114 protein-coding genes and 6 tRNA genes (1 of these 120 running past the window's edge) are annotated in these 115343 nt (G+C 40.0%); 60 read left to right on the forward strand and 60 right to left on the reverse strand.

Annotated elements, in window-relative coordinates; translation table 11 throughout:
• Positions 1–2958, forward strand: a 2958-nt coding sequence (locus tag QP437_RS06400) for a YadA-like family protein (RefSeq protein ID WP_285267332.1), incomplete at its 5' end; no start/stop codon positions are given.
• 147 nt (positions 2959–3105) lie between these two features.
• On the opposite strand, the gene QP437_RS06405 is transcribed toward QP437_RS06400, so the two are convergent.
• The 4 genes from QP437_RS06405 to QP437_RS06420 all read right to left on the reverse strand — a co-directional run bounded on the left by QP437_RS06405 (position 3106) and on the right by QP437_RS06420 (position 6943).
• Positions 3106–4233, reverse strand: a complete 1128-nt coding sequence (locus QP437_RS06405) for a glycosyltransferase (RefSeq protein WP_285267333.1) — start codon at positions 4231–4233, stop codon at positions 3106–3108.
• Positions 4234–4300: 67 nt separating this feature from the next.
• Positions 4301–4783, reverse strand: coding sequence for a hypothetical protein (locus QP437_RS06410; RefSeq protein ID WP_285267334.1), 483 nt, complete (start codon positions 4781–4783; stop codon positions 4301–4303).
• A gap of 26 nt (positions 4784–4809) precedes the next feature.
• The gene (locus QP437_RS06415) at positions 4810–6219 is read right to left on the reverse strand and encodes a multicopper oxidase domain-containing protein (protein WP_285267335.1); all 1410 of its coding nucleotides are present in this window, start codon (positions 6217–6219) and stop codon (positions 4810–4812) included.
• A 1-nt stretch (position 6220) separates the two neighbouring features.
• Positions 6221–6943 carry a 1-acylglycerol-3-phosphate O-acyltransferase gene (locus QP437_RS06420; protein WP_285267336.1) on the reverse strand — a complete coding sequence of 241 codons (723 nt, stop codon included), beginning with the start codon at positions 6941–6943 and terminating at the stop codon, positions 6221–6223.
• Between the two features lie 87 nt (positions 6944–7030).
• Here QP437_RS06420 and lpxH point away from each other — a divergent pair, with 87 nt between their 5' ends.
• Positions 7031–7735 (forward strand): UDP-2,3-diacylglucosamine diphosphatase, encoded by a 705-nt coding sequence (gene lpxH / locus QP437_RS06425; RefSeq protein ID WP_285267337.1) that lies wholly within the window; start codon positions 7031–7033, stop codon positions 7733–7735.
• Positions 7736–7799: 64 nt separating this feature from the next.
• Here lpxH and glmS read toward each other — a convergent pair whose 3' ends face one another.
• From glmS to nudC, 6 genes are all read right to left on the reverse strand, one after another.
• Positions 7800–9632: a glutamine--fructose-6-phosphate transaminase (isomerizing) gene (glmS, locus tag QP437_RS06430; RefSeq protein WP_285267338.1), complete on the reverse strand. Its 1833-nt coding sequence runs from the start codon at positions 9630–9632 to the stop codon at positions 7800–7802.
• A 50-nt stretch (positions 9633–9682) separates the two neighbouring features.
• Positions 9683–10465 (reverse strand): DeoR/GlpR family DNA-binding transcription regulator, encoded by a 783-nt coding sequence (locus QP437_RS06435; RefSeq protein WP_049368683.1) that lies wholly within the window; start codon positions 10463–10465, stop codon positions 9683–9685.
• 126 nt (positions 10466–10591) lie between these two features.
• Entirely contained in the window at positions 10592–10864 is a 273-nt protein-coding gene (locus QP437_RS06440) for an HU family DNA-binding protein (protein WP_005696943.1), read from the reverse strand.
• 137 nt (positions 10865–11001) lie between these two features.
• On the reverse strand, positions 11002–11592 hold the full coding sequence (locus tag QP437_RS06445) for a YjaG family protein (RefSeq protein WP_285267339.1): 591 nt from the start codon (positions 11590–11592) through the stop codon (positions 11002–11004).
• Between the two features lie 11 nt (positions 11593–11603).
• Positions 11604–12668: a uroporphyrinogen decarboxylase gene (gene hemE, locus QP437_RS06450; RefSeq protein WP_054419031.1), complete on the reverse strand. Its 1065-nt coding sequence runs from the start codon at positions 12666–12668 to the stop codon at positions 11604–11606.
• 18 nt (positions 12669–12686) lie between these two features.
• Complete coding sequence (gene nudC / locus QP437_RS06455; protein ID WP_285267429.1) at positions 12687–13481, reverse strand: NAD(+) diphosphatase; 795 nt, start codon at positions 13479–13481, stop codon at positions 12687–12689.
• A gap of 147 nt (positions 13482–13628) precedes the next feature.
• On the opposite strand from nudC, the gene QP437_RS06460 reads away from it, so the two are divergent.
• Together QP437_RS06460 and QP437_RS06465 are read left to right on the forward strand one after the other, a co-directional pair.
• Positions 13629–14084 carry a DUF3290 family protein gene (locus tag QP437_RS06460; protein ID WP_285267340.1) on the forward strand — a complete coding sequence of 152 codons (456 nt, stop codon included), beginning with the start codon at positions 13629–13631 and terminating at the stop codon, positions 14082–14084.
• The gene (locus tag QP437_RS06465) at positions 14084–14719 is read left to right on the forward strand and encodes a DUF421 domain-containing protein (RefSeq protein ID WP_285267341.1); all 636 of its coding nucleotides are present in this window, start codon (positions 14084–14086) and stop codon (positions 14717–14719) included. The genes QP437_RS06460 and QP437_RS06465 overlap by 1 nt, the downstream gene beginning before the upstream one ends.
• A gap of 42 nt (positions 14720–14761) precedes the next feature.
• Here the strand turns inward: QP437_RS06465 and QP437_RS06470 are convergent, their stop codons facing one another.
• Positions 14762–15976 carry an aromatic amino acid transporter gene (locus QP437_RS06470; protein ID WP_285267342.1) on the reverse strand — a complete coding sequence of 405 codons (1215 nt, stop codon included), beginning with the start codon at positions 15974–15976 and terminating at the stop codon, positions 14762–14764.
• A 176-nt stretch (positions 15977–16152) separates the two neighbouring features.
• Between QP437_RS06470 and QP437_RS06475 the strand changes: the two genes are divergently transcribed.
• From QP437_RS06475 to murQ, 4 genes are all read left to right on the forward strand, one after another.
• Complete coding sequence (locus tag QP437_RS06475; protein WP_014064720.1) at positions 16153–17016, forward strand: YicC/YloC family endoribonuclease; 864 nt, start codon at positions 16153–16155, stop codon at positions 17014–17016.
• 8 nt (positions 17017–17024) lie between these two features.
• Positions 17025–17864: a folate-binding protein YgfZ gene (locus tag QP437_RS06480; RefSeq protein ID WP_285267343.1), complete on the forward strand. Its 840-nt coding sequence runs from the start codon at positions 17025–17027 to the stop codon at positions 17862–17864.
• Positions 17865–17989: 125 nt separating this feature from the next.
• Complete coding sequence (locus tag QP437_RS06485) at positions 17990–19108, forward strand: anhydro-N-acetylmuramic acid kinase (RefSeq protein WP_285267344.1); 1119 nt, start codon at positions 17990–17992, stop codon at positions 19106–19108.
• Between the two features lie 3 nt (positions 19109–19111).
• Complete coding sequence (murQ, locus tag QP437_RS06490) at positions 19112–20020, forward strand: N-acetylmuramic acid 6-phosphate etherase (RefSeq protein WP_285267345.1); 909 nt, start codon at positions 19112–19114, stop codon at positions 20018–20020.
• 57 nt (positions 20021–20077) lie between these two features.
• On the opposite strand, the gene QP437_RS06495 is transcribed toward murQ, so the two are convergent.
• Positions 20078–21736 carry a phospho-sugar mutase gene (locus QP437_RS06495; RefSeq protein ID WP_285267346.1) on the reverse strand — a complete coding sequence of 553 codons (1659 nt, stop codon included), beginning with the start codon at positions 21734–21736 and terminating at the stop codon, positions 20078–20080.
• 182 nt (positions 21737–21918) lie between these two features.
• Positions 21919–22488, reverse strand: coding sequence for a DUF5358 domain-containing protein (locus QP437_RS06500; RefSeq protein ID WP_178196422.1), 570 nt, complete (start codon positions 22486–22488; stop codon positions 21919–21921).
• A gap of 152 nt (positions 22489–22640) precedes the next feature.
• Here QP437_RS06500 and menB point away from each other — a divergent pair, with 152 nt between their 5' ends.
• From menB to fis, 13 genes are all read left to right on the forward strand, one after another.
• Entirely contained in the window at positions 22641–23498 is an 858-nt protein-coding gene (gene menB / locus QP437_RS06505; protein ID WP_005698319.1) for a 1,4-dihydroxy-2-naphthoyl-CoA synthase, read from the forward strand.
• 103 nt (positions 23499–23601) lie between these two features.
• A complete protein-coding gene (locus QP437_RS06510; RefSeq protein ID WP_285267347.1) occupies positions 23602–24363 on the forward strand; it encodes a glycosyltransferase family 25 protein in 762 nt (253 codons plus the stop codon).
• 60 nt (positions 24364–24423) lie between these two features.
• Entirely contained in the window at positions 24424–25413 is a 990-nt protein-coding gene (menC, locus tag QP437_RS06515; RefSeq protein ID WP_285267348.1) for an o-succinylbenzoate synthase, read from the forward strand.
• A 60-nt stretch (positions 25414–25473) separates the two neighbouring features.
• The gene (aroQ, locus tag QP437_RS06520) at positions 25474–25926 is read left to right on the forward strand and encodes a type II 3-dehydroquinate dehydratase (protein WP_054419056.1); all 453 of its coding nucleotides are present in this window, start codon (positions 25474–25476) and stop codon (positions 25924–25926) included.
• A gap of 159 nt (positions 25927–26085) precedes the next feature.
• Entirely contained in the window at positions 26086–26544 is a 459-nt protein-coding gene (gene accB, locus QP437_RS06525; RefSeq protein WP_054419058.1) for an acetyl-CoA carboxylase biotin carboxyl carrier protein, read from the forward strand.
• Positions 26545–26604: 60 nt separating this feature from the next.
• Positions 26605–27951 carry an acetyl-CoA carboxylase biotin carboxylase subunit gene (accC, locus tag QP437_RS06530; RefSeq protein ID WP_285267349.1) on the forward strand — a complete coding sequence of 449 codons (1347 nt, stop codon included), beginning with the start codon at positions 26605–26607 and terminating at the stop codon, positions 27949–27951.
• Between the two features lie 124 nt (positions 27952–28075).
• On the forward strand, positions 28076–29140 hold the full coding sequence (locus tag QP437_RS06535) for a transferrin-binding protein-like solute binding protein (protein ID WP_285267350.1): 1065 nt from the start codon (positions 28076–28078) through the stop codon (positions 29138–29140).
• Positions 29141–29256: 116 nt separating this feature from the next.
• The gene (locus QP437_RS06540; RefSeq protein ID WP_014064732.1) at positions 29257–29511 is read left to right on the forward strand and encodes a YhdT family protein; all 255 of its coding nucleotides are present in this window, start codon (positions 29257–29259) and stop codon (positions 29509–29511) included.
• Complete coding sequence (gene panF, locus QP437_RS06545) at positions 29511–30935, forward strand: sodium/pantothenate symporter (RefSeq protein ID WP_115911466.1); 1425 nt, start codon at positions 29511–29513, stop codon at positions 30933–30935. Before QP437_RS06540 ends, panF begins: the two co-directional genes overlap by 1 nt.
• 16 nt (positions 30936–30951) lie before the next feature.
• The gene (locus QP437_RS06550) at positions 30952–31827 is read left to right on the forward strand and encodes a DMT family transporter (RefSeq protein WP_285267351.1); all 876 of its coding nucleotides are present in this window, start codon (positions 30952–30954) and stop codon (positions 31825–31827) included.
• Between the two features lie 12 nt (positions 31828–31839).
• Positions 31840–32727: a 50S ribosomal protein L11 methyltransferase gene (gene prmA / locus QP437_RS06555; RefSeq protein ID WP_075916892.1), complete on the forward strand. Its 888-nt coding sequence runs from the start codon at positions 31840–31842 to the stop codon at positions 32725–32727.
• A gap of 149 nt (positions 32728–32876) precedes the next feature.
• Complete coding sequence (gene dusB, locus QP437_RS06560; protein WP_285267352.1) at positions 32877–33857, forward strand: tRNA dihydrouridine synthase DusB; 981 nt, start codon at positions 32877–32879, stop codon at positions 33855–33857.
• Positions 33851–34150 carry a DNA-binding transcriptional regulator Fis gene (fis, locus tag QP437_RS06565; RefSeq protein ID WP_005696908.1) on the forward strand — a complete coding sequence of 100 codons (300 nt, stop codon included), beginning with the start codon at positions 33851–33853 and terminating at the stop codon, positions 34148–34150. Before dusB ends, fis begins: the two co-directional genes overlap by 7 nt.
• 46 nt (positions 34151–34196) lie before the next feature.
• On the opposite strand, the gene QP437_RS06570 is transcribed toward fis, so the two are convergent.
• From QP437_RS06570 to bcp, 4 genes are all read right to left on the reverse strand, one after another.
• Positions 34197–34997: an energy transducer TonB gene (locus tag QP437_RS06570; RefSeq protein WP_285267353.1), complete on the reverse strand. Its 801-nt coding sequence runs from the start codon at positions 34995–34997 to the stop codon at positions 34197–34199.
• On the reverse strand, positions 34994–35470 hold the full coding sequence (gene exbD / locus QP437_RS06575) for a TonB system transport protein ExbD (protein WP_014064738.1): 477 nt from the start codon (positions 35468–35470) through the stop codon (positions 34994–34996). Before exbD ends, QP437_RS06570 begins: the two co-directional genes overlap by 4 nt.
• Before the next feature lie 2 nt (positions 35471–35472).
• Positions 35473–35925, reverse strand: a complete 453-nt coding sequence (exbB, locus tag QP437_RS06580; protein ID WP_285267354.1) for a TonB-system energizer ExbB — start codon at positions 35923–35925, stop codon at positions 35473–35475.
• 175 nt (positions 35926–36100) lie between these two features.
• Positions 36101–36568, reverse strand: coding sequence for a thioredoxin-dependent thiol peroxidase (bcp, locus tag QP437_RS06585; RefSeq protein WP_285267355.1), 468 nt, complete (start codon positions 36566–36568; stop codon positions 36101–36103).
• Between the two features lie 117 nt (positions 36569–36685).
• On the opposite strand from bcp, the gene dapA reads away from it, so the two are divergent.
• Both dapA and bamC read left to right on the forward strand, forming a co-directional pair.
• Positions 36686–37582, forward strand: coding sequence for a 4-hydroxy-tetrahydrodipicolinate synthase (gene dapA, locus QP437_RS06590; protein ID WP_285267356.1), 897 nt, complete (start codon positions 36686–36688; stop codon positions 37580–37582).
• A gap of 100 nt (positions 37583–37682) precedes the next feature.
• Positions 37683–38684 (forward strand): outer membrane protein assembly factor BamC, encoded by a 1002-nt coding sequence (gene bamC / locus QP437_RS06595; RefSeq protein WP_285267357.1) that lies wholly within the window; start codon positions 37683–37685, stop codon positions 38682–38684.
• A 64-nt stretch (positions 38685–38748) separates the two neighbouring features.
• Here the strand turns inward: bamC and QP437_RS06600 are convergent, their stop codons facing one another.
• The 3 genes from QP437_RS06600 to arsC all read right to left on the reverse strand — a co-directional run bounded on the left by QP437_RS06600 (position 38749) and on the right by arsC (position 39741).
• Complete coding sequence (locus QP437_RS06600; RefSeq protein ID WP_204697781.1) at positions 38749–39045, reverse strand: DUF5377 family protein; 297 nt, start codon at positions 39043–39045, stop codon at positions 38749–38751.
• Between the two features lie 25 nt (positions 39046–39070).
• Positions 39071–39325 (reverse strand): alternative ribosome-rescue factor A, encoded by a 255-nt coding sequence (locus QP437_RS06605; RefSeq protein WP_049365298.1) that lies wholly within the window; start codon positions 39323–39325, stop codon positions 39071–39073.
• A gap of 65 nt (positions 39326–39390) precedes the next feature.
• Positions 39391–39741, reverse strand: coding sequence for an arsenate reductase (glutaredoxin) (arsC, locus tag QP437_RS06610; protein WP_285267358.1), 351 nt, complete (start codon positions 39739–39741; stop codon positions 39391–39393).
• A 94-nt stretch (positions 39742–39835) separates the two neighbouring features.
• On the opposite strand from arsC, the gene QP437_RS06615 reads away from it, so the two are divergent.
• Positions 39836–40882, forward strand: a complete 1047-nt coding sequence (locus tag QP437_RS06615) for an AI-2E family transporter (RefSeq protein ID WP_285267359.1) — start codon at positions 39836–39838, stop codon at positions 40880–40882.
• Positions 40883–40918: 36 nt separating this feature from the next.
• On the opposite strand, the gene tsaA is transcribed toward QP437_RS06615, so the two are convergent.
• Entirely contained in the window at positions 40919–41656 is a 738-nt protein-coding gene (gene tsaA / locus QP437_RS06620; RefSeq protein WP_193451262.1) for a tRNA (N6-threonylcarbamoyladenosine(37)-N6)-methyltransferase TrmO, read from the reverse strand.
• A gap of 61 nt (positions 41657–41717) precedes the next feature.
• Between tsaA and QP437_RS06625 the strand changes: the two genes are divergently transcribed.
• The 3 genes from QP437_RS06625 to QP437_RS06635 all read left to right on the forward strand — a co-directional run bounded on the left by QP437_RS06625 (position 41718) and on the right by QP437_RS06635 (position 44721).
• Positions 41718–42629 carry a 1,4-dihydroxy-2-naphthoate polyprenyltransferase gene (locus QP437_RS06625; RefSeq protein WP_049363355.1) on the forward strand — a complete coding sequence of 304 codons (912 nt, stop codon included), beginning with the start codon at positions 41718–41720 and terminating at the stop codon, positions 42627–42629.
• Positions 42630–42674: 45 nt separating this feature from the next.
• Positions 42675–43172 carry a ribonuclease E activity regulator RraA gene (gene rraA / locus QP437_RS06630; RefSeq protein WP_049371488.1) on the forward strand — a complete coding sequence of 166 codons (498 nt, stop codon included), beginning with the start codon at positions 42675–42677 and terminating at the stop codon, positions 43170–43172.
• A 163-nt stretch (positions 43173–43335) separates the two neighbouring features.
• On the forward strand, positions 43336–44721 hold the full coding sequence (locus tag QP437_RS06635; protein WP_285267360.1) for a DASS family sodium-coupled anion symporter: 1386 nt from the start codon (positions 43336–43338) through the stop codon (positions 44719–44721).
• Between the two features lie 64 nt (positions 44722–44785).
• Here QP437_RS06635 and QP437_RS06640 read toward each other — a convergent pair whose 3' ends face one another.
• Together QP437_RS06640 and QP437_RS06645 are read right to left on the reverse strand one after the other, a co-directional pair.
• A complete protein-coding gene (locus QP437_RS06640) occupies positions 44786–46102 on the reverse strand; it encodes an MFS transporter (protein WP_285267361.1) in 1317 nt (438 codons plus the stop codon).
• Between the two features lie 14 nt (positions 46103–46116).
• Positions 46117–46824: a 7-cyano-7-deazaguanine/7-aminomethyl-7-deazaguanine transporter gene (locus QP437_RS06645; protein WP_014064751.1), complete on the reverse strand. Its 708-nt coding sequence runs from the start codon at positions 46822–46824 to the stop codon at positions 46117–46119.
• A 249-nt stretch (positions 46825–47073) separates the two neighbouring features.
• On the opposite strand from QP437_RS06645, the gene QP437_RS06650 reads away from it, so the two are divergent.
• A complete protein-coding gene (locus QP437_RS06650) occupies positions 47074–49329 on the forward strand; it encodes a FepA family TonB-dependent siderophore receptor (protein WP_285267362.1) in 2256 nt (751 codons plus the stop codon).
• Positions 49330–49462: 133 nt separating this feature from the next.
• On the opposite strand, the gene rpmE is transcribed toward QP437_RS06650, so the two are convergent.
• Positions 49463–49675: a 50S ribosomal protein L31 gene (gene rpmE, locus QP437_RS06655; protein ID WP_054419104.1), complete on the reverse strand. Its 213-nt coding sequence runs from the start codon at positions 49673–49675 to the stop codon at positions 49463–49465.
• Between the two features lie 192 nt (positions 49676–49867).
• Here rpmE and mutY point away from each other — a divergent pair, with 192 nt between their 5' ends.
• From mutY to gorA, 6 genes are all read left to right on the forward strand, one after another.
• Positions 49868–50986, forward strand: coding sequence for an A/G-specific adenine glycosylase (gene mutY, locus QP437_RS06660; protein ID WP_285267363.1), 1119 nt, complete (start codon positions 49868–49870; stop codon positions 50984–50986).
• Positions 50979–51251: an oxidative damage protection protein gene (locus QP437_RS06665; protein ID WP_014064755.1), complete on the forward strand. Its 273-nt coding sequence runs from the start codon at positions 50979–50981 to the stop codon at positions 51249–51251. Before mutY ends, QP437_RS06665 begins: the two co-directional genes overlap by 8 nt.
• A 9-nt stretch (positions 51252–51260) precedes the next feature.
• Positions 51261–52340, forward strand: coding sequence for a membrane-bound lytic murein transglycosylase MltC (mltC, locus tag QP437_RS06670; RefSeq protein ID WP_054419106.1), 1080 nt, complete (start codon positions 51261–51263; stop codon positions 52338–52340).
• A gap of 233 nt (positions 52341–52573) precedes the next feature.
• Positions 52574–52649: transfer RNA gene (locus QP437_RS06675), tRNA-Phe, on the forward strand.
• A gap of 2 nt (positions 52650–52651) precedes the next feature.
• A tRNA-Asn gene (locus tag QP437_RS06680) sits at positions 52652–52727 on the forward strand.
• Between the two features lie 163 nt (positions 52728–52890).
• Positions 52891–54261, forward strand: a complete 1371-nt coding sequence (gene gorA, locus QP437_RS06685; protein ID WP_014064758.1) for a glutathione-disulfide reductase — start codon at positions 52891–52893, stop codon at positions 54259–54261.
• Positions 54262–54328: 67 nt separating this feature from the next.
• Here the strand turns inward: gorA and QP437_RS06690 are convergent, their stop codons facing one another.
• Both QP437_RS06690 and plsB read right to left on the reverse strand, forming a co-directional pair.
• Positions 54329–55156 (reverse strand): class II glutamine amidotransferase, encoded by an 828-nt coding sequence (locus QP437_RS06690; RefSeq protein ID WP_111316086.1) that lies wholly within the window; start codon positions 55154–55156, stop codon positions 54329–54331.
• Positions 55157–55370: 214 nt separating this feature from the next.
• Positions 55371–57827, reverse strand: coding sequence for a glycerol-3-phosphate 1-O-acyltransferase PlsB (gene plsB / locus QP437_RS06695; RefSeq protein WP_285267364.1), 2457 nt, complete (start codon positions 57825–57827; stop codon positions 55371–55373).
• A 218-nt stretch (positions 57828–58045) separates the two neighbouring features.
• Here plsB and lexA point away from each other — a divergent pair, with 218 nt between their 5' ends.
• Together lexA and dapF are read left to right on the forward strand one after the other, a co-directional pair.
• Entirely contained in the window at positions 58046–58672 is a 627-nt protein-coding gene (gene lexA / locus QP437_RS06700) for a transcriptional repressor LexA (RefSeq protein ID WP_005698192.1), read from the forward strand.
• 121 nt (positions 58673–58793) lie between these two features.
• Positions 58794–59618 carry a diaminopimelate epimerase gene (gene dapF / locus QP437_RS06705; protein ID WP_032822603.1) on the forward strand — a complete coding sequence of 275 codons (825 nt, stop codon included), beginning with the start codon at positions 58794–58796 and terminating at the stop codon, positions 59616–59618.
• A 51-nt stretch (positions 59619–59669) separates the two neighbouring features.
• On the opposite strand, the gene QP437_RS06710 is transcribed toward dapF, so the two are convergent.
• The 6 genes from QP437_RS06710 to dauA form a co-directional block, all read right to left on the reverse strand.
• Positions 59670–60422 carry a carbonic anhydrase gene (locus QP437_RS06710; protein ID WP_285267365.1) on the reverse strand — a complete coding sequence of 251 codons (753 nt, stop codon included), beginning with the start codon at positions 60420–60422 and terminating at the stop codon, positions 59670–59672.
• Positions 60423–60574: 152 nt separating this feature from the next.
• Complete coding sequence (gene dusC / locus QP437_RS06715) at positions 60575–61507, reverse strand: tRNA dihydrouridine(16) synthase DusC (RefSeq protein WP_285267366.1); 933 nt, start codon at positions 61505–61507, stop codon at positions 60575–60577.
• Positions 61507–62373: a co-chaperone DjlA gene (gene djlA, locus QP437_RS06720; protein ID WP_111316050.1), complete on the reverse strand. Its 867-nt coding sequence runs from the start codon at positions 62371–62373 to the stop codon at positions 61507–61509. Before djlA ends, dusC begins: the two co-directional genes overlap by 1 nt.
• A gap of 107 nt (positions 62374–62480) precedes the next feature.
• The gene (pyrE, locus tag QP437_RS06725) at positions 62481–63122 is read right to left on the reverse strand and encodes an orotate phosphoribosyltransferase (RefSeq protein ID WP_111316049.1); all 642 of its coding nucleotides are present in this window, start codon (positions 63120–63122) and stop codon (positions 62481–62483) included.
• A gap of 9 nt (positions 63123–63131) precedes the next feature.
• A complete protein-coding gene (gene rph / locus QP437_RS06730; protein WP_049365314.1) occupies positions 63132–63848 on the reverse strand; it encodes a ribonuclease PH in 717 nt (238 codons plus the stop codon).
• 62 nt (positions 63849–63910) lie between these two features.
• Positions 63911–65653, reverse strand: coding sequence for a C4-dicarboxylic acid transporter DauA (gene dauA, locus QP437_RS06735; protein WP_285267367.1), 1743 nt, complete (start codon positions 65651–65653; stop codon positions 63911–63913).
• Between the two features lie 124 nt (positions 65654–65777).
• Between dauA and QP437_RS06740 the strand changes: the two genes are divergently transcribed.
• Positions 65778–65867: transfer RNA gene (locus QP437_RS06740), tRNA-Ser, on the forward strand.
• Positions 65868–66023: 156 nt separating this feature from the next.
• Here QP437_RS06740 and QP437_RS06745 read toward each other — a convergent pair.
• Both QP437_RS06745 and QP437_RS06750 read right to left on the reverse strand, forming a co-directional pair.
• Positions 66024–66100, reverse strand: a tRNA-Arg gene (locus QP437_RS06745).
• A gap of 52 nt (positions 66101–66152) precedes the next feature.
• Positions 66153–66229 (reverse strand) — tRNA-Pro (locus QP437_RS06750).
• Positions 66230–66407: 178 nt separating this feature from the next.
• On the opposite strand from QP437_RS06750, the gene folD reads away from it, so the two are divergent.
• The gene (gene folD, locus QP437_RS06755; RefSeq protein ID WP_285267368.1) at positions 66408–67265 is read left to right on the forward strand and encodes a bifunctional methylenetetrahydrofolate dehydrogenase/methenyltetrahydrofolate cyclohydrolase FolD; all 858 of its coding nucleotides are present in this window, start codon (positions 66408–66410) and stop codon (positions 67263–67265) included.
• A gap of 42 nt (positions 67266–67307) precedes the next feature.
• Here folD and QP437_RS06760 read toward each other — a convergent pair whose 3' ends face one another.
• The 4 genes from QP437_RS06760 to rsmA all read right to left on the reverse strand — a co-directional run bounded on the left by QP437_RS06760 (position 67308) and on the right by rsmA (position 71091).
• Entirely contained in the window at positions 67308–68651 is a 1344-nt protein-coding gene (locus QP437_RS06760; RefSeq protein WP_285267369.1) for an NAD(P)/FAD-dependent oxidoreductase, read from the reverse strand.
• 100 nt (positions 68652–68751) lie between these two features.
• Positions 68752–69375, reverse strand: coding sequence for a glucose-6-phosphate 1-dehydrogenase family protein (locus QP437_RS06765; RefSeq protein WP_204713496.1), 624 nt, complete (start codon positions 69373–69375; stop codon positions 68752–68754).
• 9 nt (positions 69376–69384) lie between these two features.
• On the reverse strand, positions 69385–70212 hold the full coding sequence (apaH, locus tag QP437_RS06770) for a bis(5'-nucleosyl)-tetraphosphatase (symmetrical) ApaH (protein ID WP_285267370.1): 828 nt from the start codon (positions 70210–70212) through the stop codon (positions 69385–69387).
• Between the two features lie 15 nt (positions 70213–70227).
• Positions 70228–71091 (reverse strand): 16S rRNA (adenine(1518)-N(6)/adenine(1519)-N(6))-dimethyltransferase RsmA, encoded by an 864-nt coding sequence (gene rsmA / locus QP437_RS06775; RefSeq protein WP_005630864.1) that lies wholly within the window; start codon positions 71089–71091, stop codon positions 70228–70230.
• A gap of 226 nt (positions 71092–71317) precedes the next feature.
• On the opposite strand from rsmA, the gene infA reads away from it, so the two are divergent.
• From infA to rplI, 5 genes are all read left to right on the forward strand, one after another.
• The gene (gene infA / locus QP437_RS06780) at positions 71318–71536 is read left to right on the forward strand and encodes a translation initiation factor IF-1 (protein ID WP_005627617.1); all 219 of its coding nucleotides are present in this window, start codon (positions 71318–71320) and stop codon (positions 71534–71536) included.
• Positions 71537–71725: 189 nt separating this feature from the next.
• Positions 71726–72103: a 30S ribosomal protein S6 gene (gene rpsF, locus QP437_RS06785; RefSeq protein WP_005627620.1), complete on the forward strand. Its 378-nt coding sequence runs from the start codon at positions 71726–71728 to the stop codon at positions 72101–72103.
• The gene (gene priB, locus QP437_RS06790) at positions 72090–72416 is read left to right on the forward strand and encodes a primosomal replication protein N (RefSeq protein ID WP_285267371.1); all 327 of its coding nucleotides are present in this window, start codon (positions 72090–72092) and stop codon (positions 72414–72416) included. The genes rpsF and priB overlap by 14 nt, the downstream gene beginning before the upstream one ends.
• Before the next feature lie 11 nt (positions 72417–72427).
• Complete coding sequence (rpsR, locus tag QP437_RS06795) at positions 72428–72658, forward strand: 30S ribosomal protein S18 (protein ID WP_005696867.1); 231 nt, start codon at positions 72428–72430, stop codon at positions 72656–72658.
• A gap of 14 nt (positions 72659–72672) precedes the next feature.
• Positions 72673–73122 (forward strand): 50S ribosomal protein L9, encoded by a 450-nt coding sequence (gene rplI, locus QP437_RS06800; RefSeq protein ID WP_014064775.1) that lies wholly within the window; start codon positions 72673–72675, stop codon positions 73120–73122.
• A 148-nt stretch (positions 73123–73270) separates the two neighbouring features.
• Here the strand turns inward: rplI and frdD are convergent, their stop codons facing one another.
• Genes frdD through frdA form a run of 4 tightly spaced genes read right to left on the reverse strand, consistent with a single transcriptional unit; the run spans position 73271 to position 76610 of the window.
• Complete coding sequence (gene frdD, locus QP437_RS06805) at positions 73271–73615, reverse strand: fumarate reductase subunit FrdD (RefSeq protein ID WP_197547426.1); 345 nt, start codon at positions 73613–73615, stop codon at positions 73271–73273.
• Positions 73616–73626: 11 nt separating this feature from the next.
• Positions 73627–74037 carry a fumarate reductase subunit FrdC gene (frdC, locus tag QP437_RS06810; protein ID WP_285267372.1) on the reverse strand — a complete coding sequence of 137 codons (411 nt, stop codon included), beginning with the start codon at positions 74035–74037 and terminating at the stop codon, positions 73627–73629.
• Between the two features lie 10 nt (positions 74038–74047).
• Positions 74048–74818 carry a succinate dehydrogenase/fumarate reductase iron-sulfur subunit gene (locus tag QP437_RS06815; RefSeq protein WP_177989265.1) on the reverse strand — a complete coding sequence of 257 codons (771 nt, stop codon included), beginning with the start codon at positions 74816–74818 and terminating at the stop codon, positions 74048–74050.
• Positions 74811–76610 carry a fumarate reductase (quinol) flavoprotein subunit gene (gene frdA, locus QP437_RS06820; protein ID WP_285267373.1) on the reverse strand — a complete coding sequence of 600 codons (1800 nt, stop codon included), beginning with the start codon at positions 76608–76610 and terminating at the stop codon, positions 74811–74813. Before frdA ends, QP437_RS06815 begins: the two co-directional genes overlap by 8 nt.
• 279 nt (positions 76611–76889) lie before the next feature.
• On the opposite strand from frdA, the gene epmA reads away from it, so the two are divergent.
• The 3 genes from epmA (at position 76890) to QP437_RS06835 (ending at position 80748) form a co-directional block, all read left to right on the forward strand.
• Positions 76890–77873 (forward strand): elongation factor P--(R)-beta-lysine ligase, encoded by a 984-nt coding sequence (gene epmA / locus QP437_RS06825; RefSeq protein WP_265470047.1) that lies wholly within the window; start codon positions 76890–76892, stop codon positions 77871–77873.
• A gap of 231 nt (positions 77874–78104) precedes the next feature.
• A complete protein-coding gene (locus QP437_RS06830; RefSeq protein WP_285267374.1) occupies positions 78105–79343 on the forward strand; it encodes an HAAAP family serine/threonine permease in 1239 nt (412 codons plus the stop codon).
• A 34-nt stretch (positions 79344–79377) separates the two neighbouring features.
• Entirely contained in the window at positions 79378–80748 is a 1371-nt protein-coding gene (locus QP437_RS06835; protein ID WP_285267375.1) for an L-serine ammonia-lyase, read from the forward strand.
• 45 nt (positions 80749–80793) lie between these two features.
• On the opposite strand, the gene QP437_RS06840 is transcribed toward QP437_RS06835, so the two are convergent.
• Positions 80794–81885 (reverse strand): metallophosphoesterase, encoded by a 1092-nt coding sequence (locus QP437_RS06840; protein WP_285267376.1) that lies wholly within the window; start codon positions 81883–81885, stop codon positions 80794–80796.
• A gap of 135 nt (positions 81886–82020) precedes the next feature.
• On the opposite strand from QP437_RS06840, the gene QP437_RS06845 reads away from it, so the two are divergent.
• The 6 genes from QP437_RS06845 (at position 82021) to QP437_RS06870 (ending at position 87081) form a co-directional block, all read left to right on the forward strand.
• Positions 82021–82350, forward strand: a complete 330-nt coding sequence (locus tag QP437_RS06845; protein ID WP_005696839.1) for a YbaB/EbfC family nucleoid-associated protein — start codon at positions 82021–82023, stop codon at positions 82348–82350.
• 61 nt (positions 82351–82411) lie between these two features.
• Positions 82412–83014: a recombination mediator RecR gene (gene recR / locus QP437_RS06850; protein WP_005696838.1), complete on the forward strand. Its 603-nt coding sequence runs from the start codon at positions 82412–82414 to the stop codon at positions 83012–83014.
• 4 nt (positions 83015–83018) lie between these two features.
• On the forward strand, positions 83019–84962 hold the full coding sequence (locus tag QP437_RS06855) for a DNA topoisomerase III (RefSeq protein WP_285267377.1): 1944 nt from the start codon (positions 83019–83021) through the stop codon (positions 84960–84962).
• 116 nt (positions 84963–85078) lie between these two features.
• Positions 85079–85426, forward strand: a complete 348-nt coding sequence (gene secG / locus QP437_RS06860) for a preprotein translocase subunit SecG (protein WP_049367934.1) — start codon at positions 85079–85081, stop codon at positions 85424–85426.
• Between the two features lie 20 nt (positions 85427–85446).
• Positions 85447–85532, forward strand: a tRNA-Leu gene (locus QP437_RS06865).
• Positions 85533–85659: 127 nt separating this feature from the next.
• Positions 85660–87081: a sucrose-specific PTS transporter subunit IIBC gene (locus QP437_RS06870; protein ID WP_285267378.1), complete on the forward strand. Its 1422-nt coding sequence runs from the start codon at positions 85660–85662 to the stop codon at positions 87079–87081.
• Between the two features lie 89 nt (positions 87082–87170).
• Here the strand turns inward: QP437_RS06870 and QP437_RS06875 are convergent, their stop codons facing one another.
• The 8 genes from QP437_RS06875 to leuA all read right to left on the reverse strand — a co-directional run bounded on the left by QP437_RS06875 (position 87171) and on the right by leuA (position 98500).
• Positions 87171–87638 (reverse strand): hypothetical protein, encoded by a 468-nt coding sequence (locus QP437_RS06875; protein ID WP_049356256.1) that lies wholly within the window; start codon positions 87636–87638, stop codon positions 87171–87173.
• A gap of 172 nt (positions 87639–87810) precedes the next feature.
• Positions 87811–88626, reverse strand: coding sequence for a hypothetical protein (locus QP437_RS06880; protein WP_285267379.1), 816 nt, complete (start codon positions 88624–88626; stop codon positions 87811–87813).
• Between the two features lie 162 nt (positions 88627–88788).
• Positions 88789–89574: a hypothetical protein gene (locus QP437_RS06885; RefSeq protein WP_285267380.1), complete on the reverse strand. Its 786-nt coding sequence runs from the start codon at positions 89572–89574 to the stop codon at positions 88789–88791.
• Positions 89575–89740: 166 nt separating this feature from the next.
• A complete protein-coding gene (gene metH, locus QP437_RS06890; protein ID WP_285267381.1) occupies positions 89741–93433 on the reverse strand; it encodes a methionine synthase in 3693 nt (1230 codons plus the stop codon).
• Between the two features lie 175 nt (positions 93434–93608).
• The gene (gene leuD, locus QP437_RS06895) at positions 93609–94211 is read right to left on the reverse strand and encodes a 3-isopropylmalate dehydratase small subunit (protein WP_005696826.1); all 603 of its coding nucleotides are present in this window, start codon (positions 94209–94211) and stop codon (positions 93609–93611) included.
• A 10-nt stretch (positions 94212–94221) separates the two neighbouring features.
• Positions 94222–95631: a 3-isopropylmalate dehydratase large subunit gene (gene leuC / locus QP437_RS06900; protein WP_111304353.1), complete on the reverse strand. Its 1410-nt coding sequence runs from the start codon at positions 95629–95631 to the stop codon at positions 94222–94224.
• A gap of 78 nt (positions 95632–95709) precedes the next feature.
• The gene (gene leuB / locus QP437_RS06905; RefSeq protein WP_285267382.1) at positions 95710–96786 is read right to left on the reverse strand and encodes a 3-isopropylmalate dehydrogenase; all 1077 of its coding nucleotides are present in this window, start codon (positions 96784–96786) and stop codon (positions 95710–95712) included.
• 166 nt (positions 96787–96952) lie between these two features.
• The gene (gene leuA, locus QP437_RS06910) at positions 96953–98500 is read right to left on the reverse strand and encodes a 2-isopropylmalate synthase (protein WP_285267383.1); all 1548 of its coding nucleotides are present in this window, start codon (positions 98498–98500) and stop codon (positions 96953–96955) included.
• Positions 98501–99023: 523 nt separating this feature from the next.
• Between leuA and dprA the strand changes: the two genes are divergently transcribed.
• From dprA to pfkA, 4 genes are all read left to right on the forward strand, one after another.
• Complete coding sequence (dprA, locus tag QP437_RS06915) at positions 99024–100139, forward strand: DNA-processing protein DprA (RefSeq protein WP_285267384.1); 1116 nt, start codon at positions 99024–99026, stop codon at positions 100137–100139.
• Between the two features lie 63 nt (positions 100140–100202).
• Positions 100203–100979, forward strand: a complete 777-nt coding sequence (yaaA, locus tag QP437_RS06920; RefSeq protein WP_285267385.1) for a peroxide stress protein YaaA — start codon at positions 100203–100205, stop codon at positions 100977–100979.
• Complete coding sequence (locus QP437_RS06925; protein WP_285267386.1) at positions 100972–101562, forward strand: hypothetical protein; 591 nt, start codon at positions 100972–100974, stop codon at positions 101560–101562. Before yaaA ends, QP437_RS06925 begins: the two co-directional genes overlap by 8 nt.
• A 112-nt stretch (positions 101563–101674) precedes the next feature.
• A complete protein-coding gene (gene pfkA, locus QP437_RS06930; RefSeq protein WP_049363272.1) occupies positions 101675–102640 on the forward strand; it encodes a 6-phosphofructokinase in 966 nt (321 codons plus the stop codon).
• Between the two features lie 77 nt (positions 102641–102717).
• Here pfkA and folA read toward each other — a convergent pair whose 3' ends face one another.
• Positions 102718–103218 carry a type 3 dihydrofolate reductase gene (folA, locus tag QP437_RS06935; protein ID WP_285267387.1) on the reverse strand — a complete coding sequence of 167 codons (501 nt, stop codon included), beginning with the start codon at positions 103216–103218 and terminating at the stop codon, positions 102718–102720.
• Positions 103219–103360: 142 nt separating this feature from the next.
• Here folA and proB point away from each other — a divergent pair, with 142 nt between their 5' ends.
• Both proB and QP437_RS06945 read left to right on the forward strand, forming a co-directional pair.
• Positions 103361–104470 carry a glutamate 5-kinase gene (proB, locus tag QP437_RS06940; RefSeq protein ID WP_285267388.1) on the forward strand — a complete coding sequence of 370 codons (1110 nt, stop codon included), beginning with the start codon at positions 103361–103363 and terminating at the stop codon, positions 104468–104470.
• A 112-nt stretch (positions 104471–104582) separates the two neighbouring features.
• Positions 104583–104963, forward strand: a complete 381-nt coding sequence (locus tag QP437_RS06945) for a hypothetical protein (RefSeq protein WP_005696814.1) — start codon at positions 104583–104585, stop codon at positions 104961–104963.
• 35 nt (positions 104964–104998) lie between these two features.
• On the opposite strand, the gene QP437_RS06950 is transcribed toward QP437_RS06945, so the two are convergent.
• From QP437_RS06950 to pssA, 3 genes are all read right to left on the reverse strand, one after another.
• Positions 104999–105631 (reverse strand): FKBP-type peptidyl-prolyl cis-trans isomerase, encoded by a 633-nt coding sequence (locus QP437_RS06950; protein WP_054419202.1) that lies wholly within the window; start codon positions 105629–105631, stop codon positions 104999–105001.
• 21 nt (positions 105632–105652) lie between these two features.
• A complete protein-coding gene (asd, locus tag QP437_RS06955) occupies positions 105653–106522 on the reverse strand; it encodes an archaetidylserine decarboxylase (RefSeq protein WP_111314733.1) in 870 nt (289 codons plus the stop codon).
• Between the two features lie 119 nt (positions 106523–106641).
• Complete coding sequence (pssA, locus tag QP437_RS06960) at positions 106642–108009, reverse strand: CDP-diacylglycerol--serine O-phosphatidyltransferase (RefSeq protein WP_285267389.1); 1368 nt, start codon at positions 108007–108009, stop codon at positions 106642–106644.
• Between the two features lie 149 nt (positions 108010–108158).
• On the opposite strand from pssA, the gene QP437_RS06965 reads away from it, so the two are divergent.
• Together QP437_RS06965 and gss are read left to right on the forward strand one after the other, a co-directional pair.
• Entirely contained in the window at positions 108159–109232 is a 1074-nt protein-coding gene (locus QP437_RS06965) for a tRNA/rRNA methyltransferase (RefSeq protein WP_285267390.1), read from the forward strand.
• Positions 109233–109402: 170 nt separating this feature from the next.
• Positions 109403–111292, forward strand: a complete 1890-nt coding sequence (gene gss, locus QP437_RS06970; protein WP_111314736.1) for a bifunctional glutathionylspermidine amidase/synthase — start codon at positions 109403–109405, stop codon at positions 111290–111292.
• A gap of 50 nt (positions 111293–111342) precedes the next feature.
• On the opposite strand, the gene QP437_RS06975 is transcribed toward gss, so the two are convergent.
• The 5 genes from QP437_RS06975 to napA form a co-directional block, all read right to left on the reverse strand.
• A complete protein-coding gene (locus QP437_RS06975) occupies positions 111343–111981 on the reverse strand; it encodes a NapC/NirT family cytochrome c (protein WP_005696808.1) in 639 nt (212 codons plus the stop codon).
• An 11-nt stretch (positions 111982–111992) separates the two neighbouring features.
• A complete protein-coding gene (locus QP437_RS06980; RefSeq protein ID WP_049356295.1) occupies positions 111993–112421 on the reverse strand; it encodes a nitrate reductase cytochrome c-type subunit in 429 nt (142 codons plus the stop codon).
• A gap of 21 nt (positions 112422–112442) precedes the next feature.
• Positions 112443–113333 (reverse strand): quinol dehydrogenase ferredoxin subunit NapH, encoded by an 891-nt coding sequence (napH, locus tag QP437_RS06985; RefSeq protein ID WP_065242846.1) that lies wholly within the window; start codon positions 113331–113333, stop codon positions 112443–112445.
• On the reverse strand, positions 113333–114238 hold the full coding sequence (gene napG / locus QP437_RS06990; RefSeq protein ID WP_049365641.1) for a ferredoxin-type protein NapG: 906 nt from the start codon (positions 114236–114238) through the stop codon (positions 113333–113335). The genes napH and napG overlap by 1 nt, the downstream gene beginning before the upstream one ends.
• A gap of 116 nt (positions 114239–114354) precedes the next feature.
• On the reverse strand, positions 114355–115343 hold the final stretch of the coding sequence (gene napA, locus QP437_RS06995; RefSeq protein ID WP_285267391.1) for a nitrate reductase catalytic subunit NapA. Its footprint extends 1498 nt past the window's final position; 989 of the gene's 2487 nt are visible here — the last part of the coding sequence; its start codon lies off the right edge, out of view — the gene reads right to left on this strand; its stop codon occupies positions 114355–114357.

Here is a 115343-nt window from a genome sequence, read left to right on the forward strand (position 1 = left end):
GGCGAAGCCGGCGCTAAAGGCGACAAAGGCGAAAAAGGTGACACTGGCGAAGCCGGCGCTAAAGGCGACAAAGGCGATAAAGGTGACACTGGCGAAGCCGGCGCTAAAGGCGACAAAGGCGAAAAAGGTGACACTGGCGAAGCCGGCGCTAAAGGCGATAAAGGCGACAAAGGCGATAAAGGCGACAAAGGCGATAAAGGTGAACCAGGTACTCCAGGCGCGAAAGGCGATACAACTTGGAATATCAACTCTACCGGTAATATTACTGAAGACTCAGCTACAGAACCGAAAACCATTAAAGACACTAACACTGTTAACATGGAAGCAGGCAAAAACTTAACTGTTAAACAAACTAACGATCCTGAAGATAGCACAGGCGCGAAAGTAGCTGGTGCAACAGTTGAATTTGCCTTAAACAGCAATGTAACTAACTTAGATAAAGTTGTTGTTAATGGTAAAGATGGTGTAGATGGTAAAGATGGTGTAACCATTACTGCTCCTGGTGGTAAAGATGGTAACGACGGTTTAGACGGCAAAGTTGGAATCAGCGGTAAAGACGGCAAAGATGCAGTATCTATCTCTGGTAAAGACGGCGTGGGTCAAATCGGCTTAACCGGACCGAAAGGTAAAGACGGTAAAGATGGTGCATCTCTTAACATTACGACTGATAATGGTAAAGAAACCCTTGTTAACAAGGAAGTTGGTGCTGATGGTAAAACAGATAGTGCACAACGTATCGTTTATGTACCAAAAGACAAAGATGGTAACCCTCTCAGAGATTCAGCTGGTAAAGAGATCAAACGTGAAGTTGCAACCATGGATGATGGTTTAACCTTCGTTGGTAATGAGGGTAGCCATGATGCTGCACTTGGTACTAAAGTGAATGTTAAAGGTGCAACTACCAATACTGATTGGAGCAAGTTTGATGCTGGTAAAAACATTATGACTAAAGTTGATGGCGATACCCTTACAGTGGGATTAGCGAAAGACTTAGAAGTTGATAATGTAAATGTAACTACTAACGTAACTGCTGGCAATGTAACTGCGACTGGCACAATCTCAGCACCAACAATCAAAGCTGGTGACACCACAATTACAAATGGTAAAGTGGCTAACTTAAAACATCACATTGAAAACCCAACAACAGTTGTGGATAACAAAGTGTTAAATGTTTCTGAGGATGAGAAAAAAGAAGCAGCGACAGTTCGTGATGTATTGAACTCAGGCTGGAACTTACAAGCAAATGGTAAAGCAGTTGATGCGGTAACACACGGCAACACTGTAAACTTTGCAAGTGAGAAAGGCACAGTAACAATTACACCAGACTCAGATGGTAATACATCTAAAATGAACCTTGATGTAAATGTTGATAACAAGACTATTACTGTTGAAAATGGTAAATTAGTCTCTAACCTCAACTTTACTGTTGCAACCAAAGATGGTGGCGATAAAGTTGCTAAGAAAGGTGCAGGTTCAACTACGATTACCAATGGTAAAACTATCACTTATACTGCTGGTAAAAACATCGCAATTGAACAAAAAGATGGCGACATCCTTGTTTCAACAACAGAAGATGTAACTCACAACAATGTGACAGCATCTAATGTAACAGCAGGTAATACCACTACAAATAACTTAACTGTTAAACCTAACGGTAATGTGGATATGGGCGGTAACCAAGTGCATAATGTTGCTAATGGTACAAACCCAACTGATGCAGTGAATATTAGCCAATTAAAAGCTAATACGACTAAAGTGATTTCTGGTCACCAAAGCAATGTAACCTTAGTATCAGATGATGCAAATGGTAAAGTTTACAAAGTAGATGTAAACACCACAACGTTATCTCCAGTAACTAACACTGGTAAGATCGATGTTCCAACTGAAGGTGGCTTAGTCACAGCGAAAGATGTAGCTAACGCAATCAACTCAGCTTACTGGAAAGTTGCAGATAATGCAGGCGAAGTTAAACACAATGTTACTGCAGGTAACCAAGTTAACTTTGTAAACGGTAAAGCAACAAGCTCTAACGTTACTGCTGAAGCAAATGGTGTAAGCAAAGTTAGTTATGATGTAAATGCAGGTGACGGTTTACATATCGACGGCAATAATAAATTAGTTGCGAATGTAACTGATATTAAACAAGGCGATAATGTAGTCGTGAACAAGGATAACAAAGGTGTTTACACCATCAGCGCAAACAATACGCAAGCAAGCGTAAGCACTGATCCAAACAAAGGAATCACTGTTACACCAAGCGTTAATGCAAATGGTACAACTAACTATAAAGTTACTGTTAATGTAGACAACGACACTATTACTGTGAACAACCAAGGTCAATTAGTATCTAATGGTTCAACCAACTTTAATGTTGCAACTAAAGATGGTGGAAACAAAGTTGCTAAGAAAGGTGGCAGCTCAACAGCGAAAATTACTAGCGGTAAAACAATTACTTATACAGCAGGTAAAAACATCGCAATTGAGCAAAATGGTGGCGACATCCTTGTTTCAACAACTGAAGATGTAGATCACAACAGCGTAACCACTAATAGCTTAACGGTTAAAGAAGGTGGTAACGTGACAGTGGGTCCAAACTCAACAGTTAATATGGGTGGCAACCAAGTTCACAACGTGAAAGCGGGTACAGCAGACACTGATGCGGTGAACGTTTCACAATTACGTAGTAATGTGACTAACTTGAATAACCGCATTAATAAAGTAGGCAAAGAAGCACGCGGCGGTATCGCAGGTGCTAACGCAGCAGCAGGTTTACCACAAGTTTATATTCCAGGTAAATCAATGGTTGCAGCTTCTGCAGGTACTTTCAAAGGTGAAAGTGCTGTAGCAGTAGGTTACTCACGTTCAAGCGACAACGGTAAAGTTATCTTCAAACTTCAAGGTAACGCAAATACCCAAGGCGACGTAGGTGGCTCTGTGGGTGTAGGTTACCAATGGTAATTTAACTTTCCGTTAAAATAGATAAAAACCCAGCTTCGGCTGGGTTTTTTATTTTTAGAGGAAGATTGTAGAAGAAGTGTGAAGTATATAAGTTGTATTGAATTTACTGATTGAATAGAGATTACTTCAATTTATATCTTAGGATTTCTACATATGCTCTTTAGCAAATCTCAAGTTTTCTTGGAAACGTTGTTTATCTCGTTCTGGAATAGTTGGATTGGCTAATAATTCTAAGCAGAGATCATGGCAAAGTTGATAGTTACCGACCCAGTATGCACTAACAGCAAGTTCGTCTTTTGCCTTCCATTCATAAACAGAGTGATTAACAAAAAGAATATCTTTAGTGAGAGGAATACTCACTGCCGCATTCGCATAGATATAGGCGAGCTTGATTTTATCGTGAAGGCGTAATTGGAGTGCCAAATGATAAAGACTTTCAGCGCGTTGTGGGCGATATTCATAAGCGGCGAGTAAAAGATTTTGTACTTCATCTAATGGCGCATTTAATTCAATTTTTAATAGAGCTATTTGGAGAAGGGAATAATAAACTTCCTCATACCAGCCGCCTAGATTTGCACGTTTGCTATACCATTCAATGGCTTTTTCTGGCATATCTGCATCACGATAAGATTGCGCGGTATAAAACGCATAGCGATCTTTAAGATCTTCATCTTCAGGTGAATAGAATGCTTTTTCTAACACTTGAGCATCTTGGAAATATTTTTGTGGATTGTTGCTACGTGCCCCAAATCGACCACTAATTACATAATAATCACCAAAGATTTTTTGCTCCACAATGGTTTTTTTACGTTGTTCGACAAATTCATGCAGTACGCCACGCCAATAAAATGACCCATCATTACGAAACATAAGCGTACGGAAATAAACATTCGCACCCGTTACACTATTTGCCATGCGGAAATAATAGCGGTCACTCGTCAGTTCTTCAGGCAATACAAAATTTCCTTCAAAACGATCATCGGCATCGAAGATTAATACGTAATCTGTTTTTCCTTGTGCATGTTGTAGTGCACAGTTTCGGTTATGGGCAAAGTTAACCCATTCATCATGATGAATTTCGCCAGGAATACCTTTTTTATCAAAGAATTGTTTGATAATGTCTGCAGTGTTGTCATCTGATCCTGTATCACTAATGACATAATAATCTAATGGAACATGAGCAATAATGTTCTCTAATGTATCTCGGATAATAGCGGATTCATTTTTGACAATCATATTCAAACAGATTGTTTTTTTATCAGTTCTTTGAGGCATTAACAGGTTCTCTTTTTTATTTTTTATACTTTATTGATAAGTGCGGTTATTTTTAAGCTTTTTTTGACTATTCAGTGACGTAGAAAACTTGTTTTTCAAATTCGTGTTTACCAATTTTTACCGTCAGTACATATTTGCCGATTGGATCTCGACGGTCGAATATCCAACAGTTCATCATGTATTTACCATTTTCTAATGTTGGTCTGGTATAAGTGATGGTATGGAGTTTTTTATTTGGCGATGAAACCACTTTTGCATTTTCAATTGTACTTGAGAATTCAATTTTAGCTTGAGCTTTAAAAGTTTCACTTACTGTCGCTTTTTCACCAAAATTGCCTATTGCTACCCAACATACTTTTTCGGCTTTATTGGAACGAGAGGTTTCTTTTTTATTTAAATCAGGTGATGGCTCTTGAGTTCTATCAAACACTGAAAGATAAATTGTTGATTCATTTTTTTGCTCTTTAGAGGTATCTTTGGATTCTGGAGCCGCAAATGTACAAGTTGAAAATAAGGTCGCAATTAAAGCGAATGTTGAGATTTTTTTCATGTTAGATTCCTTTTTATATCATTATTTTATTGAACGATCATTATACCAAGGCATCCCATATCTGCCAGCATTAAATTGGATGAGCCAAATAAGAAGGGATGAGTATTTGACGAAGGTTGTTCAAATTTTACCAAAATTTGTACTTTCTTTTTCACCCAAACCGTGTCTTTCCATGCTAGTTCCGACGCATCGACGTTGACGTCATCTTGGCTTTCAATAACAAATTTAGCGCCTTGGATGGTGAAGCCGACAGGTAGCGAGCTGTTGATGATCCAACGTTCGACGGTGCCGACTTTAGCCGAAACATCAACACGACGCGGGTCAAAGCGTTGTTTGTTGATTAAGCCATTCGTGACATCCAATTCAAAGGTGCGTTCTTGGGCGATTTTACTTTCGAGCATAGCCGTGGCATCAGTATTAAATTGCTCATTCATTTTTTTACTGAATGCTGAGATTTCACCTTGCGGTCGAAGTTCTAAAACGGAGTTATCTGCAAAATCGTTACCAGAGCTAAATACATTTTGGATTTTGTCAAAAATACCACGTTTAGCCCCAGAGATGAGCGATACACCTTCTCCTTCGCTTAAGTTGACTAACACTTCGGCACGTTCACCTGGTGCAAGAATAAGAGAATTAATCGCTTTACCTTGAGGTAAAAAACCTAAATCTCTCGCAATGAGCAACATGTCTTGTTCATTATCTAAACGGAGATCATAGGCTCTTGCTAATGAAGCATTGAGCAAACGCAAACGCACCCAGCCGCGAGGGACGTCAAGATAAGGCGCTTCTTGTCCATTAACAAGAAGACGATTACCGACAAAGTGCGGTTGATTTTGCTTAAATAATTGTAATCCGTCGCCGTTAAATTCCATGTCTTGTAAGATTAACGGAATATCATCTACACCATATTTATGAGGAAGCTGAGATTTTAAGCTTTGATCATCTTCAATTAACCACATCCCCACAATGCCGCGATAGGTTTGATAAGCCGAGTTCGCAAGAGTGGCAGAACGATACCAGCAAGTCGCGGCAGGTTGGTCTATTGGGATAATTGGTGCCCAAGATTCTCCTTTTTTGAGGACTTTTGCCGCGCCACCAAATAATTCGCCACTGGCTTGTAATCCCTGAATAGAAAGAGCAATACTTTGTGGCAAATTGTTGTGATAATTGAGTTTAGCAAAAGAGCCCGATTTAATGCGAATGGTTGGACCTAGATAATTGCCGTTAAAACCCCATACACTGACACTATGGGAGCCATCTAATTTGTAGCCGGTTTCTTCCATATTAAGAATAATGGGGCGACCACGTTTCGCTTCCATCAACGGCGGAATGGTTAATTTTTCACGAGACGCCGCCAATACCGATTGAGGTGTGGCAGCAAGTGCGGTTGAAATTGCGGTAGTTTTTAATAATTGGCGACGAGAAAGACGCAACATATTATTTTCCTTGTGCAATTTCAGCATCGAGTTCAGCGATGCGTTTTTCCATCAAATCGTGACAGTAAGTAGCAAGTTCGCGAACATTGTCTTTTGTGTATGATGACACATCAATTGGCTCCATCATTTCACAAATCACTTTACCGTTATCCCAACGATTTAAATCAATTTTGTTATGCGTCGTCGAGCACACAACGGGCACGATTGGCACACCTGCCGCAATCGCTGCATGGAATGCCCCTGTTTTGAATGGCAATAAGCCGCGACCACGGCTACGAGTGCCTTCAGGGAACATCCAAATTGACAGGTTGTCTTTATTGATACGACGAGCAAGTTCCGTCATGGTGCTGTGTGCTTTAGAACGATTTTCACGATCCAAGAAAATATTGCCGGTTACCCAATATAAAATGCCAAAGAAAGGAATCCAAATAAGGCTTTTTTTACCCACACTTACTGTGCGAGGGAGTACCATGTAAGAGATGGTCACCATATCGAAATTATTTTGGTGGTTACCGATATAAATACAACGTGGCATATTCTCTTTATCTTGTGGAAAGCGGTGTTCTACTTCTAAGCCAAATAAAGGGTATAAACGACCAAACCAGCGAGCCATAACGCCCACATTACTTGGATTTTTAAAACGAATAAAGGAATAGATCGTACCGAGCACACAAATTAAAATACAACAAAGTGCAACGATGAGAATTCTGGCGATTTTTAACATAGAAAATACCTAATTAAAATTTTTGGAAAGTATAGCAAATTACACAAAAATGTGTGCTAATCTAATGAAAAAAATGACGGAATAGTTATGAAACCCATTTATTTTATTGCAGATCTTCATTTGAGCGAAACCCATCCGGAATTAACCGCACTTTTTAACGATTTTATGCAAAACAAAGCACAAGAAGCCCAAGCGGTTTATATTTTGGGAGATCTTTTTGATTTTTGGATTGGTGATGATGAAACTTCACCTTTAATCTCACAAGTCAAACAGTTGATTAAAAACCTGACAGAAAAGGGCATTGCTTGTTATTTCATTCATGGCAATCGTGATTTTCTCGTCGGGAAAAAATTTGCACAAGATTGTGGTTTAACGTTATTGCCTGACTATCATTGTGTTGATCTCTATGGTGTGAAAACCTTAATTTGCCATGGTGACACCTTATGTATTGATGATGTGAAATATCAACAATTTCGCCGAAAAGTGCATCAAAAATGGCGACAAAGATTGTTTTTATGTTTGCCATTAAAAGTGCGGTTAAAAATTGCAGAGAAAATTCGCGCGAAGAGTAAACAGGATAAGCAATATAAGTCGCTGGATATCATGGATGTGAATTTAGCGTTTACGGCACAAATCGTGAAAGAATTTGGCGTTAATCGGTTAATTCACGGTCATACACATCGAGAAGCCATTCATCAGGAAAATGCGTACACACGAATAGTGTTAGGCGATTGGCGAAAGGATTATGCCTCCATTTTGGAAGTGACAGAAAACGGTTATCGGTTTATTTAAACAAAAAGCACAGGATTAAACCTGTGCTTTTTTGTATTAAAACGTGCTGATTTCCAACCGCACTTTATTCTACGGTTACCGATTTCGCTAAGTTACGAGGTTGGTCTACGTCGGTTCCTTTAATTAATGCCACATGGTATGACAATAATTGCATTGGAACGGTGTAGAAAATTGGCGCAATAATTTCATTCACTTTTGGCATAGTGATGATTTTCATGCCTTCACTTGGTGTGAAGCCCGCTTCTTTATCCGCGAACACATAAAGCTGACCACCGCGCGCACGTACCTCTTCAATGTTTGATTTCACTTTTTCAAGTAATTCATTGTTTGGTGCAACTACGATAACCGGCATATCCGCATCGATTAACGCTAATGGACCGTGTTTTAATTCACCCGCCGCATAAGCTTCAGCATGAATATAAGAAATTTCTTTTAATTTCAATGAAGCTTCCATTGCGATAGGGTAGAACTCACCACGACCTAAGAAAAGTGCATGGTTTTTCTCTGCGAAGTCTTCTGCTAACGCTTCAATGTCTTTATCAAACGCAAGCGCTTTTTCAACTTCAGCAGGAAGTGATTGTAACGCTTTGACAATTTCCACTTCTTGTTCGTTTGAGATATTTCCTTTTACTTTACCGATTGCAGTCACTAACATTAATAATGCAGCCAACTGAGTGGTAAAAGCTTTAGTTGATGCCACACCGACTTCAACGCCAGCACGTGTCATGAATGCAAGATCCGATTCACGTACTAAAGATGAACTTGATACGTTACAGATCGTTAAGGCTGCCATGTAACCTTTTTCTTTTGCAAGACGAAGTGCTGCAAGAGTATCCGCTGTTTCACCTGATTGAGAGATAGTCACTAACAAGCTATTTGGGCGAGTGACAAATTTGCGATAGCGGAATTCAGACGCAATTTCGACATCACAGCTCACGCCAGCAAGTGCTTCAAACCAGTAACGAGCAGTCATCCCTGCATTATAAGAGGTACCACAAGCCACAATTTGAATGTGTTCAACTTTTTCTAAGATTTCTGACGCGCCATTACCAATAGCATCCACAATCACGTTATTGTGAAGGATACGACCTTCCATTGTGTTGATTAATGCATTTGGTTGCTCATAGATTTCTTTTTGCATGAAATGGCGGAATTTGCCTTTTTCTGCCGCATCATTTTCAAGGTTAGATTCGTGCACTTCACGTTCTACTTTTTGACCATTTGCATCGTAAATATCTACAGTGCGACGTGTAATTTCGGCAATGTCGCCTTCTTCTAAATAGATGAAACGACGAGTCACGCTTAATAACGCGAGTTGGTCAGATGCCAGGAAATTTTCACCAATCCCTAAACCAATTACTAATGGGCTGCCTGAACGCGCTGCAACTAAATGTTCTGGATGTTCGCGATCTAATACCACCATACCGTATGCACCAGTAAGTTGTTTTACGGTTTTTTGTACGGCTTCAAGCAGAGTAGCGGCTGTACGCATTTCCCATTCAACAAGGTGAGCGATCACTTCGGTATCGGTTTGAGAATTAAACACATAACCACGAGATTTAAGCAATTCACGTAATTCTTCGTGATTTTCGATGATGCCATTATGGACGACAGCAAAGTTACCCGAAGTATGTGGGTGAGCATTGGCTTCAGAAGGTTCACCATGAGTTGCCCAACGCGTGTGCGCAATCCCTGTACCACCGATTAATGGTTTTACTGCAACCGCTTCATCAAGGGCTTTTACTTTACCCAAGCAGCGCACGCGGTGTAATTCATGGTTTGGATCTACGACAGCCACACCCGCAGAGTCATAACCACGATACTCTAAGCGGTGTAAACCATTAATTAAAATTTCTGCTACATCACGTTGTGCTACCGCACCAACAATACCACACATAGTTTTTCCTTATTTACTAAAATTAAAAATCTTATTTTTCTGACCGCACTTTATGCCACATCTACACAAATTACTTCTACGCCTTGCGCCATTATGGCTTCTTTGTCGGCCTGAGATAGTTTGTTATCGGTAATCAGCACATCAATTTGCTGCCAGGTTAATTCCACATTTGGCATTTTTCTGCCAATTTTTTGTGATTCCACCATCACAATCACTTCACGAGATACTTCAGCCATCACTTGGCTTAAGCGAACTAACTCATTAAATGTCGTTGTACCACGTTCTAAATCAATTCCATCGGCACCAATAAATAATTGGTCAAAATCATAAGAACGTAGCACTTGCTCGGCAATATTGCCTTGGAAGGATTCAGAACGTGTATCCCAAGTGCCTCCCGTCATCAAAAGCGTCGGTTCATTTTCGAGTGAACGTAATGCTGTGGCCACAGAAAGCGAATTTGTCATCACAACTAAGCCTTGTTTACGATTAAGCTGCTTAATCAATGCTGCGGTCGTGCTGCCACTATCTACAATAATGCGATTGTGATCACGAATACGTTCTGCGGCTGCTTTTGCTAAGACTAACTTTCGTTGCGAAAGTTCATCATCTTGTTCTTCTTCGATGATTTCTTGTGGCATTAAAATGGCACCACCGTATTTACGAAGAAGGAAACCATTACTTTCTAATGCAGTGAGATCTTTTCGAATCGTCACTTCAGAAGTGTCAAATAATTGTACTAGCTGTTCTACACTAACTTCACCTTGTTCTTGCAGCAGTTGCATGATGGCATGTCTGCGCTGTTGGGTATTTCGGTGTTGAATGTTTCGTTTCATTATTTATGTCCCGTAATAAGTTTCGGTTCGGAATTATATCGACAAAATGATGATTGTAAAGCTAAAATTTAGGCAACAAAAAACCCTGACAAAGCAGGGTTCAATTAAAATTCGTTTTAAGACCAATTATTTGATTGCGTCTTTTAATGCTTTACCAGATACGAAAGCTGGAACTTTAGATGCTGCGATTTTGATTTCTGCACCAGTTTGTGGGTTACGGCCAGTACGAGCTGCACGTTTGTTTACTTTGAATGTACCGAAACCGATTAATTGAACAGGTTCACCTTTTTTAAGGCTACCAGTAATCGCCGCTAGAGTAGCTTCTAATGCAGCTTTAGCTTGTTTTTTGTTTAATTCAGCTGCACTTGCAATTGCATCGATTAAATCTGTTTTGTTCATAAATTTGTACCTTCTGTTAAATTAAAATTTGACTCTATTTAAATAAGCGTAGCTTTTAACTGCTACGGCTTGGCAAGTCTAATCTAACTGAGCGGGAAATAAAAGCTAGATTTGTAAAAATTGTGACAAATCTCACGTTATTGCTCAATTTTTATACCAATATTGGAGATTCCCTCCTGTTTGATCTCGTTCCGGAGGGATAAAATCAAGTCAACATCGCGTTTTTCACAGTCTTTGAGTAAGCGATAGATTTGCCATTGAAGGTCAAGTTCCTCTTCAATTTCTTCACGGCTTTTTAGTTCGCTCTCAGAAAGATCACGATTTTCTTGTGTCTCTAACAAAGAACAAACCGTACCTAACGAAATTTGGCTGATTTGAATCGCTTTTTCTAATGTTTCGCCTGCAATAATAGCATGCAATAATTCACCTAATGCTTCACAAGCATCGAGAGCAGGTACCACACCAAAGAAGTCATAATTATTCACATCAGGAATGATCTCCTCGAGCTTCTCTAATTGGTTTTCGAAATTGATTTTCGCCCCTTTAACGGTTAGAAATTCCCACACTAAATTTAAAATGTTGTGATAGGTCTTTTCTGCTTGCTCCTGTTCTGTCATTTGACAAAACAGCGCAAAATTTGGTGCCATGCGTTCGCATAAGCAGGCCATAAAGGTCAGATGTTGCCAGCTTTCAACATTTTCCAGGCGCTTGTGAATTGGATTTCGCATTTTTTTCTCGCTTATTTATGATAGGCTTTTGAGAATTCATGAATGGCATCTACGAAGATTTTTGGTGCACTTTCAGGCACATCTTGGTGGATTCCATGGCCTAAGTTAAATACATGTCCGCTGCCTTGACCAAAATCAGCTAAAATTGACCGCACTTCTTGCTCAATACGCTCTGCTGGTGCATATAACACGCTTGGATCCATATTGCCTTGTAGTGCCACTTTATGGCCCACACGCGCTTTCGCATCAGCCAAATTAACTGTCCAGTCTAATCCGAGTGCATCACAGCCTGTATTTGCCATCGCTTCTAACCATAAGCCGCCACCTTTAGTAAATAAGGTTACCGGTACTTTACGACCATCGTGTTCACGAATTAAACCATCGACGATTTTGTGCATATATTGCAGAGAGAAGTCTAAATATTCACGATGACCTAACACACCGCCCCAGGTATCAAACACCATGACCGCTTGTGCACCTGCTTTGATTTGTGCGTTTAGGTATAAAATGACGGAATCCGCCACTTTATCTAATAAAAGGTGTAGGGTTTGCGGTTCGGCATACATCATTTTTTTGATTTTATTGAAGGTTTTGCTGCTACCACCTTCAACCATATAAGTAGCCAGTGTCCACGGGCTACCAGAGAAACCAATCAGTGGCACTTCGCCTTTTAGTTCGCGACGAATTGTACGCACAGCATTCATCACATATTGAAGTTCGCCTTCAGGGTCAGGAATCGGTAAATTTTCGACCGCACTTTTATTTTCAATTGGATGGGCAAATTTCGGGCCTTCACCTGCACCAAAACTTAAGCCTAAGCCCATTGCATCAGGAATAGTTAAAATATCTGAGAACAAAATAGCTGCGTCTAAAGCATAGCGACGAAGTGGCTGTAAGGTAACTTCACAAGCTAAATCCGCATTGCGGCAAAGCGACATAAAATCGCCTGCTTCTGCACGTGTTGCTTTATATTCAGGCAAATAGCGTCCCGCTTGGCGCATCATCCATACGGGTGTCATATCCACTGGTTCACGTAATAAGGCTTTTAAATAACGATCATTTTTTAATTCAGACATGGACTTTCCTTTATTTATTTATTTATTTTGTTCCGCTTTGCAAAGCTCAAGCGTAGCATTAATTAATTTGAGTGCGATAGTACCTGTTGGCGGTAGTTCTGGCAAGGGGGCTGTGCTAGAAAACCATTGTGCATCATGCAGTTCTGTTTCTTGCAGTTGAATTTCTCCGCTGTCGTAATCAGCTAAAAAGCCCACCATTTGTGAATTCGGGAATGCCCAAGGTTGGCTCCCGAAATAGCGAATATTTTTAATGCGAATGCCAGTTTCTTCAAACACTTCACGATGAACGGCATCTTCGAAGGTTTCACCCACTTCTACAAAACCGGCTAGCGTGGTGTAAATACCTACTTTGCCTGGCGTGTAATGGCGTTTATGGTTGGCTAATAAAATCTCTGTGCCACGGCGAACGGCGACAATAATCGAAGGGCAAATAACTGGGTAAGTACGATAGCCACAACTTGTGCATTGAACCGCTAGCTCATCGTGAGTTTGTTCCGCTTTTTGACCGCACTTTCCGCAGAATTGGTGGGTTTTCAAAAAATGATTGATTTCCACGCCTCGGCTTAATAAATGAAAATCTTCAGTCGGTAATGACAACAAACTCCGTAAGGAAAGGTATTCTCGTTCATCTTGATCATTTTCTGCCACAAGCCATAAAGGTTGTGATTTCCATTTCCCGAGCAACATTGCTTTTTGCATTGTGAGGCCGAGTTCCTTTGCTGTTCCGAAAGGCAGATCATTTTCCTGCCAATAAAGCGTCGATCCTTTGGTGAATAGCCAATATCCCTGATCTTCGGGCTGAATTGCATTCATATTTTTCTCTTTTTGTTTCAAAAGTGCGGTCATTATAAAAGGGATTTTTCGGAAAAACGAATTTAATTTCTGTGATAAAAATAGCTAGTCAGTTTTCGTTGTGCTACAGTAGTAACCTGTTTTTCTCTTTAAAATTAGGAATGACAAATGACTTTTTTCTCTTTTGCTTTTTTAGAAAATGCGATGTCTTTTGAAGGTTATTTTAAATATATCACCATTTTTGTCTCGTTAGGTGCATTGCTTGTGGTGACAAGCTTATATTTACGTCATCGGTTACAAACCAAATATCGCGATCTCAGTATTATCTTTCTTTTATTAATTATTTTCTTGCTCGGTGTGCAATATAAGCAATATGAGCGAAATGAAGTCTATGCAGCTGATATCTCTAGCCTGGTGACATTTTTAAATTCGGTGAAAGATAGTCAAAATTTACAGAAAGAAGATATTCGTACCAATAGCCGTACATTAATGAAAGGCATGATTTTAAATATTCGGGATCAGTATTTCGAAGTCCATTTTAATAATGATTTTTCAGCGTATACCTTATCCCCAATTAACTTAGTAAACCCTAATGTTACTGTGATTGATAAGGAGGATAAATAATGGATGGCTACACATTATTAGGCTTGAAATTGGCCATGGGTATTATTGGACTGGTACTCCAAATTAACTTAATGGGAAAAGGTAACCTTGCACCGACTTCCGCGATGGATCAGGTACAAAACTATGTGCTAGGTGGCATTATTGGTGGTGTGATTTATAGCGATAGTATTGGGGTATTCCAGTTCTCTCTCGTGCTCGTGCTTTGGACATTATTGGTTTTTACCCTCCGTTTTATCAAAAATCATAACAAATTAGTTAAATCTTTGATTGATGGTAAACCAATTCAGGTGATTTCAAACGGCAAGGTAAAAACTGCTGAATGTATGAAAAACAGTATTACTGCTAATGACCTCATGTTTAAGTTACGTGCTGCCGGTATTTATGAAATCAAAACGGTTAAACGTGCGGTATTTGAACAAAATGGACAACTTTCGATTATTCGATACGGTGATGATGATTTACGTTATCCATTAATTATTGATGGACAATTAGATGATGATGTTTTAGAAATTATTGATCGTGATGAAGAATGGGTTAAAGCTGAGTTAGAAAAACAGAACATGACGATTGAGCAAGTGTATATTGGCGAATACTTGAATGGTCAGTTAGTGGCACATGTATATGAAAACAAATAAAAGAGACCGCACCTTAAAAGTGCGGTCTTTTTTTCGCTCATTTTAACCGACAACAAAAGGTAAATAACCCGCTCGGATGGCAAAAGGAATTGAAGTAATAATCACCCCAAGCACTAAGACGAGCACTAACAATGCTTTACCGCCCCATACTCTGTATGGCAAGTTAGGATGAATCGCACGTGCTTTCCAAACTAATGCTACCGGTAAAACCACTGCGTAGAACGCGAACATTTGACCAGCATAACCCAGAGCGAGAATAAAACCTTCCGGATAGAAAAGGGAGAAAAGCACTGGGGGAATAAAGGTCATTAAACCTAATGAAATACGCCCTGCATGAATATCAAAAGATTGTTTGAGTAAGTCTTCGATACATTCTAATAAACCTAATGCCACCCCTAAGAATGAAGTGACCAATGCTAAAGTGGAGAAGATTTTTACCGCATTCGCAATAATTGGGCTTTGGGTGATTTCTAAGGTTGCTTTCACCAAGCCATTTAACGTGGCGTCTTCACGTAAAATTTGTAAAAACTCATTTTGGCTGAGTAAGCCGTGCGTAGAAAGCTGCCATAAAAAGTAAGCAAATAATGTGATGCCAGAACCCACTAAAATCGCAATGCGTAAGGATTTCACATTACCGTCTAAGTATTTATTTAAACTTGGAATGGAACCGTGGAAACCAAATGCCGTGAAAAATACAGGGCTTGCAGAAATAATTAAAGCGTTATCAATTGGCATCGCCATTAAGTTATCAAATTTGATGTTCGGTAGCATTAATGCGAGCACTAAGATAAAAGCAGCAATCATCACAAAGAATAACACGCGATTGATTTTATCCACACTGTGCGTACCAATCACAATAAAACTACCGAAGAAAATGGTGAATACAAGCACCGCGATTTTGTTCATGGTGTCTTTATCGCCCATGGCTGGGAGTAAATCCATTAATAAGGAACCACCACCACTTACGTAAGCGGCAATTAAGGCATATAAGAAGACAATTAAAACAGCAGTGGAAATAATTCGCCCTGCTTTACCAAAATATTGTGCAGCAAGTGTGCCGATCCCTGCATCACTGTCAGCGGTTTGATACAGTTCCACGAATAAAAGTGCGGTGAAAGTAAGCACTGCCCACAAGCCAAGTAATAAGAAAACAGTCGCAGTTAAGCCAATCCCTGCAGAGGTGAGTGGCATTGCCAACATCCCCGCCCCAATCATGGTTCCTGCAACAAGTAAGGTACTTCCCACGGTCTTGTTCATTTTATCTTCCTTAGATTGTAATAATAAATTTACGATGATTGTATTTTAATCTTTACAGTGTGTAAAGTAGGAGAAACAAAATTCTTCTACAAAATGTACGGTAGAAATGACCGCACTTTCCCGATAAAATAGCCGGCAAATCAATTAAGACAAGAGACAATAGTAGGAGAGCGCTTATGATTTATAGTATGACAGCTTTTGCACGCCTTGAAATCAAGAAGGATTGGGGCGATGCAGTTTGGGAAATTCGTTCGGTTAACCAACGTTATTTGGAGAACTTTTTCCGCTTGCCAGAGCAATTTCGTGGCTTGGAAAATGCTTTGCGTGAGAAACTTCGTCAAAATCTCACCCGCGGTAAAATTGAATGTTCGTTACGTATTGATAGCAAAAAACAAGCGGCGGCTGAGCTCAATTTAAATAAAGAATTAGCGAATCAAGTTATCCAATCTTTACAATGGATTAAGTCGCAAGCTGGCGAGGGCGAAATCAATTTAACGGATGTATTGCGTTATCCCGGCGTGGTGGAAGCGGCTGAACAAGATTTAGATGCCATCAGTCAAGATTTGTTGACAGCTTTTGATGAATTGTTGGTGGAATTTATTGCAATGCGTGGACGTGAAGGTGAAAAATTGCAAGCTATTATTCAACAACGTCTTGATGGCATTACGGTAGAAGCTGAAAAAGTGCGATCACAAATGCCGGCGGTTTTACAATGGCAGCGTGAGCGTTTATTGCAACGTTTTGAAGAAGCAAAGATTCAACTTGATCCACAACGAGTCGAACAAGAAATGATTTTACTGGCGCAACGTGTGGACGTGGCGGAAGAATTAGACCGTCTGCAAATGCACGTGAAAGAAACCAACAACATCTTGAAAAAAGGTGGGGCAGTGGGACGTAAACTGGATTTTATGATGCAAGAGCTCAATCGTGAATCTAACACTTTAGCATCAAAGTCCATTAATGCCGATATTACCGCTTCTGCCGTGGAATTAAAAGTATTAATCGAACAAATGCGTGAGCAAATTCAAAACCTTGAATAGGAAAAATCATGGCAACATTTATTTCATTAAACCACTATGATTTGGTAGAAGTGGCGGGCGTGGATGCGGAGAAATATCTGCAAGGCCAATTAACTTGTGATGTGGTGCATTTAGCAGCAGGCGCTTCAACGCTTACAGCGCATTGTGATCCTAAAGGCAAAATGAATTCCTTATTCCGCTTAATTAAGCTTTCAGCTGAGCAGTTTTTGATTTTAATGCCGAAAGCTTTATTGGCTCCACTCGATCATTTAAAAAAATACGCGGTGTTTTCAAAAGTCACTTTCCAAGTATTGGATTGGCAAATTGTCGGCTTGATTGGTGAAAAGTGCGGTCGAATTCACGCGCAGATTCAATTAGATATTGATGAAAACCGTGCAATTTTGATCAATCCTACACCGTTAGATGCCACTTTTAATGGTGATGAAAAACAATGGCTTTGTGCGGATATTCAAGCGGGCTTACCAAGCTTGAGTGCGGAAACACAAAATGAATTTATCCCGCAGGCATTAAATCTACAAGCGATTGAACAAGCGATTTCTTTTACTAAAGGCTGTTATATCGGGCAAGAAACTGTTGCGCGAGCCAAATATCGTGGCGCCAATAAACGTGCGATGTATGTGCTTTCGGGGGAAACCACGGTTACACCGAAAATCGGTAGCGAAATAGAAATGCAGTTAGAAACAGCTTGGCGTAAAACGGGGACGATCGTAAGTGCGGTCAATTTTGACGGCGTTTTATGGTTACAAGTGGTGATGAATAACGATTTAGAAGAAGGGACACATTTCCGTTTACCTGAAGATGGAACCGTTCTGAAAATTGAACCGTTACCTTATTCCATCAATAGCTAAAAAACGATTTAGTCATTGATGCTTTATAAGCATCATTACGATGAAAAGAGAGAGCCGCAATGTTCTCTCTTTTTTTATTTTTTTAAAATCCGCTATAATTCTGAAAAACTCACGAATTGAACACTATGATTTATTATCTTGGCATCATGTCTGGCACCAGCCTTGACGGGGTGGATATTGCCCTTACTGACATCCAATCGAATCAAACCAAATTAATTGCAGCAGATTTTACGCCGATGCCGGCAAATTTACGCGAAAAAGTGGCCGCACTTATTCAATCTGGTGAAACATCATTACAAGCATTGGGTGAACTCGATCATCAATTTGGTTTACTTTATGCCGATTGCGTAAATGATTTTTTACGTAAACACCAGTTAAAGCCAGAACAGATCGAAGCCATTGGCTGCCATGGTCAAACAGTGTGGCATTCCCCAAAAGGTCAATTTCCGTTTACCATGCAAATCGGTGATATGAATTTATTAGCCGCTAAAACAGGCATTACGGTCGTAGGTGATTTGCGACGTAAAGATATGTCGTTTGGTGGACAAGGCGCACCTTTGGTACCCGCTTTTCATCAAGCGGTCTTTTTTGATCCTCACTGGGCAACGGTGGTGCTTAATATTGGCGGTATTAGCAATGTATCCTTATTGATACCCGAACAGCTAGTCATTGGCTTTGATACGGGAACGGGTAATACCTTGCTCGATCAATGGATCGAAAAGCATCAAGGCAAAGCTTACGACAAAAATGGTGAATGGGCGGTTTCAGGTCAAGTGAATTCAGATTTGTTAGCGGCATTATTAGATGAAGATTTCTTTCAACTGCCACCACCGAAAAGCACAGGGCGTGAATTATTTAATTTGGCTTGGCTAGAGAATAAAATTCAAAAAATAGCAGGCAAAACGACCGCACTTTTACCACAAGATGTGCAAGCCACCTTGGCTGAATTTACCGTGCAAAGCATTGTTTTAGCCCTTAATAATATTCAGACGACATTACCATGCAGATTACTTGTTTGTGGCGGAGGTGCTAAAAATCAGGCGATCATGAATGGTTTAAAACAGGCATTACCAAATTGGCGTATTCAACTGACGACTGAATTAGAACTTGATATCGATTATGTGGAAGCGGCAGCTTTTGCTTGGTTGGCTTATCGTCGTATGCATAATTTGCCGGCTAATTTGCCGAGTGTGACGGGGGCCACAAGTGCGGTCAGTTTAGGGGCGATTTTTCCAAAGGAATAAACCATGGCAGAGAATTTATTACAAACCCTTTCAACTTTAATTACTGAACAACGGAATCCCAATTCCATGCATGTGGATAGCTTGTCTGCATTGGAAATTGTGCAATTAATGAATCTGGAAGATAAACAAGTACCTTTGGCAATTGAAAAATGTTTACCTCAAATTGCCCAAGCAGTCGAACGTATCGTTGCTGCATTTCAACAAGGTGGTCGATTAGTCTATATTGGCGCAGGGACCAGTGGTCGATTGGGGGTATTAGATGCCTCTGAATGCCCACCAACATTTGGCGTGTCATCTGAAATGGTGAAAGGTATTATTGCAGGCGGTGAGCGTGCATTGCGTCATCCAATTGAAGGGGCGGAAGACAGTAAAGCACAAGCTGTGGTTGACTTACAAACAATTCACTTTTCCTCAAAAGATGTATTGGTGGGTATTGCTGCAAGTGGCCGAACACCTTATGTGATCGGTGCATTGGAATATGCGAAAAGTTTAGGTTCAGCGACGGTTTCGATTGCAAGTAATCCGAATTCAGCGATGGCGAATATTGTGGATATTGCCATTGATACAGTAGTAGGGCCAGAAGTGCTGACTGGTTCGAGCCGTTTAAAATCAGGCACAGCACAAAAATTAGTACTGAATATGCTGACTACGGCTTCTATGATCTTAATGGGTAAATGCTATCAAAACTTAATGGTGGATGTTCAGGCAAGTAATGAAAAGCTGAAAGCTCGTGCCATTCGTATCGTCATGCAAGCCACGGATTGTGATAAAGCACTCGCAGAAGAGACATTAAAGCTTGCCGATCAAAATGCGAAATTAGCGATTATGATGATTCTGAGTGGATTAGATCGTGCGCAAGCAGAGGCTTTATTAGAAAAACATCAGGGCAAGTTACAACTTGCATTGAAATAAGCAAAAATAAAACGCTAGGCATCAAACCTAGCGTTTTTTATCTAATAGTTTGCTCAATTAGCAATCTTGTTTGCCGTAAGCATCTTGACGAAGGATTTGACGAACGCCTTCATCAAATTGTGCTAAAACTTGATCCGCGTCTTTTGGATCTTTACCGCGAGCATCAAGATAGAACTTGATTTTCGGTTCAGTACCAGATGGACGAACGATTAAACGACTACCGTTTTCTAATATGAATACGAGGATGTCGCTTTGACGATCAGTTTTAGTGTGGTCGATGAATTGTGCCACTTTAACACCACCTACTTCTGCTGGAGGCGTGTTGCGAAGTGCAGCCATTAATTTACCAATTTCAGATAAATCGCTTACACGGATAGAAATTTGACCACTTACATAAGCACCGAATTCTTGCGTGAAGTCATTGGCGTAATCCGCTAAGGTTTTACCTTGTGCTTTTAAGTGACGCACTAAATCTAAGAACACGATCGCCGCTGAAATACCATCTTTATCGCGTACTTTATCAGGGTCAACTAAGTAACCAAGCGCTTCTTCGAAACCGAATAATAAGCCTTGAACTTTACCGATGTATTTGAAACCGGTTAAGGTTTCTTCTGATTGGAAGCCGTATTTTTTCGCAATTTCAGCAAGCGCTGGAGAGGACACTAAAGAACACGCTAATACGCCTTTCTCACCTTTTGCATGGTATTGTTTTGCTAAATACCACCCTAAGAAACAACCCACTACGTTACCGTGTAAAGGTTTCCAGTTACCTTGTGCATCTGGAACAGCCACTGCTAAACGGTCTGCATCAGGGTCATTGGCAATAATGAATTCTGCATTGTGTTCTTTTGCTACTTTAATCGCTAAATCTAATGCACCTTTTTCTTCTGGGTTAGGGAAGTTTACTGTTGGGAATGTGCCATCTGGCCATACTTGTTCTGCCACAATGTGAGGTTGTGGAAGACCTGCTTTGGTTAAGGTTTTGCTTAATACTTCATAGCCTACACCGTGCATTGCGGTATAAACGTAGTTAATGTCTGCTTTAGGTTCTTTAGCAAGAGAGGCAGTTTTTTCGATATAAGCATTAACCACTTCATCATCTAACACCACATAATCTTGGCTACGAGGTAAATCTTTTACATTGCCCGCAGCTACTTTATCGATCAAGGCTGCGATATCTTTGTCAGCAGGAGAAACAATTTGGCCACCGCCATTCGCTTTACCTAAATAAACTTTATAACCATTATCTTCTGGTGGGTTGTGACTTGCCGTCACCATCACACCTGCTGTGGTATCAAAATATTGGATTGCGTAAGCTAATACTGGAGTGGGTAATTTACGTGGAAGTAAATAAGCTTTCACGCCTGCACCCGCCATGATTTCAGCAGTATCACGTGCGAAAACATCAGAGTTTTTACGACCATCGTAACCAATCACGATAGATGGTTGTTTGTCGTAATCTTTTAAATAATCCGCTAAACCGCCCGCAGCTTGTGCCACTAAAACACGGTTCATACCCATAGAACCTGCTTGTAATGGTCCGCGAAGCCCTGCAGTACCAAATTGTAAACGGTCACTAAAGCGAGCTTGTAATTCAGCGTGTGCTTTTTCATCACCATTTTTCGCCGCCGTTAAAAGTGCGGTTAATTCTGCGTGAGTTTCAGCATCAGGATCTTGGTTTAACCAGTTTTGTGCGATATCAAAAAGCTTTGTCATGATGTTTTCTCCTTGTAAAAAATATTTCCAGTTAGACTAGCTGAAAATGACTTTAATTTAAATGGCTATTTTGCTTTTTTACTTAAAATCTAAGCTTTTTTTGATCGTAATCGTTTCCGCTGAATACAAAAACGGCGTAAAAAATATTTACGCCGTTGTTTTTATAGAAAATAATGAAAAAATTAGAGAAGAAGAGCTGAACCCCATTTGATAATATCAAAGAAGAATTTGTTCTGATTGGTGGCAATGCCATCACCCGTTTTCTTCAATGTACCATCGTCATTCTTCGTTTCATCCACCATACCATTTACATATTGACCTTTCACGACATCCAAATCTTCTTTTGCCTGAGTACGCAAGATTTGACACGCTTTAGGTTCTAATGGCTCGACATCACCGACTTCTGTACGGAATTTCTTAAATTGATAGGTCGCGTAGTTCATCGATTTTTCATCTTTTTGAATCATTTTCACATAGTCTTCCCCGATGATTTTTTCTAACGGATAGAAAAAGACATATTGAGAATGAATATAGCTATCTTCTTTTGCAAAATGTTGTTGCTGAATACGGGTTAAATTCGGGTAGATACATTGTTCAGCTTGTTTACTTGCCGTAGCCCATGTTTTCGCATTCACATCTGAAAGGAGGTAATCCGCTTGTGCAAATTCTGCGGGGATCGGTGATTGTGATGGGCCAAATAAACCACAAGCACTTAAGAGTACAGTTGCGCCCAAAATAATAAATTTTCTCACTTAAATTTCCTTATAACATCTAGAATGGCAAAATTTTAGCAACAACAATCTGATTGTAAAGTGATTCTCTAATTGAGAAGTGATTTTCTTTCCCGAACTAAAAAACTTCCGCTATAATGACCGCACTTTTTACACTTATAAAGGAAAGAACAATGCAAAATCCAAAAGATGATGTTTTATATGCACCAGTTGAGTGGGTTGATCATAGCGAAGGTTATACTGATATTCGTTTCCACAAATCGACTGACGGTATTGCAAAAATCACTATTAACCGTCCTGAAGTTCGCAATGCATTTCGTCCGCAAACAGTTAAAGAAATGATCCATGCATTTTCTAACGCTCGTTTCGATGAAAAAATTGGCGTGATTGTGTTAACCGGTGAAGGCGAAAAAGCATTCTGTTCCGGTGGTGACCAAAAAATTCGTGGTGACTACGGCGGTTACAAAGATGAAAGCGGTGTGCATCATTTAAATGTATTGGATTTCCAACGTGATATTCGTACTTGTCCAAAACCAGTGGTAGCAATGGTGGCAGGTTATGCAATTGGTGGCGGCCACGTACTTCATATGTTATGTGATTTAACCATTGCGGCAGACAATGCAATCTTTGGTCAAACGGGTCCTAAAGTCGGTTCATTTGATGGTGGCTGGGGCGCAAGCTATATGGCACGTTTAGTTGGTCAGAAAAAAGCACGCGAAATTTGGTTCTTATGCCGTCAATATAATGCGCAAGAAGCATTAGATATGGGTTTAGTGAATACTGTTGTGCCTTATGCTGATTTAGAAAAAGAAACCGTGCGTTGGTGTCGTGAAATGTTACGTAACAGCCCAATTGCATTACGTTGCTTAAAAGCCGCATTAAATGCAGACTGTGATGGCCAATCTGGTTTACAAGAACTAGCGGGTAACGCAACCATGTTGTTCTATATGACGGAAGAAGGTCAAGAAGGCCGTAACGCGTTCAACGAAAAACGCGCACCAGACTTCAGCAAATTCAGACGCAATCCTTAATTTTAATCATAAGAAGTGCGGTTAGAAATCAGTGTGTTTTTAACCGCCTTGTCGTGATATATCTCGATCCTTATTCATATTTTAGAATTATTTTATGTCCTGTATGAAACAACATAATTATGTGATTAGCTTAACCAGAGAAACAAAACGTCGCAAACATATTGAACAAGAATTTGGTCGGCAAAATATCCTTTTTTCATTTTTTGATGCAGTGACACCAGATTATATTGAGGATGTTGCAAAGAAATTTAATATTATTTTAGATCGCTCTTCAGAAGCTAAATTATGGGATGGGGAAATCGGTTGTGCGTTAAGTCATATCTCACTATGGAATTTAGCAGTAGAAAAGAACTTGGATTATATCAATATTTTTGAAGATGATATTTACTTAGGCGAGAATGCAAAAGAGCTGTTAGAAGTCGATTATTTGCCTGATGATATTGATGTATTGAAGCTTGAAGCTAATGGAAGAATGGTATTTCGCGCGCCTAGACCAGCAAAGTATGATAGAAAGATTTATCCCATAACATTTAAGCAATCAGGAACGGCGGGTTATACCGTGACAGCGAAAGGCGCTAAATATCTTCTCGAACAGGTGAAAAATAAACCCCTTGAGGTGGCCATTGATTCTCTTATCTTTGAGCATTTTTTGAATTTAAAGGATTACAAAGTGGTTCAGCTTTCACCAGGGATTTGTGTTCAAGATTTTGTTGTGAATCCGGATAAGCCTTTTGAAAGTAGTTTGCAAAAAGGTAGAGAGTCGGTTTGTGAAAATCAAACGAAATTTTCAGTCTTTGAAAGAATCATAAACGAATTTATGAGAGTAAAACGTAAATTATTTATGAAACAAGTGCCTTTTAAATAGAATGCGTGCGGTTAAAATCTGTGTATTTTTAACCGCACTTTTGTCATCAAGGAGAATAAGATGGAAACCAAATCATTTAATCTTTATCGTTATTCTATTCCCGTCGATAGCCAATTAATTTTACGTGGACGTTTTTTAAAACGTCGTGAAGGCTTGATTGTGCGTGTAGCTTGCAGCCGTGATGGATGGGGAGAGATTGCACCTTTGCCTGGGTTTAATGAAGAAACCATCGAACAAGCGCAAGAGCAAGCCATTGAATGGCTGACAAATTGGTGTCATGCAAGCTGCGAAGCACCAAGAGTTCCACTTGAGGGTTGTTATCCTTCTGTTGCCTTCGGTATTAGCACGGCGATGGATGAGATGAAACGTTATTTAAATGAGGAAGGTAACTATCATACCGCCCCTTTGTGCTATGGTGATCCTGATGAGTTATATGCAGAACTTAATCAAATGCCAGGTGACAAAGTCGCTAAAATCAAAGTCGGCATGTATGAAGCGAATCGTGATGGCTTGATTACGGATATGTTTCTTGAAGCCATTCCTGATTTGCAATTACGTCTAGATGCGAATCGTCAATGGACATTAGAAAAAGCCTTAAAATTTGCGGAGAAAGTAAAACCGCAACATCGTTCTCGCATTCAATTTCTGGAAGAACCTTGTAAAACCCGTGAAGAGAGCCGCCAGTTTGCAGCTCAAACAGGCATTGATATTGCTTGGGATGAAAGTGTACGTGAGCCAGATTTTCTTGTAGAAAAGGAACCGCACTTAAGTGCTATTGTGATTAAACCAACACTGGTTGGTTCGCTACAAGATTGTCAAAAACTGATCGCACAAGCACATAGTTTAGGCATAAAAGCAGTAATTAGCTCGAGCATTGAAAGTAGTCTAGGATTGACGCAACTTGCTCGTATTGCGGCACAATATACACCCAATGTGACCCCAGGATTAGATACGTTAAATTTGATGCAACATCAAGTATTACGTGCGTGGCCAGGCTCAGATTTACCGCTAATTGATTTAAATTCAGAATTTATTACCAAAATCGTCTAGAGATACGACCACCATTACACAAAAAATCGCTATAATTCGCACAAGTTAAAGGATGTGAAAATGTCAAAAAAATTCAATATTTTGCTGTTAAATGGCCCGAACTTAAATATGTTGGGCGCAAGAGAGCCGAAACATTATGGTTCGCTTTCGTTATCTGCCATTGAAGAAAATGTGGCAAAACTCGCGGCACAGCATGATGTGAATTTGGCGTGCTTTCAAGCAAATAGCGAAGAAAAGTTAATCGATAAGATTCATCAAAGTTTTCAAAAAGTGGATTTTATTTTAATTAACCCAGCAGCTTATACGCATACCAGTGTTGCATTGCGTGATGCGTTGCTTGCTGTGTCAATTCCTTTTGTTGAAATCCATTTGTCTAATGTACATAAGCGCGAGCCATTCCGTCACCATTCTTACTTTAGTGATGTGGCTGAAGGGGTGATTTGTGGCTTAGGTGCGAAAGGCTATGAGTTTGCTCTCCAATTCGCGTTAGATTTTTTAAATAAAAAAGCATAAAATTTCACAAAATTTACAGATTTTCGCAGAAATTTATCGCAAAGTACGTGATTTTGCGGTAATCTTGCCGACACAAAAAACAGGTTTCAAAATGACCGCACTTTGGAGTGAATTTTGAAAGTGCGGTTGAAAATTCATTAATATTTTTAGGAAGAGCGTATGGACATTCGTAAAATCAAAAAACTGATTGAATTAGTAGAAGAATCGGGTATCACTGAATTAGAAGTGCAAGAAGAAGAAGGTACAGTACGTATTAGTCGTGCGGCACCAGCGGTTGCACCTGCTGCAATTCAATATGCAGCGGCGCCTGTCGCACCCGTTGCGGCTCCTGCAGTGGCTCCAGCGGCAGCAGCACCTGCTGAAGCGCCAGCGGCTGAAATTTCTGGCCACCAAGTGCGTTCACCAATGGTAGGGACATTCTACCGTAGCCCAAGCCCAGAAGCGAAAGCTTTTGTGGAAGTGGGGCAAACTGTCAAAGTAGGCGATGCACTTTGTATCGTTGAAGCAATGAAAATGATGAACCGTATCGAAGCAGATAAAGCTGGTGTGGTAAAAGCAATCTTAGTAAATGATGGCGAAGCGGTTGAATTTGATCAACCATTGATCGTTATCGAATAATCCCTATCAATCTGAAATGGCGAGCTTTCTCGCCATTTTTTCACACAAGTGGAAATTGTTATGTTAGAAAAAGTTGTGATTGCTAACCGTGGTGAAATTGCACTGCGTATTTTACGTGCCTGTAAAGAATTAGGCATTAAAACTGTGGCGGTTCACTCTACCGCTGATCGTGATTTAAAACACGTGTTACTTGCAGATGAAACAGTCTGTATTGGACCTGCGCCATCTGTAAAAAGTTATTTAAATATTCCTGCTATTATTGCAGCGGCAGAAGTAACTGGTGCGGATGCTATTCACCCTGGTTATGGTTTCCTTTCTGAAAATGCAGATTTTGCAGAGCAAGTTGAGCGTTCTGGTTTTATTTTTATTGGTCCAACAGCAGACGTCATTCGTTTGATGGGGGATAAAGTTTCTGCGATTAAAGCAATGAAAAAAGCGGGCGTACCTTGTGTTCCAGGTTCAGATGGTCCTGTAGGCAGCGATATTGCGAAAAATAAAGAAATTGCAAAACGTATTGGTTATCCAATTATTATCAAAGCATCTGGCGGCGGCGGCGGTCGTGGTATGCGTGTCGTTCGTAGCGAAGATGCACTTGAAGAATCCATTGCGATGACCAAAGCTGAAGCAAAAGCAGCGTTTAACAATGATATGGTTTACATGGAAAAATATTTAGAAAATCCACGCCATATTGAAATCCAAGTTTTAGCGGATACACACGGTAACGCAATCTACCTTGCAGAGCGTGATTGTTCTATGCAACGTCGTCACCAAAAAGTCGTAGAAGAAGCACCCGCACCAGGTATTACCGAAGAAGTTCGTCGTGATATTGGTTCTCGCTGTGCGAAGGCTTGTGTTGAAATTGGCTATCGCGGTGCAGGTACATTTGAATTTTTATATGAAAATGGTGAGTTCTATTTCATCGAAATGAATACTCGTATTCAAGTAGAACACCCAGTAACAGAAATGATCACCGGTGTAGATTTAGTGAAAGAACAATTGCGTATTGCGGCTGGCTTACCACTTTCTTACAAACAAGAAGATATTAAAGTGAAAGGTCATGCGATTGAATGTCGTATCAATGCAGAAGATCCAAAAACATTCTTACCATCTCCAGGTAAAGTGGCACACTTACACTCACCAGGTGGCTTAGGTGTTCGTTGGGATTCTCATGTATATGCTGGTTATACTGTTCCACCACACTACGATTCTATGATCGCAAAATTAATCACATACGGTGATACTCGTGATGTTGCAATCTGTCGTATGCAAAATGCATTATCAGAGACGATCATTGACGGTATCAAAACAAATATCCCACTTCATGAACTCATTCTTGAAGATGAAAACTTCCAAAAAGGTGGTGCGAATATCCACTATTTAGAGAAGAAATTAGGGATGTATGATTAAAATGAAACGGCTAACGTAAGTTAGCCATTTTTATATCTTTTTAATAATTAATATATTTTCTTTGAAAAGGTATCTTAAATCCCTTTATAATGTGCACCTATTTATTTTTACCTAAGGAAAAACAATGAAATTTAATCTCTCTAAATTAAGTTTAACAATTTTGGCAACTGTAACGTTAGCCGCCTGTGGAAGTAGCGGTGATAGCAATACTCAACCAGCTGATCAAGCAAAACCCACTGAGCAAGTAAAACCCACTGAGCAAGTAAAACCCACTGAGCAAGTAAAACCCACTGAGCAAGTAAAACCAGCTGAGACAGTAAAACCAGCTGAGTCAGTAAAACCAGCTGAGTCAGTAAAATCAGTTGAGTCAGTAAAACCAGCTGAGACAGTAAAACCAGCTGAGACAGTAAAACCAGCTGAGACAGTGAAACCAGCTGAGACAGTGAAACCAGCTGAGACAGTAAAACCAGTGGAACAACCAAAAAATGAAGAACAAATCGTACTTAAACGAGTGGGGTTTGAGGTTAATAAAGAAGATAAAACAGTGACGGTCATTGAAAGACAAATACATGATGACAATAACGTTAATCTCGTTAATGTTGAAGGTCAAGAAATTGAAATTATTCCATCAGGGTATTACGAACGTCCAGTCATTGGAACTAATGAGAAAGAAGTGCTACAGGCTGATTATCCTGAATTGCGTTCTATTAGTGGCAAAAACTATAAAAATATTCGTTGGGGAAAATTTACGGAGCCTGCTTTAGGTTCTGATTATTATGTCGCATTTGGTGTAAATCCAACAACAGAAATGCCACAATCAGGTACTGCAAATTATACTGGAAATGGTATGCATGTAGAGAAGCGGGCTGATTACTTAGATTCTAACTTATCATTCGTAAAACTAACGGCTAATTTCGCAGATAAAACATTAAATGGCACAATTTCTTTAGCCAAAACAGGCTATAAGGACGTTCTTGTATCAAATGGGATTGCAGGGGGAGCTCTTTCTCCTAATGTACATTTTGATGATGTTTCCTTATCTGCCAAAATTCAAGGCAATCAATTTAGTGGAACAAGCGAGAAAGGTGTTCATACCGAAGGTGGGTTCTATGGAAAAGATGCTGAAGAGGTCGCAGGAACTTACAAAGGAAAAGATGCAATGGGTGTCTTTGGTGCTAGAAAAAATTAGAAATTTTCTGTCAATTTAAAAGCAAGCCTTGAGCTTGCTTTATTTTTATACTTGAGATAGAAATAAATATCTAATTTAGATTTATAATAGATAAAATTTTTTAACAGGAACTCAGAATGGAACTTTCACAACGATATAAACAAGCCGCCAAGGAGGCGCGCTGGGCATTAGGGTTAGCTATTTTTTATGTAATTGGATGGTGTGTTTGTGCTTATTTACCGAAAGACTCGCCTGGACCGATAGGTTTTCCGTTGTGGTTTGAATTATCCTGCATTTATTTACCTATTTTGTTTGTAGTCATTGGGTATTGGATTGTCAAAATTGTCTTTCTAGATATCCCGCTAGATGTTGAGTCAAAGGAGAATAAATAATGAATTTAGGTATTATTCTCCCATTAGTTATCTATTTAGTCTTCATCTTTGGCGCGGCATTATTTGCTTATGTAAAACGCAGTAAAGGTGATTTCCTTACGGAATATTATGTAGGAAATCGCTCCATGACGGGCTTTGTCCTTGCGATGACAACGGCTTCCACTTATGCCAGCGCCAGTTCTTTTGTTGGTGGACCAGGGGCAGCTTATAAATATGGGCTAGGCTGGGTATTACTCGCCATGATCCAAGTGCCGGCTGTTTGGCTAGCCTTAGGTGCATTGGGCAAAAAGTTTGCATTACTTTCTCGCGAGACCAATGCGCTTACTATCAATGATTTATTTCTCTATCGTTATAAAAATAAATATCTCGTTTGGATTTCCAGTCTAGCATTGTTGCTTGCCTTCTTTGCCGCTATGGTTGTGCAATTTATTGGTGGCGCAAGATTGCTCGAAACTACGATAGGGATTCCTTATACTCACGCCTTACTTATTTTTGCCTTAACGGTTGGCATTTATACGTTTATTGGTGGTTTCCGAGCCGTCGTATTAACTGATACGATTCAAGGTACCGTAATGATTTTTGGCACAATCGTACTATTAGTGGGCGTGATTTACCATCTCGGTGGCGTGGAAAGTGCGGTCAATAAATTAACTGAAATTGATCCGAGCTTAGTAAGCCCTTACGGCCCAAATGAGATGCTTGATTTTCAATTTATGGCATCATTTTGGATCTTAGTCTGTTTCGGTGTGGTAGGTTTACCACATACAGCCGTGCGTTGCATGGCTTTCAAAGATAGTAAAGCCTTACATCGAGGCATGCTCATTGGTACGATTGTCCTTTCAGTTATTATGTTAGGGATGCATTTAGCGGGCGCTTTAGGTCGTGCTGTTGTGCCAGATTTAACGGTGTCAGATAAAGTCATTCCAACCTTAATGTTGGAAGTGCTTCCGCCTATTGTTGCAGGGATTTTCTTAGCCGCACCGATGTCGGCGATTATGTCCACAGTTGATGCGCAACTCATTCAATCCTCCTCAATTTTTGTGAAAGACTTATATCTTGCAAGCAAACCTGAAGCCGCGAAGAATGAAAAACGAATTAGCCGTATTTCATCAGTCATTACACTAATTTTATCGGCGTTGTTAATTCTTGCCGCACTGAATCCACCTGATATGATTATTTGGTTGAATCTATTTGCTTTCGGTGGATTAGAAGCAGCATTCCTTTGGGTGATTGTATTAGGCATTTATTGGGATAAAGCAAATGCAGCAGGTGCAATAAGCTCAATGGTGGTGGGATTAAGTAGTTATGTGCTACTGACTCAATTTGGTATCAAACTATTTGGTTTTAATGCCATTGTACCTGCACTTGTATTTGGCTTGATTGCTTTCATCTTGGGTAACCAATTCGGCGCAAAAAAACAGTAAAAATGGACCGCACTTTATGATTTACCAGATCCTAGCATTGTTTATTTGGAGTAGTTCCTTTGTTGCCGCTAAATACACCTTTACAATGATGGACACCATTTTGATGATCCAAGCCCGTTTATTAATGGCGGCGATTATTGCGATGCCACTCTTTTTTCGTCGTTGGAAAGGCGTGTCTAAACCGATGCGAAAACAGCTTTGGTGGCTAGGTTTTTTCAATTATACCGCGACCTTTTTGCTGGGATTCATTGGTTTAAAATATACAAGCGCGGCGAGTGCAACGACCATGATTGGATTAGAACCATTATGTGTGATTTTCATTGGGCATTTTTTCTTTCAAGATCGTGCGAAATGGTATCATTGGTTGTGTGGGGCTTTTGCCTTTTTAGGCGTAGCCATTTTAATTTTAGGTGGGCAAGGAAATGAAGGCTCAAGTGAAATTAGTTTATTGGGTTGCTCCTTAGTGGTGGCGGCAAGTATTGTGTTTGCTTGTTGCTTGCGTTGGACGAAAAAAGTGGTGGCAACGGTTTCAGCACAAGCCTATACATCCATTTCGATTGTGTTAGCAAGCATCACCATGCTGCCATTTACTTTATTGCTGACGGAAAACTGGGATATCCATTTTAACTGGCTTGGTTTCTTCGGTTTGATTTATCTCGGTGTAGTATGTAGTTGGTTTGCCTTTTGGTTGTGGAATAAAGGCTTAAATTCGGTGGATGCAAAAATCTCGGGAATTTTGACCGCACTTGAGCCGATTTTTGGTGTCTTTTTGGCAGTATTATTACTCAACGAAGAGGTTTCACTTGTTTCAGCGCTTGGGATTATCATTATTGTGGTTTCAGCCCTAGGCGTAAGTTTATTACCCAGATGGTTACATAAAGAAATTAATTAAAAGGAAAAGAAGATGGCGTGGATTCAAATTCGCTTAAATAGTACAAATGAAAAAGCTGAGAAAATTAGCGATTTTTTAGAAGAAATCGGCTCAGTTTCGGTCACATTTATGGATAGCCAAGATACACCGATTTTTGAACCACTTCCAGGCGAAACACGTTTGTGGGGAAATACGGATGTGATTGCATTATTTGATGCAGAAACCGATATGAATGAAATTGTGAGTCTGCTTAAACAAGCACATCATTTAGATGAAAACACCGCTTACAAAATTGAGCAAATCGAGGATAAAGATTGGGAACGTGAATGGATGGATAACTTCCACCCAATGCAATTTGGCAAACGTTTATGGATTTGCCCAAGCTGGCGTGAAGTGCCAGATCAAAATGCAGTTAATGTGATGCTTGATCCTGGTTTAGCTTTTGGGACAGGTACACACCCAACAACTGCACTTTGTTTAGAGTGGTTAGATGGTTTAGATTTAACAGGCAAAACAGTGATCGATTTTGGCTGTGGCTCTGGGATTCTTGCCATTGCTGCTCTTAAATTAGGGGCAAAAAATGCGATTGGTATTGATATCGATCCACAAGCGATTCTCGCCAGTCGTAATAATGCAGAACAAAATGGTGTGGCGGATCGTCTGCAACTTTTCTTATCCGATGATAAACCCGCAGATTTAAAAGCGGATGTCGTTGTGGCGAATATTCTTGCGGGACCATTAAAAGAACTTTACCCGATTATTTCTCAATTAGTGAAAGAGGGGGGCGATCTTGGATTATCGGGTATTTTAGAAACTCAAGCACAATCGGTATGCGATGCGTATGCGCAATCGTTTAATTTAGATCCCGTAGCGGTGAAAGAGGAATGGTGCCGTATTACAGGTAAATTAAAATCGGCTTAATTTCTTTTTGTCAATTAAAAAAAGTGCATTTTTTGAACAAATTTCCCTTTGCAAAAAAAAAGAAAAATGCGTAATATAGCACCCCTTGTCGGTGACTGCTGTTGCCTGACTTGATAGAGATTAGGACTTGTAATTGGGGATAACATAAAATGCGAATTGGTTCTTATGAATTAAAAAATCGTATTTTATTGGCGCCCATGGCAGGTATCACGGATCAACCTTTTCGACGTTTATGTGCCCATTACGGCGCGGGATTAACGTTTTCAGAGATGATGTCCACTAATCCACAAGTTTGGCATACAGAGAAATCGAAACTTCGTTTAGCACATAGTGAAGAGCTAGGATTAAATGCGGTGCAAATCGCAGGTTCTGATCCTTTAGAAATGGCCCAAGCTGCAGCAATTAATGTAGCCTATGGCGCTGAAATTATCGACATCAATATGGGCTGTCCTGCAAAGAAAGTAAATCGAAAGCTGGCGGGCTCTGCACTGCTTCAATTTCCCGATTTAGTGGAGAAAATTTTAAAAGAAGTCGTAAATGCCGTTGATGTGCCTGTGACGTTAAAAATTCGCACAGGTTGGGATAAAGCAAATCGAAACTGTGTGCAAATCGGCAAAATTGCAGAACAATCTGGTATTCAGGCTTTAACCATTCACGGGCGGACGAAAGAATGCTTATTTGAAGGTGAAGCGGAATACGACAATATTCGAGCAGTGAAACAATCAATTTCAATTCCAGTCATTGCGAATGGTGATATTGATTCTGCCTCGAAAGCGAAAAAGGTACTTGAGTATACAGGTGCTGATGCAATAATGATCGGTCGTGCCGCACTAGGCAATCCATGGCTTTTTCAAGCCGTTGAGGCTTTAGTGGAACATGATTCGATAATTCAAACACCAAGTTTGCGTGAAAAGTGCGGTCATATTTTGCATCATATTCAGGAACTCCATCAGTTCTATGGTGAGCAAAAAGGCTATCGAATAGCCCGTAAACATGTGGCTTGGTATTTACAGGGAATTCAACCCGATTCCGTTTTTAGACAGACTTTTAACGCAATTAATGAACCGAAAGAGCAGTTAATTGTGCTGGAAGATTTTTTAAATTCAATTTTGGATAAAGAAAAATGTTAGAACAACAACGTAGTCCGTCTGAAGCGTTAACCGTTTCAGTTTTAAACTCTCAATCACAAGTAACAAACAAACCATTACGTGATTCAGTAAAACAAGCTTTACGCAATTACTTATCACAATTAGATGGTCAAGATGTGAATGATCTTTACGAATTAGTATTAGCGGAAGTTGAACACCCGATGTTAGATATGATTATGCAATACACCCGCGGTAACCAAACTCGCGCAGCTAATATGCTCGGTATCAACCGTGGTACATTGCGTAAGAAATTGAAAAAATACGGTATGGGCTAATTAAAATTAGCAAAAAGAAAGGCGAACATGATGTTCGCCTTTTTATTTATTGAATGGTGAAACTAATTGGTACGCTTACTGAAGATGCAAATCCAGCAGGTTTTGGACCGACAGGTCTCGCACTTTTTACAGCTTCAAGTGCTGCATTATCTAAGCTTTCATCACCAGAAGATTTAGTGACACGCTCTCCAGACAGAGAACCATCTCCTCCAACACTAAAACTGACGTTAACAATACCTTGTTTACGCATCATTTTAGCACGAGCAGGATATCGCTTATGCCGTTCAATTTCACGTCGAATAGCCGCACGATAGGCATTATGTTCATCTGTATTGGCACCAGAACCACCTTGAATACCATTTGTGCCAGGTTGACCAGTAGTTGTCGCTTTAGAATTTGCCGTAGCCGTTGAATTAATATTCTTATCGCCAATCGGTAAATTCTTCGGCACTTCTACCGCTTTCTCTTCTTTTACCTCATTTTTAGGTTTTTCTTTTGGCTTCTCTTTTGGTTTTGGTTTCGGTTTTTCTATTGGTTTTTCTGGCTTTTTCTCAGGTTCTTTTTTCTTCTCAGGCTCTGGTTTCTTCGTTGGATCAGCGACGACTTCCTGTTTTTCAGGTTCCGGTTCTGCCTGTTGAGGTTCGGGTTCCGGCTCAGGAGCGGGTTCTTCCACTCTCATCCCTTGAATCATTTCCATTGAAATCGTCGTGGATATTTCACCTGGAGCGTTACTTGCCGCTTCATGTGGCGTATGCCAGTTCCAAAATAACGCTCCAAGGATGCTACCATGAACCAATAAAGAAATAATCAAACCTAATAATGATCGTTTGGTTTGTTGGCTGTTCATTGACTACGTCCTACTCCAACGCCTCCGCTTGCAACTCCGCCTACTTCCGGCGTATTTTTTGATTCATTTCCTTGAGTCGTTTTACTTGGGGCGCCTTTATCTTTCATGGAAACAATGGCGACATTTTTGATTTCATTTTTCGATAACATATCGGTAATGGTCACGAAATCTTGGAAAGATGCATCAGCATCAATTTTTAACGTTACTTTTTGGTCTTTATTCCAACTCATAATTTCTTTTTCAAGCGCTTCTTGTGAAATGGGCTTATCGTTAAAATAAAGTTGTTTATCAGCCGTAACCGTTAATAATTTTGTTAATTCATCTGATTTGAATGCGACCGTAGAGCTCGCTTTTGGAACATTTACCTTAATTTTCCCTTGGGAAATAAAGGATGCGGTAACCAACACTATCGCTAATAACACCAACATAATGTCGATGAAAGGAATAATGTTGATTTCATCAAATTTTTTCACGATTATTCCTTATCTTTTTGAGCGTTTAATACTTTCCATTTCAAGAGATTTACTTCTACTTTACGACCTAAACCGCTATAGAACATCATGGAAGGAATTGCGACTAAAATACCTATTGCAGTTGCTTTTAATGCAAGAGAGAGGTGCATCATAATGGCTCCAGCATCGACTTCGCCATCGCCATGACCAATTTGGTAGAAAGTTAATAAAATCCCAATTACTGTACCGAGTAAGCCAACATAGGGCGCATTGGCACCAACAGTGGAGATTACGGTCATATTACGATTTAAATCAATTTCAAGTGCGTGAATATTGGAATATTTCGCTACGTTCACACTCTTTAAAAAGAGAAAACGTTCAATTACGGCGGTGAGCATGATCACACTCATCAGAAGTAGAATTCCGATAATCACGTAATCGCTATATTGTTCTAAAAACTCAAAAAGTTGTAGCATTTGATAGTCCTTGTATGGGTAATAAAAAAACTCAAATTGAATTGAGAATGAATTTCAATTAGATGTGGATTCTATCAAATGGAAAATTAAGCGTAAATATAAATTAAAAAAATGAGTATTTTTTTTACCGCACTTTGAGATAAATCAGAAAAGTGCGGTTGTTTTGAGAGGTATTTTAACGGGATTGTAGGTAATCTAAGACAACTTGATGATGTTCACCTGTTTTGAATTTATCAAAAACGTGCTGGATTTTGCCTTGTTCATCAATGAGAAAGGTAATGCGATGAATACCATCATAAACACGGCCCATGAATTTCTTTTCGCCCCATACACCAAATTGCTCGGCAACCTGGTGATCTTCATCGGAAAGTAAGGTGAAATTGAGCGACTTTTTCTCAACAAATTGAGCCAATTTTTTTGGTGTATCTGTGCTGATGCCTAAAATAATCACACCTAATTTTTCTAACTCACGTTTAGCATCACGCAAACCGCAGGCTTGAGTTGTACAGCCTGGTGTTAAGGCTTTTGGATAAAAATACACGAGTACTTTTTTGCCTTTAAAGTCGCTAAGTGAAATTGGCTGATTGTCTTGATTTAAAAGGGTGAATTGCGGTGCTAAGTCACCCACTTGTAATGTTTTCATAAAAAATCCTTAAAAATGTAAAAAATGATTTGTAAATTCAAGCTATTTTAGCGATTATAACCAGATATTTTCAAATGTTATTGTTAAAACGCAAAATAGATGTAAATGGAGCGCCTTATGACTACGCAAAACCCCTTATTTTCAGGCAGTATTGTTGCTTTAGTAACCCCGATGGATAACCACGGAAACATTGATTTTGAAACATTAGAAAAACTTATCGAGTTTCATATCAATGCAGGTACAGATTCAATTGTATCTGTGGGTACAACGGGAGAATCTGCCACATTAAGCATTGAAGAAAATGTGAAGGTGGTTGAAAAGACAGTTGAGTTAGCAAAAGGACGTATTCCAATTATTGCTGGCACTGGTGCGAATGCAACGAGCGAAGCCATTGTGATGACAAAATTGCTACGAGATAGCGGAGTCGCGGGTTGCTTATCTGTTGTGCCTTACTACAATAAGCCAACTCAAGAAGGCATGTTCCAACACTTTAAAGCGATTGCAGAATGCACGGACCTACCACAACTTCTTTATAACGTACCGGGTCGTACTGGTAGTGATATGAAACCTGAAACCGTGGCGCGTTTATCTCAAATTGAGAATATTGTAGGGATTAAAGAAGCAACAGGCGATTTAACTCGCATTACAGCGATTAAAGAATTAGCCGGTAAAGATTTCATTGTATTAAGTGGAGATGATGCCACAGGGTTAGAAGCGATGAAATTAGGCGCAGAGGGTGTTATTTCTGTGACAAATAACCTTGCTGCAAAAGATATGGCCGCGATGTGCCGCTATGCTTTAGCGGGCGATTTTGCGAAAGCGGAAGAAATTAATGTACGTTTAATGCCTTTACATCAAGATTTATTTATTGAATCAAACCCAATTCCAGTTAAATGGGCTGCATATCGTTTAGGTTTAATTAAGACTCCACACTTACGTTTACCACTTACTGTGTTAAGCGAAAGCGCGCAAGTAAAAGTAGAAGAAGCATTAAAAATTGCTAGCTTAATTTAATGAATTAAAGGGTTGTTTTTACAGCCCTTTAAACTTTCGGCTTTTTTATTTGTCAAAGAGCGGTCATTATTTTAATTATTTTTATTGAAGGATTTAAGGAATGAAAAAAATCGTACTGAGTTTAGTCGCGGCAGCATTATTATCGGCGTGTTCAAACAGCGCAGAAAAAATGCAGACGGCTAATGACACTTATCAAAATTCTGATCGTGAAATACCGAGCTTTTCTCCTTTAGCAAGTGGTGGTGTAACATTGCCGCAAGCCGATCCGACTTATGAACTTCCTCAGCTTAATGCGAAAAAAGAACGCGTGGATATTCGTCCGCCTTCAACCCCATTAGCGATTATCAAAAATTCTTTGACACAATTTGATGGTGAACGTGCATTGATTGTTTATACGGATGCACAAGCAGAGCTTTATAATCTCAAACAAATTGAGCGTTTATTGAAAGAAGAAGGCACGAATTCAACTTTAAATGGTGCGGTATTAATTAGCGATTGGGCGTCAACGGGTCGTGCAGATGATAAAGCCAATACAGAGATCCGTTATAAAATTGAACAAGTTATGGCGCAAGATGCAAGTGCGTTAGCGGTTTCTGTAGAACAAATGCGTCGTGATGGTGTGATTTATACGCCAAATCAAGCTGATAAGCAGCGCTATGCATCTGATCGTTTAAATCGTTTTGTTTCGGCGCTCACTAGCGCTTATAACAAGCAACAACAAGATTTAAGTAGTGCTTCTGTAGGACCTTTCCAATCTGGTTTAATTACTGATACGAATGGCAGAATGGCATTGGGTATGGATGCAAGCTTTGGTCAAGCATGGCAACGTTTAGGTTCGGCTCTACCGAAATTAGGCTTTAAAGCAACATCTGAATCTGCAGGCCGTGGTTATCGTGAATTGAAATATAAACCATTGGATAAACAAGAGTGGTTACGTTTAGGTGTGAATCCGCCTAATCTAGAAAAAGGCGTTTACCAAATGCAAATTTCTGCGGTGGGTAAACAAAGTGCGGTCGTGATCACTGATGAAGATGGCAAGGCATTACCAAATGAAGCGGCTCAATCGCTCTATTCAGCGTTGGGTGTGCTACTTGCGCAATAATATAGTAAGTTGAGAAATAAAAAGTGCGGTTCAATTTGACCGCACTTTTTTATTGGAAACCGATTTATTCGGCTTTCACGCCTAAGTTACCCATTTTTACGCCGAGGTTACCGAGTGAAACCGGATCCAAATAATCCCCTAAGAATTTGAATAACTCACCTAATTCTGTAAATGAGCGTTTGATTTTTACTTGATCTTCTACTTTACGCACAAATTCATAACGCACATTTTCGCCTTCAAAATAAGCCGTGAGCGTGAGATAAATGGTTTCAAAAAAGTGGCTTTGAGCCCCTTCTTCACCCGGATCACTGATACGGACATTCCAAGTATTGTTAAATAAAACTTCTGTTTTGATTGACATATAGACTTCCTCTGTTTGTTATTTTTTATACTGAAATTGAAACGAAAAACCCGATGATAAAATTTCTGAAATCAAAAACTTTATCATCGGGCTTTTCAAACCAATTGCTTGCATATTTTGCTTTTCGTTGGTAACTGCCTTTGCCTTTACGTTTTTTCTCAACGCGTTGGCGGAATAATTTGTCGTGTAATAGTGCCATCACAGCATTATCTTTCACGACTCCTTTGGCGTGTTGATAAATGGGCTGATTTTCAACCGCACTTTTTGTTTTTTTTGTCATATTTACCTCTAAAAAATTGCCGTGAAGTGTTTCACGGCAAGTCATTATAGCGAAAATGAATAAAATTACAAAATGGCGAGTACGCTTTCAGGCGGTCGTCCAATTTTGGCTTTTTCACCTTTTACCACAATCGGGCGCTCTAATAAGGCTGAATTTTCACTGATGGCTTTTAATAAATCATCATGAGTTAATGCAGGATTATCTAACCCTAATGATTGATAAAGCTCATCTTTGGTACGCATCATTTTTCTAACATCATCTAATCCTAATTTATTAGCCAGTTGCTGTAATGCTTCAACAGAGTAGTGTTGTTGCAAATAAAGTTCGATAGTTGGTTGGATACCTTTTTCTTCTAATAAAGTTAAGGTTTCACGGCTTTTTGAACAGCGCGGATTATGGTAAATCTTAACAGACATAACGTTTCCTTCTATTTTATGTTGAATGAGTGGATATAGGATTGATTTAAATTTTAACTTATAATGACAAAAAATACTTGTTTAGGAAGACTTTATGTTTGAAATGCTAAAAAATTGGTATAGCCGCCGCTTAAGCGATCCTCATGCGATGGGGCTACTTGCCATTTTGTTGTTTGGCTTTATTGCGATTTATTTCTTTAGTGATTTAATCGCCCCGTTGCTGATTGCCATTGTATTAGCATATTTATTGGAAATGCCAATTAATTTCCTGACGAAAAAATTAAAATTTCCTCGAATGCTCGCTACGTTAATTATTTTTGGTGGCTTTCTAACCTTAGCGTTATTAATTTTCTTCGGGCTTGTACCAACATTATGGAATCAAACGATTTCCTTATTAAGCGATTTGCCAGCCATGTTCAATAAGTTACATGAATGGTTATTAGCCCTTCCTGAGCATTATCCTGAACTCATCGATTACACCATGATTGACACCTTTTTTAGTGCGGCTCGAGCGAAGATTTTGGGCTTTGGTGAATCTGCGGTGAAATTGTCGATTACTTCATTAATGAACCTTGTATCATTGGGTATCTATGCATTTTTAGTGCCATTAATGATGTTCTTTATGCTGAAAGATAAAACAGAACTTCTTGCTGGTGTAAGCCGATTTTTGCCTAAAAACCGTCTTTTAGCGTCTAAAGTATGGAATGAGATGCAGCAACAAATTGCGAATTATATTCATGGCAAATTGTTAGAAATTTTGATTGTTGGCGTGGTGACTTACATCATCTTTTTAAGCTTTGGTTTAAATTATCCGCTGTTACTTTCAGTTGTCGTAGGTCTCTCTGTCTTAGTCCCTTATATTGGTGCGGTATTGGTGACGATTCCTGTTGCGTTAGTGGCGATGTTCCAGTTTGGCATTTCCCCAACGTTTTGGTATTTAATTGTGGCCTTTGCGGTGAGTCAACTTCTAGATGGAAACTTGTTAGTACCGTATTTATTCTCTGAAGTCGTTAATTTACACCCTTTAGTAATCATTATTTCCGTGCTGATTTTTGGCGGATTATGGGGATTCTGGGGAGTATTCTTCGCGATTCCATTGGCAACGCTCGTCAAAGCTGTGATAAATGCATTGCCGGATTAGACAGGATTAAAACGATAAAAAGAAAGCTGACGAAAGTCAGCTTTTTTGTTCTTTTAATTTTTGGATATCCAGAATTTCGACACAATCTATTGTCCCTGCTTTAATACGCCATTTAATATTAAATTCGTACAGACTAATACCATAAATACGATCGGTTTCTTTACCTTGTTGATAAGCGGGACGGGGATCTTGTGCGATCACTTCCGTAATGAATCTCGCTAAGTGCGGTCGATTTTTATGATATTTTTCCACCGCACTTTGGGCGATTTCTGTAAATTCAACGCTTAATTTTGCAGGTGGTTTTTCTTGTGCAAAACTTGATTTTGCCTCAGGCTCACTATCAGCATAGGCAATATAAGGTTTAATATCAAAAATAGGTGTGCCATCGACAAGATCCACGGAGCCTAAATGCAAGAAAACACGTCCATGAATACATTCCACTTGGCGTAATTCAACTTTGGATAAACCTAGAGGATTAGGGCGATGCGTAGCGCGCGAAGCAAATACACCGACACGTTGATTGCCGCCTAAACGAGGGGGGCGAACAGTGGATTGCCATTTTCCATGGGGTATTTTGTCGAATTGGAAGATAAGCCAAAGATGGCTAAATTGCTCTAATCCTCGCACCGCCTCTGGTGAATTATAGGGAGGGAGCAGTTCCACGATGCCAATGCCATCCTGTACTAAATCTGGTTGGCGTGGCACTGAGAATTTTTCTTTGTAAGGCGTGTGAATCACCGCAATTGGGTGAAGAGTCAGTGTTAAATCATTCATAAAAAGGCAATTTCCGTGTAGAATACGCCCTTTATTGTAATCAAAAGTGCGGTCAAAAAAAATGACAAATCATAAATTGAAAATGTGGTGGGAAACTGCTCGCCCAAAAACCTTGCCTTTGGCATTAGCTTCTATTTTTACTGGCTCAGCATTGGCATATTGGGCGGATAAAGAAAGTTTTAATCTCACCGTGATGTTACTTTGCTTGCTCACTACCATTTTATTGCAAGTACTTTCCAACTTTGCTAACGATTACGGCGATCATCAAAAAGGGTCAGATACTGAAGAACGTATTGGGCCTTTACGCGGTATTCAGCAAGGTGCGATTTCCGCGAATGAACTTAAGTGGGGCTTAATTTTAATGGCGGTGGGAGCATTTTTCTCAGGTGCATTCTTAATTGGTATCGCATATCAAAGTCTCACAGATTTATTGGCCTTTGCTGGCTTGGGTATTCTTGCCATTATTGCTGCTATTACTTATACCGTAGGCGCTAAGCCTTATGGTTATTTAGGTTTAGGGGATTTGTCTGTTTTGCTCTTTTTTGGACTATTAGGTGTAGGTGGAACTTATTATCTACAAACTCACAGCATTGATAGCTTAATTACTTTACCTGCCCTGGGCTCAGGTTTATTAGCAACAGCCGTTTTAAATATCAATAATTTACGTGATATTGAGCAAGATGCGAAAGTAGGAAAAAATACCTTGGTGGTACGTATTGGACCGAAGAAAGGACGTATTTATCACTGTGTTTTATTAAGCGTTGCCGCTTTATGTTATGTGCTATTTGCGGCATCAACAGCATTTAGCCCTTGGCATTTCTTATTTTTATTGGCATTTCCATTGTTATTAAAACATGCATTATTTGTTTATCGCAGCAAAGAGCCCGCAGTGTTGCGTCCGATGTTGGCTCAGATGTCTATGATTTCTTTATTTATCAATATCTTGTTTAGTTTAGGCTTGCTTATCGGCTAAATCGGCTTATACTAGAGAAAAAATTTTAACGACAAGGGGTACATTATGTATATCGATACTTCAGAACTTTGTGATATTTATGCAGATCAAGTGGATGTGGTTGAGCCAATTTTTTCTAGCTTTGGTGGTGTCAGCAATTTCTACGGCAAAGTGACGACAGTAAAATGTTTTGAAAATAATGGATTAATTGCCGAAATTCTCGAAGAAAATGGTAACGGCAGAGTACTTGTCGTAGATGGTGGCGGTGCGGTACGTCGTGCTTTAATTGATGCTGAGCTTGCACAACTTGCCGCAGATAATGACTGGGCGGGCATTATTGTTTACGGTGCAGTGCGTCAAATTCAACAACTTGAAAATATTGATATCGGTATTCATGCGCTTGCTCCAATTCCAGTTGGCGCAGATGAAAATAATCATGGTGAAAGTGATCTTCCGGTCAATTTTGGTGGCGTGACGTTCTTCCCTGAAGATTATATTTATGCTGATTTAACAGGTATTATTCTTTCACAAGAAGCATTAGATTTAGAAGATTTCGAAGAATAAATTTGAAATTATTGACCTTTTTAAAGTGCGGTTAGAAATAACCGCACTTTTTTTGTCAAAAATTTTTTGAACAAGATCACATTTTAAACATTTGTTAGTTGAAAGTTTGTAACATTCATTTAACATCGAAAATAGTTCATCTGTAATCAGTTTGGAGGGACTCATGAACGAAACAAACACAACAAAAAATTATAAAAGTGGGATTATCTTTCTGCTAGCGATAGCCTGTTTTTTTATTTTATTAAAATCTTTACCTTTCGCACCTAAGGAAAATGCTGGTTTAGCATTATTAGCCTTTGTGGCGATTCTTTGGTTAACTGAGGCGTTACATGTCACCGTGACCGCTCTTTTGGTGCCATTACTTGCGATTGCACTTGATTTGGTGACAACCAAACAAGCTTTAGTGGCGTTTGCTGACCCAACCATTTTCTTATTCTTTGGTGGTTTTGCTTTAGCGACTGCTTTGCATATGCAAAAGCTAGATAAAATGATAGCCAATAAAATTATGGCGATGGCCCGTGGTAATTTATTTGTAGCTATTATGTATCTTTTCTCAATTACCGCTTTCCTTTCTATGTGGATGAGTAATACAGCAACAGCAGCCATGATGTTACCTTTAGCCATGGGGATCTTAAGTAAGCTTGATAAAGAAAAAGAACATAATACTTATGTCTTCGTATTATTAGGGATTGCTTATAGTGCGAGTATTGGTGGGATGGGTACATTAGTAGGTAGTCCGCCAAATGCTATCGTTGCAAGTAACTTACATTTAACCTTCTCTGATTGGTTATGGTATGGCTTACCAATTATGCTCATTTTGATGCCGTTGATGATTGGTACACTTTTCATTGTCTTTAAACCAAAACTTAATTTACATTTTGAACAAAACTTTGAACGTATTGAAATGAATGGTCAACGCGTTTTAACGCTTGTCATTTTTGGTGTTATTGCACTTTGTTGGGTATTTAGTAGTTATATTAATCCAATCATTTCAGGTGTATTTGGTCTTGCTAAAAATATCGGTAGTTTTGATAGCGTCGTCGCATTGCTTGCGGCTATTATTATTTGTTCAACCGGTGTGGCAAATTGGAAACAAATCCAAGAAAGCACGGACTGGGGTGTATTAATGCTTTTCGGTGGTGGCTTAACTTTAAGTGCCGTATTAAAAGATTCTGGTGCAAGTAAAGTATTAGCTGACGGTATTGTATTCTTAGTTCAAGGACAACATTACTATCTCATTGGTTTATTGGTCGCAACCTTCATTATTTTCTTAACTGAATTTACGTCCAATACTGCGAGTGCAGCATTATTAGTGCCAATCTTTATTTCTATCGCGCAATCTCTTGGTATGCCAGAAATTGGTCTTGCCTTAATCATCGGTTTAGGTGCTTCTTGTGCCTTTATGTTACCAGTGGCGACACCGCCAAATGCAATCGTATTTGGTACGGGACATGTTCGTCAGAGTGATATGGTGAAAGCTGGGTTTGTCTTAAATATTGTGTGTATACTCGTTATCGCGACAATAGGATATTATTTCTGGTTGAATTAATCGTATAAAAGAAAAGGGCGTGTTGGATATATTCAACACGCCCTTTTATTATTTTTTACAAAGATTATGCTTTAATTTCGGAGCGGCTTTTTAAGAAGAAGATGGCAACTGTTGAGAGCAACATAATAAAGCCAACACCGATATATAAACTCTGTTTATCCCAACCCATATCTAATAATTGACCGGCAATCGTTGGGGCAAGAATTGCACCAATACGACCAATACCAATTGACCAGCCCACACCTGTGCTACGAATATCGGCATCATAAGTGAGTGGATTTAAGGTATAAAGACCGCTGATACAACCATTCATGAGTGTACCAACTAAAATACCGAATACCATCGCAATCCATAAAACGGACGAGGATAAGATAAAGGTAATGATTGCTGCGGAAGATAACACGGTGAATAAAATTAACACACCACGTGCAGTCCAGCGACTAGCCAGTAAGCCATAGAACAAGGCACCACAAGTGCCGCCTAATGAGATCATCATCCCTACGCTTACACTTTGTTCTGTTGTCATACCTGCTTCTTTTAATAACGCAGGCGTCCATGAGCTAATAAAATAGAAGCTGAACATGATCACGAAGAAAGCAGTCCAGATTAGCAAAGTGGAATGTAAGTATTTTTCGCTAAATAATTGGCTAATCGGTAATTTAGTTTTAACTTTTTCTGTTTTTTCAGGAAGTTTCCAATCGCCGGCTAAACCAATTTTTTTTGCAATTAAATTTAATCGCACTTCAGCATTTTTAGGCTGTTTGGTTGTGAGGAAATCAATGGATTCTGGTAACCAAATAAATAACAGCACTAAAAATAGCCCCGTCAAGATTGCGCCTGCAAGAAACACTGAGCGCCAGCCATACTCACCTTGTAGCATCACGGCGAACATCCCACCTAATACCGCACCGACACCGAAGCCCGCCGCATAGACACTGATCGCAAAACTACGCCATTTGCGAGAGGAATATTCACTGGTGATAACGTTGGTTCCTACCAAAATACCACCTACACCAAAACCGGTGATAACTCGCCAGAAACCGAGCCATTGGTATTGTGAAATAAACGCTGAACCTAACATCCCTATAGTGGATAATAATACCGCCATCAATAACAGCGGGCGGCGACCGATTTTATCGGCGAGTGGGGCGAGGAAAAGCGAGCCTGCAGCCATACCAAATAAGCCGGCACTTAATAAATAACCTAACTCAATCCTGGTTAGACCAAATTCGTTTCGAATAGCTGTTGCAGTAAAGGCAAGGGCGAGTACATCAAAGCCATCTAGTAAATTCATGATGGCGGCCATTGCCACAATCATCCATTGATAGGCACCCATTGGGCTTTGTTCTATTTTGGCTCTAAGAGAAAGCGTTTCAGCCATTTTATTTCCTTAAGTTAAGCGAATTGGCGGGAATTCGCGAGTGATTGAAGTTTGCGCAAAATCATGCTGAGCACCACACCGTAAGCAGGTACAAATAAGACAATGCCGACAAACAATTTAAATAAATAATCAACAAATCCAAGACTAAACCAATGTTCTGCCATGAAAGGGTCGCTACTTTGATAGAACGCTACGGCAAAGAACATAAAGGTATCAGCAAGAGAGCCAAATGTCATTGAACTACTCGGTGCAATCCACCAGGTTTTTAATTGACGTAAGCGATTGAAAACTAAAACATCTAATAATTGTCCGAAAACATAAGCACAGAAACTCGCAAATGCAATACGGAAAACAAACATATTGAATTCACTGAGAGCTCCTAAGCCTTGATATTGTCCATTAGAGAAAACAACCGAAACAATATAACTCACGATAAGTGCTGGAATCATCACGATAAAGATGATCCAACGCGCTTCTTTCGCCCCAAATACACGTACCGTTAAATCAGTGGCTAAGAAAATAAATGGGAAAGTGAGTGTGCCCCATGTGCTGTGGAATGAGAAATCATCAGCAAAACCAAGTGCGGTCAATTTTAAATTGATTTCAAATGGAATTTGAACGAAATAGTTACTGGCTGTGATGATGAAGATGTGAAATAAGCTTAATAAAATTAAAGCAAAACGTTTTTGTTGATCATTGAAGATCGGAGTATTAATTTTCATTTTAAGACCTTTTTAGTTGGTTAATCGGGGGTAGGGAACCCGACATTAGAAATAAATCCGCCAAATTGGCGAGCCGTGAATAATACTAGAATTTATTGGGATTGCAAGAAAGTGCGGTCAAAAATTTAAGCATTTTATTTGTTTTAGTTTGATTTTAATAACAGTGATAAGAATTTTCATTTACACTAAAGTGATATTGTACTAGAATTCTCAGGCATTTTTATTTCACATATGCCTGGGGAGCATTCAATGTATAAAACCAATCATTTAAAAACAACATCATTCTTCGCATTAAGCACGTTAACCATCGCGCTTTTTTCAAGCTATTCTTATGGCGAAGAGAAACTTGAGGAAATTAAAATTACAGCAGAAAATCAGGTAAAACAATCACTTGGTTCTTCTCTTGTGACGGCAAAAGATTTAGAGAAACGTCCTGCGACAAATGATATTTCTGAAGTATTACGTACTATGCCCGGTGTGAACTTAACGGGTAACTCATCTACAGGACAACGTGGTAATAAACGTCAAATTGATATTCGTGGCATGGGGCCAGAAAATACATTGATTTTAGTGGACGGAAAACCTGTCACCTCTCGTAATGCAGAACGTTATGGTGTGCGTGGTGAACGTAATTCCCGTGGCGACAGCAACTGGGTGCCGGTTGAAGCGATTGAAAAAATCGAAGTATTACGTGGCCCTTCAGCAGCACGCTATGGTTCAGGTGCAATGGGTGGGGTGGTTAATATTATCACTAAGCCTGTTACCAATGATTTACACGGTAGCTTAAGTTATTACACCAATCAACCAGAAGACAGCAAAGAAGGCGCAACGAACCGTGTCGGTTTTAATCTAAGCGGTGCGTTAATTAAAGATGTATTGCAATTCCGTTTATATGGTAACTGGAACAAAACGCAAGCGGATGAAGTTGGTATTAATGGCGATCCTGCGATTGCCGGTCGTGAAGGCGTACGTAATAAAGATATTAATGGCCGTTTAGTGTGGAATATCAATGAGAAAAATAAATTAACCTTGGATTCTGGTTTCAGTCGTCAAGGCAATATTTATAACGGTGATACGCAAAATAGTTCGGCAGGGCTTTACAATAATAAAAACTATCCTGAGACCAAAACCTTGGCAGGAAGCAAAGCTGAAACCGCTCGTTTATATCGTCAGAACTATGCTTTAACCTATGAAGGTAAATTCGATCATTTCGACAATAAAACCTATGTTGCTTTTGATAAAACTAAAAACAGCCGTTTACCAGAATATTTAGCAGGTGGCCCAGAGGGCAGTTATTCTAGTACATCAGCTTTTAGTGATTCCATTCTTAAAAATACGCGTTTTAGTTCAGAATTCTATATCCCATTTACCTTGGGTGTGGATCATATGCTGACAATTGGTTTTGAAGGTGTACACAGCAGTTTAGATGATGACGCTTCTATGACACAGTTACTTGGTGGACGACGAGATAAAAAGACAGGGAAAGTACTTTATGATTTGAAAGAACATTTACCAACTAGCATTTCAAATGTACGAGGAGGTCATAGTAGTCAAACTGAATGGGCAGTATTTGTTGAAGATAATATTTCAGCAACCCAATCTACCATCCTAACGCCATCTCTGCGTTATGATTACAACAGTTATTCTGGTTCTAACGTAAGTGGTGGATTAAACTTCTTACAGAGTCTCAACGATGATTGGAGAATTAAAGGTGGGATTGCAAGAGCTTATAAAGCACCGAACCTTTATCAAACTAACCCAAATTACTTGCTATTTACCTTAGGTCAAGGTTGTCCAACGAATGTACCAAATAATAAAACTTGTTATTTCCAAGGTAATAGCGACATTAAACCAGAAACTAGCTGGAATAAAGAAATTGGAATTGAATATGATAAAAATGGACTTCTTGCTTCTGTAGCTTACTTCCGTAATGATTATCGTAATAAAATCGTGTCTTATGGTGAATTTATCGGTTTAAGCAACTTAGGTAACTATGTGTATAAATGGGGTAATGCGAACCGCGCAGTGATTGAAGGTTTTGAAGGTAATCTGACATTACCATTAATCCAAGATAAATTAAACTGGGTGAATAACTTCACTTATATGCATAAAACCAAAAATAAAGATACGGGTAACCCGCTTTCTATCGTGCCGAAATATACGTTGAATTCAAGTTTAAGTTATCAAATCACTGATAGTTTGGATGCAATGTTAACTTATACGCAATACGGTAAACAAAAATCCCGTAAAAATCCAGAGAACCGTATGGAAAATGGTAACGATAAAAATATTAATCAGCTTGCTGGCTCAGAAGATATTGGTGGTTATGCAGTTTGGGGATTAAGTGCAGGTTATAATTTGAAAGATACAATCAGCATTCGTGTTGGCGTAAGTAACTTATTTGATAAACGCATTTATCGTTCATCAAGCAGTACAAATTACAATGCTCATACTTATAACGAACCTGGTCGTGCGTATTATGCAACAGTAAAATATTCATTTTAATTGAGCATTTAGAACTGATAGAAAAAGTGCGGTCGATTTTGACCGCACTTTTTTATTGATTGAATTTGGAAAATAGTGAATTTTAGATAATAAAAAACCCTGCATAGGGCAGGGTTCTTCACACAGATTCAAATTATTTTGTACCTGGGATTTTGAAACGGCTGTTAAAGCGTTCAACACGACCACCAGTATCAACAACACGTTGTTTACCAGTGTAGAATGGGTGGCAGCTACCGCACACATCAAGGTTGATGTCTTTGCCTAAAGTTGAACGAGTTTTGATCACGTTACCGCAAGAACAAGTTACAGTGATCTCTTTATATTCTGGGTGAATACCTTGTTTCATAGAAAACCTCAAATTGAAGCCACGCCGCTATAAATGCTTTCCACTTACACCGCGTGAGTTAATAATCGCCGACAATCCGGCACCAAATAGACTGCGAATTATACTGAAAAAATCAAATTGATCAAGTGGTGTGCTTTAGTGATAGAATCATCGCAAAATTTTTGCTTATTTTAATCGCACTTTAGGAAAGTTATGTTAGCTCAATCCTCTGTTGATGCCCCTTTTGCCCATTCAGTTCTACAATGGTATGAAAAGTTTGGGCGTAAAAATTTGCCTTGGCAACAAAATAAAACCCTTTATGGTGTTTGGCTTTCCGAAGTAATGCTACAACAAACCCAAGTTTCTACCGTTATTCCTTATTTTGAGCGATTTATCAAAACCTTTCCTAATGTGACCGCACTTGCTAATGCTTCGCAAGATGAAGTGTTACATCTGTGGACGGGACTAGGTTATTACGCACGTGCGAGAAATTTACATAAAGCCGCTCAAACCATTAGAGATGAATATCAAGGCGAATTTCCTACGCAATTTGAGCAAGTTTGGGCATTAACAGGCGTGGGGCGATCGACGGCAGGGGCAATTTTATCTTCTGTACAAAATCAACCTTATCCGATTTTAGACGGTAATGTGAAACGCGTCCTTTCTCGTTATTTTGCAGTTGAAGGATGGCCTGGCGAGAAGAAAGTCGAAAATCAATTATGGCAGTTGAGCGAACAGGTTACACCAACAACGAGAGTCGCTGAATTTAATCAAGCGATGATGGATATCGGTTCGGCTATTTGTACTCGAACAAAACCTAAATGCGATCTTTGTCCTCTGAGTAACGATTGTTTAGCCAATAAACTCGAAAAGTGGACAGAATTTCCTGGAAAGAAACCCAAAAAATCGTTGCCAGAAAAGCAGAGTTATTTTTTGATTTTATCTCATCAAGGAAAAGTCTGGTTGGAACAGCGTGAAAGCAAAGGTTTATGGGGAGGCTTGTATTGCTTCCCTCAGTTTGATGATAAACAAACATTGCTGAATTTTCTGAACGAACAAGGGATTACCGAATATCAAGAATGGGTGACTTTCCGTCATACGTTTAGTCATTTTCATTTAGATATCCATCCTATTTATGTTGAAGTCGATCGAAAATCTGAAGATGGCGATCGTTCAGATTGGAAAAAATTGTCAGAAAAAGGAAAAGAATCTCAATCTGGTCTATTAAGTGCGGTCAAATATTGGTATGATCCAATGTCACCTGAACAGATCGGGTTAGCTCAGCCTGTGAAAAATTTATTAACTCAATTTTTAAGGAATTATTATGGCTAGAACCGTTTTTTGCGAATATTTGAAACAAGATGCGGAAGGGTTGGATTTTCAACTGTATCCCGGTGAATTAGGTAAACGTATTTTTAATTCAATTAGTAAACAAGCGTGGGGCGAATGGATCAAAAAGCAAACCATGTTAGTGAACGAGAAAAAACTCAATATGATGAATGCCGAACATCGAAAATTATTAGAAGAAGAAATGGTGAATTTCTTATTTGAAGGCAAAGAAGTGCATATTGAAGGTTACGTTCCCCCATCTAAATAACAAAATATTATGAAAAAGTATTTATTATTGGCGCTACTTCCGCTTTTGTATGCATGTAGCGATTCACCAACCCATCGACGTGGTGTTAATTATGACGAAGTGTTTGCAAAAGACACGCAAGGTTTAGATATTTTAACAGGTCAATTTTCTCACAATATCGATCGTATTTGGGGGGTGAATGAGCTCTTAGTCGCGAGCCGTAAAGACTATGTGAAATATACGGACTCGTTCTATACGCGTAGCCACGTAAGCTTTGATGAAGGTTCGATCATCATTGAAACACAAAAAGATCTTAATCGCTTACATAATGCGATTGTGCACACCTTATTAATGGGTTCTGATGCAAAAGGGATCGACTTATTTGCTTCTGGTGATGTGCCGATCAGTACACGTCCTTTCTTATTAGGGCAGGTGGTGGACAATAATGGCCAACAAATTGCTAACCAAGTTATTGCAAGCAACTTCGCCACCTATTTAATCCAAAATAAATTGCAAACTCGCCGTTTACAAAATGGTAATACCGTGCAATTTGTCGTGATCTCGATGATTGCGAACCACGTTGAAGTGCGTGCACAAAAATATCTTCCATTGGTACGTAAAGCCGCAGAGCGCTATGGTATTGATGAAAGTTTGATCTTAGGTATTATGCAAACAGAATCTAGCTTCAACCCGTATGCAATCAGTTATGCAAATGCAATCGGCTTAATGCAAGTAGTACCAAGCACGGCCGGTCGTGATATCTTTGCCATGAAAGGTAAAGGTGGACAACCGTCAGCACGTTACTTGTATGATCCAGCAAACAATATTGATGCAGGTGTGGCTTATTTATGGATTCTACAAAATCAATATTTAGACGGTATCACCAATCCAACCTCTAAACGCTTTGCGATGATTTCTGCTTATAACAGTGGAGCTGGCGCGGTATTGCGTGTGTTTGATAGTGATAAAGATGAAGCGATTTATAAAATTAACCAGATGTATCCTGAACAGGTATATCGCATCTTAACTACAGCACATCCATCGTCACAAGCAAGAAACTACTTATTGAAAGTGGATGCAGCCCAGAAGAAATTCCGTGTAAGACGATAATTTCAGCGATTAAATACAATGCCCGAAAGACTTTTCTCTCGGGCATTATTTTTTCTATAAAGTGCGGTTATTTTTAATTGAGTTTTTCAAAATACGTTCTTTTTATAGACGTTTTGGTTATTAACCATTCAAACACACTAATTTTTTCACTTTTTTTGAATTTAGTTGTTGACCGATACCCGAAAAAATAGTTTAATACGCTCCGTTGTCAGGCAGTAGCCAATAACGATAACGCCTCGATAGCTCAGTCGGTAGAGCAGGGGATTGAAAATCCCCGTGTCGGTGGTTCGATTCCGCCTCGAGGCACCATTTCCTCCTTAGTTCAGTCGGTAGAACGGTGGACTGTTAATCCATATGTCGCAGGTTCGAGTCCCGCAGGAGGAGCCAAATTCTAAGAAGCCGCTAAAGAAATTTAGCGGCTTTTTGTTTTCCAACTCAACTGTCTTCTAATCTTCATATAGACAATTCCAATTACATCAATTTATAGCTTTCTCGTTCAATTTTAGGCACAATAGAACAAAATTCCAATGAGTAAAAAAGGATAATGAAAATGACTAAACATTATGATTATATTGCTATCGGTGGCGGTTCAGGTGGGATTGCTTCAATTAACCGTGCGGCAAGTTATGGCAAAAAATGTGCGATTATCGAAGCAAAACATCTCGGTGGTACTTGTGTGAACGTAGGTTGTGTACCGAAAAAAGTGATGTTCTATGGCGCACAAATTGCAGAGGCCATTAATAGCTATGCACCCGCTTATGGTTTTGATGTGGAAGTGAAAAAGTTTGATTACGCGAAATTAGTCGAAAGTCGTCAAGCTTACATCGGTCGTATTCATACCTCTTACAATAATGTGTTAGCGAAAAATAATGTGGACGTTCTAAATGGTTTTGCGCGTTTTAAAGATGCGAAAACGATTGAAGTGAGCTATGCAGATGGTTCAACAGAATTAGTGACCGCAGATCATATCTTAATTGCGACGGGTGGTCGCCCAAGTATTCCTGCAGTAAAAGGCGCAGAATATGGGATTGATTCAAATGGTGTATTTGCTTTAAATGAATTACCAAAACGTGTCGCAGTAGTAGGCGCAGGTTATATTGCAGTTGAATTAGCGGGTGTTTTAAATAGCTTAGGCAGCGAAACCCATTTATTTGTGCGTCAGCATGCCCCATTGCGTAATCAAGATCCATTGATTGTCGAAACCTTAGTTGAAGTGTTAGCACAAGATGGTATCCAATTACATACTAAAGCATTGCCTGAAGAAGTCGTGAAAAATGCTGATGGTTCGCTTACCTTGAAATTACAAGATGGCCGTGAAACCACAGTGGATACGTTAATTTGGGCGATTGGTCGTGAACCGGCAACGGATGTGATTAATCTTGAAGTAACCGGTGTGAAAACCAATTCACGTGGACAAATTATTGTTGATAAATACCAAAATACAAACGTACCTGGCATTTATGCAGTGGGTGATATTATCGAAGGTGGTATTGAGTTAACGCCAGTTGCCGTGGCGGCAGGTCGTCGTTTGTCTGAGCGTTTATTCAATAACAAACCAAATGAGCATTTAGATTACAACCTTGTGCCAACCGTCGTGTTCAGCCATCCGCCAATTGGTACAGTGGGTTTAACTGAACCGCAAGCGATTGAGCAATATGGCGAAGAAAATGTGAAAGTGTATAAATCCTCTTTCACGGCAATGTACACCGCTGTCACTGAACATCGCCAACCTTGCCGAATGAAATTAGTGTGTGTCGGCAAAGAAGAGAAAATCGTGGGCTTACACGGCATTGGTTTCGGTGTAGATGAAATGATTCAAGGTTTTGCTGTGGCAATCAAAATGGGTGCAACTAAAGCAGACTTTGATAATACGGTGGCAATTCACCCAACAGGTTCTGAAGAATTTGTGACAATGCGTTAATTGCAGATAAAAAAGTGCGGTCAAAATCTCTGATGTTTTTGACCGCACTTTTTATTGTGATTTGTTATTAGGCTGCAGCGCGATTGCCTAATGTACCATCATCTTCCATTTCTTTAGCCACACCGACGATCTCAGCAATTTTGTCTCCTTCTTTGAAGAAAACGAAACCACCATGTTCCATTTTGACCCAAGGTTCATCTTTGGTGAGCGGGAAAGTCGTAATGATGGTGACTTTGTCGCCATCTTTTGCGTAATCATTAAAATCGATGACGCCATCATCATCAATTCGGTGAGCTTTACCAAAAGGAGCTTTACGCGTTAAGTAATGCAAATTGGTTGAGCAGTGGGCAATCATCCATTCTCCATTTGAAAGAATGAAGTTAAAGGTGCCTTTTTGTGATAGCTCTTTAGTAATATCTTGAATGGCTTCAAAGATTTCCATTTCAGAAGGTTTACGGCGGAAACGATTTTTTAAGTATTCCGCCATATAACAAAATGCAGCTTCTGAATCGGTCGAGCCAATAGGCTGACAGAAACTCTCAGACATATCCGGTAATTCTTTTAAATTACCGTTGTGAGCAAACACCCAATTTTGTCCCCAAATTTCACGAATAAAGGGATGGGTATTTTCAATAGTTACACCGCCTTGTGTTGCCTTGCGAATGTGGGCAATCACATTGAGCGATTTAATGTTGTATTGTTTTACACAATCTGCAATCGGGGATTGAGATGCAGCGTGGTTATCGCGAAAAATACGCACACCACGACCTTCAAAAAAAGCGATACCGAAGCCATCTGAATGGCAATCAGTAAGACCAGCACGACGACGGAAACCTTCAAAAGAAAAGACAATATCCGTCGGCGTATTGCAGTTCATTCCGAGTAATTGGCACATAAATTCCTACAGCTTATTTTTATATTTTTTATAACCTTATAATGTGTGCAGATTTAACACCATAATGCGTTGAAATTCAAGATGGATCATAAAGGATTTTTAGAAGAAAATGTTACATAAAATAACATCAGAAGCTTTTTGATAAGACGACAAATCATAGTCTAAATAAAAAGGCGTGTCTAACACGCCTTTTTATCCTTTAAAGAGATAAAGATTATTCATCTTTATTTGATTTATCCTCTTCTTCTACTTCAATCTCAACTTCATCTGCTTTATCTGCCGCACCATTGATCGTTAAGCAAATCTCGCTAGAAATCAAATGCTCTAAGATTGTTGCAAGCTCGTGTAATTTTTCTTTGTCATCATCGAAATAGCCTTCTTCTTTCAAGTGAGCAATGAAGGCTGAGAATACTGCTTTATCAAAGAATTCTGGCGCATTAATACCATGTAATACAGAAAGACGTTGTGCTACCAATTGGCTTTCTTTTTCTAGTAAACCACGGGCAATTCCAGGGTCTCTACGTAAAATGCTCACTGTAATGTAGTAGCGTTGTAAGATTTCACGCATACCTGCAGACCAAAGTTGTAAAATACGAACTTTAGAGCGGTGAATCGATAAGAAATTATCATTGGATTGGATAACTTCTTGACGTGCAAATTCATCAATAATAGCTTTAATTTGTGTATCTAATTCTTCTTCATTGAAATGAAGGAAGAGTTCGCCTTTTAAGAATGGATAAATTTTACGTACTGCATCCAATAATAAATCTTTTTGGATTGCTTCATAATGTAAAACGACACTCGCAACAAGAGAAGGTAACACAAATAAGTGTTGAATATTATTGCGGTAATACGTCATGAGAACAGCAGAATTACGTTCTAAACGAATAATTTCCCCAAAGTTATCTTTTTCAACTAACACGCCAACACGATCTAAGCTTAATACGTGGTCAAGCATTGCTTTTGGTGTATCAGTTGGGAGTACCACATCAGTAGAATACGGTACATTCTTTAACATTTCTTGATAACTAGAGAGTTGTTCTAGTAGTTGCTCATGAGAAAGAGCACGCTGACGAGAAGAGAGTAGAGCGGTCCCCACTAAATTCATCGCATTGACTGCAGCGGCTTTATTAATATTTACCATTACTTGATTAGAAATAGACCCAACCGCATGGTTAAACCAGTGAGGTTTATCTTCATGATGTTGTTCTTTCCATTCTGGATAATGGTGATTGAGATAATTGGAAAGTGTAATTGGCTCACCGAAATTCACAAAACCTTGACCTAAATTACGCAATTTTTTAATTACACGTAAAACTAAGCCTGCATTTTCTTTTTCTTTCGCTGCACCACGTAATTCTTTCGCGTAAGTATCCACTTCTAGTACGTGTTCATAACCGATATACACAGGCACTACAGAAATTGGACGTGTTTGGTTATGTTGAAGTGCTTGTAGCGTCATCGACATCATACCGGTTTTCGGTGCAAGCAAGCGACCTGTACGAGAACGACCACCTTCAATAAAGTATTCGACGGAATAACCACGGTGGAATAATTCCCCTAAATACTCACGGAAAATTGCAGAATAAAGGCGGTTACCTTTAAACGTACGACGAATAAAGAATGCCCCCCAGCTACGGAATAAAGGACCCGCTGGCCAGAAGTTTAAGTTGATCCCTGCTGCAATGTGTGGCGGTACAAGACCTTGGTGATAGAGCACATAAGAAAGTAATAAATAGTCAATGTGACTACGGTGACAAGGCACATAAACAATCTCATGACCTTCTAGCGCAAGTTTACGCACACGGTCCGCATTTTGTACATTAATACCGGAATACAGTTTGTTCCATAACCAGCGTAAGAAACGATCTGCTGCACGAAGGCTTGAATGGCTTACATTAGCCGCGATTTCATGAAGAATTTTTTCGGCTTCAGCATAGGCTTTATCACGGCTGATATTTTTTGATTTTGCCTCATCTTCAATCGCATTTTGAATCGCTTGGGAATTTAAGAGTTTATTAAACATAGCTTCGCGGTTTGGCAAACGAGGTCCAGTCGCGGAAATGCGTTGTTTAGCGAAGTGCATTTTTGCCACGCGAGCCAGTTTTTGCGCAATTTTTTCATCTGAACCGTGCTCATTTACCATGTAACGCAAAGAAAGTGCTTGAGAAAAACGCACAAAAGTATCACGTCCAAACCAAATTGCCGCAAAGGTTTTTTGAATACCGTTTAATAAGCGAAGATTGGGCAAGCTTGCTTTATCTTCTTTACCTGGTGAGCGCCCCCAAAGCACCGAAACAGGGATAAGTTGTACATCTAAATCGGCTGCATCACGGTGCAGTTCTAAGTATTTATTGAAGACTTTAGCAGTTTCATCTTTTGCGCCTTTTGATTTAAAAAAGCGACGACCTTCATCTAAATAGACATAACGTGGTAATGCTACGCCATCAATCACATTTTTTTCAGCCGGATCAGGCAAACCCACACTCAAACAGTTACGACGGAAAATCACGAAGTCAGTTTGAGAGGTGTAAGGCAAAACATAAAGAATAGGTTGATTGATATTGAGTTGAAGCTCTTCGATGGGTTGAGCGGGAATAGGATTATTTTTTACTAAAACCGAAAGCGGTAATTCTAATAATTTACGATAAGTACTTACGATGCCAGACATAATTAATATTCTCTTTTTGTTAGACATTTCTAGGTATTGTCAGGCATTTTAACACATTCGACCAGTCAAATTCTAAAAATTTACATTTGTGATTTATGATGAGCAGTCAAAAATATAAAAAAAATTGACCGCACTTTTATGGCTAGAAAATAGTTGTTGCAATCGTCATCTTTCTGTATATACTAACAGTTATTCTGTATAAAGTAACAGGAGTGTGTATGAGACCATTAACTGCCAGACAACAAGAAGTGCTGGAACTCTTAAAACGCCATTTAGAAACCACGGGTATGCCGCCAACTCGTGCAGAAATTTCTCGTGAATTAGGCTTTAAATCCCCTAATGCGGCAGAAGAACATTTAAAAGCGCTTGCTCGTAAAGGTGCAATTGAAATTGTTGCGGGAGCTTCTCGCGGTATTCGCATTATTGATGATAGTGCTAATGATGAGGAAGAAGAGGGCTTGCCGCTCATCGGTCGCGTAGCTGCAGGGGAACCAATTTTAGCCGAGCAACATATTGAAGGCACTTATCGTGTTGATGCTAATATGTTCAAACCACAAGCTGATTTCTTATTAAAAGTATATGGCCAATCCATGAAAGATATCGGCATTTTAGATGGCGATCTTCTTGCCGTACATAGCACAAAAGATGTGCGAAATGGACAGATTGTTGTTGCCAGAATTGAAGATGAAGTGACAGTAAAACGCTTAGAGCGTAAAGGTTCTGTTATTTATCTGCATGCGGAAAATGAAGAGTTTCAGCCGATTGTCGTTAATCTTGAAGAACAGCCTCATTTTGAAATTGAAGGGATTGCAGTAGGGATCATTCGTAATAACGCTTGGATGTAATGATGAAAGTGCGGTGAGAAAATAAAGTGTTTTTTGACCGCACTTTGTCTCTTATGGCTATTTGCCATTCGGCTTATTGCTCTCTATAATGCCAAAAAATTTTCAAATCAAGGAAGGAAACATGCAGTTTTCCAAAATGCATGGCCTTGGCAATGACTTTGTCGTTGTTGATGCTGTGACGCAAAATGCCTATTTTACCCCTGAAACCATTAAACGCTTAGCCGATCGTCATCGTGGAATTGGTTTTGATCAGCTTTTAATTGTTGAGCCACCTTATGATCCAGATTTAGATTTCCATTATCGTATTTTCAATGCAGATGGCAGTGAAGTGTCGCAATGTGGAAATGGGGCAAGATGTTTTGCGCGTTTTGTCACCTTAAAAGGGTTGACCAATAAAAAGGATATTGCAGTAAGCACGCAAAAAGGAAAAATGGTTTTAACCGTAAAAGAAGACGGGCAAATTCGCGTCAATATGGGCGAGCCGATTTGGGAACCCAATAAAATTCCTTTTACTGCCAACAAATTTGAAAAAAACTATATTTTACGTACCGATGTTCAAACGGTACTTTGTGGTGCAGTATCAATGGGTAATCCACATTGCGTTGTTCAAGTGGACAATATTGAAACGGCCAATGTAGCAGAGTTAGGTCCATTATTAGAAAATCACGAACGTTTTCCGGAAAGGGTAAACGCTGGATTTATGCAAGTTGTCAATCGTAACCACATTAAATTGCGTGTATATGAACGTGGTGCAGGTGAAACACAAGCTTGTGGCAGCGGCGCTTGTGCAGCAGCGGCTGTTGGAATTATGCAAGGTTTACTTGATAACAAAGTGCAAGTTGATCTACCTGGTGGTAGCTTGCTTATTGAGTGGGAAGGCGTAGGCTCACCGCTTTATATGACTGGCGATGCGACTCATATCTATGATGGCAACATTCACCTTTAATCTCTTCTAATCGAATAAAAAATGCGTGGAAACTATCCACGCATTTTTTACTTATTGTTCAACTTCCACATCACGCTGATTTAATGGTTGCGTTGGGCGGTTGTTTTTCCCTTCCATCTCTTCTATCGCGGCAATTTGTGCTTTGCTTGCTTGAATTGGGGCTTTAAAAATGGTCCAAGCCACGTTTTCACTACAAGGTGGAGTAGTGAGCGATCCATTTAAGCGGAAGCGTGCCATCTCTTTTGGTATTAGCGCTTGAATATCAAGTGGTTGAGCCAATTTTTCTTTTTGTCCAACGGTGAGTTTTTTCTCAACGACTGGTGCTAATGCTGGATTAGCTTCACCTTCATTCACCATTACGGCAACAACCGCTAACGCTTTATCTTCACTTTGATGGACAAAATGAATTTCTAAAGGATAATGTTGGCGTTTAAAGGTATGCTCACTTGGTGTGTGAAAGTGAAATTGTTTTAAATAAAATGGTTTATTGTTGAGCGTAATAAATGGGGCATTTTCTTGTGCAACACTGACTTGCACGGTATGTCCATTGTTTTCTACTTGATACTCCGCAGGGAAGTAATTCATCTTAAGTGGTTTATTTGCCACTTTCATTCCATTATCTGCTTCAAGATTAACCGGCGACTGAACCTTACCTAGCTTACAGGTTTGATACTCGGTGAGCAAATCACCCCAATGTTCAGGGCTTTCTTTCCCATTATAAGACCAATGCGCTTTATGCGTTTGGGCAAATGATGTTGCACTTAATGCGATAAGTAAGCTAGAAAGCAATAGATGAGTCTTCATAAGGCACCTCTCCTTTTTTGTGGTATATGCCTCATCGATTCTACTGGTTCTGTATGATAACTTTTTGATTTTGGTCAAGTTTTGTTTGGGTGTTGAACTCATCGTACGAGTGAGAAAATGCTAAAAAAACCGTCTATTTCGACCGCACTTTTTTAGCCCTGACAGAGTCTTTCTTTCAGATCTTCTGCAGTTTTGCTGGTTTTAATTCGTTCAAAAACGATATCCGCTTCAGGATATTCTTTATTGAGATAGCGTAGCCATTGTTTGATGCGGGCAACATGATAAAAACCAGAATCATGGAAGTTTTCCATTTCTGCATATTTTTGTAAGATTTTTTGAATATCTGCCCAAGGCATTTTTTCGCAATTTTGTTTAAGTACAAGGCTTAAGTTTGGGATATTTAATGCACCACGCCCGACCATTAGATCTTCGCAACCTGTCGCTTTCAAACATGCTTGACCATCTTTCCAACGCCAAATTTCACCATTAGCAATTACTGGGATTGTTAAGCGAGATCTCACTTCACCGATTTTCTCCCAATTGATGCGATCGGCACGATACCCATCGGCTTTGGTTCTGCCGTGAATGGTGATTTCAGTAGCGCCACCTTGTTGAACGGCGTCGGCAATTTCAAAAGCTTGTGAAGTACAATCCCAACCTAATCGCACTTTCACACTGACAGGTAAATGACTAGGTACTGTTTTTCGTAAGGCTAGAGTCGCTTGATAAATTAATTCAGGTTGTTTGAGTAGAGCTGCACCTCCGTTACTCCCGTTAACAGTCTTGGAAGGGCAACCACAATTTAAATCAATACCATGTGATCCAAGCTCAATGGCGCGATGGGCATTTTCAGCAAGACAGTTCGGATGTTGACCTAAAAGTTGGACTCGAACAGGTGTTCTAGAAGGTGTAAAACCCTGATTTTTGAGTTCAGGGCAAAGACGATAAAAGACTTTTTCAGGTAAGAGTTGATCCACCACGCGGACAAATTCGGTGATGCAGAGATCGTATTCATTCACTTCGGTTAAAAGCTGGCGAACGAAAGGATCGAGCACCCCTTGCATGGGGGCGAGGATAACACGCACTATTTCCAGCCTTTCACTTTGCAAATTAAATCGTAAGCAGCTTGGATTTGTTGCGCTTTTTCTTTGGCCATTTCCATCATTTCTGGCGGTAAGCCTTTAGCAACTAATTTATCCGGATGATGTTCATTCATTAAACGACGATATGCACGTTTTACGGCATTACGGTCATCACTTTCACTCACGCCCAATACTTTATAAGCATCACTTAATGTTGGGCCAGAAGATTGTTGGTAACTACCTTGTTGTTGGTATTGGTAGCCACCTTGCTGTTGATAACCGCCTTGTTGGTATTGGCGATAGAATCCACCTTGAGTAAATTGACGAGCTGCAATTTCCATTGCCAGCATTTGCTCAAACTGCATACGGGAAAGACCAAGCTCTTCAGCCACCACATAAAGGACTTCTTTTTCTGAGTCATGTAATTGAGAATCAGCAAATGCGGCCTGTACTTGTACGTGCAAGAACATTCTCAGTAAATCAGCTCGTTGTCCACATCCAATGCGGAATTCGCGAATCACCTGACGTAGTGGAAAATCGGTTGCTTTACCTCGACTAAATGCCTCTTGAGCAAGTTTGCGATGACTCTCATCTAATTGCATCTGGTTCATCAACTGATTCGCCAGTTGAATATCTTCTTCTGTCACTCGACCTTTGGATTTACTCAAATGTCCAAGTACCGCAAAAGTCGTTTGCATGAAAAGCGCTTGTCGGGTTGTTTTTTTCTTAAAAAAGCTGGAGTTAACAGAACCCATCTCATAAAGTTTTTTATCTGCGATTGAGCCTAAAATGAGTCCAGCGATGGCACCGAAAAAGCCACCCCATTTAAAGCCTAAAATAACCCCGATAATCTTTCCAAAAAAATACATTCTCTTCCCCTAAAGTGCGGTCAAAAAGGTCTTTTGACAATAATGGGTAGACGCAAATGTCTGCCCTTACATTAATATGGCTTTATTCTTATTTTTCAAGTGATAAATTACACACCATAACTTTCACGATAAGCACGCATTGCCGGCAAATATTGCTGATAATCGGCTTCATTTTCAATGAATTGCATTAAATCATCGAAATCAATAATGGAAAGCACTTTGCACTGGTAGTCGCGTTCCACTTCCTGAATGGCAGAAAGCTCGCCTTTGCCTTTTTCTTTGCGATTTAATGCAATAAAGACGGCGGATAATTTGGCATTATTGGCTTCAAGAAGCGCCATGGATTCACGAATAGCCGTGCCAGCAGTGATGACATCATCGACTAACAATGCATTGCCGGTTAATGGGCTACCGATCAAATTACCGCCTTCACCGTGATCTTTGGCTTCTTTGCGGTTAAAGCAAACCGGTGTATCACGGTTAAATTGATTGAATAGTGCAATGGAAACGCTCGTCGCAATCGGAATGCCTTTATAGGCAGGTCCAAAAATGACATCAAAATCGACCGCACTTGATTGAATTGCTTTCGCGTAGTATTCACCTAAGCGAGCAAGATCTGCGCCAGTACTAAATAATCCAGCATTGAAAAAATAAGGACTTTTTCGACCTGATTTTAGGGTAAATTCACCAAATTTGAGCACTTGGCGACTCAACGCGAATTTAATAAATTCGATTTTGTAGCTTTCCATTTTTTGTTCCTATAAACCTAATGCTTCACGTTGTGCAGCGAAGATTTGTTCGCAGCCTTGTTTTGCTAAGCCTAATAAGGTGAGTAATTCTTCGTGGCTAAATGGCTCACCTTCTGCAGTACCTTGTACTTCGATCATGCGGCCATCTTCCATCATCACAACGTTCATGTCTGTTTCGGCGGCTGAATCTTCCACATATTCCAAATCACATACAGCTTCACCTTCAACAATTCCAACCGAAATTGCCGCAACCAGACCTTTGATTGGGTTGGTTTTTAATGTGCCATTAGCGATTAAACCATTGATAGCATCACATAAAGCCACTGCTGCACCGGTGATAGAAGCAGTTCTTGTACCGCCATCCGCCTGAATTACATCGCAGTCTAAGGTAATAGAACGTTCGCCAAGGGCTTCTAAGTCAACCATTGCACGCAATGAACGTGCGATTAAGCGTTGAATTTCCATGGTGCGTCCACCTTGTTTGCCTTTTGCTGCTTCACGTTGCATACGGCTGTGTGTAGAGCGTGGCAACATGCCATATTCTGCTGTCACCCAACCTTGATTTTGTCCTTTTAAGAAACGCGGTACACTTTCATCAACACTCGCCGTACATAATACTTTGGTATCACCAAATTCCACTAATACTGAGCCTTCAGCATGTTTAGTATAATTACGGGTGATTTTAATTGGACGAGATTGATGATTTTCACGATTATTTGGACGCATTCTGAATTCCTTTATTTTTATTGATAAAAAAGCGTGCCTATTTTAGCACGCTTTTCACTGTTTTATGGATTTGCTTGTTCAAACTCACGAATTTTATTAAAGACATCTTGTAAATCTGAGCCGTAGTTGATTTTTTGCAATTCAGGAACAGAGTTTGATTTCACTAACATTCTCAGTGGTTGAAACTGCATATTGCACAAGTAGATTTGTTGATGTGGCAACATATGTTGTACAAAGTGAGTGAGTGCATGAATGCCCCCAGTATCAAGCACGGTCACGGCATCGCATTGCAATACAATATGCTTGATCTCGTGATCCGTATGTACGGTTTTATCATGCAAATCCGCAAAGAGTTTATCTGCCGCGGCAAAGAACAATGGGCCACTGATACGATAAGCTAACACATCATTCAGATCTTCTGGTGCAGTTTGCTCAATAGCTTTTGTCATTTCTGCAATGGTGCGAATAAATAAGAGGCTCGCCAATAATACGCCAACTGAGATGGCAATCACCATATCGAATAATACAGTGAGAATTAGGCAAGTGAACAACACCGCAATTTCATTTTGTGTGGAACGACGCGCCAAACGAATAATTTCAGGCACGTTCGTCATATGCCAAGCCACCATTAACAACAATGCGGCCATGGAAGAAAGTGGCAAGTAAGACAGGGCATTCGCAAAGAATAACAGTGAGAATAAGACTAAGAGTGCATGAACAACACTAGATATTGGTGATACCGCACCCGATTTCACATTAGCTGCTGAGCGCGCAATAGCTGCGGTTGCGGTAATCCCACCTAAGAATGGCGAAACAATATTACCTAAACCCTGAGCCAGCAGTTCATTATTGGAGCGATGTTTAGTGTCAGTCATATTATCTAAGATGACCGCACAGAGTAGTGACTCAATCGCACCTAATACGGCCATTGAAAAGGCTGCAGGTAAGAGAGTCTGTATGCGATCAAAATTCCAATTAATGATTTCCCCCTGCGCATTTGGAATATTCCAAGGTAAGGCAAATTCAGGTAAGACATTAGGAATGCCATTTCCCGTTGTGCCATCCGCTAAGGTGTAGTGGAATGCGGTACCAATAGTTTCAACCGAGAAACCAAATTGTCCTAAGGCTAACGCCATCAGTGTACCAATAATCACAGCAGGTAAATGACCAGGTACAGGTAAACGAAGTTTGTGCCATTGTGTGAGAACAAATAAGGTGACCACACCAACAGCGGTATCAGCCCAGCTAATCGTTGGAAGTGCAGTCAAAATAGCCTGTACTTTTTCAATATAGTGAGGTGGCATTTGGGCAATATCTAAACCTAAGAAATCTTTGATTTGCAATGTACCGATAGTAATGCCAATCCCGCAGGTAAAGCCAAGTGTAACGGGGAGAGGTATATACTCAATTAGTCGTCCTAATCGAGACAGCGCCATGATGACTAAAATAATCCCCGAGAGCAGCGTCGCCATAAGCAAACCACTGAGTCCAAATTGTTGGGTGACGGGATATAAAATCACGACAAATGCCGCGGTTGGTCCAGAAATATTAAAACGCGATCCACCAGTTAATGCAATCACAATACCCGCTACGATAGCCGTATAAAGACCATGTTGTGGTGGAACACCGCTGGCGATCGCTAAGGCCATGGAGAGGGGAATCGCAATGACTCCAACAGTGAGCCCCGCAATAATATCTTTAATCAATTTTTGTTTTCCGTAACCTTCACGGAAAGATTCTTTCAATGCGCTAAATGGTTTTACAGCCAGAAACACATTTTTAGAAAAGAGTGATTTGATTTGCATAAAAATACGACAATAAAAAGGAATAAGTTTACATTTTAGCTAAAAGGAACTGGATTTTTTATGTTCTAGCTCAAAAAACTTGACTAATCTTAGATAAATCTTTATATTTCACGCACTTCAAAACGGTGAGATGTCCGAGTGGTTGAAGGAGCACGCCTGGAAAGCGTGTATGTGCGAAAGTGCATCGGGGGTTCGAATCCCCCTCTCACCGCCATTCAAATATTTTCTTTTCTGAATTTAAAATCATCTTTTAAACTAATTTATTTTGAGATCTAGAATTTACGCTATTTGTTTGTACCAAATATGTGTTGAATTGATTATTTTCGCTAAAAAGCAAATTAGAAAAATAATGGTAGCTTGAGATGAGTTATGGCACGCCCTAAAGGATTCGAACCTTTGACCCACGCCTTAGAAGGGCGTTGCTCTATCCAGCTGAGCTAAGGGCGCATTTCAAGGGTTACATCTTTTGTATGGAATTTCGAGGGAAATATAAAAGAAGTGGTCGGCGAGATAGGATTTGAACCTACGACCCACTGGTCCCAAACCAGTTGCGCTACCAAGCTGCGCTACTCGCCGACGATTGAGCACAATTATAGTGAGCTTTTCTTTTCAGTCAATTAATTTTTTAGATTCCTCTTTCAACTGCTCAAAATTATTCCAGTTTTTTTAACCGCTCTTTTGTTGTCTTTGTAAAATAAGGCGTAGTCAGTTAAAATAGCAAACGTTTACTTAATGTCACCTTGAGGAAAAATGCATGACCGCCCAAATTATTTCAGGTACTGAACTATCAAAAAAAATTAAATCTGATGTTGCCAGTAAAATTGAACATTATCGTGCTCAAGGTAAACGTGCGCCAGGGCTGGCTGTAATTTTGGTGGGGGCGGACCCCGCTTCTCAAGTCTATGTGGGCAGTAAGCGAAAAAGTTGTGAGGAAATCGGGATGATTTCAAAATCCTATGATTTACCTGAAACTACGACAGAAGCGGAACTACTACAGCTGATAGATCAATTAAATGCCGATGAAACCATTGATGGTATTCTCGTCCAGCTTCCATTGCCTGAACAAATTAATAGCACATCAGTGATTGAGCGTATTAGCCCTGAAAAAGATGTGGATGGTTTCCACCCTTATAATGTGGGGCGTTTATGCCAACGTATCCCAACTTTACGTGCTTGCACCCCTTATGGCGTGATGAAATTATTAGAAACTACAGGCATTGATTTACACGGTAAACATGCCGTGATCGTTGGAGCTTCAAATATTGTAGGACGCCCGATGTCGCTTGAATTATTACTGGCAGGCGCTACTGTTACGGTAACGCACCGTTTTACCAAAGATTTAGAGCATCATATTCGTCAGGCGGATGTTTTAGTGGTGGCTGTGGGTAAACCTCGTTTTATTCCGGGCGATTGGATTAAAGAAGGGGTAATAGTCATTGATGTAGGGATTAACCGTATCAATGGCAAATTAGTGGGCGATGTGGAATATAATGTGGCGATACAAAAAGCGGCTTATATTACGCCAGTACCGGGTGGAGTAGGGCCAATGACAGTTGCCATGCTGATGTTTAATACTCTTTATGCTTATGAGCATAACAATCAATTAGTTTAAGGAATGAAAAAAGTGCGGTTAAATTTGACCGCACTTTTTGTCTTAATGTAATTTTAATCTTGGTTTTAAATAGTGGTTAAGTTTATCCACTAAAATAATCAAGCCAATCTTAATACATCCATGCAAAGCATGTTGATGCATACGATATAAAGACACATACGCAAACTGTGCAAATTTACCTTGAACAGTCAGTGGATTTTTCCCAAATTTATTTGAAATGCTCCCCAATGCGGTAAAACTTGAAAGAGAAACCAAGGTTCCTTTATCGTTGTATTTGAATGCTTTTAATGCTTTTAATGGTTTTTGCTCAAAAAGTGCAAAGATATTTTTTGCACAAGCTTTTGCCATTTGGTGTGCCGCTTGCGCTCTTGGTGGGACTAGTTTACCGTTTGGTTGCATTAATGCCGCACAGTCACCAATGGCAAAAATACTGTCATCCACCGTAGTTTGAAGGGTATCTTTTACCACTAATTGATTGATACGGTTAAGCTCTAATCCATCGAATTGCTGTGTCACCGTTGAGGTGCGAACACCCGCCGCCCACACAATAAGATCAGCTTTGATTTCTTCTCCATCTTTGGTGATAAGAGTATTTGGTTGGGCTTCCGTGATCATCGTATTTAATTTCACGTTTGCACCCATTTCTTGCAATTCATCTAATACCGCTGCAGATAAATTTTCGGGTAGAGCAGGCAGTAATCGAGGACCCGCTTCAACTAAAGTGACTTGTAAGCAAGAATTATCGATTTTGCCGTAACCGTAAGAAGATAAGTCTTCAGTCGCATGATAAAGCTCTGCGGTTAATTCCACACCAGTAGCACCACCGCCAACAATCGCAATGTTGACTTTGCTTTCATCCACTAATTTTTGTTTAAATTCTTCTTCACCAATATCATCTAATACACGGTTTTCAGAGAATTTAAGGAATAATTCCAACATTCTTTGTTGGAAGCGAAGTGCTTGATCAGAGCTGTCTAAGAAAATACAGTTATCAGCCACGCCTTTTGTATTGAAATCATTCGATTTACTACCGATCGCAATCACTAAGTAATCATAAGGAATACGACGTGCAACCACGAGCATATCGCCTTCTTGCCCATAAACGGGGGCAAGTTCGACATATTTCTGTTCACGATTGATGCGCGTGATCGAACCTTGTTCAAAGCTAAAATGGTGGTTTTTCCCGTGTGCACGATAGCTCAGAGAATCCGTGCCATCATCCATCACGCCCGTTGCAATTTCATGTAATAAGGGTTTCCACAAGTGGGTCGCATTGCGATCCACAAGCGTCACTTTAGCCTGTTTTTTGCGACCTAATTTATCGCCTAAAAATGTCGCTAACTCTATACCGCCGGCGCCACCGCCAACGATCACGACGTTTTTCATAAAGTACTCCTAAAAGCAAAATTGTTAAAAATGTTAAACTAATGTAATGATAGCATAACAAATAAACAAGACGAAAAAATTTAATGGAAATGACCGCACTTTATTGATGGCAGCGATCGTAAAGCGGTTGTAACTGTTGAATGGTTTTTGTGATAAATGAAACGGGATCGATTTTATGAAGTTCAGCTTTTTCAATGCTTTTCCCAATGCACCAAAAATCCTCATCTGAACGCAAGAGAAGATCTTTTTCAGAAATGTCCTTCACTTGGCGAAAATCATCATATTCGCTTTCATCTTCTCGCCAAATATCAAAATCAGCAAATTGTTTGAAATCAAATTGATCAAGCCACTGATTATATTGTTGCACATTAATTTGTGAGCGATCTGCACGATAGCAATGCCAATCTAAACACACTCTTAGTCGGCGACGATTTAATAGCACAGAAAAGATTGCCGCAGAATTTTGATTAAACTCGTATTTAAAATAAGCGAAGAAATGTGCTCGAACCTGCCAGCCATTGGTCCAACTTTCAATATGCGGTTTCGCAAAAGGCATGCCAAGTTGCTTTGCCACTTCTTGAATAATCGCTTTCCAGTTATCCCAATGTAATTTGTAATCCGTTTTAATCGCCGGAATATCTTCCGGACAGAATTTCTTCATTTGAGCGAATTGATAGAAAGGAATATTGAACAGTTCACAAGATTCAGCCGTAAGCGAGAGCATAGCGTTTCCTTAAAAATCACTGTAATTTTTGACTGCACTTTGTGTGAAGAACTGTTTGTCTTCCCAGCGCAACATAGTCATTCGATTATTCCATACACAACCGGTATCCAAGGCATAGATACCTTTTGGAGTTGGCTCATCGACTAAACTTGCCCAATGCCCAAAGACAATGGGAATTTGTTTATAAAGTGGATTATCTAAATTAAACCAAGGCGTGAGCTCCGCTGGTGCATCTTTTAAAGGGGATTTACAAGCAAAATCAAAGCGATGGTCCAAATAGCAAAAACGCATTCTAGTGAAAGCATTAATAATGTAACGATGACGCGCTAAGCCCTGCAAATCTGGTGACCAGCGATCAGGCTGTTCAGAATACATATTTTCAATGAGATAATGAAAGTCACCGTGTTGTAAAATCTGTTCAACTTCAGCCGCACAAGATTTCGCTGTTTTCAAATCCCAATCAGGCGAAATGCCTGCATGCGCCATTAGGAAGTTTAACTTTTCATTATGCACAAGTAATGGTTGATGGCGTAACCAATGAATCAGTTCATCAAAATCGGGTGCATTAAAAATAGCATCGACATGATCACGAGGTTTCACTTTTTTAATACCCAGTGCGGTCGCAATTAAGTGTAAATCATGATTGCCCAGCACTGTCTGTGCTGCATTGCCAAGGGATTTAACAAAACGAAGACATTCAAGTGACTTATCCCCACGCGCTACAAGATCCCCCACAAGATAAAGTTTATCTTGCGTAGGATTGAAATCTACACGTTCTAATAAAAGCTGTAATTCATCATAACAGCCTTGCAAATCACCGACGAAATAGGTTGCCATTTTTGACCGCTCTTTTTACTCTTCTGAATCTAAGATTTCATCTTTATTAATATCAGCTGGAGGATTATCCGCTAACCAGTTTGCTAAACGCGCATAATCTGCGATAGCCAAATTTTCTGCACGTGCATTTAAATCAATACCAAGTGCGGTCAGATTTTCAGGTGAAAATAGTGTTGAAAGTGCATTGCGTAATGTTTTTCGACGTTGATTAAACGCTTGGGAGCAAACACGGTTCAACCAATATAAATCTTTCACTGGGTGTGGCAATTCTTTATGCGGAATTAAACGCACAACGGCTGAATCCACTTTCGGTGCTGGTTTAAATGCAGAAGGTGGCACTTCAAGTACAGGCATCACTTGGCAGAAGTATTGAGCCATAATGGTTAAACGTCCGTAAGCTTTGCTATTTGGTCCTGCACATAAGCGTTTCACCACTTCTTTTTGCAGCATGAAGTGCATATCTTGAATCACATCATGATACTTAAACAAGTGGAACATTAATGGAGTGGAAATGTTGTAAGGTAAGTTACCAAATACACGTAATTTCTGCCCTTTTTCTGCTAAATTTTCTTTTGTATAAAGCTCACCAAAATCAAATTGCATTGCATCCGTTTCAATAACGGTGAGCTTTTGATGTAAAAATGGATGATGACGTAAACGTTCTGCAAGGTCTCGGTCAAGCTCTACCACAGTCAGATGATCAACAAGCTCACCAACCGGCTCTGTTAATGCGCCAAGTCCCGGACCAATTTCCACTAGGAATTGATTGGGTTGTGGGTAAATCGCCGCCACGATACCTTGAATGACAGAAGTATCATGTAAAAAGTTTTGACCAAAGCGTTTACGCGCTGTATGGCCTAAGTGTTTTTTTGAATTCATAAGTACTATTTAATAAGAAAAGTGCGGTTATTATAGAGCCTGTATTTCTTTTGTAAATCATTCCTAAGTCTTGATACAACGTACAAATTGGTGAAAAAAGTGATTTTTTTCTGTTCAATTTTATTTTAATCTTTCGTCTAACGCCAAAAACGGCTATAATCCGCCCGTTTTTCATTTATAACCCGCAAAAAGTGCGGTCAAAAAAATTATTATTTTAGAGGATAAAATGGCAAAAGAAGATTGCATTGAAATGCAAGGCACAATTTTGGAAACCTTACCAAATACCATGTTCCGCGTTGAGTTAGAAAATGGTCACGTAGTGACTGCACATATTTCTGGCAAAATGCGTAAAAACTATATTCGTATCTTAACGGGCGATAAAGTAACAGTAGAAATGACACCTTACGACTTGAGCAAAGGTCGTATCATTTTCCGTAGCCGTTAATTTAGAAATAAAAGAAAAGCCGATATGTTGATATCGGCTTTTTTTGTTTGAAAAGCGTACAAATTATTTGAAGTCTAGAAAAAAATCTGTATAATCAGCGCCCTTAGCCACGTTCATTTTTTCGTTCCTTGCCTTTGCAGATTGGTGGCTAATCTACGTCAAAGGCTGATTAACCCGTAAGGAGCAGTAATGCGTCACTACGAAATCGTGTTTATGGTTCATCCGGACCAAAGCGAGCAAGTACCAGGTATGATCGAACGTTACACAGGTTCTGTTAAAGAAGCTGGTGGTCAAGTTCATCGCCTAGAAGATTGGGGTCGTCGTCAATTAGCGTACCCAATTAACAAATTACACAAAGCACACTATGTGCTTATGAATGTAGAAGCGCCTCAACAAGTCATCGACGAGCTAGAAACGACTTTCCGTTATAACGATGCTGTATTACGCAGTCTTGTTATCCATACTAAGCACGCCGTAACCGAAGCGTCCCCAATGAAAGCGGCTAAAGAAGAACGTAAACCTTTAGCTGAAGTTGAAAACAACGATTTTGAGGATGCTGAAGAGTAATTCAAAACTTGATAATCGCTTCTCGTTAATCGGCACAGTGTGTCAATTACCCAAGCGAAGCAAAAGCCCTAACGGGATTGCGCATTGCCAGTTTTGGCTGGAACATCGTTCCGAACAAGTCGAAAGTGGTTTATCACGCCAAGCGTGCTTAAAGATGCCAGTTCAAGTCAGTGGCAATCAGTTAATAGAAAAAACTCAAAGCATTACGGTCGGCAGTAAACTTCTTGTGGTGGGGTTTATTACTTCACATAAAACCTCAAATGGTTTAACGCAGTTAGTATTGCATGCCGAGCAAATCGAATTTATAGATTAGGAGACAGCCAAATGGCACGTTATTTCCGTCGTCGTAAGTTCTGCCGTTTCACAGCGGAAAATGTTGTTGAAATCGATTACAAAGATATCGCTACATTAAAGAACTACATTTCTGAAAGCGGCAAAATTGTACCAAGCCGCATTACCGGTACTCGTGCGAAGTACCAACGCCAATTAGCACGCGCAATCAAACGCGCTCGTTATTTAGCGTTATTACCTTACTCTGATTCTCATCACAATTAAGAAGGAGTTAGGAAATGCAAGTAATTCTTTTAGATAAAATCGTTCACCTAGGCAACGTAGGTGATCAAGTTAATGTTAAATCTGGTTTCGCTCGTAACTTCTTAATCCCACAAGGTAAAGCAGTTATGGCAACTAAAGCTAACATTGAACACTTTGAAGCACGTCGTGCAGAGTTAGAAGCAGCGGCAGCAGCAAGTCTTGCAGCAGCTCAAGCTCGCGCAGCACAAGTGACTGCGTTAGGTTCTGTCACTATCGCATCTAAAGCAGGTGATGAAGGTCGTTTATTCGGCGCAATCACTACTCGTGATGTAGCAGAAGCAGTAACTGCAGCTGGTGTTGAAATTGCGAAAAGCGAAGTTCGTTTACCAAATGGTCCAATCCGTACTCTTGGTGACCACGATGTTCGTTTCCAACTTCACGGCGAAGTATTTGCAACATTAGATGTTATCGTTGTTGCAGAATAATTATCAAAGTTTTTGATAAAAGAAAACCCGACGTTATGTCGGGTTTTTTGTTTTTCTGGATTAAGAAAATATTTTAGTGATTCTTTGAGAATAAAAAAGTGCGGTCATTTTTGACCGCACTTTTACTTATCAATTTAGTATTTTTAAATTATAAACCTAATACGGCAAATAACACCCAAACAGTGTAAATAGTTGCGAGGCCGTAGAAGATAAATCCGCCTGCTGGCACGTGGATTTTAAGATCGTGCATCGCGTGATGGATACGGTGTAAGCCACACCACATTGGGAAAATTGTTAAAACTAAAATAATTAATTTTCCGATCCAAGAATAAGCGAATGTAATTAAGTTATGTGGATCAATTAATCCGAATGGTAACAATAAACCAAGGATTAAGATTACCACAGGGAAGAAAATCGCACTGACAGTCCCGCCAGCACCAAACATCAACCATACTGGTGGTTCACCAGAGCGTTTTGGATTTTGTTCGACCATTTTTTCTCTCCCTACATATAAACTAAAATTAATGCGACAACACTAATCACAGCTGTAACTGCCCAAAGTGCATTTCTTAACACGTGATGTGGTAAACGCTCATTTTTAACAATGATGTTCATCACTTTTGGTGTCATCACAAAATAAGTTGCAGTGTGATATAAAGTCGCAATTAATGTGATGATATTTAAGAACACCACAATTGGATTTCTTAAGAAGCTAATGAAATCAATAATGCCTAGACCTGGAACAGGATTGCTTGCAAGGCAAAGTACGCCATAAAGCAATACGATACAGAACCATACAGCAAAGATAGAGGTCGCTTCACGCACCATATAAGCTTTGTAGAAATCCAATTTTTGCCACCAAGTAGCCGTCATTGGGCGAACATATTTTTTACGTTTACTTACTGTTACTGACATATTCTTCCCCTTAGCCTTTTGGTTTTAGCATTGAGATAACATAATCTTTGGCGCTTTCAATTTTGCCTTGGTTGATAGCAGAAGCCGGATCCACATGTTTTGGACATACCTCAGAACAATAACCAACGAAAGTACAGCTCCAAACACCGTTTTTACCATTTAATAATGGCATACGTTGTGCTTTACCATGGTCACGGTTATCAAGGTTGTAACGGTGTGCCATTGTAATTGCAGCTGGGCCAATAAATTCAGGATTTAAACCAAATTGCGGACAAGCGGCATAGCATAAACCACAGTTGATACACATTGAGAATTGACGATATTTTTCAAGCTGTGCCGGAGTCTGTTTAGTACGGCTTACTTGCAATTCTTTCGATGGATGTGGTTTACCATCTAATGCTGGTGCTTCATTACCAATAATATAAGGTTTAATTGCCTCTAAACTTTCGATAAAGTGGCTTAAATCAACCACTAAGTCGCGTTCAATAGGGAAGTTTGCTAATGGTTCAATACGCATGTGGCCGCTGTAATCACGTAAGAACGTTTTACAAGCCAATTTTGGTTTGTTATTGACCATCATTCCACAAGAACCGCAGATTGCCATACGGCAAGACCAACGATAAGAAAGAGACGGTTCAAGTTTATCTTTAATGTAACCTAACGCATCTAAAAGAGAGGTTTGGTTATCATAAGGTACTTGATAAGAGCTTAAATGTGGCTCTTGATCGTTTTCTGGGTTGTAGCGTAATACTTCTACAGTCATTACCGGTGAATTAGCCATTTGCTTGCTCCTTAGCTTTCGCAGCCGCTTCTGCCGCTTCTGCTTCAGCACCATAAACACGTTTTGCTGGTTGAGATTTAGTGATTTTCACCGGACTGTATTCAATACGCGGTGCATCATCGCCATTGTAGTAAGCAAGGGTGTGTTTTAAATAATTCACATCATCACGTTCAGTGTAGTCTAAGCGTTGGTGTGCACCACGAGACTCTTTACGTTCAATTGCAGAGTTGGCAATAGATTGTGCCACATCAAGGATGTAACCTAATTCTACGGTGTAAAGCACATCGGTATTGAATACGCTTGAACGGTCTGCAACACGAATACGTTTATAACGTTCTTTAAGCTCAGCAATTTTATCTACTGCTTTTTGCATGCTTTCTTGGTCACGGTAGATACCACAACCTTCTTCCATTACGGTACCCATTTCATCACGGATTTCAGACCAAGATTCGTTACCTTCTTGGTTATAAAGGGCTTCAAGGCGGGCCACAACATCTTGAGCTTGTGCATCAACAGCTGCACGGTTTGCTGGTTGTGCTTCTGCTGCACGTTGTGCGGCATATTCACCTGCAACACGACCTAAAACCACTAATTCTGCAAGCGAGTTAGAACCTAAACGGTTTGCACCATGTAAGCCAGAAGACGCACATTCACCCACAGCAAATAAACCTTTAATGCGAGTTTCACTGTTGTAATCCACTTCAATACCACCCATGGTGTAGTGAACAACTGGGCGAACTGGAATTGGTTCATTAACTGGGTTTACACCTTCATAAGCACTTGCTAATTCACAAATGAATGGAAGACGTTCATGTAAATATTTTTCCCCTAAGTGACGTAAGTCAAGGTGAACCACATCGACACCTTTTGCAGTTTTTAAGGTGTTGCCTTTTTTCCATTCTTGCCAGAATGCTTGTGAAACTTTATCACGCGGACCCAGTTCCATATATTTGTTTTCAGGTTTGCCGATTGGGGTTTCAGGGCCTAGACCATAATCTTGTAAATAACGGTAGCCGTTTTTATTCACTAAGATACCGCCTTCACCACGACAACCTTCAGTCATCAAGATACCGGTGTTCGGTAAGCCGGTTGGATGGTATTGGACGAATTCCATATCACGAAGAGGAACACCGTGACGATATGCCATTGATAAACCATCACCGGTTACGATACCGCCGTTGGTGTTGAATTTAAATGCACGACAGCCACCACCAGTTGCAATTACAACCGCATTTGCGTTGATTTGAACAAGTGAGCCTTCCATCATATTCATCGCCACCATACCGCGAGCATGGCCATCATCAACTAAGATATCTAAAACGAAGTGCTCGTCAAAACGTTGAATTTGAGGATATTGAATGGATGTTTGGAAAAGAGTATGTAATAAGTGGAAACCGGTTTTGTCTGCCGCGAACCAAGTACGTTCGATTTTCATCCCACCGAAACGACGCACGTTCACATCGCCATCTGCCTTACGGCTCCAAGGACAGCCCCAACGTTCAAGTTGAGTCATTTCCACTGGAGAATGTTCAACAAAGTATTCCACTACATCTTGTTCACATAACCAGTCACCACCGGCAACGGTATCGTGGAAGTGTTTATCGTAGGAATCTTCCTCTTTAATTACTGCGGCCGCACCACCTTCTGCTGCAACCGTATGGCTACGCATAGGATAAACCTTAGAAACTAATGCGATCTTTAAGTTAGGGTTTGCTTCTGCTGCTGCAATTGCTGCACGTAAACCGCCGCCACCGGCACCAACAATAGCAATATCGACATTAACCGTTTGCACGATATCCTCCAATCATATAGAAAGTAAAAAAATAAAACGCCCTAAATTAATGGGGGCTTGTGGTAATTCTGCCACTTTTGTTTACAAATTAGTAACTTTTTTTCCCGAATAAAGGGATAAAATATCAAAAGTGTGATCTAACTCAAAAAAGTTAATTTTTTATATATTTATAGATGATAACCGTTTGCGTTTAAGAATGATTTAGTCGGATTATTGAGTTAAAAATCAGTCTTGTTTACAATAGCCTAATTCATTTTAAAGGTGAAAACGGAGAAAAAAATGACCGCACTTAGCGATGAAAAAACACAATGGCAACCTTCCGCCTCAATTAAAAACTTATTGGCGCGAGCCAAAATCATTGCGGATATTCGTCAGTTCTTTACTGAACGTGGATTATTAGAAGTGGAAACCCCAGTTTTAAGTGAATTTGGCGTGACGGATCTTCACCTTTCAACTTTTAGTACAGAATTTATCGCGCCTTTTGATGAGCTGTCGAAAACGCTGTGGCTTTCTACCAGCCCGGAATATCACATGAAACGTTTATTAGCGGCAGGCAGTGGACCGATTTTTCAAATTGGCAAAGTGTTTCGTAATGAAGAAGCGGGCAATCGCCATAATCCAGAATTTACCATGCTTGAATGGTATCGACCGCACTTTGATATGTACCGCCTAATGAATGAAGTGGATGATTTGCTGCAACAGATCCTTGATTGTAAACCGGCAGAAACCTTAAGTTATCAATTCGTCTTCCAAGAATATGTAGGATTAGATCCATTATCAGCGACTCGTCAAGAATTAGTAGAGGCAGCGCGCAAGCACAACTTTATGGCAGATGAAGATGAAGATCGTGATACTTTACTACAATTTTTATTTAGTGAAGTGGTAGAACCTAAAATCGGACAAGAGGCACCTGTTGCCGTTTATCATTTCCCTTCTTCCCAAGCAGCGCTCGCACAACTTAGCCCAGAAGATAGCCGAGTGGCAGAACGTTTTGAGTTCTATTATAAAGGCTTAGAGTTAGCCAACGGGTTCCATGAGCTCACCGATGCGCGTGAACAGCAACATCGCTTTGAGCAAGACAACCGCCTACGTGAAAAAGCTGGCTTGCCACAACGTGAAATTGATCATCGTTTACTGGCCGCATTACAAGCGGGGATTCCGAATACATCAGGCGTAGCTTTAGGTGTTGATCGTCTCATTATGATTGCATTAGGCGCTGAAAGTATTAAAGAAGTGATTTCATTTTCGGTGGAATGTGCCTAAGTTTATATAGCGTGTTTTGCACGCTTTTACCTAAAAATGATTATAACGTGTGCCGCACTTTTTTGATCTAGATAAATTTTTATGTAAAAAGCTTATATAAAACTGTTAGCTAGATCACATTTTCTTATGTTGTACTTTGTACCCAATTTAAAACCTTATCATAATGCCGTCACTAGCTTAATGAACACTCATTAAATAAATAATTTTATGATTAACTTTAGAGGGTAATATATGAGCACTACAACTAATAAAAAATGGAATAAATTTGATACCGCTTGGGTATTAAATTTATTTGGAACCGCTGTGGGTGCAGGGGTACTATTTTTACCAATCAATGCAGGGATGGGGGGCTTTTGGCCATTGGTGGTTATGGCTCTTTTGGTTGGCCCTATGACGTACTTTGCACACCGTGGTTTGGCTTATTTCGTTTTATCTTCATCTAAACCAGGTAGTGATATTACTGAAGTGGTGGAAGAGCATTTCGGTCCAACAGCAGGAAAATTAATTACTTTATTATATTTCTTCGCGATCTTCCCAATTTTATTGATTTATGGAAACGGAATTACGAATACCGTCGATTCTTTCATCGTTAATCAATTAGGCATGGCTTCACCAAATCGTGTCATTCTTTCTTTTGTATTGATTGCGATATTGATTTCGGTAATGTTATTCAGTGAAAAAGTAATGTTGAAAATCACTGAATTATTAGTTTATCCATTGGTATTGATTCTCTTTGCATTATCAATCTATCTCATTCCTCAATGGAATGCATCAATGCTTTATGAGCTTCCTACAGCGAGTGGTTTTGTGACGACATTGTGGTTAACTATTCCAGTGTTGGTATTCTCTTTTAACCACTCTCCGGCAATTTCTTCTTTCACGCTTTCTCAACAACGTGAATATAAAGATTTTGATACAACGGAATATCACATAGGTCATACAGAAAAAGGCACTTCAACTGTATTACTTTTCTTCGTGATGTTCTTTGTGTTTAGCTGTGTATTAACCTTAACACCAGCAGAGTTATTAGAGGCAAAAGCACAAAATATCAGTATCTTGTCTTATCTTGCGAACAAATTTGATAATCCATACATTTCTTATTTTGCACCATTAGTGGCTTTCTTAGCGATTACGAGTTCATTCTTTGGCCATTATTTAGGGGCTCGTGAAGGTTTAGAAGGTTTATACCTCAAAATGAAAGGTGAAAGTGTAAATCGTAAAAAATTAAATTACGGTACCGCAGTATTCTTCTTACTCACGTTATGGGGTGTAGCAATTATTAACCCAAGTATTTTAGGCTTAATTGAATCGCTTGGCGGCCCAATTATTGCGATGATCCTTTTCATTATGCCAATGTATGCTATCCGCAATGTTCCAGCGATGAAACGCTATCAAGGTCGTTTCAGCAATGTATTTGTTACCGTAATGGGATTAATTGCTATCTCTGCAGTTGTATATGGATTATTATAAGCGGCTTTTTAGTTTAGCTTAGGATTGAAATAATATGATTAGTGTATTTGATATGTTTAAAGTGGGGGTTGGGCCATCCAGCTCCCACACTGTCGGCCCAATGAAAGCAGGCAAGCAGTTTATTGACGATTTAATCGAACAAGGTAAATTTGATTCGGTCGCGACCTTGCATGTGGATGTGTATGGCTCTCTCTCAATGACAGGGCTTGGTCATAATACCGATATTGCGATCATCATGGGATTAGCCGGTTATCTACCGCACGATGTAGACATTGATTTAATCCCAACCTTTATCGACCAGGTTAAACAAACCAAAAAACTGTCGATTGCACAGGGTAAAAAAACGGTTAATTTCGATTGGGATGCCAATATGGTATTCCATAATTCCTTTTTATCATTGCATGAAAACGGCATGACAATTACAGCATTAGATGCTGAGCGTAATGTGCTTTACCGTCAAACCTATTATTCTATTGGTGGTGGTTTTATCGTAGATGAAGCGCATTTTGGTCAAGAGGAAGATAACCCTGTGGCCGTGCCGTATCCTTATCAATATGCTGAAGACATTTTGAATCATTGTCAGGAAAATGGCTTAATGCTTTCTACGGTGATGATGAGAAATGAGTTAGCATTACGTGATAAAAAAGAGGTTGAAGCACATTTACATAATATCTGGAAAACCATGAAAGATTGTATTGAGCATGGTGTCAATACAGAAGGCGTGTTACCAGGCCCATTAAAAGTGGTGCGTCGTGCACCGTCACTTTATCGTCTCTTGCAAGCCAATAGTAATCGTCTTGCAAATGATCCAATGCATGTTATCGACTGGGTGAATATGTTTGCCCTCGCGGTAAATGAAGAGAATGCTGCAGGTGGACGTGTCGTGACCGCACCAACAAATGGTGCTTGTGGTATTGTGCCAGCTGTACTTTCTTATTACGAAAAATTCGTAGGCCCTTTAACACAAGATGTGATTGAGCGCTACTTATTGGCTGCAGGTATGATTGGTTCACTTTATAAGATGAACGCCTCTATTTCTGGTGCTGAAGTTGGTTGCCAAGGTGAAGTGGGTGTAGCATGCTCAATGGCTGCAGCGGGTTTAACCGAAATCTTAGGTGGTACGCCGGTACAAGTGTGCATTGCAGCTGAAATTGCGATGGAACATAATCTGGGCTTAACTTGCGACCCTGTTGGTGGTCAAGTGCAAGTACCTTGTATCGAACGTAATGCCATTGCTTCAGTGAAAGCGATTAACGCTAGCCGTATGGCATTACGCCGAACCACGAATCCTCGCGTAACCTTAGATAAGGTGATCGAAACCATGTATGAAACAGGTAAAGACATGAATGCTAAATACCGTGAAACATCGAAAGGTGGCTTAGCGGTGAAAGTGGTGTGCTCTTAAGATTTCATTGATAATAAAAGAGCGGTCATTTTTGACCGCTCTTTTTTATTTTCCTTTCACATCAATAATCATTACTTCTGATTGAGATCCTAAGCGCATTGGAATGCCCCAGAAGCCATAACCCGAAGTGACAAAAACATGTGGATTGCCAATTTTTTCATAGCCATAATCCAAACGATACATCATTTTTGTGATTATACTGGCGGGGAATATTTGCCCTTTATGCGCATGCCCTGAAACTTGAATATCAAGCGGGAGTGAAGCGTGTTTTTCAATATCCGTTGGACGGTGATCTAAGAGAATAATCGGTAAGTCAGTATTCACTTGTTTTAATAACGGCTCAGTATTTGGTCTATCGTGAGCAAGATTGTCATTTCGTCCAATTAGTACCAATTCATTATTTAACGTTAATGTTTCATCTCTTAACACGGTGATACCTGCTTTGCGAATTTCTTGATCAATTCGCTCTTGGTCTCCAAATAAATCGTGATTGCCAAGTGTGGCATAAACGCCCATTGGAGCCTTGAGTTTAGCTAAATGAGGTTGCATTTTTTCCGCTAAATAGGCATTAACGTTATCGTCCATAATATCGCCAGGCAGTAAAATGATATCGACCTTTTCCTGCTGCATAATATCAGCCAGTTTATCCAATTCTTTCCCGCCAAATAATTTACCTAAATGGAGATCGCTTGCCATGCCAATTCGCAATGGTTTAATGGGCTTATCTAGCGTGATTTCATAATGAATAACACGGGTAACATAGGCGTTATACACACTTAAAGTAATGATGCCAATAAATAAAACGGGGTAAGCAATGCGTAAAGTGCGGTCGATTTTGGTGATGGATTTAGATTTTCGGAAAAGAAAATGAATACCTCCGACGGCAATACTCGCAAAGGCTGAAAAAAGAAGCAGCGCGAGCACTAAAGCAATAAGTCGAAATGCCGTAAAAAGCTTTAAAAAATGACAAATAACTAAGACATTAGGAAGCAAAAAACTGGTAAAAGTGATAGTTTGTCTTGCCTTTTGGGAGAGTGGTTTGTTCAGCCACCAAATCAGTGTTTTATTAAAAATATAAATCAGCAGTTGTAACAAAATAATAGCTGCCGTAAATATAAAGTAATAACGAGTTTCCATTAGCAATTCCTAAATAAAAGAGCGGTCATTTTTAACCAAGTTTTGAAGTGTGGAATAATAAATTTCTCTGTTCCCAAAGGCAAATTTTTTCGCTAAAATGCGGCTCGTTTTAGTTAATTTAAGAAGGAAAATCCAATGTTTGGAAAAGGCGGTTTAGGCGGCTTGATGAAACAAGCCCAACAAATGCAAGAAAAAATGCAAAAAATGCAGGAAGAAATTGCCCAATTAGAAGTAACAGGCGAAAGCGGTGCGGGTTTAGTAAAAATCACAATTAATGGTGCGCATAACTGTCGTCGTATTGAGATCGATCCTTCTTTAATGGAAGACGACAAAGAAATGTTGGAAGATTTAATTGCTGCAGCATTCAACGATGCAGTCCGTCGTGCAGAAGAATTGCAAAAAGAAAAAATGGCTTCTGTGACCGCAGGCATGCCATTACCTCCTGGAATGAAACTTCCATTTTAATTCATTGGGTGTGTGAATTTACACGTTCACACACCATTCATTTTCTCCCATCATAAATATTATGCAAAGCAGTCCACTTTTAGAACATCTTATTGAAAACCTTCGTTGCTTGCCGGGTGTTGGCCCGAAATCAGCGCAGCGCATGGCTTATCATCTTTTACAGCGCAATCGTAGCGGAGGGATGAATTTAGCACGAGCATTAACGGAAGCGATGTCTAAAATTGGGCATTGTTCTCAGTGTCGTGATTTTACCGAAGAGGAAACGTGCAATATTTGTAACAATCCTCGCCGTCAAAATTCAGGTTTGCTTTGCGTGGTGGAAATGCCGGCGGATATTCAGGCTATTGAGCAAACAGGCCAGTTTTCTGGACGTTATTTTGTCTTAATGGGGCACTTATCGCCTTTAGATGGTATTGGTCCAAAAGAAATTGGTTTAGATTTATTGCAAAAACGTCTGGTAGAAGAATCTTTCCACGAAGTGATTTTAGCCACGAACCCAACGGTAGAAGGCGACGCCACAGCTAATTATATTGCTGAAATTTGCCATCAACATAATATTAAAGTAAGCCGTATTGCTCACGGGATCCCTGTCGGTGGGGAATTAGAAACCGTGGACGGCACTACTTTAACCCACTCTTTCTTAGGTCGTCGTCAGATCGACTAATTTTATGCGCCTGTTTATTGCCGAGAAACCCAGTCTTGGGCGAGCCATTGCCGATGTATTGCCAAAACCTCATCAACGGGGTGATGGTTTTATTAAATGCGGCAATGATGATGTTGTGACTTGGTGCGTGGGGCATTTGCTCGAACAGGCAGAGCCGGATGCCTACGATCCTAAATTCAAACAATGGCGTTTAGAACATTTACCCATCATTCCTGAAAAGTGGATTCTGTTACCGCGAAAAGAAGTCAAAAAACAACTTTCTGTGGTGGAAAAACTCATTTATCAAGCCGATGTTTTAGTTAACGCAGGCGACCCGGATAGAGAAGGTCAGTTGCTGGTGGATGAAGTATTCAGCTATGCCAATTTATCAGCCGAAAAACGTGATGGCATTTTGCGTTGTCTGATTAGTGATCTTAACCCAAGTGCGGTGGAAAAAGCCGTACAAAAACTCCAACCGAATCGTCATTTTATTCCATTAGCCACCTCTGCACTGGCGCGAGCTCGTGCCGATTGGCTTTATGGCATTAATATGACCCGCGCTTATACCATTCGCGGTCGACAAGCGGGTTATGATGGCGTGCTTTCTGTTGGGCGAGTACAAACTCCCGTATTAGGTTTGATTGTTCGCCGTGATTTGGAAATTGAACATTTCCAACCCAAAGATTTCTATGAAGTGTTGGCATGGGTGAAAGAAGAAAAAACGTCTGAAAATCCGACCGCACTTTTTTCTGCACTTTGGCAACCAAGTAAGGCTTGTGAAGATTACCAAGATGAAGATGGTCGTGTGCTGTCTTTAGGCTTAGCCGAAAATGTGGTGAAGCGCATTACGGAACAACCTGCCGAAGTGACCGAATATGTGGATAAGCGAGAAAAAGAAACAGCGCCTTTGCCTTATTCCTTGTCAGCATTGCAGATTGATGCGGCAAAACGTTTTGGCATGTCAGCGCAAAGCGTGCTGGATACTTGTCAGCGGTTATATGAAACCCATCGTTTGATTACCTATCCGCGTTCTGATTGTCGCTATTTGCCAGAAGAGCATTTTGCTGAACGACATAAAGTGATGAATGCGATTTCACAGCATTGTCAGACTTATCAAACCCTGCCATCGGTGGTGGATAGCGAGCAGCGTAATCGTTGTTGGAATGATAAAAAAGTGGAAGCGCACCATGCGATTATTCCGACGGCTAACACACGCTCGATAAATCTAAGCATTGATGAGCAGCGTATTTATGAACTAATTGCACGCCAGTATTTATTGCAATTCTGTCCCGATGCGGAATATCGTAAAAGCAAAATTACCTTAAGTATTGCGGGCGGTATTTTTGTGGCGCAAGAGCGCAACTTGCAAACCGCAGGTTGGAAAGAGTTACTTGGTAAAGAAGACGAAGATGAAAATCAAGAGCCGTTATTGCCGATCGTGAAAAAAGGGCAGATTCTGTATTGCGAAAGAGGCGAAGTGGTGAGTAAAAAAACGCAACCGCCAAAACCTTTTACTGATGCGACGTTGCTTTCCGCCATGACGGGGATTGCGCGTTTTGTGCAAGATAAAGAATTGAAAAAAATTCTGCGTGAAACAGATGGGCTTGGCACAGAAGCCACCCGTGCAGGTATTATTGAATTGTTGTTTAAACGCGGTTTTTTAACGAAAAAAGGACGCAATATTCACAGCACAGAAACGGGGCGGATCCTGATTTCTGCTTTACCTGATATTGCTACACAACCTGATATGACGGCACATTGGGAAGCACAATTAACGGATATCAGTCAAAAACAGGCGAGTTATCAGCAATTTATGTTTACACTTAATCAAATGCTGCCGGATTTAGTGCGTTTTGTTGATTTCACTGCATTACGTCGTTTAAGTCAGATTTCAAAAGGTTTAAGCACACCAGCAACGAAACGAAAAAGAGCGGTCAAAAAATCGGAAGATTTAAACGCTGAAAATTGATTAAACTTAATACAATTAAGTAAAAAAAATGGGAAAGCGCTTGCGAAAAGCGTGAATTTTATATAACATTTGCTCCCAGTTTTCTTGCGAAATCGCAATTTAGAGAAGAAAGAATAATGTACAATATTTTATTATTTGTTTATGTATTAATTTGTATCGCCTTAATCGGCTTTATCCTTATTCAACAAGGTAAAGGCGCGAACGCAGGTGCGTCATTTGGCGGCGGTGCATCAGGTACGATGTTTGGTTCTGCTGGTGCAGGTAACTTTTTAACTCGTACCAGTGCAATCTTAGCAACTGGCTTTTTTGTGATTGCTTTAGTGTTAGGTAACATTAACTCTCACCGTGGCAACGTACAAAAAGGTTCGTTTGACGATTTATCTCAAACTGCTGAACAAGTTCAACAACAGCAACAACAAGTTGCTCCAGCAGTTGAAAACAAAAATAATGACATCCCGCAATAAGGAATAAAAACAGAATAAACGCTCTGGTGGTGGAATTGGTAGACACGCTATCTTGAGGGGGTAGTGGCCGCAGGCCGTGCGAGTTCAAGTCTCGCTCAGAGCACCAACTATAAACCGACTTAATCAAGTCGGTTTTTTTTCGGCTAAAATTTGTTTAGACCGCTAGTTATTATCCCCCGTTTTAGTTACAATCGGTCAATTTCTTTTTTTTAGAAACCCATTAGGAGAGCACTATGAACTTCCCTCAAATCGCCCAACAAGTAATTGATAAACTTGGCGGTAAAGACAACATCGTCACCGCAGCACATTGCGCAACGCGTTTACGTATTGTGTTAAACGATGAAAGCAAAGTGGACAAAGAAGGTATTGATAACATTGAAGGCGTGAAAGGGCAGTTTGCTGTCGCTGGTCAATATCAAATTATCTTCGGTTCTGGCACAGTGAATAAAGTCCATGCTGAACTTACCAAATTGCTTGGTATCGGCGATGTGAGCAAAGCCGAAGTGGCAGAAGCGGCGTCAGGCAATCAAAACTTATTGCAACGTTTGGTGAAAGGCTTAGCAGATATTTTCGTGCCAATAATTCCAGCAATCGTAGCAGGCGGTTTGTTAATGGGTATTCACTCCATGCTTACAGCGAAAGGTTTCTTCGTTGATGAATTAAGCGTGATTGATATGCACCCTGGTCTTGCGGATTTGGTGGACTTCATTAATACCATCGCGAATGCACCATTTGTATTCTTACCGGTATTACTTGGTTTCTCTGCCACCCGTAAATTCGGCGGTAACCCATTCTTAGGGGCAGCGCTTGGGATGTTGTTGGTTCACCCTGCATTAGCAGACGGTTGGAACTACGCATTAACCCTTGCTCAAGGCAAAATCCAATACTGGAATGTATTCGGTCTTGAAATTGAAAAAGTCGGCTATCAAGGTACGGTTATCCCAACATTAGTTTCTGCTTGGGTATTAGCAACCTTAGAAAAAACCTTCCGTAAGTTTGTGCCTTCTTACTTAGATAACCTCATTACCCCATTATTCTCGCTCTTTATTGCAGGCTTCTTAGCGTTTACCGTAATTGGTCCAATCGGTCGTGAAGCGGGTTCATTAATTGCATCAGGTTTAACTTGGTTATATGACACCTTAGGTTTCGTGGGCGGCGCAATCTTCGGGGCATTCTATGCACCTATCGTTATCACCGGTATGCATCAAACCTTTATTGCGGTTGAAACACAATTATTGGCTGAAATGGCAAATACAGGTGGTACCTTTATTTTCCCTATCGCGGCAATGTCAAACATAGCACAAGGTGCGGCCTGTTTAGGTGTGGCAGTGGCATTAAAAGATCCAAAAGTACGCGGTTTAGCGGTGCCATCGGGTATCTCTGCATTATTAGGGATTACTGAACCGGCGATGTTCGGGGTGAACTTACGCTATCGTCAAGCTTTCTTTGCGGCGATGATTGGTTCAGGCCTTGCAAGTGCCTTTATCGCATTCTTTAATGTAAAAGCCATTGCATTAGGCGCAGCAGGCTTCTTAGGTATCCCATCGATCAAACCAGATAGCCTTGCGATGTACAGCATTGGTATGTTGATTTCATTTGTGGTGGCATTCACACTTTCAGTCGTTTTCGTGAAACGCGCACAAGCAAAAGCATAATTGAAATAAAAAAGAAAAAGCACGAGTTTAAGCTCGTGCTTTTTTGTTTTGGAAAACGCGTCTAAAAATGACCGCACTTTCAGTGAGAATTAGCCTTCTCGACAATTTAACCAAGCTGTTCTCATGCCTTGATTGTTTTTGTAATACACCGAATTATGCTCGCGCGCAATCAGATCCACATGGCTTCCATCAATCGGCTCATAAGAGCGATAAATCACTTCAAAGCGATTTCCACGTGCATTTAAGGTACGATTTTCCACATGATCAAACGGCACCGCTTTTCCACCATCTAATTGGAAATAAATTCCAAAGTTATCTTTCATGCGGCTTTCTCTTGAAAGCGGGAAGTAAGTGGTTAAATAAGAATTCGAGCCCGTTTCTGAATTACGGCAAGAATAGTAATAACGTTTGTAATCTTTCGGATTGTTTAATTCCGCTTGGCTAATGTTATTTTTAAGGTATCGTGTTTTAACGGTTTTCTTTGGTTGTTGTGTTGTGGTACAAGCAAACAACCCTACGAATGCAGCTGTGAGTAATGCTATTTTAAATTTATTCATTGATAAAGTTCCGAGAGTAGAGTGAATGAGAAAGGGAGTATAATAGCGGAAATTGGGGATAGTGCAATATACAAAGGGGAAAGTGCGGTGCGTTTTTGAAGTGTTTTTTAGTAAAATTTGGCACATGCTGCGAGCGTGCGCCATTATAAAGAAAATGAAATATGATAAGTAACTACTTGCGCCCAGAAGGACCCCTACCAGGCTCCCACCCGATCGCCATAGGTAACCAGATTGGTGCAGTAATAATGATTAGTGCTGTTTCTGCTCCCTGTTTGGTTGATTCTCTAATTTCACGTTTAATTTCATGCCATTTCGCTGATCGAATCTCTTCGTCTGTTTTTAGACGATAATTACTAAGAGATGTAGGTATTGGCATAGGAAGTGAGGATTTTTTCAAAATTTCATCACGATTATTTAATTTTACTATACGCCCATCAATGATTGACTTATTATCTTTCCCTTTCATACGAAGAATAATTTGAGTTTTAGGCTTATTATCTTTGCATTCAGAAGGTTCTTGGTGGAAGAAATCATTTGCCACACAATAACTAGAAGCAGGCTCATAGCGTACCTCCCAGCGTTGCTCTAACCCCTTCAGGCTCTGACGAAGCGTATTAAGGTATTTAATCGGTACGATCATTATATAATCTACTTTAACTTTGTTATTAGTACGGTCAGCATCAACACCAAGCGCTAAATAAAATTCACCATCCCTTCTATTGGATTTTAAAAGCTTTGTCATGTATTCAGGCTGGAATAAAGGTTGTAAATAAAGCGCATCAATGCCTGAAAGCTCATAATCTTCGGTATCACTCAGTAAATAAGTTTTATTATCCGGTGTTTTCACAATACTTCGAATCAATATTTTTTCATCTCCCAAGTGAGTCATATATAGGTGAAAGGGCTTTGTCTTGTCGTGAGCAGGTGGCGTATTGTTACTCGAACAAGCTGCTAATAATAAGCAAAGCAAAGAGATAAATTTTTTCATAATATTCCTTATAAGTATTTGTATTTTAAAATGAGTTTACCGAATAGAAAATTATTTTGCTATTTATTTTTATAGGAATTGCTAAATGTCGAGAAGGTATGAGATGAAAGAAAAAATAGCACCAACACTTGGGGTGGTGCTATTGAAATAAAGTTATTTTAATTAACCGATTCTGCCACTGAAACCATAGATATAGAGAGGCAACCATATTGGTGCGGTAATAATCATTAGCGTATCTTTAACTCCGTCTTTAGCAGCCTCTTTTGTATCCTCCCATTTTTTTGACTGAATTTCTTTATCTGTTTTTAGACGAAAATTACTAAGATATGCAGGTATTGGTATAGGGAGTGAGGATTTTTTCAAAATTTCATCACGGTTATTTAATTTCACGATACGCCCATTGATTATTTGCTTATTTCCCTTTTCCATATAAAGGGTAATTTGGGTTTTAGGCTTATTATCTTTGCATTCAGAAGGTTCTTGATGGAAGAAATCGCCTACTTCACAATTACCATCATCATAAATTATTCGCCAACGTTGCTCTAATCCTTTCAAACTTTGACGAAGTGTATCAAGGTATTTCATCGGTAATTTTAGGTCATAGTTTACTTTAACAAGGTTATTACTACGGTCAGCATAAAAGGCAAGCGTTAAAGAAAATTTATCATCACTTCTATTGGATTTTAAAAGCTTTGTCATGTATTCAGGTTGGAATAAAGGTTGTAAATAACGCGCATCAATACCTGAAAACTCATAATCTTCGTTATCACTCAGTAAATAAGTTTTATTATCTGGTGTTTTAACAACACCTCGAATCAATATTTTTTCACCTTCCAAGTGAGTCATATATTTGTAAAAGGGCGTTGTACTGTCGTAAGCAGGTGGCGTATTGTTATTAGAACAAGCTGCTAATACTAATAAACAAAGCAAAGAGATGATTTTTTTCATAAAGTTTCCTATAAGCGGTTATATTTTGAAAGGATATTACTTCATCAAAGGTTATTTTTCTATTGTTTTCTATTCATTATTAAATCTACACAATTTATAAAATAAAAAAATAGCACTAATAAATTCATTAGTGCTATTAAATCTAAACGTTAAATTATAATAAATCCTACTTCATCGCCACACCCAACCACTTCATCATCTCTCTCTCATCCCAGCCTTTACGTTTGGCATAATCTTGAGCTTGGTCTTCATCAATGCGACCTAAAGTGAAATAGTTGCTTGCAGGATGGGTGAAGTACCAACCGCAGACGGAAGCGGCTGGCCACATGGCGTAGCTTTCAGTGAGTTTCATGCCGATGCGTTGTTCTACTTCTAATAAATCCCAAATCAAGGCTTTTTCCGTATGTTCCGGACAACTTGGATAACCTGGTGCAGGACGGATACCAACATAGTTTTCATTGATTAAACCTTGATTGTCGAATTCTTCTTGCGTGTAGCCCCAAATGCGGGTGCGAAGCTCAAAGTGCAGGTATTCTGCCATGGCTTCCGCTAAGCGGTCGCCCACAGCTTGTAGTAAGATTGCATTGTAGTCATCGCCTGCCGCTTTATAGCCTTCCACTAATTCCATTTCTTCAATGCCCGCACAGACGGCGAACATGCCGAACCAGTCTTTTTTACCGCTTTCGCGATCAGCAATAAAGTCACTTAAAGCAAAGTTAAACGGGCTTTTGCTGTTTTTGCCCCGTTCGGTTTGTTGGCGTAAGCCATAAGCGGTGCCAATGGTTTGTGTGCGTTCTTCATCAGAAAATAACACCACATCATCGCCCACACGTTCCGCAGGGAAAATACCTAAAATACCACTTGGGTTGAGCTTGTGGTTTTGCTCTAATTCATCTAAGACCACTTGCGCATCATTCCATACTTTACGTGCTTCTTCGCCGCCTTCCGGATAATCAAAGGCATCAGGGTAGCCTCCCATTAAGCCCCAAATGCGGAAGAATGGTGACCAGTCGATAAATTTACGTAATGTGGCAATCGGTACGTTTTTAAATTCCACAATACCGGTTTGGTTTGGTTTTGGTGGCACGTAATCTGCCCATTCACCACTAAAGCCATCAAAGCGGTTTGCGCGAGCCTCTTCAATGCTCAGCTGTTTACGCAGTGGTTTACGGTTAGAAAAGGATTGTTGGATTTTCTCGTAATCTTTCTTGAATTGTTCCCACAATGCCGCACGGCTTTCTGGGTTCATCAATGTCGCACACACTGTCACCGCACGGGAGGCGTTAGAAGTATAAAATACGCCGTGCTCTTTATATTTTGGATAAAGTTTAATTGCCGTATGTTCTTTAGAGGTGGTGGCACCGCCAATCATCACAGGCAGGTTTAAGCCTAAGCGAGTCATTTCACCCAGGAAGTATTCCATTTCATCTAGAGAAGGGGTAATCAAACCACTTAATGCGATGATATCCGCTTTTTCATCAATGGCGGTTTGAATGATTTTATCCGCAGGCACCATCACGCCCAAGTCAATCACTTCAAAGTTATTACATTGCATTACTACGCTTACGATATTTTTACCGATATCGTGCACGTCGCCTTTCACGGTCGCAATCACTACTTTACCGTTGCTTGAACCTTTTTGTTTGGTGGCATTGATAAACGGCTCTAAATACGCCACAGATTGTTTCATTACGCGTGCAGATTTCACCACTTGTGGCAGGAACATTTTACCGTCACCGAATAAATCGCCGACCACGTCCATGCCAGCCATTAACGGGCCTTCAATCACATCTAATGGACTTGGCAATGTTTGGCGAGCTTCTTCAGTATCTTCCACAATGTAAGTGGTAATCCCTTTCACCAGCGCGTGTTTTAAACGTTCTTCCACCGGCCAAGTTCGCCATTCTGCCACAGAATCAACCGCACTTTCATCGTTGCCTTGGTTACGATATTTTTCTGCAATATCGAGCAGTTTTTCGGTGGCGTCTGGGCTGCGATTTAATACCGCATCTTCCACAATTTCACGTAATTCAGGATCGAGATCGTCATAAATCGCGAGCTGCCCCGCATTCACAATCCCCATATCCATGCCTTGTTTGATGGCGTGATAGAGGAAGACGGCGTGAATGGCTTCACGCATCACGTTGTTACCACGGAATGAGAAAGACACATTCGACACCCCGCCCGAGATTTTTGCGTGCGGTAGCGCGCGTTTAATGCGACCTGTGGCATTGATGAAATCCACACCGTAGTTATTGTGTTCTTCAATCCCCGTACCAATGGCGAAAATGTTCGGGTCGAAAATAATATCTTCTGGTGGGAAGCCAAGTTGATTGACTAAAATGTTATAGGCACGGGTACAGATTTCTACTTTGCGATCTTCGGTATCGGCTTGTCCCACTTCATCGAATGCCATAACCACTACCGCCGCACCATATTTACGTACCAGTTTGGCGTGGTCGATAAAGATTTCTTCGCCTTCTTTAAGCGAAATAGAGTTCACAATCGGTTTACCTTGAACCGACTGTAAACCTGCCTCAATCACTTCCCATTTAGACGAGTCGATCATGACTGGCACTTTGGCCGCATCTGGCTCGGTCGCCATAATATTGAGGAAACGGGTCATGCATTTTTTGCCGTCGAGCAAGGCTTCGTCCATATTGACGTCGATCACTTGCGCGCCGTTTTCCACTTGGTCGATAGCAATTTCAATGGCTTCGGCAAATTTGTCTTCTTTAATTAAGCGTTTGAATTTCGCCGAACCTGTCACGTTATTACGTTCGCCCACGTTCACGAATAGGCTTTCATCATCAATATTGAGCGGCTCTAAACCGGACAAACGCATTGCGGTTTTAATTTCAGGCAATTTACGCGGTGCAATACCTTGCATGGCATCGGCAAAGGCTTTGATATGCTCTGGCGTTGTACCACAACAACCGCCGACAATGTTCACAAAGCCACTTTCAGCCCATTCTTTAAGATGTGCAGCCATCTCTTCTGCACCTAAATCGTAGCCACCAAAGGCATTTGGCAAGCCCGCATTTGGGTGGACGGAAACATAGGTTTCGCTGATTTTAGACAGTTGTTCAACATACTGGCGAAGTTCTTTCGGGCCTAGTGCACAGTTCAAACCAAAAGTCAGTGGTTTAGCGTGGCGAAGCGAGTTGTAGAATGCTTCGGTGGTTTGCCCTGAAAGGGTACGGCCAGAAGCATCAGTAATGGTGCCGGAAATCATAATCGGCAATTCCACACCTAATTCTTCAAACACGGTTTCAATGGCGAAAATGGCGGCTTTTGCGTTTAACGTGTCGAAAATGGTTTCGATCATGATTAAATCAGCACCACCTTCGATTAAGCCTTTAGTGGCTTCAGCATAGGCATCGACCAGTTCCATAAAAGTGACATTACGGAAACCCGGGTCATTTACATCTGGAGAAATAGAGGCTGTACGGTTGGTTGGCCCTAACACACCTGCAACAAAGCGAGGTTTTTCTGGTGTACTGTATTTATCTGCGGCTAAACGTGCTAGCTTTGCACCTGCAAAATTCAGTTCGTAGGCAATAGACTGTAAATCATAATCCGCTTGCGCAATGGTGGTAGAACTGAAAGTATTGGTTTCAATAATATCGGCACCCGCTTGTAAGTATTTCTCATGAATCGCAGAAATTAGCAGCGGTTGGGTTAAGGTGAGCAAGTCATTATTGCCACGTAAATCAACCGCACTTTCTTTAAAATGCTCGCCTCTAAAATCAGCCTCGGTGAGTTTGTATTTTTGGATCATAGTTCCCATCGCACCATCTAAAATAAGGATGCGTTCAGCGAGGGATTTTTTTAGTAATTCGGTTTGATTATGTGACATAGACAGCTCTTTTTAAAATCAATCAATATTGGTCGGAATAATAGGGATAAGCATGGATACTGTCAAATAAAAGGGGAGAAAGTGCGGTAAAAAAATGGAATGTTTTCAAAAAGAAAGGCGGACAAATTGTCCGCCGAATGGTTAGCAATATTTGCTGTCCGAGTCAAAAAACAGATTAACGTAAAAATGCCGGAATATTTTTTTCGTATTCACTGATGGCATCTTCGTGTTGTAACGTCAAACCGATGTTATCCAAGCCGTTTAACAAACAATGACGGCGGAATTCATCCAGTTCAAAGTGATAGACTTTGTCACCTACAGTGACGGTCATCGCTTCCAAATCTACATGGATTTGTTTACCTTCATTTGCCCACACCCATTGGAAGATTTCTTCCACTTCTTCTTCGCTTAAACGAATCGGTAACATGTGGTTGTTTAAACTGTTGTTATAGAAAATATCCGCAAAGCTTGGTGCGATCATCACTTTGAAACCGTAATCGGCTAATGCCCAAGGTGCATGTTCACGAGAAGAACCACAGCCAAGGTTTTTACGCGCTAATAAAATGGTCGCGCCTTGATATTGTGGATAATTCAATACGAAATCTGGGTTTGGCTTAGTGCCTTCTACATCCAAATAACGCCATTCATGGAATAAGTGTTTACCGAAACCTACGCGGGTAATGGCTTGTAAAAATTGTTTTGGAATAATCGCATCCGTGTCCACGTTTGCCGCATCCAATGGCACTACTAAGCCTGAAAGTTGTTTAAATCCTGCCATTTTCTGCTCCTTAATTTAATGTGACGTCACGAATATCAACGAATTTACCGAACATTCCCGCTGCCGCTGCCATTGCCGGACTCACTAAATGAGTTCGACCATTACGGCCTTGGCGACCTTCAAAGTTACGGTTTGACGTGGAAGCACAACGTTCCCATTCACCTAAACGGTCATCGTTCATCCCTAAACACATTGAGCAGCCCGGATTACGCCATTCTGCGCCCGCTTCGATAAAGATTTTATCCAAGCCTTCTTTTTCTGCTTGTTCTTTCACTAAGCCGGAACCCGGTACCACTAAAATACGTTTTACATTGTCAGCTTTTTTGCGACCTTTCATCACGGCTGCTGCGGCACGTAGATCTTCGATACGAGCATTAGTACAAGAACCGATAAACACTTGATCTACTGGAATTTCTTTTAAATCAGCGTTAGCGTCTAAGCCAATATAATTCAAGGCTTTTTCTGCTGAAGCACGAGTCACGGGATCGGTCATTTCTGCTGGGTTTGGCACAGGCTGATCGATACCGATTACTTGGCCTGGGTTTGTTCCCCAAGTTACCTGTGGTGCAATGTCTTTGGCTTCTAACGTGATGACCGTGTCAAATTTCGCATCATCATCGGATTTTAAGGTTTTCCAATAAGCAACGGCATCATCCCAATCTTTCCCTTTCGGGGCATGTGGGCGACCTTTTAAGTATTCGAAAGTGGTTTCATCTGGTGCGATTAAGCCGGCTTTTGCCCCCATTTCAATCGCCATATTACAAACGGTCATACGGCCTTCCATAGAAAGGTCACGAATCGCTTCGCCGCAGAATTCCACCACATGGCCTGTACCGCCTGCCATGGTGGTTTTACCGATGATGGCAAGAATAATATCTTTTGCAGTAATGCCAGGTGCTACTTTGCCACGCACTTCAATTTTCATATTTTTTGCGCGAGCTTGCTTTAAGGTTTGGGTAGCTAATACGTGTTCTACTTCGGATGTACCAATACCAAATGCCAAAGCGCCGAACGCACCATGAGTGGCGGTATGGGAGTCACCACAAACGATCGTCATGCCAGGTAAGGTTAAGCCTTGTTCAGGCCCCATCACATGCACAATACCTTGTTCTTTGGTGGTCATGTCGAATAATTGAATACCGGTCGCTTTTGTGTTTTTTGCAAGCTCCAATACTTGAATTTTCGCTTGGCCTTCAAGTTTGTTCACATCACGTACTTGAGTAGAAATACTGTGATCCATGGTGCCGAAAGTTTTGCTTACTTGGCGCACTTGTCGGCCCGCAACACGTAAACCGTCAAAGGCTTGTGGGCTGGTCACTTCATGGATTAAATGACGGTTAATATACAAAATCGGCGTTTCGCCTTCAGCTTCGTATACCACGTGGGCATCGAATAATTTTTCGTAAAGAGTTTTTGCCATAATTTTTCTCAATTCGTTAGAGTAGCAAGTGCGGTCAAATTTTAGGGTGTTTTTAAACCGCACTTTAATTATTTTTTATTAGATTGCGTTAGCGATTAATGTGCCCATTTCTGCAGTTGAAACAGGTGCAGAATCATCGGCTAAATCTCCCGTACGGTGACCACTTGCTAAGACTTTTTGTACGGCATTTTCAATGGCATCCGCTGCTTCGTTTAAGTTGAAGCTATAACGCAACATCATCGCCGCAGAAAGAATTTGTGCGATTGGGTTGGCAATGCCTTTGCCTGCGATATCTGGTGCAGAACCGCCAGCAGGCTCATATAAGCCGAAACCTTCTTCATTTAAGCTAGCAGATGGCAACATTCCCATAGAGCCGGTGATCATCGCCGCTTCATCAGAAATAATATCACCGAAAATGTTAGAGCAGAGGAGTACATCGAAAGATTCAGGCGCTTTGATTAACTGCATGGTCGCGTTGTCGATATAAATGTGATCTAAGGTGACTTCTGGATAGTCTTTCGCCACTTCAGTCACAGTTTCACGCCATAAGATTGAAGCTTGTAATACGTTCGCTTTATCCACAGAAGTCACATGTTTACGACGTTTCATTGCCGCATCAAAAGCCGCACGTGCAATGCGTTCGATTTCATATTTGTAATAAACTTCAGTATCGAATGCTTTGGTTTGTGCACCTTCACCTTCACGGCCTTTAGGCTGACCGAAATAAATCCCGCCTGTTAATTCACGCACAACCACCATATCAAATCCTTTCGCTGCAATATCTGCACGTAATGGACAGAATTTTTCTAAACCTTTATAAAGGGTAGCAGGACGAAGATTGCAGAATAATTTGAAATGTTTACGCAATGGTAATAATGCACCGCGTTCCGGTTGTTGATCTGGTGGTAAATTTGTCCATTTAGGGCCACCTACAGAACCAAACAAAATCGCATCAGCCTCATCACAACCTTTTAAGGTTTCTGCTGGTAATGGGCAACCACAATTATCAATTGCAGCACCACCGACATAAAATTCATTGAAGTTAAGTTTAAAACCGAATTTTTCTTGGACTTTGTTTAATACTTTAATGGCTTCAGCCATGACTTCCGGACCGATACCGTCTCCCGGTAGAACTGCGATGTTGTATGATTGCATATTATTTTTCCTATTTCTTTCACACTAAAGTGCGGTTAATTTTCTCCCCTCTTTTGTAAAGAGGGGCTGGGGGAGATTTTAACGATATAAAATTCACTGCTGAGGTTGATGTTACTTCTGCCAAATCTCCCTAACCCCTCTTTGCTAAAGAGGGGAACTCGATAGATTAATGATGTTTATGATTCTTAATATCTGCGACTTTATGTGAACGATAAATCGCATTGATCGCGTGGACTAAAGCAAGCGCGGAAGATTCAACGATGTCTGTTGCTAAACCAACACCATGGAATTTACGGCCTTCATGTTCAACCACGATATCTACCTGACCTAAGGCTTCAGCGCCTTCACCTTTCGCGGTTAAGTTATAGTGAGACATTTTGATTTCTAAGCCAGTTAAGTTCAAGATCGCATTGTAAACCGCATCGACCGGACCATTACCACCAATTGACGACGTGCTTAATTTATTGCCATCTAATTCCACTTGAACAAAAGCGGTTGCTGGATATTCTTTAGTGGAGTGTGCCGAAAGTTTATCTAACACTAAGCGATCTTCATCACCTTGTTGCATGTCGATAAATGCCAACGCTTCCAAGTCATAATCGAACACTTGGCCTTTTTTATCTGCTAATTTTAAGAAAGATTCATACAATTTATCCAAATCGTAATCTTGTTCAGTGTAACCCATATCTGCCATATGACCTTTCACGGCAGCACGACCAGAACGGGCGGTTAAGTTCAATTTCTCTTTCTTCAAGCCGATAGTTTCTGGTGACATGATTTCGTAGGTATTTTGGTTTTTTAACATACCATCTTGGTGAATACCGGATGAATGTGCGAAAGCATTTGAACCTACAATCGCTTTATTCGGTTGGATTGGCATATTACAAAGTTGGCTCACCATTTGGCTGACACGATGAATTTCTTGTGTGTTGATACGTGTATCTACACCCATAAATTCTTGACGCACTTTCATTGCCATTACCACTTCTTCAAGTGAGGTATTACCCGCACGTTCACCAATGCCGTTGATAGTACATTCAATTTGGCGTGCACCATTTTGTACAGCGGTTAAGGAGTTAGCCGTTGCCATACCCAAGTCATTGTGACAATGTACGGAAATCACAGCTTTATCGATATTTGGTACGCGGTTACGTACTTCAGCAATAATATTGCCGAATTGATTAGGTAAGCAGAAACCAACAGTGTCAGGAATATTTACAGTTGTTGCACCTGCATTAATTGCCGCTTCAACAATACGACAAATATTGTCGATACCTGTACGGCCTGCATCTTCGCAAGAAAATTCTACATCGTCAGTATAATTACGTGCATGTTTTACTGCGGCTACAGCCATTTCAACCACATCGTCAAAGGTACGTTTTAATTTGGCTTCAACGTGTAATGCTGAAACTGCAATAAATGTATGGATACGAAACGCTTCTGCCACTTTTAAGGCTTCAGCTGCCGCATCAATATCTTTAATTACCGCACGGGAAAGTGCCGCAACACGACTATTTTTGATATGGCGTGCAATGGTTTGAACGGATTCAAAATCGCCTTGAGAAGAAACTGGAAAACCCACTTCCATCACATCCACGCCTAGACGTTCAAGGGCTAAAGCAATCTGTAATTTCTCTTTAACGGTTAAGCTTGCTTTTAACGCTTGTTCGCCATCACGCAAGGTGGTATCAAAAATAATAACGCGATCTGTCATAGTATTTTCCTTCTTTTATCACTCAAAGTGCGGTCATTTTTACCGTGATTTTAAAACGAAAAAACCCGCAATCTTAAAAGTGCGGGTTGATAATAGATTTTTTACATAAAGGTGTTTTTTATCCACAACTTAGCCGCACAAAGAATGTGAGAGCAGGAGGTTGAGAGATAAAGAAACAGCTTGGTACATAAAAAGATAATCCTGTAAAAAATTCTGTAAAACGCTGTCCATATTACGGATAAAAATTTTGCTGTCAAACCATTTTTTAGTGATTTATATTTTGAATTAATATATTCGTATTATTGTAAAAGTTTATTATTCTAAATATGTGATGATGTGTAGAGTTTATCGCTAAAAAGATCTTTAATAGAGCCATTTTTATACTGCTTTACCCATTATTTTTGGTATGCAGATTTTTTCTAAAATTTTTTCTCTTTTTGCGATCTGAATCGCAAAATTAAGACAAATCTTTCATTTTTTGACACCAATCTCGTCATAATTCACTTTTTAAAGGAGAGAATAAATGAGCGATTTTGCGTCGATTTTATTGCGGTTGTCACAAATACCCAAATTAGGCAGTGTGCGAATTCAACAAATTCTAGCCCATGTGAATATAGATGAGTTATTAAATTATGATGAAGCTTCATTTCAACAAATGGGCTGGAATGCTTTGCAGATTCGTCGTTGGTTTCAGCCTGAAATGAAATTCATTGAGCCCGCTTTGAGTTGGGCCGAAAAAGAAGGGCATCATTTAATTCACTGTTTTTCAGATGAGTATCCTTTTTTACTCAAACAAATTAGTGGCTTTCCGTCCTTATTATTTGTGAAAGGTAATCTGACTGCACTTTCAGCACAGCAAATCGCCATGGTTGGAAGTCGTTATTGCTCCGCTTATGGGGAATATTGGGCAAAATATTTTGCGACAGAGCTTTCTCTTGTAGGATTGACGGTCACGAGTGGGCTGGCTTTAGGTATCGATGGATTTAGTCATCAAGCAGTGGTGGATATTCAAGGGCAGACCATTGCCGTATTGGGCAGCGGATTAGATCACATTTACCCCGCTAAACATCGCCGATTAGCCGAGCAAATTATCGAAAATAACGGGGCATTAGTTTCTGAATTTATCCCTACGCAAGCACCGATTGCCGAAAATTTTCCTCGTCGCAATCGTATTATTAGTGGACTTTCATTGGGAACGTTAGTGATTGAAGCCACAGAGAAAAGCGGTTCATTGATTACGGCGCGTTATGCCTTAGAACAAAATCGCGATATTTTTGCGTTGCCAGGGAATATTCAAAGTGAATACAGTCAAGGTTGCCACAAATTGATTAAGCAAGGTGCGATGTTGGTGGAAAATGTCAAAGATATTTTAGATAGCCTCAATCATAGCGTTGTTTTTCAGCTGCCAGTACATACTCTAATCAATCAGTCGATAGCTAAACCGCTCACAGCAAAAATGCCAGCTGTGGATCCGAGTCACCCTGAACTTTATCAACATATCACTTATACACCGATAAGCCTCGATGATTTATCTGCAGCACTGAATTTGCCGGTGGATTCGCTTTTAGTACAGTTATTGGATTTGGAATTACAAGACTTAATCGTCAATGAGAATGGACTCTATAAGCGGATAGCATAAACGGGGTAGAGCGATGAGGCAATCCTGTGCTAAGATACGGTCCAGTTTTAGAAAGGAGAACCTATGTTAGCCATTATTTCCCCGGCAAAAACCTTAGATTTTGAAAGTGCGGTCAGAAATCTCCCTGTTTCTCAACCGCACTTGACGGATTATAGTGAGCAACTGATTGAAATCTGTCGTCAATTATCTCCCCAAGATCTTTCTTCCTTAATGTCGATCAGCGACAAGCTTGCAGGATTAAATGCCGCTCGCTTTGCAGAATGGACAAAATCTCACAACGAAAAAAATTCACGTGCAGCTATTTGGGCATTCAAAGGTGATGTTTACACTGGTTTGGATGCTGATAGTTTATCTGATGAAGATATACAATTCGCGCAACGTCATTTACGTATGCTTTCTGGTTTATATGGTTTACTTAAACCCCTTGATTTAATGCAACCTTACCGTTTGGAAATGGGCACGAAGTTAGCGAATCCCAAAGGGAAAGATCTTTATGCTTTTTGGGGAGATATCATCACTCAATCAGTACAACAAGCACTTGATGAGCAAGGCGATCGTGTTTTGATCAATTTGGCTTCAGACGAGTATTATAAATCAGTGAAAGAGAGCCAATTAGAGGCACAAATTATTAAGCCTATTTTCTTAGATAATAAGAATGGTAAATACAAAGTGGTCAGCTTTTATGCGAAAAAAGCCCGTGGTTTAATGTGTCGTTTTATCATTCAAAATCGTTTGGAATGTGTTGAACAACTGAAAGAGTTTAACCTTGGTGGTTATTGGTTTGATTCAGCATCCTCAACTGAAAAAGAATTTGTATTTAAGCGAGATATCAATGAATAAATTCCTGGTTATATTAACCGCACTTTTATTATCAGGTTGTGCGGCAAAAGTGAGTCAGCTTCAAACACCTGAAAAAATTGAATACAACGGCAAAACCTATAAACTTACTGCAAGCCAAGATTTAGATACGATTGCGCGTTACGTTTATATCGCTGAGCCGGAAACCTTGGAAAATTGGAAATCTCAAATTGAAGTATTGCTTGCTCGTGACGTAGGTCGTTCTATTGAGCAACGTGTAGCATTACGTGAAAAAGTGTATCGTAATTTAGGTGTACAAGATTTCAAAATTCGTGCCAATTCAACGAATCCGAAAAAGCCCGCGACAGAATTAAACGGTTATGTCATTTATGCACCAACAGAACAAAATCCGTCTTGGCAGGTGAATATTGCGAAAGGGAAAAATATTTCCCATTGTGGTTTTGTGCAATACCAATATTCCCAAAAAGTGGAAATGAAAAAGTTTCAGCGCTTAAGCAAAGTAAAAATTGTGAAAAATTTACAAAAGTATCTTGTCGCAAAAGAAAGTAAAACATTACAAAAAGCCGATCTTTCTTGGAAATGTGAAAGTTATTTCAATCACTAAAATGTATAACTAGATCAAATCTCAAGTAAATTTTTCAAATTTTGCTAGAGCAGAAATTATGGATGGTGTAATCTTAGCACCAATTGTTTTTAAGAATTCAAAGTAGGTAAATATGATTAAAAAAATTGCTGTATTAACCAGTGGTGGTGATGCTCCTGGTATGAATGCTGCTATTCGTGGTGTTGTTCGTGCAGCACTTGCAGAAGGGCTTGATGTATTCGGCATTTATGATGGTTATCAAGGCTTATACAACAATAAAATCAAACAGTTAAACCGTTATAATGTATCAGATATTATTAACCGTGGTGGTACATTCTTAGGTTCTGCTCGTTTCCCTGAATTTAAGGATCCTGCCGTACGTGAGAAATGTGCGGAAATTTTACGTTCACATGGTATTGATGCCTTAGTAGTTATCGGTGGTGACGGTTCTTATATGGGGGCGAAATTGCTCACGGAAGAACATGGTTTCCCTTGTGTGGGTATTCCAGGCACGATTGATAATGATGTGGCAGGTACGGATTACACAATCGGTTATGAAACTGCGCTACAAACAGCGGTGGATGCGATTGACCGTTTGCGTGACACCTCAAGTTCTCACCAACGTATTTCTATCGTAGAAATCATGGGCCGTCACTGTAGTGACTTGACTATTTCTGCAGGTATTGCCGGTGGTTGTGAATATATTGTGGCATCTGAAATGGAATTTAATCGTGAAGAATTAATTCGTCAAATTGAACGCAGTATTATTCGTGGAAAACGCCACGCCATCATTGCGATTACTGAGTTAATCACTGACGTGCATTCTCTCGCTCGTGAAATTGAAGCTCGTGTAGGTCATGAAACCCGTGCAACCGTATTAGGCCATATTCAACGTGGTGGTTCGCCTTGTGCCTTTGACCGTATTTTAGCTTCACGTATGGGCGTATATGCGGTAGATATATTGCTACAAGGTAAAGGTGGCTACTGTGTGGGTATTCAAAATGAAAAATTAGTTCACCATGATATTATTGATGCAATCAACAATATGCGCCGTGAATTTAAAGCAGATTGGTTAGAAATGGCTAAACGCTTAGAATAATCTTTTAAAGGTTATTTAAAATAAAAGAAATCGGGCTAAAGCAATCATTGTTTTAGCCCGATTTTTATATGCCTAGATTAGGCTTTTAGTGTATTTCTCTTACGCTGCAAAATTAAAAAACGACAATCATAGGGATTGTCTTCATCAGCTTGGCGATATTCTTCAAACTCGATGTTCCATTCAGACCAATTAATTTCAGGGAAGAAAGTATCGCCGTCAATGTCTGCTTGAATTTGCGTGAGATATAGTTTATCTGCTTTAGGTAAATATTGTTTAAATAACTCGCCGCCGCCAATCAACATAATTTCATCAAATTCTTTGACAAAATCGACCGCACTTTCAAAATTCTCTTTCCAGATGACACCTTCATATACGTAAGGCGTGCGTGAAAGGACGATATTGGTGCGTTTAGGCAATGGGCGACCAATACTTTCAAAGGTTTTACGACCCATAATTACCGGTTTGCCCGTGGTGTTTTTACGAAACCAGGTTAAATCAGCAGGTAAGTGCCAAGGCATTTGATTATCTTTTCCGATGACGTTATTTTTTGTTGTCGCAACGATCAAACTTAATGTCATATTTTCTATCCTATTTTTCTTTTTTCGCACTATATCATACCTATTCACAAAATCTGTATATGAGGTTGGATTTTTCGTGATTTTTATTAATTTTAGTGCTAATTTAACCGCACTTTTCTATTTTTTTCACTGAGGATAAACTATGTCGGCAAATCGCAAAACAATCGTCGTAAAATTTGGTACTAGCACATTAACGCATGGTTCCCCAAAATTGAATGCACCCCACATGGTCGATATTGTTCGCCAGATTGCCCAACTTCATCAAGCCGGTTTTCGTGTAGTGATTGTGACATCAGGGGCGATTGCCGCTGGACGACATTATTTAAATCATCCTCAACTTCCTCCAACCATTGCGTCAAAGCAGCTTTTAGCTGCAGTAGGGCAGAGTCAGCTTATCCAAGCCTGGGAAAAATTATTTGCGATTTATGATATTCATATTGGACAAATTTTATTAACTCGTGCCGATATTGAAGACCGTGAACGTTTTTTAAATGCGCGCGATACATTACATGCGTTGTTGGACAATCATATTATTCCTGTGATTAATGAGAATGATGCGGTGGCGACAGCTGAAATTAAAGTAGGGGATAACGATAACTTATCCGCATTAGTTGCGATTTTAGTACAAGCGGAACAACTTTATTTATTAACAGATCAACAAGGCTTATACGAAAGCGATCCTCGTAAAAATCCAGATGCGAAATTAATTTCTGTGGTTGAGCAAATTACCGATCATATTCGTTCGATTGCAGGCGGTAGCGGAACAAACCTTGGTACTGGCGGGATGAGTACAAAAATTATTGCCGCAGATGTTGCAACGCGTTCAGGTATTGAAACGATTATTGCGCCAGGCAGCCGACCAGATGTCATTGTGGATTTGGCTTACGATAAACCAATTGGCACTAAATTTATTGCACATCATTCAGATCGTCTCGAAAGTCGTAAACAGTGGTTATTTGCAGCTCCATCAGCGGGTATGCTGACGATTGATGAGGGTGCTGAAAATGCCATGTTAGTACAGAATAAATCGTTGTTGCCTGCAGGGATTACGGCTGTGGAAGGGCGTTTCTCACGTGGTGAAGTCGTCAAAATTAAGAATATCTCTGGTAAAGTGATTGCACTCGGTATGCCGCGTTATAACAGCGATGCGTTGGAATTAATCAAAGGAAAAAAATCCCAAGAAATTGAACAAATTCTTGGCTATGAGTACGGTGCAGTTGCGTTACATCGTGATGACATGATTGTGCTATAGCTTAAAATAGAAATCGGATCTCTTATATTTTCTGAACCTTCCTTTTATTTTGTTGGTCTATAAAACCATAAAAAGGGCAATAGCCCGATATTAAGTAGTAAAAGGAGACAACATGAGATTAATAGCGACCGTTTTAGCTGTTGGGCTATTAAGTGCTTGTACGCAGGGCTATTATGTAAAACATCGTAGCCCAATTTCAGTGAGCAAACACGTAAAACGTTTAAATACGACGGTTTGTCATGATAAAGATGACTGGTATTTAGATGGTTATCGTGTAGGAAAAGATTTCCAAGCGCAAAGCCAATCTCAATTGAATAAACGAATTAATTATTGTGGCCGACGTGTACCTGAAGAGCTGAGAACCGCATGGTTTAACGGTTTTGATGCAGGCTCAAATGGCGTTCAGATTGATATAGAGGGTTATGATGAGGATGCTCTCTTAACCTATGATTATGACGATGATGATCGTTATAGCGAAGACGAAGAAGAATAAAAAAGTGCGGTTAATTTTAACCGCACTTTTTCTTTTTAAAGAATATCGAGTAATTCAACTTCAAACACTAGGGTTGAGAATGGTGGGATAGATGCGCCCGCACCACGTTCACCGTAAGCCAGTTCGTGTGGAATAGTGAGTTTCCATTTAGAACCAACAGGCATCATTTGTAATGCTTCAACCCAACCACGAATTACGCCATTTACTGGGAATTCAGCTGGTGCACCACGAGCAACAGAGCTGTCGAATACGGTACCATCTGGTAATGTACCTGTGTAGTGAACACGTACTTTATCAGTTGCAGATGGTTTGTTACCGTTACCTTCGGTTAAAATTTCGTATTGTAAACCGCTGTCAGTGACGTTTACGCCTGCTTTTTTTGCGTTTTCTTCTAAGAATTTTTTACCTTCTTCTTCAATTGCTTTGAATTGCGCTTGTTGTGCTTCAGCCGCTTGTTGTTGAAGCGCTTGAACGGAATGCATTAAATCATTAATTTCTAATGCAGGTTGATTACGGTTTAACGCATCGAAAATGCCTTTTGCTACCGCTTCAACAGAAATATCCATTTGGCTATCTGCTAATTGTTGACCGATTTGTAAACCGATACCGTAGCTGCCTTTTTCAGAAATACTTTCTAATTTTACTTGTTCAAAAATTTGAGCTGTCATGTTTTTTCCTTTGTTGTAAAACTATTTTTTCAATGCCAAGATTTCACCCATGCGAACAGGTTCATCAACACTTAAATGATCGGCAATTTTCACTTGGCCGGCTTGGAATAAATTAATCACGGTAGAACCAAGTTGGAACCAACCCATTTCTTGACCCTTGCTTAATTTAACCGCACTTTCACCTTCATAAGTCCACTCTTTCACTTCGTTATGACGTGGCGGATTAATAACGCCAGCCCAAACAGTGCCGATACTCGCAGTGATTGTTGCGCCCACTAAGATTTGTACCATGGTGCCGAATTCAGTATCAAAGACACAAATTACACGCTCATTACGCGCAAAGAGGTTCGGCACATGTTTCGCTAAAAACGGATTGACGGAGAATAAATCACCCGGTACGTAAATCATTTTGCGAAGCGTACCATCACATGGCATATGCACACGGTGATAATCACGTGGTGATAAATAAGTGGTGATGAATTCCCCATTTTTAAAGGTCTCGGTTAAATCTTTATCTTCCGCTAATAAATCATTTAAGCTGAAGAAGTGACCTTTTGCTTGTAATAGACGATCATCTTCAATGTGTCCACATTCACTTACACGGCCATCCGCAGGGCAACAAAGTGCGGTTGGATTTTGGTTAATTGGTCGTGCATTTTCTTTTAATGGACGGATAAAGAATTCATTAAAACTAGCGTAATCACTGAATTTTTCTTTTTCAGCAATGCTCATATCAATGTTGTATTTTTTTGCAAACGCTTTAATCACAAAATGTGTCACTGCGCCCCATTTTTGTTTAGCTAACCAACCTGCTGCTTGTGTCATATAGATTTGTGGCATCACATATTGAAATGCAACTTTTAGGCGTTGCCAATAAGAAATTGGGTTCATTGATTTCTCCGATAAGATTAAAAAGTTGGGCGATTATAACAACTTATTTCACTTGCGCAATGTTAGTTGATATTTTTGCGTAAGATCAAAGCAATAAGCCGACATTTGCCGGCTTATTTTTATAAAATCATTTTGACTAATTTGTCTGCTTGAATCCGAGCAAATTTCTTCAACAGTTTTTGCACCGGTTCAGGATATTGCGTCAATTCTTCTAATTCAGAATAATCTTGCAATACTTTGGTATGTTGGCGGATATGTGATAATTCTTTTTCCGCTTGTGACAGAAGTTCTTGTTTTGGATCGTGGATTAATAATCCATTTTCCGCATCTAAACGCCATGCACGAGGATTCAGGTTGTTCCCTGTCAAAAGAATATACTGGTTGTCCACCCAAACACCTTTGAGGTGATAAGTGTTATCGCCATCTTTCCATAAACGCACCGTTAAATGGCCATTTTTAATGTAAGCATCAAATTTCTCGCAGAAACGACGAAGATTGTTTTCATATAAATAAGGTAATGCACCTGCCATTTTAAACGGCTGCTCTGGTGGAATATAGAAATCGTTCGCGACTTTATCACCCACGATAATTTCGACACGTTTTCCTTGTTCTAATAAGCGGGCAAGTTTACTTCTTAGCGTGCGAGGGAAGTTGAAATAAGGCGTGCAAATTACCAATTTTTCCTGCACTTGTAAGAATAAATCTTCGATAACTTGGTTTAATTCGTTGCCTGATGTACCTAAACCAAAAAGCGGTGAAATGGTTAAAACATCGGAAAAACCAACCGCACTTTCCAACTGATATTCAGCATGGGCAGATAAGTTTTTACGATAAGCTTTTATTGCACTACGAATTTCTTTGGTGCGAGGGCGATTAGCCACATCTAATGGATGTACCGCACTGAAATCCAATAAATAATCATTGATGAAATTCACCATAGAATCCGCAAGTGCAGCATTATGGATTTTTTGATAACGGTCGTAACGGTATTTATCTTGTTGTTGTAAATACACGTTATTGATACTTGCACCGCTATAAAGGACGGTATCATCAAAGACAAAGCCTTTAATATGTAACACACCGAAGACTTCGCGGGTATTAATTGGCACACCGAAGAACATATTCGGTTCATCGGGAAGTTGATAGGTTTGGCGTTGTTCACAATACCAATCAGCGTTAGTAGCCGATTTTTCTGCACCGAGTAAATTGCGTTGTCCGCGATGCCAATCCACTAAAATTTTCACATCCAATTCAGGATGCTCTTGTTTTACGCGATAAATCTCATTGAGAATTTCTTGTCCCGCTTCATCTTTTTGCCAATAAAGTGCGGTCACGTAAATGCGTTTTTTAGCTTGGCGAATTAATTCTATAATTTGTGCTTTGAATTCAAGCGGACTAAACAGAAACTCAACCTGTCCTGCCTGTAAAGGAAGAAAAGGTAAATTTTTTAAATTTTGTTCTGCGCGTTTAGCTTTATTGATCAACATAATCTATCTCTACACTAAAAATTAATGCTCTAGTTTACAATATTTCCTTTGAGGATTGATAGAAAAAAGGTTTTTTTTCGTTATAATGCTCACAAATTTTCGCATTTTTTGGCGAATTATTATCCAATTTTTCCTTCGAGAAGCAAATTATGAGCAATTCACGCAAACCATCATTCCAAACAAATTCTACCAAATCTTTTCAAGAGCGTAGCCCAAAACGTGCATTTAATGACAAAGAACGTCGCTTTGATGATCGTCGTAATAATGAAAAACGTGAGGGAAATCGACCGCACTTTGATAAAAAACGGGATGATCGTAAACCTTCTCGTGGTTTCCAACAGCAAGAAGTGAGAGAACCGAAAATTGCTGAACTTTCATTAAATAAAGCCAATGGTGAAAGTGGCTCGGTAAAAGTAACGGTGAAAAGTACTGGCGTGAGTTATAAAGCGAAAGAAAAGAAAACAGGCGCATTATCACCACGAGCACCAGAGAAAATTAAAAAGAACCGCGCTGAAGAAATGAAAGTGTATGGTGAAAATGCGTGCTTAGAATTGTTTGCAGAGCGTCCAGAGAGCATTGTTCGCGTATGGGCAACGGTGCAAATGGCACATCGAATTGGCGAGATTTTCAGTTATTTAGCCGCAAATAAAAAAGTGTATCACGTGGTGGATAGCGATGAGTTGAGCTTAGTAAGTGGTACTGAGCATCATGGCGGAATTTGTATGTTAGTGAAAAAACAACGTACTTTTTCTTTGCAAGGTTATTTAGATGTACCGCGTCAAGAAGACTGTTTAGTCGTACTTGATCAAGTCAATAATGCGCAAAACCTAGGTGGCGTTGTGCGTACTTGTGCCTTCTACGGCATAAAAAATGTGGTGACAAATCAAGTTGAACAGCTTTATGCGCCCGCTGCTATGCGTGTGGCTGAAGGCGGAATGGAGCATATTCGTATTTTAGAAACAGAAAGTACTGAAATCGCTTTAGAGGCTTTACGTAAGGCTGGTTATCAGATTATTCATGTATCAACCAATAAACAAGGCGTTGCGTTGGAACAACTCAAATTTGCAGAGAAAGTCGCGTTGGTATTGAGTGAAGGTAGTACGGACGATATTCGTGAGAAACAAGATATAAATGTGCGTCTTTCTTTAAGCAATCCATTAAAAGCAGGATTAAATATTGCGGTAAATACAGGGATTTTATTAGCACATTGGTATGTGAAATAACCTTAAGTGCGGTTATTTTTAGGTTTGTTTTGGGGGCTGACATCTGTCAGCCCTTTTTCTTTTTCAAAATTGTGTGAGATTCAAATTTTGATATTTCTTGTAAAAGCCTTTGGGGGGAATCAGACAAAAGATCTATACTATTTCTAGTTGTTATTTAATAGGGAGTTTTTATGCCTGAACGTTCAGCAAACATCAGTACACACGATCCTTTCGGGAGCTTATTAGGCTATGCGCCGGGTGGCATTGCAATTTATTCATCCGATTATCATACAGCCGATGAGAAAGAGTATCCCGATGATGCCGCCTTTCGCAGTTATTTAGGACGAGAGTATATGGGATATAAATGGCAGTGTGTGGAGTTTGCACGTCGCTATCTCTATCTCAACCATGGCATGGTGTTTACTGATGTAGGAATGGCTTACGAGATCTTTTCTTTACGATTTTTACGTCAAGTGGTGAATGATGCCTTATTACCTTTACAAGCCTTTGCAAATGGTTGCAAACGTAAGCCTGAAGCAGGTGCATTGTTAATTTGGCAGGAGGGCGGTGAATTTAAACATACGGGGCATGTGGCGATCATTACCGAGGTATTAGAAGATAAAATTCGCATTGCCGAGCAAAACGTGATTCACTCTCGCTTACCAAGCGGGCAGCAATGGACACGTGAATTACCGATGACGGTTTCCGAAAGTGGTTATTTTCTGCATGATACCTTTGATGATACAGAAATTTTAGGTTGGATGATCCAAACAGAAGATACCGAATACAGTCTGCCGCGGCCAACACCAGAAAAAGAGAAGCTTGAGATTCATGCTGAACATATAGAAAACAATGGTCAGTTTGAGCATAAATGGCTGAATGAGCAAAATGAATTTGAAGCTGCATATGTGAAAGCAATGGGCGGGCATAAAGTCAGCCATTCGGATCAATATCGCTATTTTACGATATCTGAAACAGCACAACATGAGTTGATTCGTGCAACCAATGAATTACATTTAATGTATTTGCATGCCACAGATAAAGTCTTAAAAGACGATAAGTTATTACAATATTTCAATATTCCTAAATTGCTTTGGCCTCGCTTACGTTTATCTTGGCAAAATCGCCGTTATCAAACCATTACGGGACGTTTAGATTTCTGTATGGATAGCCGAGGATTGAAAGTGTATGAATACAATGCAGACTCAGCCTCTTGTCACGCTGAAGCTGGTGAGTTTATGAATCGATGGGCAATCCAAGGCGGATTGAATATTGGTGAAAATCCTGCTGATGGTTTACGTAATGCATTAGCGGATTGTTGGAAACACAGTGAAGCTACGCCGCTTGTTCATATTATGCAAGATCATGATGATGAAGAAGATTACCACGCATTATTTATGCGCAATGCACTGGTTCAAGCAGGATTTAAAGCCAAAATTATTCATGGCACAGAGGGATTACATTGGGATAGTCGTGGCCGTTTGATTGATGATGAAGATAATCAAGTAAAAACCGTATGGAAAACGTGGGCCTGGGAAACTATGTTGGAGCAACTTCGTGAAGATGCGACAGGAATGGAAGTAGCGCCACCAATTCGTACAGGCTATCCAGAAGATAAAGTGCGGTTGATTGATGTGTTACTTCGTCCAGAAGTTCTAGTTTATGAACCACTTTGGACAGCGATTCCAAGTAATAAAGCGATTTTACCAGTGTTGTGGTCATTATTCCCAAACCATCGTTATCTACTGGAGGCTGGATTTGAATTGACGCCTGAGCTGATTAAAAATGGTTACGCACAAAAACCAATTGCTGGTCGCCGAGGTGATAATGTGAAATTGATTGGTGAGTGTAAATCAGTGCTTGATAGCAAAGATGGTCGTTTTGGTAAGCAGGAGAGTATCTACCAACAACTTTGGTGTTTACCAAAAGTGGAAGACCAATATGTTCAGGTCTGTACTTTTACTGTAGGTGGGCATTATGGTGGTAGCTGTTTACGCTCAGATCCGAGTTTGGTTATTATGGGGAATAGCGATATGCAACCATTAAGGGTATTATCTGATAAAGATTTCCTTAAAAAATAAAAACAAAATCGGCACTCAAAATGAGTGCCGATTTTGTTTTTGCTATAAGATTATTTTGCATCTTTGTTATCTGCAGGTTTTTCATTTGCTTTTAACATATCCGCTGGAATAAAGCTTTGTTGTACTTTTTCCATGTGTGGAAGGTTATGTGCAATACCTTTGTGACAATCGATACAGGTTTTGTTTTGTTCCTGTGCAAGTGCATGCATTTGTTGTGCCACAGTTTTTTGTTGAGTAAAGTCCATGTCATTGAAGTTATGGCAGTTACGGCACTCTTGTGAGTTATTCGCTTTCATACGCGCCCATTCGCGTTCAGCCATTTCTAAACGATGTTTTTCGAATTTTTCTTTAGTATCGACTTTACCTGTAAAGTGAGCATAAACTTCAGTCGATGCCTGCATTTTACGAACCATTTTTGGAATAAATTCATGTGGAACGTGACAGTCTGAACAAATTGCTTTCACACCTGAACGGTTACTAAAGTGGATTGACGCTTGGTACTCAGGTACAACGTCATTAGTATGACAGTCTGAACAGAATTGCTCTGTATTAGTTGTCGCCATTCCAGCATTAAACAGGTTAGTTCCAACGATAGTACCAATGATAGTTAATAAAATAACCCCACCAATTGCCATTTTGCTCGGAGAGCGTAACCAACGGCAAACTTTCTGAATGCTTGATTTAATCATGGTTTAGCTCCTTATTTACCTTGCATTTGACGAATAGTTTCAAATTTATTTTGGATAATTGGGTTCACGTTAGTTTGTTGAACGTGGCATTGTAAACAGAAATAACGACGTGGCGAAGTGCCTTCTGTTTTTTGTCCATCACGTGTTAAAAAGTGGCTTTCAGGTACGCGAGGTGCACCCGTTGTTGGAGCAACATCCGGAGAGTGACAGCCTAAACATTGGTTAGCATTCTTAGTCACTTGTAAACCACGAATGCTGTGTGGAACAAGTGGTGGTTGGTGAGGGAAGGTTACAGGAATATTACCAACATCTTTATAAGGATTCGTAAATGCTGGTGCAATACTTTCTGCTGTTTTATCAATGCTGTTTGCAACTTGCGGCGCATCGGCAAATGCCAATCCACTACATAAAGCCAGCATGAAAATAAATGATTTTTTCATGAAATCCACTCCATTAAATAATTAAATATTTTTAATTTTTATTTGTTTCTCAAAGCGAGAGCCAAATGTAAATACATTTTCTGCGCAAACGTCAATACAGCGTCCACAAGTAATACAATCTTTTGCCAATATAATTTGGCTATCTTCAGGTCCACCGTGTAAAGGAAGTCTTAATACTTGCGGTTCTGGGCAAACATTATAACAGTCCATACAACGGTCACAGCGATCGCGATCGACTACATTAATTTTTATCAGGCTTTTAGCACCAATGACACCATATATCGCACCAATTGGACAAAGGTGACCACACCAGCCATGCTCAGCAACAAGTAAGTCAAATAAAAAGATGACTGTAACCAACCAAAGGGTTGCGCCTGTTCCAAAGACAAAGATACGTCCAAGTGCTGCGACAGGATTTATCCACTCCCATAAGAGCGTACCCGTTATTGCACTACCAACTAAAATCACGGCTAAAATCACATAGCGAAGTTGACGTGAAATTTTTAATGATTGTCGAATACCTAATTTTCTACGTAACCAAGCTGCAGCATCAGTCACAATATTCATTGGGCAAACCCAACTACAAAAGGCTTTACTCGCAACAATGGCGTAGAATATGACAATCACTAAGGCACCAATAATCGTTGTGATTTCTGGTAGGTAACCTGTCACTAAACTTTCAGCGGTAATCAATGGATCTGTCAATGGTACAGTATCCAAAAGCATGCTTGAGCTGTAATTGCCTTTTAGAATCCAAACTTGCCAAATCGGGCCGCTTAAGAACATTAAAATAATACTTAATTGACTGATTCGACGTAGAATTAAAAAGCGATAAGCATGCCACCAACCGAGTTTTTGGCGAGCTTCTAAGCCTGCATCTTTAGGCTTATTCGGGGTATATTTTTCAGCCATTATTTAACCCCCTTAATGTTTAAGTCCAGATTTGGGAATTGCTCTGCTTCCGGAACTGTTGTTGGATTTGGTACATAATCCATTGTTGCACGGTTTGGTGTTGCAACTTTTTGGTTCGGTTGAACTTGCATTGGCTGATAAACCGGCTCATGTGAGCCTTCCGGCATACGAGCATCCATTGCTGGACGTAAGCCATCCGGATGTTGCTCCTCAATTAAGGATTTTCCGGCATTTTGTTTTTCTTTCCAGCCTAAGCGATAGTGGCGACCGAGTAGTCCTTTGGCGATATCCATCGGTAAGACTTTAATTGCCGCTTCTTCTAATACACAAGCTTGTTCGCATTTACCGCATCCGGTGCAAGCATCAGAGTGAACAGTTGGAATAAGCTTTGCATGAATCCCTGTACGATCATTGTGGATACGTTCAAGTGTAATCGCTTTATCCACTAATGGACAAACGCGGTAACACACATCACAACGCAACCCTTGCCAGTTAAGACAAGTTTCATGGTCTAGCAATACGGCTAACCCCATTCTCGCATCATTGATGTCTTTAAGTTCCTCACTTAATGCGCCACTTGGGCAAGCATTCATACAAGGAATATCCGGACACATTTCGCAAGGTTTATCCCGAGCGATAAAATAAGGTGTGCCAGCCTCCATTGGTGAAATCAGCGAAGCTAAATGCAACATATCATATGGACAGGCTTGGACGCATTGTCCGCAACGGGTACAAGCTGCCAAGAAATCCTTTTCCGGTAAAGCGCCAGGTGGACGCAAGGCGATTCCTTCTTTAGCTTTAGCTTGTTGTTGCTGTAAGCCAAGAATAATACCAACCCCACATACTCCGGCAGCCGTTCTTGTCACATTTTTTAAAAACTGACGACGGTTAGGATCAAGTCTCATCTGCGTTTCCTTTTATAAGCGGTCTGATTTTGTAAAAATGTTGCAAAATTTGACCGCTCTTATTTTAAATTCCCTTCTCTTTAAAGAGAGGAGCGACTAGAAACGAAAGGAAAATCCTACGCTTTTTCCACTTTAACCGCACATTTTTTGAAGTCGGTTTCGCCTGAAATTGGATCGGTTGCATCCAATGTTAATTTGTTAGCAAGCTGACCCGCATCAAAGAAGGTGGTGTAAATTAAGCCCTGAGGACATTTGTTACGACCACGGGTATCTAAGTAAGTGATCATTTCACCACGACGAGTGATTAACTTCACTTTATCCCCATGACGTAAGCCATATTTTTTTGCATCCGCTGGGTGCATCCAAACTAAGTTGTTCGGGAACGCACGGTGTAATTCAGGTACACGACGAGTCATGGTACCAGTATGCCAGTGCTCAAGTACACGACCAGTACATAACCATAATGGATATTCTTCATCCGGTGATTCTGCAGGTGCTTCATAAGGAACACCTAGAATAATCGCTTTTTTATCTGGATAGCCATAGAATGCGATATCTTCACCTGGTTTGACATACGGGTCAAAGCCTTCACGGTAACGCCATAAGGTTTCTTTACCGTCAACAACCGGCCAACGTAAACCACGTACTTGGTGATAAGTATCGAATGGTGCTAAGTCATGACCATGACCACGACCGAAGTCAGCGTATTCTTCGAATAAACCTTTTTGTAGGTAGTAACCAAAGTGATCGGCTTCATCATTGATGTATCCCGGAACATCGGTTGGTACTTTATATTTGTTTACTTCACCATTTTCGTAAAGCACTTCATATAAAGTTTTGCCACGATATTCAGGCATTTGAGCTAATAACTCTTCACCCCATACTTCATCAGTTTTGAAGTATTTAGCAAATTCAACAATTTGCCATAAGTCAGAACGAGACTCACCTGGGCCTTTTACTTGTTGACGCCATAATTGGGTACGACGTTCAGCGTTACCATAACCCCCTTCTTTTTCTACCCACATACAAGTTGGAAGAATTAAGTCTGCTGCAACCGCAGAAACGGATGGGTAAGGATCTGAAACAACGATAAAGTTCTCTGGAT

It is taken from the genome of Haemophilus sp. UMB1048, from assembly GCF_030218125.1.
Lineage (GTDB): Bacteria > Pseudomonadota > Gammaproteobacteria > Enterobacterales > Pasteurellaceae > Haemophilus_D.

Bases quoted from the DNA above. Each gene is read 5' to 3' on its own strand.
- hemE (WP_054419031.1), bottom strand. From the start codon at position 12,668: ATGTCTGAATTAAAAAATGATCGTTATTTAAAAGCCTTATTACGTGAA.
- mutY (WP_285267363.1), top strand. From the start codon at position 49,868: ATGTTAGCTCAATCCTCTGTTGATGCCCCTTTTGCCCATTCAGTTCTA.
- proB (WP_285267388.1), top strand. From the start codon at position 103,361: ATGTCGGCAAATCGCAAAACAATCGTCGTAAAATTTGGTACTAGCACA.
- rpsF (WP_005627620.1), top strand. From the start codon at position 71,726: ATGCGTCACTACGAAATCGTGTTTATGGTTCATCCGGACCAAAGCGAG.
- QP437_RS06405 (WP_285267333.1), bottom strand. From the start codon at position 4,233: ATGCCTCAAAGAACTGATAAAAAAACAATCTGTTTGAATATGATTGTC.
- tsaA (WP_193451262.1), bottom strand. From the start codon at position 41,656: ATGAATGATTTAACACTGACTCTTCACCCAATTGCGGTGATTCACACG.
- QP437_RS06925 (WP_285267386.1), top strand. From the start codon at position 100,972: ATGAATAAATTCCTGGTTATATTAACCGCACTTTTATTATCAGGTTGT.
- QP437_RS06495 (WP_285267346.1), bottom strand. From the start codon at position 21,736: ATGACAAAGCTTTTTGATATCGCACAAAACTGGTTAAACCAAGATCCT.
- QP437_RS06760 (WP_285267369.1), bottom strand. From the start codon at position 68,651: ATGAAAAACGTCGTGATCGTTGGCGGTGGCGCCGGCGGTATAGAGTTA.
- QP437_RS06650 (WP_285267362.1), top strand. From the start codon at position 47,074: ATGTATAAAACCAATCATTTAAAAACAACATCATTCTTCGCATTAAGC.
- QP437_RS06885 (WP_285267380.1), bottom strand. From the start codon at position 89,574: ATGAAAAAAATCATCTCTTTGCTTTGTTTATTAGTATTAGCAGCTTGT.
- napH (WP_065242846.1), bottom strand. From the start codon at position 113,333: ATGGCTGAAAAATATACCCCGAATAAGCCTAAAGATGCAGGCTTAGAA.
- QP437_RS06980 (WP_049356295.1), bottom strand. From the start codon at position 112,421: ATGAAAAAATCATTTATTTTCATGCTGGCTTTATGTAGTGGATTGGCA.
- menC (WP_285267348.1), top strand. From the start codon at position 24,424: ATGGAAACCAAATCATTTAATCTTTATCGTTATTCTATTCCCGTCGAT.
- QP437_RS06435 (WP_049368683.1), bottom strand. From the start codon at position 10,465: ATGAAACGAAACATTCAACACCGAAATACCCAACAGCGCAGACATGCC.
- prmA (WP_075916892.1), top strand. From the start codon at position 31,840: ATGGCGTGGATTCAAATTCGCTTAAATAGTACAAATGAAAAAGCTGAG.
- QP437_RS06635 (WP_285267360.1), top strand. From the start codon at position 43,336: ATGAACGAAACAAACACAACAAAAAATTATAAAAGTGGGATTATCTTT.
- QP437_RS06645 (WP_014064751.1), bottom strand. From the start codon at position 46,824: ATGAAAATTAATACTCCGATCTTCAATGATCAACAAAAACGTTTTGCT.
- QP437_RS06840 (WP_285267376.1), bottom strand. From the start codon at position 81,885: ATGGAAACTCGTTATTACTTTATATTTACGGCAGCTATTATTTTGTTA.
- plsB (WP_285267364.1), bottom strand. From the start codon at position 57,827: ATGTCTGGCATCGTAAGTACTTATCGTAAATTATTAGAATTACCGCTT.
- priB (WP_285267371.1), top strand. From the start codon at position 72,090: ATGCTGAAGAGTAATTCAAAACTTGATAATCGCTTCTCGTTAATCGGC.
- pyrE (WP_111316049.1), bottom strand. From the start codon at position 63,122: ATGGAAAGCTACAAAATCGAATTTATTAAATTCGCGTTGAGTCGCCAA.
- rpsR (WP_005696867.1), top strand. From the start codon at position 72,428: ATGGCACGTTATTTCCGTCGTCGTAAGTTCTGCCGTTTCACAGCGGAA.
- dauA (WP_285267367.1), bottom strand. From the start codon at position 65,653: ATGCAAATCAAATCACTCTTTTCTAAAAATGTGTTTCTGGCTGTAAAA.
- epmA (WP_265470047.1), top strand. From the start codon at position 76,890: ATGACCGCACTTAGCGATGAAAAAACACAATGGCAACCTTCCGCCTCA.
- QP437_RS06830 (WP_285267374.1), top strand. From the start codon at position 78,105: ATGAGCACTACAACTAATAAAAAATGGAATAAATTTGATACCGCTTGG.
- panF (WP_115911466.1), top strand. From the start codon at position 29,511: ATGAATTTAGGTATTATTCTCCCATTAGTTATCTATTTAGTCTTCATC.
- leuD (WP_005696826.1), bottom strand. From the start codon at position 94,211: ATGGCAGGATTTAAACAACTTTCAGGCTTAGTAGTGCCATTGGATGCG.
- folA (WP_285267387.1), bottom strand. From the start codon at position 103,218: ATGACATTAAGTTTGATCGTTGCGACAACAAAAAATAACGTCATCGGA.
- frdD (WP_197547426.1), bottom strand. From the start codon at position 73,615: ATGGTCGAACAAAATCCAAAACGCTCTGGTGAACCACCAGTATGGTTG.
- djlA (WP_111316050.1), bottom strand. From the start codon at position 62,373: ATGTATTTTTTTGGAAAGATTATCGGGGTTATTTTAGGCTTTAAATGG.
- dusB (WP_285267352.1), top strand. From the start codon at position 32,877: ATGCGAATTGGTTCTTATGAATTAAAAAATCGTATTTTATTGGCGCCC.
- bamC (WP_285267357.1), top strand. From the start codon at position 37,683: ATGAAAAAAATCGTACTGAGTTTAGTCGCGGCAGCATTATTATCGGCG.
- accC (WP_285267349.1), top strand. From the start codon at position 26,605: ATGTTAGAAAAAGTTGTGATTGCTAACCGTGGTGAAATTGCACTGCGT.
- dapF (WP_032822603.1), top strand. From the start codon at position 58,794: ATGCAGTTTTCCAAAATGCATGGCCTTGGCAATGACTTTGTCGTTGTT.
- nudC (WP_285267429.1), bottom strand. From the start codon at position 13,481: ATGAATGCAATTCAGCCCGAAGATCAGGGATATTGGCTATTCACCAAA.
- QP437_RS06965 (WP_285267390.1), top strand. From the start codon at position 108,159: ATGAGCAATTCACGCAAACCATCATTCCAAACAAATTCTACCAAATCT.
- rraA (WP_049371488.1), top strand. From the start codon at position 42,675: ATGTATATCGATACTTCAGAACTTTGTGATATTTATGCAGATCAAGTG.
- QP437_RS06870 (WP_285267378.1), top strand. From the start codon at position 85,660: ATGAACTTCCCTCAAATCGCCCAACAAGTAATTGATAAACTTGGCGGT.
- glmS (WP_285267338.1), bottom strand. From the start codon at position 9,632: ATGTGTGGTATTGTTGGTGCGGTAGCACAACGTGATGTAGCAGAAATT.
- rplI (WP_014064775.1), top strand. From the start codon at position 72,673: ATGCAAGTAATTCTTTTAGATAAAATCGTTCACCTAGGCAACGTAGGT.
- dapA (WP_285267356.1), top strand. From the start codon at position 36,686: ATGACTACGCAAAACCCCTTATTTTCAGGCAGTATTGTTGCTTTAGTA.
- QP437_RS06440 (WP_005696943.1), bottom strand. From the start codon at position 10,864: ATGAACAAAACAGATTTAATCGATGCAATTGCAAGTGCAGCTGAATTA.
- QP437_RS06480 (WP_285267343.1), top strand. From the start codon at position 17,025: ATGGCAACATTTATTTCATTAAACCACTATGATTTGGTAGAAGTGGCG.
- QP437_RS06605 (WP_049365298.1), bottom strand. From the start codon at position 39,325: ATGACAAAAAAAACAAAAAGTGCGGTTGAAAATCAGCCCATTTATCAA.
- QP437_RS06835 (WP_285267375.1), top strand. From the start codon at position 79,378: ATGATTAGTGTATTTGATATGTTTAAAGTGGGGGTTGGGCCATCCAGC.
- accB (WP_054419058.1), top strand. From the start codon at position 26,086: ATGGACATTCGTAAAATCAAAAAACTGATTGAATTAGTAGAAGAATCG.
- QP437_RS06485 (WP_285267344.1), top strand. From the start codon at position 17,990: ATGATTTATTATCTTGGCATCATGTCTGGCACCAGCCTTGACGGGGTG.
- gss (WP_111314736.1), top strand. From the start codon at position 109,403: ATGCCTGAACGTTCAGCAAACATCAGTACACACGATCCTTTCGGGAGC.
- QP437_RS06710 (WP_285267365.1), bottom strand. From the start codon at position 60,422: ATGAAGACTCATCTATTGCTTTCTAGCTTACTTATCGCATTAAGTGCA.
- napG (WP_049365641.1), bottom strand. From the start codon at position 114,238: ATGAGACTTGATCCTAACCGTCGTCAGTTTTTAAAAAATGTGACAAGA.
- mltC (WP_054419106.1), top strand. From the start codon at position 51,261: ATGAAAAAGTATTTATTATTGGCGCTACTTCCGCTTTTGTATGCATGT.
- bcp (WP_285267355.1), bottom strand. From the start codon at position 36,568: ATGAAAACATTACAAGTGGGTGACTTAGCACCGCAATTCACCCTTTTA.
- QP437_RS06880 (WP_285267379.1), bottom strand. From the start codon at position 88,626: ATGAAAAAATTTATCTCTTTGCTTTGCTTATTATTAGCAGCTTGTTCG.
- murQ (WP_285267345.1), top strand. From the start codon at position 19,112: ATGGCAGAGAATTTATTACAAACCCTTTCAACTTTAATTACTGAACAA.
- rsmA (WP_005630864.1), bottom strand. From the start codon at position 71,091: ATGAATTCAAAAAAACACTTAGGCCATACAGCGCGTAAACGCTTTGGT.
- QP437_RS06875 (WP_049356256.1), bottom strand. From the start codon at position 87,638: ATGAATAAATTTAAAATAGCATTACTCACAGCTGCATTCGTAGGGTTG.
- QP437_RS06410 (WP_285267334.1), bottom strand. From the start codon at position 4,783: ATGAAAAAAATCTCAACATTCGCTTTAATTGCGACCTTATTTTCAACT.
- QP437_RS06420 (WP_285267336.1), bottom strand. From the start codon at position 6,943: ATGTTAAAAATCGCCAGAATTCTCATCGTTGCACTTTGTTGTATTTTA.
- rph (WP_049365314.1), bottom strand. From the start codon at position 63,848: ATGCGTCCAAATAATCGTGAAAATCATCAATCTCGTCCAATTAAAATC.
- QP437_RS06765 (WP_204713496.1), bottom strand. From the start codon at position 69,375: ATGCTCTCGCTTACGGCTGAATCTTGTGAACTGTTCAATATTCCTTTC.
- menB (WP_005698319.1), top strand. From the start codon at position 22,641: ATGCAAAATCCAAAAGATGATGTTTTATATGCACCAGTTGAGTGGGTT.
- pssA (WP_285267389.1), bottom strand. From the start codon at position 108,009: ATGTTGATCAATAAAGCTAAACGCGCAGAACAAAATTTAAAAAATTTA.
- QP437_RS06415 (WP_285267335.1), bottom strand. From the start codon at position 6,219: ATGTTGCGTCTTTCTCGTCGCCAATTATTAAAAACTACCGCAATTTCA.
- QP437_RS06510 (WP_285267347.1), top strand. From the start codon at position 23,602: ATGAAACAACATAATTATGTGATTAGCTTAACCAGAGAAACAAAACGT.
- QP437_RS06665 (WP_014064755.1), top strand. From the start codon at position 50,979: ATGGCTAGAACCGTTTTTTGCGAATATTTGAAACAAGATGCGGAAGGG.
- QP437_RS06470 (WP_285267342.1), bottom strand. From the start codon at position 15,976: ATGAACAAGACCGTGGGAAGTACCTTACTTGTTGCAGGAACCATGATT.
- secG (WP_049367934.1), top strand. From the start codon at position 85,079: ATGTACAATATTTTATTATTTGTTTATGTATTAATTTGTATCGCCTTA.
- dprA (WP_285267384.1), top strand. From the start codon at position 99,024: ATGAGCGATTTTGCGTCGATTTTATTGCGGTTGTCACAAATACCCAAA.
- QP437_RS06445 (WP_285267339.1), bottom strand. From the start codon at position 11,592: ATGCGAAATCCAATTCACAAGCGCCTGGAAAATGTTGAAAGCTGGCAA.
- QP437_RS06615 (WP_285267359.1), top strand. From the start codon at position 39,836: ATGTTTGAAATGCTAAAAAATTGGTATAGCCGCCGCTTAAGCGATCCT.
- QP437_RS06855 (WP_285267377.1), top strand. From the start codon at position 83,019: ATGCGCCTGTTTATTGCCGAGAAACCCAGTCTTGGGCGAGCCATTGCC.
- leuA (WP_285267383.1), bottom strand. From the start codon at position 98,500: ATGACAGATCGCGTTATTATTTTTGATACCACCTTGCGTGATGGCGAA.
- frdC (WP_285267372.1), bottom strand. From the start codon at position 74,037: ATGTCAGTAACAGTAAGTAAACGTAAAAAATATGTTCGCCCAATGACG.
- gorA (WP_014064758.1), top strand. From the start codon at position 52,891: ATGACTAAACATTATGATTATATTGCTATCGGTGGCGGTTCAGGTGGG.
- QP437_RS06625 (WP_049363355.1), top strand. From the start codon at position 41,718: ATGACAAATCATAAATTGAAAATGTGGTGGGAAACTGCTCGCCCAAAA.
- QP437_RS06975 (WP_005696808.1), bottom strand. From the start codon at position 111,981: ATGATTAAATCAAGCATTCAGAAAGTTTGCCGTTGGTTACGCTCTCCG.
- QP437_RS06815 (WP_177989265.1), bottom strand. From the start codon at position 74,818: ATGGCTAATTCACCGGTAATGACTGTAGAAGTATTACGCTACAACCCA.
- asd (WP_111314733.1), bottom strand. From the start codon at position 106,522: ATGAACCCAATTTCTTATTGGCAACGCCTAAAAGTTGCATTTCAATAT.
- leuB (WP_285267382.1), bottom strand. From the start codon at position 96,786: ATGCAATCATACAACATCGCAGTTCTACCGGGAGACGGTATCGGTCCG.
- apaH (WP_285267370.1), bottom strand. From the start codon at position 70,212: ATGGCAACCTATTTCGTCGGTGATTTGCAAGGCTGTTATGATGAATTA.
- QP437_RS06465 (WP_285267341.1), top strand. From the start codon at position 14,084: ATGGATGGCTACACATTATTAGGCTTGAAATTGGCCATGGGTATTATT.
- infA (WP_005627617.1), top strand. From the start codon at position 71,318: ATGGCAAAAGAAGATTGCATTGAAATGCAAGGCACAATTTTGGAAACC.
- metH (WP_285267381.1), bottom strand. From the start codon at position 93,433: ATGTCACATAATCAAACCGAATTACTAAAAAAATCCCTCGCTGAACGC.
- pfkA (WP_049363272.1), top strand. From the start codon at position 101,675: ATGATTAAAAAAATTGCTGTATTAACCAGTGGTGGTGATGCTCCTGGT.
- QP437_RS06600 (WP_204697781.1), bottom strand. From the start codon at position 39,045: ATGTCAATCAAAACAGAAGTTTTATTTAACAATACTTGGAATGTCCGT.
- aroQ (WP_054419056.1), top strand. From the start codon at position 25,474: ATGTCAAAAAAATTCAATATTTTGCTGTTAAATGGCCCGAACTTAAAT.
- QP437_RS06570 (WP_285267353.1), bottom strand. From the start codon at position 34,997: ATGAACAGCCAACAAACCAAACGATCATTATTAGGTTTGATTATTTCT.
- recR (WP_005696838.1), top strand. From the start codon at position 82,412: ATGCAAAGCAGTCCACTTTTAGAACATCTTATTGAAAACCTTCGTTGC.
- QP437_RS06460 (WP_285267340.1), top strand. From the start codon at position 13,629: ATGACTTTTTTCTCTTTTGCTTTTTTAGAAAATGCGATGTCTTTTGAA.
- lexA (WP_005698192.1), top strand. From the start codon at position 58,046: ATGAGACCATTAACTGCCAGACAACAAGAAGTGCTGGAACTCTTAAAA.
- arsC (WP_285267358.1), bottom strand. From the start codon at position 39,741: ATGTCTGTTAAGATTTACCATAATCCGCGCTGTTCAAAAAGCCGTGAA.
- lpxH (WP_285267337.1), top strand. From the start codon at position 7,031: ATGAAACCCATTTATTTTATTGCAGATCTTCATTTGAGCGAAACCCAT.
- QP437_RS06945 (WP_005696814.1), top strand. From the start codon at position 104,583: ATGAGATTAATAGCGACCGTTTTAGCTGTTGGGCTATTAAGTGCTTGT.
- QP437_RS06950 (WP_054419202.1), bottom strand. From the start codon at position 105,631: ATGACAGCTCAAATTTTTGAACAAGTAAAATTAGAAAGTATTTCTGAA.
- QP437_RS06690 (WP_111316086.1), bottom strand. From the start codon at position 55,156: ATGTGCCAATTACTCGGAATGAACTGCAATACGCCGACGGATATTGTC.
- QP437_RS06550 (WP_285267351.1), top strand. From the start codon at position 30,952: ATGATTTACCAGATCCTAGCATTGTTTATTTGGAGTAGTTCCTTTGTT.
- leuC (WP_111304353.1), bottom strand. From the start codon at position 95,631: ATGGCAAAAACTCTTTACGAAAAATTATTCGATGCCCACGTGGTATAC.
- QP437_RS06640 (WP_285267361.1), bottom strand. From the start codon at position 46,102: ATGGCTGAAACGCTTTCTCTTAGAGCCAAAATAGAACAAAGCCCAATG.
- folD (WP_285267368.1), top strand. From the start codon at position 66,408: ATGACCGCCCAAATTATTTCAGGTACTGAACTATCAAAAAAAATTAAA.
- yaaA (WP_285267385.1), top strand. From the start codon at position 100,203: ATGTTAGCCATTATTTCCCCGGCAAAAACCTTAGATTTTGAAAGTGCG.
- exbB (WP_285267354.1), bottom strand. From the start codon at position 35,925: ATGCTACAACTTTTTGAGTTTTTAGAACAATATAGCGATTACGTGATT.
- QP437_RS06540 (WP_014064732.1), top strand. From the start codon at position 29,257: ATGGAACTTTCACAACGATATAAACAAGCCGCCAAGGAGGCGCGCTGG.
- QP437_RS06845 (WP_005696839.1), top strand. From the start codon at position 82,021: ATGTTTGGAAAAGGCGGTTTAGGCGGCTTGATGAAACAAGCCCAACAA.
- QP437_RS06535 (WP_285267350.1), top strand. From the start codon at position 28,076: ATGAAATTTAATCTCTCTAAATTAAGTTTAACAATTTTGGCAACTGTA.
- QP437_RS06475 (WP_014064720.1), top strand. From the start codon at position 16,153: ATGATTTATAGTATGACAGCTTTTGCACGCCTTGAAATCAAGAAGGAT.
- rpmE (WP_054419104.1), bottom strand. From the start codon at position 49,675: ATGAAACAAGGTATTCACCCAGAATATAAAGAGATCACTGTAACTTGT.
- fis (WP_005696908.1), top strand. From the start codon at position 33,851: ATGTTAGAACAACAACGTAGTCCGTCTGAAGCGTTAACCGTTTCAGTT.